This is a genomic window from Arenimonas daejeonensis (genome assembly GCF_007993735.1).
Lineage (GTDB): Bacteria > Pseudomonadota > Gammaproteobacteria > Xanthomonadales > Xanthomonadaceae > Arenimonas > Arenimonas daejeonensis.
The window spans coordinates 339066-450068 of record NZ_CP042453.1 but is presented as its reverse complement, the minus strand read 5'-3'; the positions used below and the strand labels follow the sequence as shown (position 1 = coordinate 450068).

At 68.3% G+C, this 111003-nt stretch carries 100 protein-coding genes and 21 pseudogenes (1 of these 121 cut by a window edge); 57 read left to right on the top strand and 64 right to left on the bottom strand.

Features of this window, described 5'->3' with window-relative positions:
* A pseudogene (gene rpoD, locus FRZ33_RS15570) lies at positions 1-1417 on the top strand (RNA polymerase sigma factor RpoD); it begins 432 nt to the left of the window's first position.
* A gap of 60 nt (positions 1418-1477) precedes the next feature.
* On the opposite strand, the gene FRZ33_RS02235 reads toward rpoD, so the two are convergent.
* The 13 genes and pseudogenes from FRZ33_RS02235 to FRZ33_RS02175 form a co-directional block, all read right to left on the bottom strand.
* The gene (locus FRZ33_RS02235) at positions 1478-3097 is read right to left on the bottom strand and encodes a tetratricopeptide repeat-containing sulfotransferase family protein (RefSeq protein ID WP_146907357.1); all 1620 of its coding nucleotides are present in this window, start codon (positions 3095-3097) and stop codon (positions 1478-1480) included.
* A 486-nt stretch (positions 3098-3583) separates the two neighbouring features.
* Entirely contained in the window at positions 3584-4123 is a 540-nt protein-coding gene (locus FRZ33_RS02230; protein ID WP_146907355.1) for a lipocalin family protein, read from the bottom strand.
* 11 nt (positions 4124-4134) lie between these two features.
* Positions 4135-5199, bottom strand: a complete 1065-nt coding sequence (locus FRZ33_RS02225) for an SAM-dependent methyltransferase (protein ID WP_146910547.1) — start codon at positions 5197-5199, stop codon at positions 4135-4137.
* Positions 5200-5204: 5 nt separating this feature from the next.
* Positions 5205-6002 carry a DUF1295 domain-containing protein gene (locus FRZ33_RS02220; protein ID WP_146907353.1) on the bottom strand — a complete coding sequence of 266 codons (798 nt, stop codon included), beginning with the start codon at positions 6000-6002 and terminating at the stop codon, positions 5205-5207.
* Positions 6002-6556 (bottom strand): DUF2878 domain-containing protein, encoded by a 555-nt coding sequence (locus FRZ33_RS02215; RefSeq protein ID WP_146907351.1) that lies wholly within the window; start codon positions 6554-6556, stop codon positions 6002-6004. The genes FRZ33_RS02220 and FRZ33_RS02215 overlap by 1 nt, the downstream gene beginning before the upstream one ends.
* Position 6557: 1 nt before the next feature.
* A pseudogene (locus tag FRZ33_RS02210) lies at positions 6558-7816 on the bottom strand (class I SAM-dependent methyltransferase).
* On the bottom strand, positions 7813-8580 hold the full coding sequence (locus FRZ33_RS02205) for a DUF1365 domain-containing protein (RefSeq protein ID WP_146907349.1): 768 nt from the start codon (positions 8578-8580) through the stop codon (positions 7813-7815). Before FRZ33_RS02205 ends, FRZ33_RS02210 begins: the two are co-directional and overlap by 4 nt.
* A complete protein-coding gene (locus FRZ33_RS02200) occupies positions 8577-9869 on the bottom strand; it encodes an NAD(P)/FAD-dependent oxidoreductase (RefSeq protein ID WP_146907347.1) in 1293 nt (430 codons plus the stop codon). Before FRZ33_RS02200 ends, FRZ33_RS02205 begins: the two co-directional genes overlap by 4 nt.
* On the bottom strand, positions 9866-10795 hold the full coding sequence (locus FRZ33_RS02195; protein ID WP_174754998.1) for an acyl-CoA desaturase: 930 nt from the start codon (positions 10793-10795) through the stop codon (positions 9866-9868). The genes FRZ33_RS02200 and FRZ33_RS02195 overlap by 4 nt, the downstream gene beginning before the upstream one ends.
* A 127-nt stretch (positions 10796-10922) precedes the next feature.
* Entirely contained in the window at positions 10923-11690 is a 768-nt protein-coding gene (locus FRZ33_RS02190) for a hypothetical protein (RefSeq protein WP_146907343.1), read from the bottom strand.
* 71 nt (positions 11691-11761) lie between these two features.
* Positions 11762-12435, bottom strand: a pseudogene (locus FRZ33_RS02185) (ChrR family anti-sigma-E factor).
* A complete protein-coding gene (locus tag FRZ33_RS02180; protein ID WP_146907341.1) occupies positions 12432-13058 on the bottom strand; it encodes a sigma-70 family RNA polymerase sigma factor in 627 nt (208 codons plus the stop codon). Before FRZ33_RS02180 ends, FRZ33_RS02185 begins: the two are co-directional and overlap by 4 nt.
* Positions 13059-13175: 117 nt before the next feature.
* A complete protein-coding gene (locus FRZ33_RS02175) occupies positions 13176-14183 on the bottom strand; it encodes an AraC family transcriptional regulator (RefSeq protein WP_227978026.1) in 1008 nt (335 codons plus the stop codon).
* A gap of 153 nt (positions 14184-14336) precedes the next feature.
* Here FRZ33_RS02175 and FRZ33_RS02170 point away from each other — a divergent pair, with 153 nt between their 5' ends.
* The 7 genes and pseudogenes from FRZ33_RS02170 to FRZ33_RS02140 all read left to right on the top strand — a co-directional run bounded on the left by FRZ33_RS02170 (position 14337) and on the right by FRZ33_RS02140 (position 20850).
* Positions 14337-15317, top strand: a complete 981-nt coding sequence (locus FRZ33_RS02170; protein ID WP_146907339.1) for a quinone oxidoreductase family protein — start codon at positions 14337-14339, stop codon at positions 15315-15317.
* A 102-nt stretch (positions 15318-15419) separates the two neighbouring features.
* Positions 15420-16175, top strand: a complete 756-nt coding sequence (locus FRZ33_RS02165; RefSeq protein WP_227978244.1) for a TauD/TfdA dioxygenase family protein — start codon at positions 15420-15422, stop codon at positions 16173-16175.
* Positions 16176-16221: 46 nt separating this feature from the next.
* Positions 16222-17277 (top strand): beta-keto acid cleavage family enzyme, encoded by a 1056-nt coding sequence (locus FRZ33_RS02160; RefSeq protein ID WP_146907337.1) that lies wholly within the window; start codon positions 16222-16224, stop codon positions 17275-17277.
* Positions 17278-17303: 26 nt separating this feature from the next.
* A pseudogene (locus FRZ33_RS02155) lies at positions 17304-18625 on the top strand (MFS transporter).
* A 57-nt stretch (positions 18626-18682) separates the two neighbouring features.
* Entirely contained in the window at positions 18683-19282 is a 600-nt protein-coding gene (locus FRZ33_RS02150; RefSeq protein ID WP_227978240.1) for a DsbA family protein, read from the top strand.
* Positions 19279-20274, top strand: a complete 996-nt coding sequence (locus FRZ33_RS02145) for a YeiH family protein (protein WP_146907335.1) — start codon at positions 19279-19281, stop codon at positions 20272-20274. The genes FRZ33_RS02150 and FRZ33_RS02145 overlap by 4 nt, the downstream gene beginning before the upstream one ends.
* 33 nt (positions 20275-20307) lie before the next feature.
* Positions 20308-20850 (top strand): RBBP9/YdeN family alpha/beta hydrolase, encoded by a 543-nt coding sequence (locus FRZ33_RS02140; protein WP_265468699.1) that lies wholly within the window; start codon positions 20308-20310, stop codon positions 20848-20850.
* Between the two features lie 89 nt (positions 20851-20939).
* Here the strand turns inward: FRZ33_RS02140 and FRZ33_RS02135 are convergent, their stop codons facing one another.
* From FRZ33_RS02135 to FRZ33_RS02115, 6 genes are all read right to left on the bottom strand, one after another.
* Positions 20940-22577, bottom strand: coding sequence for a 3-(methylthio)propionyl-CoA ligase (locus FRZ33_RS02135; protein WP_146907334.1), 1638 nt, complete (start codon positions 22575-22577; stop codon positions 20940-20942).
* Positions 22565-23221 (bottom strand): MMPL family transporter, encoded by a 657-nt coding sequence (locus tag FRZ33_RS15785; RefSeq protein ID WP_227978239.1) that lies wholly within the window; start codon positions 23219-23221, stop codon positions 22565-22567. Before FRZ33_RS15785 ends, FRZ33_RS02135 begins: the two co-directional genes overlap by 13 nt.
* 31 nt (positions 23222-23252) lie before the next feature.
* Positions 23253-24989 (bottom strand): efflux RND transporter permease subunit, encoded by a 1737-nt coding sequence (locus FRZ33_RS02130; RefSeq protein WP_227978024.1) that lies wholly within the window; start codon positions 24987-24989, stop codon positions 23253-23255.
* A 27-nt stretch (positions 24990-25016) separates the two neighbouring features.
* Positions 25017-26120: a WD40/YVTN/BNR-like repeat-containing protein gene (locus FRZ33_RS02125; protein ID WP_146907332.1), complete on the bottom strand. Its 1104-nt coding sequence runs from the start codon at positions 26118-26120 to the stop codon at positions 25017-25019.
* 85 nt (positions 26121-26205) lie between these two features.
* Positions 26206-27564, bottom strand: a complete 1359-nt coding sequence (locus FRZ33_RS02120) for a DUF1329 domain-containing protein (RefSeq protein ID WP_146907330.1) — start codon at positions 27562-27564, stop codon at positions 26206-26208.
* 32 nt (positions 27565-27596) lie between these two features.
* Positions 27597-29411, bottom strand: coding sequence for a DUF1302 domain-containing protein (locus tag FRZ33_RS02115; RefSeq protein ID WP_146907328.1), 1815 nt, complete (start codon positions 29409-29411; stop codon positions 27597-27599).
* A 371-nt stretch (positions 29412-29782) separates the two neighbouring features.
* On the opposite strand from FRZ33_RS02115, the gene FRZ33_RS02110 reads away from it, so the two are divergent.
* The 7 genes from FRZ33_RS02110 (at position 29783) to hemC (ending at position 34689) form a co-directional block, all read left to right on the top strand.
* Positions 29783-30358 carry a lipid-binding SYLF domain-containing protein gene (locus FRZ33_RS02110; RefSeq protein WP_146907326.1) on the top strand — a complete coding sequence of 192 codons (576 nt, stop codon included), beginning with the start codon at positions 29783-29785 and terminating at the stop codon, positions 30356-30358.
* A gap of 117 nt (positions 30359-30475) precedes the next feature.
* The gene (locus FRZ33_RS02105; protein ID WP_146907324.1) at positions 30476-31408 is read left to right on the top strand and encodes an energy transducer TonB; all 933 of its coding nucleotides are present in this window, start codon (positions 30476-30478) and stop codon (positions 31406-31408) included.
* A 63-nt stretch (positions 31409-31471) separates the two neighbouring features.
* Positions 31472-31675: a hemin uptake protein HemP gene (locus tag FRZ33_RS17195; protein WP_146907322.1), complete on the top strand. Its 204-nt coding sequence runs from the start codon at positions 31472-31474 to the stop codon at positions 31673-31675.
* 67 nt (positions 31676-31742) lie between these two features.
* Positions 31743-32291, top strand: a complete 549-nt coding sequence (locus FRZ33_RS02095) for a Hemin transport protein (protein WP_146907320.1) — start codon at positions 31743-31745, stop codon at positions 32289-32291.
* A 50-nt stretch (positions 32292-32341) separates the two neighbouring features.
* Positions 32342-33013, top strand: a complete 672-nt coding sequence (locus tag FRZ33_RS02090; protein ID WP_146907318.1) for an alpha/beta hydrolase — start codon at positions 32342-32344, stop codon at positions 33011-33013.
* Positions 33014-33034: 21 nt separating this feature from the next.
* Positions 33035-33769: a LytR/AlgR family response regulator transcription factor gene (locus FRZ33_RS02085; protein WP_146907317.1), complete on the top strand. Its 735-nt coding sequence runs from the start codon at positions 33035-33037 to the stop codon at positions 33767-33769.
* 11 nt (positions 33770-33780) lie between these two features.
* Positions 33781-34689, top strand: a complete 909-nt coding sequence (gene hemC / locus FRZ33_RS02080) for a hydroxymethylbilane synthase (protein WP_146907315.1) — start codon at positions 33781-33783, stop codon at positions 34687-34689.
* Positions 34690-34775: 86 nt separating this feature from the next.
* On the opposite strand, the gene FRZ33_RS15775 is transcribed toward hemC, so the two are convergent.
* From FRZ33_RS15775 to FRZ33_RS02055, 7 genes and pseudogenes are all read right to left on the bottom strand, one after another.
* Complete coding sequence (locus FRZ33_RS15775) at positions 34776-35279, bottom strand: hypothetical protein (RefSeq protein ID WP_227978370.1); 504 nt, start codon at positions 35277-35279, stop codon at positions 34776-34778.
* Positions 35280-35325: 46 nt separating this feature from the next.
* Positions 35326-35742, bottom strand: a pseudogene (locus FRZ33_RS17530) (DmsC/YnfH family molybdoenzyme membrane anchor subunit); the annotation flags it as partial.
* A gap of 1 nt (position 35743) precedes the next feature.
* Positions 35744-36499 (bottom strand): 4Fe-4S dicluster domain-containing protein, encoded by a 756-nt coding sequence (locus FRZ33_RS02070; protein ID WP_146907313.1) that lies wholly within the window; start codon positions 36497-36499, stop codon positions 35744-35746.
* Between the two features lie 31 nt (positions 36500-36530).
* A complete protein-coding gene (locus FRZ33_RS15765; RefSeq protein ID WP_227978022.1) occupies positions 36531-37121 on the bottom strand; it encodes a molybdopterin dinucleotide binding domain-containing protein in 591 nt (196 codons plus the stop codon).
* Entirely contained in the window at positions 37040-38446 is a 1407-nt protein-coding gene (locus FRZ33_RS02065; RefSeq protein ID WP_227978020.1) for a molybdopterin-binding domain-containing protein, read from the bottom strand. Before FRZ33_RS02065 ends, FRZ33_RS15765 begins: the two co-directional genes overlap by 82 nt.
* Before the next feature lie 47 nt (positions 38447-38493).
* A complete protein-coding gene (locus FRZ33_RS02060) occupies positions 38494-39459 on the bottom strand; it encodes a molybdopterin-dependent oxidoreductase (RefSeq protein WP_146907311.1) in 966 nt (321 codons plus the stop codon).
* Positions 39460-39502: 43 nt separating this feature from the next.
* Entirely contained in the window at positions 39503-40123 is a 621-nt protein-coding gene (locus FRZ33_RS02055) for a hypothetical protein (RefSeq protein WP_146907309.1), read from the bottom strand.
* 77 nt (positions 40124-40200) lie between these two features.
* On the opposite strand from FRZ33_RS02055, the gene FRZ33_RS02050 reads away from it, so the two are divergent.
* The 3 genes from FRZ33_RS02050 to FRZ33_RS02040 all read left to right on the top strand — a co-directional run bounded on the left by FRZ33_RS02050 (position 40201) and on the right by FRZ33_RS02040 (position 42553).
* A complete protein-coding gene (locus FRZ33_RS02050; protein WP_146907307.1) occupies positions 40201-41169 on the top strand; it encodes a helix-turn-helix transcriptional regulator in 969 nt (322 codons plus the stop codon).
* A 41-nt stretch (positions 41170-41210) separates the two neighbouring features.
* On the top strand, positions 41211-42062 hold the full coding sequence (locus FRZ33_RS02045) for a patatin-like phospholipase family protein (protein WP_146907305.1): 852 nt from the start codon (positions 41211-41213) through the stop codon (positions 42060-42062).
* A 134-nt stretch (positions 42063-42196) separates the two neighbouring features.
* Entirely contained in the window at positions 42197-42553 is a 357-nt protein-coding gene (locus FRZ33_RS02040) for a hypothetical protein (protein WP_146907303.1), read from the top strand.
* Positions 42554-42580: 27 nt separating this feature from the next.
* Here FRZ33_RS02040 and FRZ33_RS02035 read toward each other — a convergent pair.
* Positions 42581-44079: pseudogene (locus FRZ33_RS02035) on the bottom strand (RimK family protein).
* A 66-nt stretch (positions 44080-44145) separates the two neighbouring features.
* Here FRZ33_RS02035 and FRZ33_RS02030 point away from each other — a divergent pair.
* Positions 44146-44604 carry a GNAT family N-acetyltransferase gene (locus FRZ33_RS02030; RefSeq protein WP_146907301.1) on the top strand — a complete coding sequence of 153 codons (459 nt, stop codon included), beginning with the start codon at positions 44146-44148 and terminating at the stop codon, positions 44602-44604.
* 125 nt (positions 44605-44729) lie between these two features.
* Positions 44730-46927 (top strand): annotated as a pseudogene (locus FRZ33_RS02025) (S9 family peptidase).
* Between the two features lie 53 nt (positions 46928-46980).
* Here FRZ33_RS02025 and FRZ33_RS02020 read toward each other — a convergent pair.
* Positions 46981-47637, bottom strand: coding sequence for a hypothetical protein (locus FRZ33_RS02020; RefSeq protein WP_146907299.1), 657 nt, complete (start codon positions 47635-47637; stop codon positions 46981-46983).
* Positions 47638-47682: 45 nt separating this feature from the next.
* Between FRZ33_RS02020 and lptM the strand changes: the two genes are divergently transcribed.
* The 4 genes and pseudogenes from lptM (at position 47683) to xerC (ending at position 50328) form a co-directional block, all read left to right on the top strand.
* Positions 47683-47874 (top strand): LPS translocon maturation chaperone LptM, encoded by a 192-nt coding sequence (lptM, locus tag FRZ33_RS02015; protein ID WP_146907297.1) that lies wholly within the window; start codon positions 47683-47685, stop codon positions 47872-47874.
* 28 nt (positions 47875-47902) lie between these two features.
* Positions 47903-48715 (top strand): diaminopimelate epimerase, encoded by an 813-nt coding sequence (gene dapF, locus FRZ33_RS02010; protein ID WP_227978019.1) that lies wholly within the window; start codon positions 47903-47905, stop codon positions 48713-48715.
* Between the two features lie 40 nt (positions 48716-48755).
* Positions 48756-49432, top strand: a pseudogene (locus tag FRZ33_RS02005) (DUF484 family protein).
* Complete coding sequence (xerC, locus tag FRZ33_RS02000; RefSeq protein ID WP_146907293.1) at positions 49429-50328, top strand: tyrosine recombinase XerC; 900 nt, start codon at positions 49429-49431, stop codon at positions 50326-50328. The pseudogene FRZ33_RS02005 and the gene xerC overlap by 4 nt, the downstream one beginning before the upstream one ends.
* 1 nt (position 50329) lies before the next feature.
* Here xerC and FRZ33_RS01995 read toward each other — a convergent pair whose 3' ends face one another.
* From FRZ33_RS01995 to FRZ33_RS01970, 6 genes and pseudogenes are all read right to left on the bottom strand, one after another.
* Positions 50330-50686: a gamma-butyrobetaine hydroxylase family protein gene (locus FRZ33_RS01995; RefSeq protein ID WP_146907291.1), complete on the bottom strand. Its 357-nt coding sequence runs from the start codon at positions 50684-50686 to the stop codon at positions 50330-50332.
* Between the two features lie 9 nt (positions 50687-50695).
* Entirely contained in the window at positions 50696-51274 is a 579-nt protein-coding gene (locus FRZ33_RS01990; RefSeq protein WP_146907289.1) for a hypothetical protein, read from the bottom strand.
* On the bottom strand, positions 51274-51840 hold the full coding sequence (locus FRZ33_RS01985) for an RNA polymerase sigma factor (RefSeq protein WP_146907287.1): 567 nt from the start codon (positions 51838-51840) through the stop codon (positions 51274-51276). Before FRZ33_RS01985 ends, FRZ33_RS01990 begins: the two co-directional genes overlap by 1 nt.
* A 69-nt stretch (positions 51841-51909) precedes the next feature.
* Positions 51910-53247, bottom strand: a complete 1338-nt coding sequence (gene hslU / locus FRZ33_RS01980) for an ATP-dependent protease ATPase subunit HslU (protein WP_146907285.1) — start codon at positions 53245-53247, stop codon at positions 51910-51912.
* Positions 53247-53785, bottom strand: a pseudogene (gene hslV / locus FRZ33_RS01975) (ATP-dependent protease subunit HslV). Before hslV ends, hslU begins: the two are co-directional and overlap by 1 nt.
* 120 nt (positions 53786-53905) lie before the next feature.
* The gene (locus FRZ33_RS01970; protein WP_227978015.1) at positions 53906-54187 is read right to left on the bottom strand and encodes an ArsC/Spx/MgsR family protein; all 282 of its coding nucleotides are present in this window, start codon (positions 54185-54187) and stop codon (positions 53906-53908) included.
* Between the two features lie 149 nt (positions 54188-54336).
* Between FRZ33_RS01970 and ubiE the strand changes: the two genes are divergently transcribed.
* The 5 genes and pseudogenes from ubiE (at position 54337) to FRZ33_RS01945 (ending at position 60366) form a co-directional block, all read left to right on the top strand.
* A complete protein-coding gene (gene ubiE, locus FRZ33_RS01965) occupies positions 54337-55095 on the top strand; it encodes a bifunctional demethylmenaquinone methyltransferase/2-methoxy-6-polyprenyl-1,4-benzoquinol methylase UbiE (RefSeq protein ID WP_146907283.1) in 759 nt (252 codons plus the stop codon).
* 558 nt (positions 55096-55653) lie between these two features.
* Positions 55654-57490 (top strand): annotated as a pseudogene (locus FRZ33_RS01960) (M1 family metallopeptidase); the annotation flags it as partial.
* Between the two features lie 4 nt (positions 57491-57494).
* Complete coding sequence (locus FRZ33_RS01955; protein ID WP_146907281.1) at positions 57495-58460, top strand: alpha/beta fold hydrolase; 966 nt, start codon at positions 57495-57497, stop codon at positions 58458-58460.
* A 138-nt stretch (positions 58461-58598) separates the two neighbouring features.
* On the top strand, positions 58599-59816 hold the full coding sequence (locus FRZ33_RS01950) for an MFS transporter (protein WP_146907280.1): 1218 nt from the start codon (positions 58599-58601) through the stop codon (positions 59814-59816).
* A 40-nt stretch (positions 59817-59856) separates the two neighbouring features.
* The gene (locus FRZ33_RS01945; protein WP_146907278.1) at positions 59857-60366 is read left to right on the top strand and encodes a DUF1993 domain-containing protein; all 510 of its coding nucleotides are present in this window, start codon (positions 59857-59859) and stop codon (positions 60364-60366) included.
* A gap of 72 nt (positions 60367-60438) precedes the next feature.
* On the opposite strand, the gene FRZ33_RS01940 is transcribed toward FRZ33_RS01945, so the two are convergent.
* Both FRZ33_RS01940 and FRZ33_RS01935 read right to left on the bottom strand, forming a co-directional pair.
* A complete protein-coding gene (locus FRZ33_RS01940) occupies positions 60439-62184 on the bottom strand; it encodes a M28 family metallopeptidase (protein WP_146907276.1) in 1746 nt (581 codons plus the stop codon).
* Positions 62185-62331: 147 nt separating this feature from the next.
* Entirely contained in the window at positions 62332-63060 is a 729-nt protein-coding gene (locus FRZ33_RS01935; RefSeq protein ID WP_146907274.1) for a DUF4097 family beta strand repeat-containing protein, read from the bottom strand.
* A gap of 122 nt (positions 63061-63182) precedes the next feature.
* Here FRZ33_RS01935 and gpmI point away from each other — a divergent pair, with 122 nt between their 5' ends.
* The 3 genes from gpmI (at position 63183) to FRZ33_RS01920 (ending at position 67219) form a co-directional block, all read left to right on the top strand.
* A complete protein-coding gene (gpmI, locus tag FRZ33_RS01930; RefSeq protein WP_146907272.1) occupies positions 63183-64724 on the top strand; it encodes a 2,3-bisphosphoglycerate-independent phosphoglycerate mutase in 1542 nt (513 codons plus the stop codon).
* A gap of 345 nt (positions 64725-65069) precedes the next feature.
* On the top strand, positions 65070-65876 hold the full coding sequence (locus FRZ33_RS01925; protein ID WP_146907270.1) for a murein hydrolase activator EnvC family protein: 807 nt from the start codon (positions 65070-65072) through the stop codon (positions 65874-65876).
* A gap of 41 nt (positions 65877-65917) precedes the next feature.
* On the top strand, positions 65918-67219 hold the full coding sequence (locus FRZ33_RS01920) for a S41 family peptidase (RefSeq protein ID WP_146907268.1): 1302 nt from the start codon (positions 65918-65920) through the stop codon (positions 67217-67219).
* A 19-nt stretch (positions 67220-67238) separates the two neighbouring features.
* Here the strand turns inward: FRZ33_RS01920 and FRZ33_RS01915 are convergent.
* The 9 genes and pseudogenes from FRZ33_RS01915 to FRZ33_RS01880 all read right to left on the bottom strand — a co-directional run bounded on the left by FRZ33_RS01915 (position 67239) and on the right by FRZ33_RS01880 (position 70955).
* Positions 67239-67747 (bottom strand): annotated as a pseudogene (locus tag FRZ33_RS01915) (hypothetical protein).
* Entirely contained in the window at positions 67744-68499 is a 756-nt protein-coding gene (locus tag FRZ33_RS01910) for a class I SAM-dependent methyltransferase (protein WP_227978013.1), read from the bottom strand. The pseudogene FRZ33_RS01915 and the gene FRZ33_RS01910 overlap by 4 nt, the downstream one beginning before the upstream one ends.
* A 14-nt stretch (positions 68500-68513) precedes the next feature.
* The gene (locus FRZ33_RS01905; protein WP_146907266.1) at positions 68514-68921 is read right to left on the bottom strand and encodes a VOC family protein; all 408 of its coding nucleotides are present in this window, start codon (positions 68919-68921) and stop codon (positions 68514-68516) included.
* Positions 68918-69292, bottom strand: a complete 375-nt coding sequence (locus tag FRZ33_RS01900; RefSeq protein WP_146907264.1) for a hypothetical protein — start codon at positions 69290-69292, stop codon at positions 68918-68920. The genes FRZ33_RS01905 and FRZ33_RS01900 overlap by 4 nt, the downstream gene beginning before the upstream one ends.
* A 26-nt stretch (positions 69293-69318) precedes the next feature.
* Complete coding sequence (locus FRZ33_RS01895) at positions 69319-69534, bottom strand: hypothetical protein (RefSeq protein ID WP_146907262.1); 216 nt, start codon at positions 69532-69534, stop codon at positions 69319-69321.
* A 64-nt stretch (positions 69535-69598) separates the two neighbouring features.
* Entirely contained in the window at positions 69599-70000 is a 402-nt protein-coding gene (locus FRZ33_RS01890; RefSeq protein WP_146907260.1) for a hypothetical protein, read from the bottom strand.
* A gap of 76 nt (positions 70001-70076) precedes the next feature.
* Positions 70077-70403, bottom strand: coding sequence for a hypothetical protein (locus tag FRZ33_RS01885; protein WP_146907258.1), 327 nt, complete (start codon positions 70401-70403; stop codon positions 70077-70079).
* A gap of 107 nt (positions 70404-70510) precedes the next feature.
* Positions 70511-70636 carry a hypothetical protein gene (locus tag FRZ33_RS17525; protein WP_425480622.1) on the bottom strand — a complete coding sequence of 42 codons (126 nt, stop codon included), beginning with the start codon at positions 70634-70636 and terminating at the stop codon, positions 70511-70513.
* A 25-nt stretch (positions 70637-70661) separates the two neighbouring features.
* Positions 70662-70955: a GNAT family N-acetyltransferase gene (locus tag FRZ33_RS01880; RefSeq protein WP_227978010.1), complete on the bottom strand. Its 294-nt coding sequence runs from the start codon at positions 70953-70955 to the stop codon at positions 70662-70664.
* A gap of 168 nt (positions 70956-71123) precedes the next feature.
* On the opposite strand from FRZ33_RS01880, the gene FRZ33_RS01875 reads away from it, so the two are divergent.
* The 6 genes and pseudogenes from FRZ33_RS01875 to FRZ33_RS01855 all read left to right on the top strand — a co-directional run.
* Complete coding sequence (locus tag FRZ33_RS01875) at positions 71124-71351, top strand: transposase (protein ID WP_146907256.1); 228 nt, start codon at positions 71124-71126, stop codon at positions 71349-71351.
* Positions 71297-71477 (top strand): annotated as a pseudogene (locus tag FRZ33_RS17520) (IS3 family transposase); the annotation flags it as partial. The gene FRZ33_RS01875 and the pseudogene FRZ33_RS17520, both read left to right, overlap by 55 nt.
* A gap of 101 nt (positions 71478-71578) precedes the next feature.
* Complete coding sequence (istA, locus tag FRZ33_RS01870; protein ID WP_146907253.1) at positions 71579-72829, top strand: IS21 family transposase; 1251 nt, start codon at positions 71579-71581, stop codon at positions 72827-72829.
* Positions 72826-73140, top strand: a pseudogene (locus FRZ33_RS17910) (ATP-binding protein); the annotation flags it as partial. The gene istA and the pseudogene FRZ33_RS17910, both read left to right, overlap by 4 nt.
* 41 nt (positions 73141-73181) lie before the next feature.
* Positions 73182-73598, top strand: a complete 417-nt coding sequence (locus FRZ33_RS17905) for an ATP-binding protein (RefSeq protein ID WP_146908828.1) — start codon at positions 73182-73184, stop codon at positions 73596-73598.
* 71 nt (positions 73599-73669) lie between these two features.
* A pseudogene (locus FRZ33_RS01855) lies at positions 73670-74347 on the top strand (IS3 family transposase); the annotation flags it as partial.
* 1024 nt (positions 74348-75371) lie between these two features.
* On the opposite strand, the gene FRZ33_RS01850 reads toward FRZ33_RS01855, so the two are convergent.
* The 3 genes from FRZ33_RS01850 to FRZ33_RS01840 form a co-directional block, all read right to left on the bottom strand.
* Positions 75372-75677, bottom strand: a complete 306-nt coding sequence (locus FRZ33_RS01850; protein WP_146907250.1) for a hypothetical protein — start codon at positions 75675-75677, stop codon at positions 75372-75374.
* A gap of 451 nt (positions 75678-76128) precedes the next feature.
* On the bottom strand, positions 76129-76620 hold the full coding sequence (locus FRZ33_RS01845) for a hypothetical protein (protein WP_146907248.1): 492 nt from the start codon (positions 76618-76620) through the stop codon (positions 76129-76131).
* Between the two features lie 370 nt (positions 76621-76990).
* Positions 76991-77431 carry a hypothetical protein gene (locus FRZ33_RS01840; protein WP_146907246.1) on the bottom strand — a complete coding sequence of 147 codons (441 nt, stop codon included), beginning with the start codon at positions 77429-77431 and terminating at the stop codon, positions 76991-76993.
* Between the two features lie 245 nt (positions 77432-77676).
* On the opposite strand from FRZ33_RS01840, the gene FRZ33_RS01835 reads away from it, so the two are divergent.
* Entirely contained in the window at positions 77677-78627 is a 951-nt protein-coding gene (locus FRZ33_RS01835; RefSeq protein ID WP_425480610.1) for an integron integrase, read from the top strand.
* Between the two features lie 7 nt (positions 78628-78634).
* Here FRZ33_RS01835 and FRZ33_RS01830 read toward each other — a convergent pair whose 3' ends face one another.
* From FRZ33_RS01830 to FRZ33_RS01810, 5 genes and pseudogenes are all read right to left on the bottom strand, one after another.
* Positions 78635-80422 carry an O-linked N-acetylglucosamine transferase, SPINDLY family protein gene (locus tag FRZ33_RS01830; RefSeq protein WP_146907242.1) on the bottom strand — a complete coding sequence of 596 codons (1788 nt, stop codon included), beginning with the start codon at positions 80420-80422 and terminating at the stop codon, positions 78635-78637.
* 17 nt (positions 80423-80439) lie between these two features.
* Positions 80440-80762 (bottom strand): annotated as a pseudogene (locus tag FRZ33_RS01825) (DUF1820 family protein).
* Positions 80763-80785: 23 nt separating this feature from the next.
* A complete protein-coding gene (locus tag FRZ33_RS01820; protein WP_146907239.1) occupies positions 80786-81394 on the bottom strand; it encodes a rhomboid family intramembrane serine protease in 609 nt (202 codons plus the stop codon).
* 78 nt (positions 81395-81472) lie between these two features.
* Positions 81473-81742 (bottom strand): general secretion pathway protein GspB, encoded by a 270-nt coding sequence (locus FRZ33_RS01815; RefSeq protein WP_146907237.1) that lies wholly within the window; start codon positions 81740-81742, stop codon positions 81473-81475.
* A gap of 508 nt (positions 81743-82250) precedes the next feature.
* Positions 82251-83873, bottom strand: a complete 1623-nt coding sequence (locus tag FRZ33_RS01810; protein ID WP_146907235.1) for an ExeA family protein — start codon at positions 83871-83873, stop codon at positions 82251-82253.
* Between the two features lie 100 nt (positions 83874-83973).
* Here FRZ33_RS01810 and FRZ33_RS01805 point away from each other — a divergent pair, with 100 nt between their 5' ends.
* A complete protein-coding gene (locus tag FRZ33_RS01805) occupies positions 83974-84879 on the top strand; it encodes a hypothetical protein (protein ID WP_146907233.1) in 906 nt (301 codons plus the stop codon).
* 75 nt (positions 84880-84954) lie between these two features.
* Here FRZ33_RS01805 and putA read toward each other — a convergent pair.
* Positions 84955-88158, bottom strand: a pseudogene (gene putA / locus FRZ33_RS01800) (bifunctional proline dehydrogenase/L-glutamate gamma-semialdehyde dehydrogenase PutA).
* 340 nt (positions 88159-88498) lie between these two features.
* Here putA and coxB point away from each other — a divergent pair.
* Genes coxB through FRZ33_RS01780 form a run of 5 tightly spaced genes read left to right on the top strand, consistent with a single transcriptional unit; the run spans position 88499 to position 92719 of the window.
* Entirely contained in the window at positions 88499-89389 is an 891-nt protein-coding gene (gene coxB / locus FRZ33_RS01795; RefSeq protein ID WP_146907231.1) for a cytochrome c oxidase subunit II, read from the top strand.
* A 23-nt stretch (positions 89390-89412) separates the two neighbouring features.
* Positions 89413-91071 carry a cytochrome c oxidase subunit I gene (gene ctaD, locus FRZ33_RS01790; protein WP_146907229.1) on the top strand — a complete coding sequence of 553 codons (1659 nt, stop codon included), beginning with the start codon at positions 89413-89415 and terminating at the stop codon, positions 91069-91071.
* A gap of 34 nt (positions 91072-91105) precedes the next feature.
* Complete coding sequence (locus FRZ33_RS16660; protein WP_265468697.1) at positions 91106-91237, top strand: hypothetical protein; 132 nt, start codon at positions 91106-91108, stop codon at positions 91235-91237.
* Positions 91234-91812, top strand: coding sequence for a cytochrome c oxidase assembly protein (locus FRZ33_RS01785; RefSeq protein ID WP_146907227.1), 579 nt, complete (start codon positions 91234-91236; stop codon positions 91810-91812). Before FRZ33_RS16660 ends, FRZ33_RS01785 begins: the two co-directional genes overlap by 4 nt.
* Before the next feature lie 31 nt (positions 91813-91843).
* Positions 91844-92719, top strand: a complete 876-nt coding sequence (locus FRZ33_RS01780) for a cytochrome c oxidase subunit 3 (protein WP_146907225.1) — start codon at positions 91844-91846, stop codon at positions 92717-92719.
* 94 nt (positions 92720-92813) lie between these two features.
* Here the strand turns inward: FRZ33_RS01780 and FRZ33_RS01775 are convergent.
* Positions 92814-93043: pseudogene (locus tag FRZ33_RS01775) on the bottom strand (twin transmembrane helix small protein).
* A gap of 394 nt (positions 93044-93437) precedes the next feature.
* Between FRZ33_RS01775 and FRZ33_RS01770 the strand changes: the two are divergent.
* The 4 genes and pseudogenes from FRZ33_RS01770 to cyoE all read left to right on the top strand — a co-directional run bounded on the left by FRZ33_RS01770 (position 93438) and on the right by cyoE (position 96429).
* Positions 93438-93773, top strand: a complete 336-nt coding sequence (locus tag FRZ33_RS01770) for an SURF1 family cytochrome oxidase biogenesis protein (protein WP_146907223.1) — start codon at positions 93438-93440, stop codon at positions 93771-93773.
* The gene (locus FRZ33_RS01765; protein ID WP_146907221.1) at positions 93770-94321 is read left to right on the top strand and encodes a hypothetical protein; all 552 of its coding nucleotides are present in this window, start codon (positions 93770-93772) and stop codon (positions 94319-94321) included. Before FRZ33_RS01770 ends, FRZ33_RS01765 begins: the two co-directional genes overlap by 4 nt.
* Before the next feature lie 7 nt (positions 94322-94328).
* Positions 94329-95480 carry a COX15/CtaA family protein gene (locus FRZ33_RS01760; RefSeq protein WP_146907219.1) on the top strand — a complete coding sequence of 384 codons (1152 nt, stop codon included), beginning with the start codon at positions 94329-94331 and terminating at the stop codon, positions 95478-95480.
* Positions 95477-96429 (top strand): annotated as a pseudogene (cyoE, locus tag FRZ33_RS01755) (heme o synthase). Before FRZ33_RS01760 ends, cyoE begins: the two are co-directional and overlap by 4 nt.
* A gap of 13 nt (positions 96430-96442) precedes the next feature.
* Here cyoE and FRZ33_RS01750 read toward each other — a convergent pair.
* On the bottom strand, positions 96443-96952 hold the full coding sequence (locus FRZ33_RS01750; RefSeq protein ID WP_146907217.1) for a hypothetical protein: 510 nt from the start codon (positions 96950-96952) through the stop codon (positions 96443-96445).
* A gap of 178 nt (positions 96953-97130) precedes the next feature.
* Here FRZ33_RS01750 and FRZ33_RS01745 point away from each other — a divergent pair, with 178 nt between their 5' ends.
* Positions 97131-97508 carry a BlaI/MecI/CopY family transcriptional regulator gene (locus FRZ33_RS01745; RefSeq protein ID WP_146907215.1) on the top strand — a complete coding sequence of 126 codons (378 nt, stop codon included), beginning with the start codon at positions 97131-97133 and terminating at the stop codon, positions 97506-97508.
* Entirely contained in the window at positions 97498-99069 is a 1572-nt protein-coding gene (locus FRZ33_RS01740) for a TonB family protein (RefSeq protein WP_146907213.1), read from the top strand. Before FRZ33_RS01745 ends, FRZ33_RS01740 begins: the two co-directional genes overlap by 11 nt.
* A gap of 69 nt (positions 99070-99138) precedes the next feature.
* On the opposite strand, the gene dnaG is transcribed toward FRZ33_RS01740, so the two are convergent.
* The 3 genes from dnaG to rpsU all read right to left on the bottom strand — a co-directional run bounded on the left by dnaG (position 99139) and on the right by rpsU (position 101770).
* Positions 99139-100878, bottom strand: coding sequence for a DNA primase (dnaG, locus tag FRZ33_RS01735; RefSeq protein WP_146907211.1), 1740 nt, complete (start codon positions 100876-100878; stop codon positions 99139-99141).
* 123 nt (positions 100879-101001) lie between these two features.
* Positions 101002-101448: a GatB/YqeY domain-containing protein gene (locus FRZ33_RS01730; RefSeq protein WP_146907209.1), complete on the bottom strand. Its 447-nt coding sequence runs from the start codon at positions 101446-101448 to the stop codon at positions 101002-101004.
* Positions 101449-101554: 106 nt separating this feature from the next.
* Positions 101555-101770 (bottom strand): 30S ribosomal protein S21, encoded by a 216-nt coding sequence (gene rpsU, locus FRZ33_RS01725; protein ID WP_002808376.1) that lies wholly within the window; start codon positions 101768-101770, stop codon positions 101555-101557.
* Positions 101771-101907: 137 nt separating this feature from the next.
* On the opposite strand from rpsU, the gene tsaD reads away from it, so the two are divergent.
* The 4 genes from tsaD to FRZ33_RS01705 all read left to right on the top strand — a co-directional run bounded on the left by tsaD (position 101908) and on the right by FRZ33_RS01705 (position 104679).
* Entirely contained in the window at positions 101908-102921 is a 1014-nt protein-coding gene (tsaD, locus tag FRZ33_RS01720; RefSeq protein ID WP_146907207.1) for a tRNA (adenosine(37)-N6)-threonylcarbamoyltransferase complex transferase subunit TsaD, read from the top strand.
* 12 nt (positions 102922-102933) lie between these two features.
* On the top strand, positions 102934-103290 hold the full coding sequence (folB, locus tag FRZ33_RS01715) for a dihydroneopterin aldolase (protein ID WP_146907205.1): 357 nt from the start codon (positions 102934-102936) through the stop codon (positions 103288-103290).
* A complete protein-coding gene (gene folK / locus FRZ33_RS01710) occupies positions 103287-103778 on the top strand; it encodes a 2-amino-4-hydroxy-6-hydroxymethyldihydropteridine diphosphokinase (RefSeq protein ID WP_146907203.1) in 492 nt (163 codons plus the stop codon). Before folB ends, folK begins: the two co-directional genes overlap by 4 nt.
* 64 nt (positions 103779-103842) lie before the next feature.
* Positions 103843-104679, top strand: a complete 837-nt coding sequence (locus FRZ33_RS01705) for a DUF6159 family protein (protein ID WP_146907201.1) — start codon at positions 103843-103845, stop codon at positions 104677-104679.
* Between the two features lie 45 nt (positions 104680-104724).
* Here the strand turns inward: FRZ33_RS01705 and FRZ33_RS01700 are convergent.
* Positions 104725-105458: pseudogene (locus FRZ33_RS01700) on the bottom strand (pteridine reductase).
* Positions 105459-105513: 55 nt separating this feature from the next.
* Here FRZ33_RS01700 and FRZ33_RS01695 point away from each other — a divergent pair.
* Positions 105514-106699 (top strand): annotated as a pseudogene (locus tag FRZ33_RS01695) (class I SAM-dependent methyltransferase).
* Positions 106699-107082 (top strand): VanZ family protein, encoded by a 384-nt coding sequence (locus FRZ33_RS01690; RefSeq protein WP_146907199.1) that lies wholly within the window; start codon positions 106699-106701, stop codon positions 107080-107082. Before FRZ33_RS01695 ends, FRZ33_RS01690 begins: the two are co-directional and overlap by 1 nt.
* Before the next feature lie 495 nt (positions 107083-107577).
* Here FRZ33_RS01690 and FRZ33_RS01685 read toward each other — a convergent pair whose 3' ends face one another.
* From FRZ33_RS01685 to FRZ33_RS17515, 4 genes and pseudogenes are all read right to left on the bottom strand, one after another.
* On the bottom strand, positions 107578-108810 hold the full coding sequence (locus FRZ33_RS01685; protein WP_146910544.1) for a multifunctional CCA addition/repair protein: 1233 nt from the start codon (positions 108808-108810) through the stop codon (positions 107578-107580).
* A complete protein-coding gene (locus FRZ33_RS01680) occupies positions 108807-109538 on the bottom strand; it encodes an NAD(P)H-binding protein (RefSeq protein ID WP_265468664.1) in 732 nt (243 codons plus the stop codon). The genes FRZ33_RS01685 and FRZ33_RS01680 overlap by 4 nt, the downstream gene beginning before the upstream one ends.
* On the bottom strand, positions 109463-109753 hold the full coding sequence (locus FRZ33_RS16655) for an NAD-dependent epimerase/dehydratase family protein (RefSeq protein ID WP_265468663.1): 291 nt from the start codon (positions 109751-109753) through the stop codon (positions 109463-109465). Before FRZ33_RS16655 ends, FRZ33_RS01680 begins: the two co-directional genes overlap by 76 nt.
* Positions 109750-110744 (bottom strand): annotated as a pseudogene (locus tag FRZ33_RS17515) (transglycosylase SLT domain-containing protein). Before FRZ33_RS17515 ends, FRZ33_RS16655 begins: the two are co-directional and overlap by 4 nt.
* Positions 110745-111003: the final 259 nt, after the last annotated feature.

Here is a 111003-nt window from a genome sequence, read left to right as displayed (position 1 = left end):
CCTGGTCCATCCAGCTGCTGCTGGAGGACTACGACCAGCACCTCGAGGGCAAGAAGCGCCTGAACGAGGTCGTGGTCGGCTTCCTGGACATGGAAGAACCGGAAGAAGTCATCCCGGTCGCCGCGATCGAGGAAGACGCGGAAATCGAGGAAGAGGATGAGGCCGCGACCGAGGATGGCGAGGAAACCGCCGCCGTCGACACCGGCCCGGACCCGGCCGAAGTCGGCCGCCGCATGGACACGCTCAAGGGCCTGTACACCAAGTTCCAGAAGACCCACGCCAAGTACGGCGCCTCCGACAAGAAGACCGTCAAGGTCCGCGAGGAAATGGCCACCGAGTTCCTGCGCCTGAAGCTGCCGCTGGCGCTGATGGACGCCTTCGTGCGCAAGCTGCGCGAGGTGGTGAACTCGATCAAGGAACACGAGCGCCGCATCCTCGACATCTGCACACGCAACGCCAAGATGCCGCGCAAGGACTTCCTGCGCGCCTGGCCGGGCAACGAGATCAACCTGGACTGGGCCGACGACGTCATCCGGCGCAAGCAGAAGTGGTCGTCGGGCATGCGCGAGTTCAAGGACCTGATCATCGCCGAGCAGCACAAGCTGGTCGGCATCGAGCAGTCGCTGTGGCTGACGCTGCCGGACATCAAGGAAATCAACCGCGCGATGGCCTACGGCGAGGCCAAGGCCCGCAAGGCCAAGAAGGAAATGGTCGAGGCCAACCTGCGCCTGGTCATCTCCATCGCCAAGAAGTACACCAACCGCGGCCTGCAGTTCCTCGACCTGATCCAGGAAGGCAACATCGGCCTGATGAAGGCCGTGGACAAGTTCGAATACCGCCGCGGCTACAAGTTCTCGACCTACGCCACCTGGTGGATCCGCCAGGCCATCACCCGCTCGATCGCCGACCAGGCGCGCACCATCCGCATCCCGGTGCACATGATCGAGACGATCAACAAGCTCAACCGCATTTCCCGCCAGATGCTGCAGGAAATGGGTCGCGAACCGACCCCGGAAGAGCTGGCGAAGAAGATGGAGATGCCCGAGGACAAGATTCGCAAGGTGCTCAAGATCGCCAAGGAACCGATTTCCATGGAGACGCCGATCGGCGACGACGAGGATTCGCACCTGGGCGATTTCATCGAGGACACCAGCATCGAGTCGCCGATCGAGGCGACCACGAACCTGGGCCTGATGGAGACCGTGCGCGACGTGCTCGCCGGCCTGACGCCGCGCGAGGCCAAGTGCTGCGCATGCGCTTCGGCATCGACATGAACACCGACCACACGCTGGAAGAAGTCGGCAAGCAGTTCGACGTCACCCGCGAGCGCATCCGCCAGATCGAGGCGAAGGCGCTGCGCAAGCTGCGCCATCCGACCCGTTCGGAACAGCTGCGGTCCTTCCTCGACCTCGAGTAAGTGCCTGCACCGACGTAACAAACGAAGCCCCGCTCCGGCGGGGCTTCGTCGTTTCCGGGTTCAGCCGGCGGCGTGGGGATCGACGCCCAGCGCGTCGGCCAGTGGCCGCAATGGCTCCCGGTACGGCCACCATGCCGGCGCGTCCGCCTTGCGGATGCCATCGCGCACCTGTGCCGCGCTGGCGGTCGACACTGCGCCGCCGCGATCGTCGAGCGACAGCACCGACGGATCGAACGGCAGCCCGCAGTGCGCCAGCACACGGCGCATCTGCGTGTCCGGGTCCGCCACCAGGTCGGCATGGTCGATGTCCAGCCAGCGATCGCCGAGCACGCCGCGCCAGTGTTCGGTCAGCGCCGTGTAGCTGCGGTAGTAGCCCGCCAGCTCGTGCTGGTCGTAGGAGTACGCACAGGCGCGGCCAAACAGCATGCGCAGGTTGGAAAAACACACATCCATCGGCGGCCGCCGCATGTGCAGGAAACGTGCGCGCGGCAGGGCGCGGGCGATGAAGCCGGCCAGCAGCACGTTCGCCGGCAGCTTTTCGGTCCAGAAACGCCGGCCGCGCGCGCGCCAGCGCTGGCTGCCCATGAAGTCGGCGCCGAGTGCCCGCGGGTCGGCCTGCCGGGCGATATCCAGGAATCCCGTCGACAGCGGCCCCGTGTTGTCGGCCGCCAGGCGCAGACGGGCGAAGAAACCACCGCTTTCACCGGCATCCGCGATGTCGGGATGCCCGGCGAGCAGGCGCTCCAGCAGGGTCGTGCCGGAGCGGAACATGCCGACGATGAACAGAGGCGTAGGTTCGTCGTCATCGCCGTCGTGGCCGGGACCGGCGACGAAGCCGGCATCGCAGGTTGCGGCGATCGAGGCCAGCAGCGCGTGGTCGGCGGCCGCGTCGTAGCGGAAGCTGGCACGTTTGCCACGGGCGCCGCGCGTGAGCGCCTCCCAGGCGGCATCGTGCTCGCCGAGGTCGTGCAATTCGTCGAACAGCGCGTAGCTGAAGTAGATGTCCTGCTCGGAACCCGGCGCGACACGTTCGCGCTGCGCGCGCATGCGCTGCACACGAAACGGCGCGCCAACCCGGTCGCCGGCGCGCAATTCGGCCAGCCGCCAGTGCGAATGCGCATGATCCGGCGCCAGTGCGATGGCCTGTTCGAAATCGGCGCGCGCCTCGTCCATGCTGCCCAGGAACAGATGGGTCGTGCCACGCACGTAGAGCGCCCGCACATGGCGCGGTTCGCGCGCCAGCACCTGCTGCACCCAGTGCAGCGCTTCGTCGTGCAGGTCCACGCGACCCAGCAGGTCGGCCAGTTCCATCATCTCCTCAACCGGCGCCTGGGCCTGCCAGGCCTGCATCGACGCTGCCAGCGCGCGCAACGGCGGTACTTCGTGCCAGGCGCACAGCAGCCGCGCCAGTGCCAGCGCATGCGGCCACCTGGCCGGACCGGCGGCCTGCGCCTTCAGGGCAGCGGCGTGGCTGCGCCGTGGATGGCCGGCATTTTCCAGTGCCTTTGCCATCACGAACCATGTCGCGGCATCACCGGGCTGCAGCGCGACCGCCTCACCCAGCATCGCCGCAGCGCCTTCCCAGTCGCGCGCGGCGGCACGGATGCCGGCAGCGCGGCGGAGCCGGTCGGCTTCGGCAGCGGCAAGGGGCGCGTTGGCGATGGAATTAGGCTCCGACATGCAGGGTCCAGCGGGAGGTTCGACACGGATTGTAACGGTGCGGGCTGCGAAAGCTTCTGCAGTCGCCCGACGAACATCTCCGGCTGGTTTGTCTGGCGTCCTGCGGGGCCGTCTCGTAGGATGAGAGCCGTGTCAGGGCCTATAGCTCAATGGTTAGAGCAGGGGACTCATCGAAAGGTGCCGCCGCCCCGGAAGGGGCGGACGGGAACGGGATGAATTCAGGGAAGCCTCAGCGGTTCGGCCGGTGGTGACCCTGAGCCAAGCCGGCGGTACACCGCCGGAAGGTGCAGAGACTACCTGAGGGCTTCAGCGCCCTTGATCACAGGCTCGAGCGTCCCGCACCCCATCCGCGCAAGCGAAGGGTGAAGAGATAGTCCGCGCCGGAGGGAAATCTCCGGGCTACGCGAATCCCTTGGTTCCAGGTTCGAGTCCTGGTGGGCCCACCAACACGATGTCCAGGCGCGTCATGCCGCGCCGCCGCGCGGTTCAGTCCGGCTTCGTTCCGCCATGCGGCACGACACGCAGCTTGCTGACGTCGTAGCCAAGTTCGGCAATCCGGCGCACGCTGGCCTGGTAGTCGGCTTCCGACATCACCGGTTGCCGCGCCATCAGCCAGACGTAGTCGCGCTTGCTGCGGCCGATGATCGTGCGCGTGTAGCCGTCATCCAGATCGACGATCACGTACTCGGCCTGGATCGGCCAGACGAACTGCATGTCCCAGATCGCACCGTTTCCTTCCTCGCGCACGGTGCCCACCGGCGACATCGTCCGCAGCGGCTGGTCGAAGCCGCCGTCGCGGAAACGGAAGGTGGTCTGGATTCGACCATCCTCGCGCACGGCATAGGTCTCCACCGCGTCGTAGGCATTGCGTTCGGGCCAGCTGGGGATGTGGGCGATGACGTACCAGTCGCCCATGAAGCGCGGCACGTCGACTTCCGGCACCGCCGCGATGCGCGCCGGCGTGGACGAGCAGCCGGCCAGTACGGCGGCGAGCATGGCCACCAGCGAAAGGGTGCGCGTGCGCATGCCGTGCTCCTTCATCGTTCGAACAGGTAGTGGGCGACCTGCCATTCCTGGCCCTGCCGGTATCCGAACAGTTCCGCGCAGGCCATCCAGAACATGCGCCAGCGCTGGTTCCAGAGCGCCGCACCCTGCTCGCCGTAGCAGCCGCGCAGCACCGCCATCACTTCGTCCCGGTGCCGGTCCTGGTTCTGCAGCCAGTGGTTGGCGGTGCGCTGGTAGTGCGTGCCGTCCAGCAGCCAGCGCTGTTTCAGGCGCAGGTGGTCCTGGAAGTGCAGCAGGGTATCGGCGGCCGGCATCAGGCCGCCGGTGAAGAAATGCCGGCCCATCCAGTCGTCCTCGCCCGCGGTTTCGAACGGATACATCAACGTGCGGTGGGCGAAGATGTGCACGAACAGCTTGCCGTCCGGGCGCAGCCAGCCCGAGATGCGCTCGAGCAGGCGCGAGTAATTGCGCATGTGTTCGAACATCTCGATCGAAACGCAACGGTCGAAGGCCTGTGGGTCCAACTTCAGCAGGTTCACGTCGGCGGTGAGGATGCGCACGTTGTCCAGCCCGCGTTCGCGGCAGCGGGCCAGGATGTGTTCGCGCTGGCCGTTGGAGTTGGACACGCCGGTGATGCGGGAGCGCGGGAAACGCTCGGCCATCCACAAGGTCAGCGAACCCCAGCCGCAGCCGAGCTCGAGGATGTCCTGGCCGTCCTCGAGCTGCGCGCGTTCCGCGTACAGCGCCAGCATGGCCTCCTCGGCCTGGTCCAGCGTCTCGCGGCCGGTCGGGTAATAGGCGCTGCTGTACTTCAGCCGGCGCCCGAGGCAGAGCTCGAAGAACGCCGGCGGCACTTCGTAATGCTGGCGGTTGGCCGCGTCCACGTGCAGCGCCAGCGGACTGTGGCGCAGGTCGTCCAGCAGCGCGGTGAAGCGGCGGGCCTCCGCTTCCTGGCCGCCGGCGCGTTCGTCCCGCAGTCGCTGCTCGCAGAGCCGGCGGATGCCGAGTCGCACGAGGGCATCGGGAAGCAGGCCACGTTCGGCCAGGCCCAGCAGACCGGGTGCCGTCTGGGGAACATCTTCGTTCAGGTCAACCACGGTGTTCACGGAATGCGCTCCTTGTCGGCCGGGGACGGCTGCGACGGAAACCAGGGAAAAAGGATCGGCGTGCTCTGCTGGTAGCGGCGGTAGTCCTCGCCGCGCGTGCGCAGGGCCTGCTGTTCGGTGAAGGGCACGCCGCTGATCCAGCGCACGAACACGTACATCACCACCGGGCCCGCGAACGCCAGCCACGGATTCGGCGCACCTACGGCCAGCAGCACGTAAGTGAACCAGTGCAGCCACTCGAAGAAATAGTTGGGATGACGCGAATAGCGCCAGAATCCCTCGCGGCAGGTCTTGCCGCGGTTGCGCGGATCAGCGCGGAACCGGGCCAGTTGCCGGTCGGCCACGGCCTCGCCCACGACGCTGGCGATCCACATCAGTACCGCGGCGGTCCACCAGCCCCATTGGCCACGATCGGGGTTCGCGGCGACGGCGGTGAAAGGCAGTGCGAACAGCACCACCAGCAGCGCCTGGAACTGGAAGAAGCCGAAGATCAGCCCCTGCTGGCCGCCCCAGTGCCGGCGCAGGTGGGCGTAGCGCCCGTCTTCCGGTTCGCTGCGCACGCGCCGCCAGATGTGCCAGGCCAGGCGTGCGGCCCAGGCGGCGCCCAGCACCGCCAGCAGGGTGCGCGTCACCGGCCCGCCCTGGCCCTGCGCGGCGATGACGATGGCCGAAAGGCCGACACCCGCGGTCCACAGCACATCAACGATGCCGATGTTGGCGTGGCGCAGCTGCCACCACCAGCCGAGCGTCATCATCAACGCCGCGCCAAGCCAGATGAAAACAAGCAAGTCCATCAGTGCGCTCCCGCGTGTGATCGTCCGGTATCCGGGGCCGCGGCCGTCGCGGTCCGCGCGGCGTGCAGCAGCAGTGGCAGCGCCAGCGCCCAGGCAAAGGCCAGCCAGGCGATTCCACGCCAGTCCGGCGTCGCGAATTCAACGGCGCCCCAGCCACGCGCCGCCGCCAGGTAGGCCAGCGGCGCGCCCAGGCCGCCCAGCAGGGACGCGAGCGCGAGCCGCGTCTGGAAGGCCTTCAGCGACACCGTCAGCATCACCGCGAACGCGGCCCACAAAGCCAGGATCCACACCGGTGCCAGCCAGGAAACACCCTGCGGCACGGCATAGACCAGCCAGCCCTGGCTACCGGCCACGCCATCCACCACCAGGCCCACGACCAGCGCCAGCGCGACCAGCCGGATCTCGACCCGGGGATGCGGCGCGACGGCCAACTGCCACAGCACGTAGCCCGCGGCGGCCACCACGCCCGGCCAGGCCCAGCCGTGCCCGGCACCCGCCACCGCGCACAGCCAGACACACTGGTTGCCGACGATGTTGGCGATCACGCGCCGCACGTCAGCGCACCGGCGTGGCGGACAGCGCGGGACGATGTCCCGGGCGCGCCATCAGCAGGTGCGACACCCCGATCGACCGTTCCATAAGCCGCCCTCGCAATACGCCAGGTAGAACTCCCAGAGCCGGATGAAACGTTCGTCGAACCCCTGCGCCCGCACGGCGGCCAGGTTGGCCAGGAAACGCTGGCGCCAGGCGCGCAGCGTCAAGGCATACGACGGGCCGAAATCCTGCTGCGCCACCAGCTGCAGGTCGCTGTGCCGCGACTTGGCCTGCACGATCGCCTGCACCGAGGGAATGAAACTGCCCGGGAACACGAAGCGCTTGATGAAGTCGACGCTGTGCAGCGCATGGTCGTAGCGGTGGTCCTCGATGGTGATCGCCTGCAGCAGGGCCAGGCCATCGGGCTTGAGCAGCGTGCCCAGCTTGGCGAAATAGTCCGGCAGGTACTGCGCGCCGACCGCCTCGATCATCTCGATCGACACCAGCTTGTCGTACTGCCCCTGCAGGTCACGGTAGTCCTGCTGCAGCACCGTGATGCGGTCCTGCAGGCCGGCTTCGTCGACCCGCTGCCGCGCCAGCGCGAACTGTTCGGCGGAAATCGTGGTGGTGGTGACATGGCAGCCGTGGTGGCGCGCCGCATGCAGCGCGAAGCCGCCCCAGCCGGTGCCGATTTCGATGACGCGGTCGCCCGGCTGCAGGTCCAGCCATTGGCAGATGCGTTCGAGCTTGCGCCGCGAGGCCGTTTCCAGGGACTCGTCCGCTTCGGCGAACAAAGCCGAGGAGTACATCCTGTCTTCCGACAGGAACAGCGAGAAAAAGTCATTGCCCAGGTCGTAGTGCGCGGCGATGTTGCGGCGGCTGCCGCGGCGCGAGTTGCGGCGCGCCGCGTTCCAGGCGCGCAGCAGGGCACCGCCGAGCCGGGCCGGCCCCATTTCCATGCCGTCCAGCAATGCACGGTTGCGCACCAGCAGGCGCACCAGTTCCACCAGGTCGCTGCAGCGCCAGGCGCCCTCGATATAGGCCTCGCCGGCGCCGACGCTGCCCTTGGCGGCGACCATCCGGTAGAAGGACGGGTCGCGGATCCACACCTCCACGGCGCCGCCTTCCGCCGGCTCACCCAAGGTGATCTCCCCTTCGGCGTCGTGCACACGCAGTGCGCCGCCACGCAGCGGCGCCAGCTGCGCCAGCAGGCGCCCGCGCAGCCAGCGGTCCAGCGCGGAGGTGCTCGGGGAGGCCACGACCTGGGCGATCTCATTCATGCCTGTTTTCCGGAAAGTGAAGGGTGGTCATGGACCGGATTGCGTTTGAGCCACAGCCGCAGCGCTTGCCAGTGGATGGCGCCGGTCACCTGCAGCGTCATCAGCGGGAAGCGGGCCAGGGTCAGCGCGAGCCCGGGTCCGTCCAGCGGTCGCCGCTGCAGGGCCAGGGTCGCGTCGAACTGGCGCTCGGATTCCCGCCATACCTGCATGTGCACGCGCAAGTCTTCGCCAGGCGGTGTGAAGCTCCAGTCATAACGACAGTCCATCGGCAGGAAGGGCGAGACGTGGAACTGCTTGTCGAAGGACCAGTGCAGGGCCCGGCCCCGCGGCTGGGCCCCTGCGACCGGCAGCACGTACGCGTGGCGTTCGCGCCAGGGCGTGTTGGTGATCTCCGCGACGATGCTGTGAAGAGTCTCCCCGTCCGCGTCGTAGCAGTAGTAGAAGCTGACCGGATTGAACACGTAACCGGCATACCGCAGGTGGGTGAGCAGCCGCACCGGCCCGGTGGGGCGACGCCCGATCGCCTGTTCGACCCGGTCGCGCACCGCGTCGGCCAGCGGCCGCGACGGCGGGCCGAGATAGTCGCTGCGGCGGAACTCGGCGAGGTTGCGGCCGCGGCTGGACCACAGCCAGCGGCCGTGGAACACGTCGTCGAGTTCGTCCAGGTCCAGCCACAGCTGCGCCATCCGGTACTCGAATGCATGCGGGTGCGGCGCATGCCGGCGGTGCGTCACCGAGCCGTGGTAGATCGCGCTGGCGCTCATGCCGGTTCCACCGCCTGCGGCCGCGCCGGCTGGCCTGGCCTGCCTTCGTCCGCTTCCAGCGCCTGCACCACGTCGTACGCGCTGCGGATGCCGTCCTCGTGGAAACCCCAACCCCAGTAGGCGCCGGCGAACCAGGTGCGGCGACGGCCCTGCAGCTGCGCACGCCGGGCCTGCGCCCGCACCATCGCGTGGTCGTGGATGGGATGGGCGTATTGCATCGTGCGCAGGATGCGGTCGGGCCGGATCGCGTGGCTGCGGTTGAGGGTCACGACCAGCGGGACGTCGACGTCCAGGCCCTGCAGCTGGTTCATGCAGTAGCTGACCGTACACGGCGCGCCGGCGTCACGCGGCACGTGCGCGTTCCAGGCGGCCCAGGCCTTTCGGTTGCGCGGCAGCAGGCGCTCGTCGGTGTGCAGCACGGCTTCGTTGGGCTGGTAGCGGATCGCGCCCAGCACCTCGTATTCCGCCGCGTCGGCATCGGACAGCAGCGCCAGGGCCTGGTTGCTGTGGCAGGCCATCACGACCTGGTCGAAACGTTCCCGGCCATTGGCGCTGTCGATCCGCACGCTCTCGCTGCCGCGCCGGATCGTATGCACCGGGCAACCCAGCCGCGCTTCGACCGTCCAGTTCGCGCGCAGTGCGTCGATGTAACGGGCCGAACCGCCCTTGACCACGCGCCACGGCGCCCGGCCCGACACCTGCAGCATCTGGTGGTTGTCCATGAAACGCAGCATGTGGCGGGCCGGGAACTGCAGCACGTTGCCGGCCGGCGACGACCACAGCGCTGACGCCATCGGCACCAGGTGGTCGCGGATGAACAGCTCGCCGTAGCCGCGCTGCGCCAGATAATCGCCCAACGCCGGCCCGTCGCCGTCGCCGGCCAGCAGCGCCGGCGCCTCGCGGTAGAAGCGCCGCAGGTCCAGCAGCATGCGCCAGAACCGCGGCGACACCAGGTTGCGGCGCTGGCAGAACAGCCCGTCCAGCGAGGTGGCGTTGTACTCCAGCCCGCTGCGCTCGTCGTGCACCGAAAAACTCATCGTGGTCGGCTGCGATTCCACGCCAAGCGTGTCGAACAGCGAACTCAGCAACGGGTAGTGCAGGGTATTGAACACGATGAAGCCGCTGTCCACCGCGACCGTGCGGCCGCCGATCTCCACGTCGTGCGTGTGGGTATGGCCGCCGAAGTAGTCGTTGCGCTCGAACAGTGTCACGCGATGGCGCTGCGACAGCCACCAGGCGCTGGCGAGGCCGGCGATGCCCGACCCGATCACGGCGATGTGCTGGCTCATGCCTTGTCCCCCGCATCGACGCGGGCCAGCACCCAGGCCGGCACCGGCTTGAGGTCGTGCACCAACCCCAGCGCGGACATCGCGCGCAGCCCGTACCAGGTCAGGTCGACTTCCCACCAGGCGAAACCCTGGCGGGCGCTGCCCGGAAAGAAGTGGTGGTTGTTGTGCCAGCCTTCGCCGAAGGTCAGCAGCGCCAGCAGCAGGTTGTTGCGGCTGTCGTCGCGGGTGGCGAAACGCCGGCTGCCGAAGCGGTGCGCCAGCGAGTTGATAGTCACCGTGGCGTGGAACAGCACCACGGTCGAGACGAAGAATCCCCACACCAGCAGTTGCGGGCCGGTGGTGCCCAGTGCCGGCGCGAAACGTTCCAGCCCTTCGCCCAGGGCGTACAAGGCGGCGGCCAGCGCCAGCGGCACCGCGATGTCGTAGCGGTCCAGCCAGCGCAGTTCCGGAAACTTCGCGAGGTCGGGAATGCGCGACCAGTCGGTGCGGAAGCGCTCGCGGGTCAGGAACCAGCCCATGTGGCTCCACCAGAACCCGTGCACCGCCGGTGAATGCGGATCGGCCGCGGTGTCGGCATGGCGGTGGTGGTTGCGGTGGTGCGCGGCCCACCACAGCGGCCCGCGCTGAACGCAGGCGGCGCCGATCAGCGCGAACAGGAGCTGCACCGCACGCGAGGTGCGGAAGGTGCGATGGGAGAAATAGCGGTGGTAGAAGCCGGTGATCGCGAACATGCGCACCGCGTAAAGCACCAGCGCCACCACCACGGCGAACCACGACACGCCCACCCACAGCACGCCCAGGCAGGCCAGGTGCATCGCGAAGAAGGGCAGGGCGCGGGCCCAGTCGACACGCGCGCCCTGGCCGGGTGACGGATCCCCGGTGTCGTCGGCACCGGTGTCGAACCAGCGGCGCAGCGTCTGCATCATGCGATGGTTCCCTGGCTGCAGGCTGGGCCGCGGCATCGTTCCGTCTCCGGTGGATTCGCAACACTTACGCGCGAGACGCCGGATTGGATGCAGCCGGGCCGCACGGTCGTCGCGGAGGAAACGCGGGTCAGAACCGGCACTGGCCCGCCAGCGCGACGTTGCGGGCCGCGGCGACTTCCCCGGCGCTGGCCCTGGCGCGCTGCGGCGCGAAGGCGATCCGCACCTGCGGATAATCCTGCTGCACATCGCGCAGGTTGCCGGTCCCGGCGAACTCCAGCAGCCGCTGGTCGTCACGGGCATAGGTCACCATGATCGGCGGCACCACGAAGCCGAACCACAGGTCCAGCTGCATGCGCAGGCGCTCAGCCGGCACGCCCTGCCAGTCCAGGCCGGTGTCACGCTGCACCCTGACCGGGTAGAAACGCTGGCGGCTCGGCATAAGGAACTGCAAGCGCACCGTCTCGCCCGCCATCAGCCGGTCCCAGTGGCGGCGCACGGCGGCGTCGAACCCGGCATCGATCACGCCGTTTCCAGGTACGTCCAGTGGGACACCCGCCGGGTTGTCCACCGCCTCACCGGCGAGGACTTCGCGGCGGCCGTTGCGCGTGCGTACGCCTTCACGGTAGCCGTCGCGCGCATCCACCAGTTCGAAATCCGGCGCCTGCGGCGAGCCTTGCGCCAGCACGCGCTTGCGCGCGAACGGGCGTCCGTCGGCGCAGCGGTAGAGAACCAGCCGCCGCGGATCGTCCGCGCCCGCCGACCAATGGGTTTCGCGGTAGAGCAGGCGGCCGTCGCGCGCGAAGACACTCGCGTCCTCGCGCCGCGTCAGCGGTTCAGCGGCGCACGGGGCCGCGGAAAGGCAAGCCAGTACCAGACACAAGACCGCACGCTGCATGGCGAATCCAACCTCGGGTTGACCGCTCCTTCTTACGCGGTCGGACGCGTGGTGGATGCAGGCGACGGCGCCTACAGGTCGAACAGCGGCTGCAGCTTGCGCGCCAGCCAGCCGGGAAAACGCAGCGGTGCATCCAGCGCCGAGACGCAGATGCAGGCCACGCCCGGGGCGGTGACCGGCTGGTGTTCGACGTCACTGTCCAGGTCGGCCACGTCGCCGGGCGAGAACAGGCCCAGGGCATCGGTGTACGAACCCTGCAGGATCTGCGTCAGCTCGTTCCGGCCGTGGCTGTGCACCGGCATGCTCTTGCCCGGTGCGATCCTGAGCAGCAGCAGCGTGCGGGTGCCGCTGGCCCGGATGATGTGCACACCCGGCGCCATCCAGCGCCACTTCAGGGCGCGGTAGGACGTTCCGAAATACGGATGCAGCGCGGCCGGCAGGCGGTCGGGGTCGCGCGAAGGCGGCGTCGGCTCGACGTCCGCCGCTTCCGGCGCATCGCTTTCCACCGGAAGCGCGAGCTGGTCGAGCATCGCCTGGCGCAGCGCCAGCTGCCGGGGCCCGGGGGTCCGGCCGGCTGCTGCTGGGCGACCAGCAGGCCGCCGACGCGTTCGGCATCCTGCACCTGGCGTCGGCAGTGCGCGCAGCTTTCCAGGTGGGTGGCCACGACCACGGCCAGTTCCGGCGCCAGTGCGCCCGCGCCGTAACCCATCACGGTCGAGGCATCCAGGTGGTGGCGGGGGCTCATCGTGCCCCTCCCAGCTGCGACTGCAGCTTCAGGAACGCCCGGCGCAGGTGCGATTTGATGGTGCCCAGTGGCATCTGCAGTTCCTGCGCGATCTCGTGATGGGACTTGGCTTCGAAGTAGGACATGCGCACCAGCCGCGCCTGCACCGCCGACAGTTCGTCGATCCGGCGCTTGAGCTGGGCGTGGTCGGCATGGTCTTCGGCCGTCGATCCCGGTGGACCTTCCTCGGCCAGCACCTGCTCCACCACCTGCTGGGTCTGCATCCAGCCGTGTTCGTGCCGGACCCGGTCGATGTGCAGGTTGCGCCCGATGCGGAACAGCCAGGTGCTCAGGCTGCTGCGCCCGGGATCATAACGGTCGGCGCGCTGCCAGAGGCGGAGCAGGGCTTCCTGGGCCAGTTCCTCGGCGGTCGCGTCGTTGCAGCCGAGGCCGCGCAGGTAGAGGCACAGCCGGGGCATGAAGTGGTCGTAGATCCGCATGAAGCTGGCATGGTCGCGTGACTGCGACACCGCGGCCATGTCGCGGGACCAGTCCGGCAGATCTCGGGCGGTGGGGGCCTGCGTGGACACTAGTCTGGCCGCCTCGAAGGGCGTGGGTCCTGGGATGGGGAAGTCCGGCGACATGGTAGGCCAGGCCTTGGAAGGTCAGGTGAGGATGCAGATGGATACGGGCGAGGCCGGAGATTGATGCACCCTGGCCGGGGCCGCCCACCGCCCACCACCGCCCGGCGGGCCGCCGGGTCAGCCCGGCGGCCGCAAGTCCTTGCGCCAGGCCCGCGGCGCCTTGCCGAACTCGCCGCTGAACCAGCGCGAGAAGGAACTGGGCGAGGAGAACCCCAGCAGCCGGCCGACCGCCTGCAGCGAGTACTGCCGGTTCTCCATGTAACGCAGCGCCAGGTCGGTGCGGACCGAGTTCAGTGCCTCGGAGAAGGTCTCGCCGGCTTCCTCCAGGCGCCGCTGCAGCGTGCGCACGTTCATGCCGCGGCCGCTGGCCACCTGTTCGATGGTCGCCTGGCCCATCGGCATCAGGATGTAGAGGTCCTTGCGCACGTCGGTGGTGATCGAGCTGCGGGTCGGCGCCGGCAGCGCTTCCACCAGGCGGTTGACGTAGCGCGCCATCACCGGGTCGGCAGAGGGATTGGGGAAGTTCAGGTCGCCGGCGTCGCAGACGATGCCGTTGAACTCACGATCGAACTCCGAGGGACAGCGGAAAACGCGCCGGTGCACCTGCAGGTTGCCGGGCGCTCCGTGGGTGAAGTTCACGCTGTGCGGCTTCCAGTGCGGGCCCAGCAGGAAACCGCAGAGGCGGTATAGCGCGCCGAGCGCCAGTTCGATGGCCTGGCGCGAGGAGGCGCCGGTGTCGGCGACGAACTCCTCGCGGATCACCACTGTGCGGCCGCGGTCCTCGACATGGATGGCCAGCAGCTCGTTCAGAAGGTGCCGGTATTTCATCGTGGTCATCAGCGCGTCGCGCAGGGTCGGCTGGTGGATCAGCAGCAGGCTGACCACGCCGAAGTCCGACAGCTGCCGCGACTCGGCCATGCGCAGGCCGAAGGTGTCGCAGCCGCTGCTGTAGGCGGACTCCTCCAGCAGGCGCACGGCGGCGGCGGCCGGGATGCGCCGTTCGGGATCGGCCAGCATGGTCCGGCTCAGGCCGACCGCGTGCAGCAGCGGCTGCGGGTTGAGGTCGAGCTGCTGCGCGACCTCGAAATAGTTCTTCAGCGTCGCGGCGCGGATCAGGCTGCTCATGGGGCGGTTCCGCCTTTCGGTGGCCTGTCATGAAATGACAAGTCATTGTCGCCCTTTGGCAAGAGTTGCGCACCCCTCCTGCCTATAGTCCAAGGCGTCCGGCCCCTTCCGGGGCCCATCCGGTTCCCTGTCCAGAGGCTCCAGCACCCTGCCATGGCACATGCCGTTCGATTCCAGAGGGCCGGTGGCCCGGAAGTCCTGCGCTACGAGACCGTCGAGGTCGGCGAGCCGGGTCCGGGCGAAGTCCGGCTGCGCCATGTCGCGGTCGGCCTGAACTACGCCGACACCTATTTCCGCAACGGCACCTACCCGGTCCCGCTGCCGGCCGGCATCGGCGTCGAGGCGGCGGGCGTGGTCCAGGCCGTGGGCCCGGGCGTCGACCAGGTCGCCGTCGGCGACCGCGTCACCTACACCGGATTCGTCAACACCCTGGGCGCCTACAGCACCGAACGCCTGGTGCCGGCCGCGCCGCTGATCAGGCTGCCCGAGGCCATCGGCTACGAGACCGCCGCGGCCATGACCATGCGCGGCCTGACCTCGGCCTACCTGATGCGCCGGATCCATCCGTTCAAGGCCGGCGATTCGATCCTGCTGCATGCCGCCGCCGGTGGCGTCGGCCTGATCGTGTCGCAGTGGGCGAAGCTGCTCGGCCTGACCGTCATCGGCACCGTCTCGACCGAGGCCAAGGCCGGGCTCGCCCTCGCCCATGGCTGCGACCACGTCATCAACTACAGCCACGAGGATGTCGCCGCGCGCGTGCGCGAGCTGACCGGTGGCACGGGCGTGGACGTGGTGTTCGACAGTGTCGGCAAGGACACCTTCGAGGCCTCGCTGAATTCGCTTCGGCGCCGCGGCCTGATGGTCTGCGTCGGCACCGCCTCGGGTCCGATCCCGCCGTTCAACCCGCAGCTGCTGGCGATGAAGGGTTCGCTTTACCTGACCCGGCCGGCGCTGGCCGACTACATCGCCGACCCGGCCGAAAAGGCCGAGCTGGCTGCCGAGCTGTTCGAGCAAGTCGGCGCCGGCCGCATCCGCATCGAGATCAACCAGCGGTACGCGCTGGAAGACGCGGTGCAGGCCCATCGCGACCTGGAATCGCGCAAGACCACCGGCTCTTCGATCTTCGTCATCTGAGGCAAACCGAATGCGCGTCGAGCCACTGACCTGTGCCATCGGAGCCGAACTTTCGGGCGTCAGCCTGGCCGACGCCGTGCACGACGACGGCCTGTTCCATAACTGCGCGCGCTGCTGGTCCGGCACAAGGTGCTTTTCCTTCGTGGCCAGGACATCAGCCGTGCCGAGCACGTGGCCTTCGCCCGCCGCTTCGGCCCGCTGGAAGACCATCCGGTGGCCGGAAGCGATCCGAACCATCCGGGGCTGGTGCGCATCTACAAGTCCCCGGAGCAGCCCAACGACCGCTACGAGAACGCCTGGCATACCGATGCGACCTGGCGCGAGGCACCGCCGTTCGGCTGTGTGCTGCGTTGCGTCGAATGCCCGCCAGTCGGCGGCGACACGATGTGGGCGAACATGGCGCTGGCCTACGAGAAGTTGCCGGAAACCATCAAGCAGCAGATCGCCGGCCTGCGCGCCAGGCACAGCATCGAAGCCACTTTCGGTGCCGTCCTTCCGGCCGAGAAGCGGCTGGCCCTGCGGCAGCAGTTTCCGGATGCCGAACACCCGGTGGTGCGCACGCATCCGGACACCGGCGAGAAGATCCTGTTCGTCAATGCCTTCACCACTCATTTCACCAACTTCCACACGCCGGGGCGCGTGCGCTACGGCCAGGACTACACGGCGGGCGCGCAGCAGCTGCTGCAGTACCTGATCAGCCAGGCGCACGTCCCGGAGTACCAGGTGCGTTGGCGCTGGCAGCCCAACAGCGTTGCCATCTGGGACAACCGCAGCACCCAGCACTACGCGGTGATGGACTACCCGCCCTGCCACCGCAAGATGGAACGGGCCGGGATCATCGGCGACGTGCCCTACTGAACCGCCACCACCCGACCGCCTTGCCGCGTTGATTCACGGAGAGAATATGAACTTCATCGATGGGTCGCTGTTCCCGGAGAACCAGCAGAAGCTGGTAATTACCGTCGCTCCCTATGGCCCGGAGTGGTTGCCGGCCGATTTCCCGGAAGACATCCCGGTGACGATGGAGGAACACATCCAGAAGGCGGTGGACTGCTACAACGCCGGCGCCACCGTGCTGCACCTGCACGTGCGCGAGCTCGACGGCAAGGGCAGCAAGCGCCTGTCCATGTTCAACGAACTGCTGGCCGGCATCCGCGCCCGCGTGCCGGACATGATCCTGCAGGTCGGCGGTTCGATCTCGTTCATGCCGGAAGGCGAGGGCGAGGTGGCAAAGTGGCTGTCGGACGACACCCGGCACATGCTGGCGGAGCTGACGCCGGCGCCGGACCAGGTGACGATCGCGATCAACACCAACCAGATGAACGTGGTCGAGCAGATGTGCGAGGCCGACATCGCCGGCACCAGCCTGGGCACGCCCGAGGGCTACCGCGCCTACCGCGAGATGACCATCCCGGCCGGCCCGGAGTGGGTCGAGGAACACATCCGCCGGCTGTCGGCCAAGGGCATCCAGACCCACTTCCAGCTGGCCAACATCGCCCAGTTCGAGACGGTGGAGCGCATGATGCGCAAGGGCACCTGCAACGTGCCGCTGATCCTGACCTGGGTGGCGATCGGCGGTGGCTTCGATTCGCCGAACATCTACAACCTGGCCAACTTCGTGCGCGCCTGCCCGGACGGTTCGGTGCTGACGCTGGAGTCCTCCATGCTCAACGTGCTGCCGCTGAACATGATGGCGATCGCCATGGGCCTGCACGTGCGCTGCGGCAACGAGGACAACCTCTGGACGCAGAAGCGCGACCGCAAGATGGGCAGCGTCGAGCAGGTCGAGCAGCTGGTGCGGATCGCGAAGGAGTTCGGCCGCGATGTGGCGACGGCGAAGGAGGCTCGCGAGATCTACCGGATCGGCACGTTCTACAAGGATGCCGACGAGACCCTGGCGGCGAACGGCTTCGCGCCAAACCGCCGGCCGGTCTGGAAAGGCGTTCCTTCCCCGGCCTGATCCACCCTTCGACCCGGCAGCACGACATGGCGCACTACACCCTTCCGACCATCGGCGAAGACGATCCTGGTGCACGCATCCCGCGGCGTTACGCCTGGGTCGTGTTCGCACTGAGTTTCGGCCTGCTGCTCTCGGACTACATGTCCCGCCAGGTGCTGAACGCGGTGTTCCCGCTGCTGAAGGCGGAATGGGCGCTGACCGATGCCCGGCTCGGCCTGCTCAGCGGCATCGTCGCGCTGATGGTGGGGCTGCTGACCTTCCCCCTGTCGCTGCTGGCCGACCGCTTCGGGCGGGTGAAGAGCCTGGCGATCATGGCGGCGGTGTGGAGCCTCGCGACCCTGGCCTGTGGGCTGGCGCAGGACTATCCGCAGATGCTCGCCGCGCGTTTTTCGTCGGTGTCGGCGAGGCGGCCTATGGCAGCGTCGGTGTCGCCGTGGTGCTGTCGGTGTTTCCGAAACACATGCGGGCGACGCTGACCGGCGCCTTCATGGCCGGCGGCATGTTCGGTTCGGTGCTGGGCATGGCACTGGGCGGTGCCATCGCCGCCAGCATGGGCTGGCGCTGGGCGTTCGCGGCCATGGCCCTGTTCGGCCTGGTGCTGGCGCTCATCTATCCCATCGTCGTCAGGGAAAAACGCATCACACCGCCGTCGCAGATCGGCGACACCCGGCCCGCCACCGTGACGGCGGCGAAGGTGCCGCTGCGTAGCCTGGTCAACAGCCGCTCGGTGCTCGGTGCCTACGTCGGCAGCGGCCTGCAGCTGTTCGTGGGCGGAACGGTCATCGTCTGGATTCCGAGTTACCTCAACCGCTACTACGCCATGGCGACCGACGCCGCGGGTGGCGTGGCCGCCATGATCGTGCTGGTCGCCGGCCTGGGCATGATCGCCTGCGGCATGCTCAGCGACCGACTTTGCCGGAGCCGTCCGGAGCGCAAATTCAGCCTGGCGATCGCCTACGCGCTGGGCAGCTGCGCCCTGTTGTCGCTGGCCTTCGCGCTGCCGCACGGCACCCCGCAGCTGGTGATGATCGCGCTGGGCATGTTCCTGGCCGCCGGCACCAGCGGGCCCGCCGGCGCCATGGTCGCCAACCTCACGCCGCTGCCGATCCATGGCACGGCGTTCGCGATGCTGACCCTGGTGAACAACCTGCTCGGCCTGGCCGCCGGGCCGCTGGTCACCGGCCTGCTGGCCGATGCCCCAGGCCTGGCGAGCGCGTTCCAGATGGTGCCCCTGATCAGCGTGGCGGCCGCGGCCGTGTTCTGGTTCGCCAAGCAGAACTACCTGGCCGATGTGCAGCAGGTGGGTCGCCTGCAGGCGGTTGGGGCCGGCATGGGGGCGTCGGTTTGAGCGGCGCAAAAAGGCTCACGATCGGCATCGACTTCGACCTGATCTGTCCCTTGTTTCATCGGCAAGCGCCAGCTCGATGTCGCGCGCGAACAGTTCGCGTCCCAGCATCCGGACATCGTGGTGGCGACGATGTGGTATCCGATCCAGCTGGTGCCCGACGTGCCGGAGCAGGGCCTGCCCTTCGCGGAGTTCTACGAACGCCGCCTCGGTTCGCCCGAGGCCGTGCGGCGGCGGCAGCGACAGGTCGCGCAGGCGGCCGACGGCGCCGGCCTCGACATCGACCTGGCGCGGATCGAACGCTTTCCGAATACGGCGCGTGCGCATGGGTTGTTGCGCCGGGTCGCACGGTTGGGCGAGCCGGAACTGCATGAGGCGATGCTCGAGCGCCTGTTCGCCGCCTACTTCCAGCGTGGCGAGGACATCGGCGATGCCGCGACGCTGCAGCGGCTGGCCGGGGAAGTCGGCGTGCCGCCGGAACGGATCGCCGGTGCAGGAGCAGGCGCCGCCGCCGAGCTTCCGGTCGGGCGCGCGATCACCGGCGTGCCACATTTCATGTTCAACCAGCGCCTGGCCCTGTCCGGCGCGCAGGATGCCGACACCCTGGTCGCGACCATGCGCCGGGCGATGCTGGCGCCGGCCACGACCGGATCCGCATGAACAGACTGCAGGTGTCCGCCGGACGCTACCTGCCCGGCCTGTTGGCCAGCGTCGTCGTCGCCATCGCCGCGCGTTCGCTGGCCAGCCAGTACGGCGCGCCGGTGATGCTGTTCGCGCTGCTGCTGGGCATGGCGATGAACTTCCTGTCGACGGACGGTCCCTGCAAGCCAGGCATCGATCTGGCCGCGCGCGGCGTGCTGCGCCTGGGCGTGGCCCTGCTGGGCACCCGCATCACCCTGGAACAGATCGCCTCGCTGGGCTGGCATCCGGTGCTGCTGGTGGTCGTCTCGGTGGTGCTCACCATCGCCGTGTCGATGCTGGTGGCGCGCGCGATGGGCTTCAACGTGCTGTTCGGCCTGCTTTCCGGCGGCGCGACCGCGATCTGCGGTGCATCCGCGGCGCTGGCGCTGGCGGCGGCGTTGCCGGCGCATCCGGGCAAGGAACGCGCGACCCTGTTCACCGTGATCGGCGTCTCGGCTCTGTCGACCGCGGCGATGATCATCTACCCGGTGATCACGCGGGCGCTCGGGCTGGACCCGATCGATGCCGGTGTATTCATCGGCGGCACCATCCACGACGTCGCCCAGGTGGTGGGCGCCGGCTACAGCCTCTCGCACGAGGTCGGCGACACCGCCACGGTGGTGAAGCTGATCCGCGTGGCCATGCTGCTGCCGGTCATCATCGTCGCGGTCATGATCACCCGCGCCCGCGGCGGGCATCAAAGCGGCGAGCGGCCGCCACTGCTGCCATGGTTCGCCGTGGCTTTCCTTGGCCTGGCCGTGCTCGGCAGCCTCGGTGCGATCACGCCCCCGCTGCAGGCCTTCGGCAGCAGTTTGTCCACCTGGTGCCTGGTCACGGCGATCGGCGCACTGGGCATGAAGATCCAGCTCAGGGAACTGGCCACGGTCGGCATCCGACCGGTGCTGCTGATGCTCGGCCAGACCGTCTTCCTCGCGGCGCTGGTGCTGTTGCTGTTGTGGCTTGGGAACTGAAACCCGTCAATCCGTCATGAACAGAGAAACCCGATGACCCAGGACACCACCGTTCTCATCGTCCCCGGCCTGCGTGAACACGTGCCGGAGCACTGGCAGACCCTGCTGGCCGCCAGGCTCTCGAGGGTGCAAACCGTGCCGCCGCTCGAACGGGACAAGCTGAGCCGCGCCGCGCGTGTCGACGCCTTGGACCATGCCCTGGCCACGATCAGCGGCCCGGTCATCGTCGTGGCGCACAGCGCCGGCGTGATGATGCTGGCGCACTGGTCGCGGCTGTCGCGGCCCAATCGCCCGATCAAGGGGGCACTGCTGGCCACGCCGGCGGACATGGAGAGCCGGTTCCCGGCGGGTTATCCGAGCACGGACGATCTCCAGAAACACGGCTGGCTGCCGATCCCGCGCGAGCCCTTGCCGTTCCCGAGCCTGCTGGCGGCAAGCCAGGACGACCCGCTATGCACGTTCGCGCGGGCGCAGTCGTTGGCGCAGGACTGGGGCAGCGGGTTCCTGATATCGGCCCGGTCGGCCATCTCAATCCGGCCGCGGGTTACGGCGAATGGCCGCAGGCGCTGGAACTGATCGAGCGGCTGGACCGCTGAAACGCAACGCGACGGGCAAGGCGAGCCCGGTAGTCCGGGCCGAAGCGCGGCACGCTCCGGCCCGCCGGTTCAGGCGTCGGGGAAACGGTAGTCGCGGAACTGCTCGCGCAACTTGGCCTTGAGCAGTTTGCCGGTGGCAGTGTGCGGCAGATCGTGTACGAACAGCACGTCGTCGGGCAGCCACCACTTGGCGATGCGATCCTTGAGGTAGTTCAGCACCACCTCACGCTCCAGGGTCTGGCCCGGTTTGACGACCACCAGAAGCAGCGGGCGCTCCTGCCACTTCGGGTGGGCGATGCCGATCACGGCGGCTTCGGCGACCAGCGGGTGGCCCATGGCGGCGTTCTCGATCGCGATCGAAGAAATCCATTCGCCGCCGGACTTGATCACGTCCTTGGACCGGTCGGTGATGTGCATGTAGCCATCGGAGTCGATGGTCGCCACGTCGCCGGTGTCGAACCAGCCCTCGTCATCCAGGATCGGACCGCCTTCGTCGCGGTAGTAGGCGCTCGCGACCCAGGGGCCGCGGATCTTAAGGTGTCCGGCGGCCTGGCCGTCGTGGGGCAGGGTGCGGCCCTCGCCATCGGTCAGCTTCAGGCGAACGCCGAACACGGCCCGCCCCTGTGTCGTCTGCACGTCCAGGCGTTGCTCCGGCGGCAGCGCGCGCTGTGTCGGCAACAGATTGTTGACCGTGCCCACCGGCGAGGTCTCGGTCATGCCCCAGGCATGCACGACGATCGCGCCGAAATCGTCCTCGAAGGCTTCGATCATGGCCCGCGGAACCGCGGCGCCGCCGATCACGACACGATGCAGCGCCAGTTCGGCGTAGGGCTTCAGTCCTGCGGCTGAAACGTGCTGCAGCAACATCAACCATACGGTGGGAACTCCCAGCGCCAGTGTCACCTGTTCGTCGCGCAGCAGCGAATAGACGCTGGCGCCGTCCAGGGCCGGACCGGGAAGCACCAGCCTGGCGCCACTCATCGCGGCCGCGTAGGGCATGCTCCAGGCGTTGACATGGAACATCGGCACGACCAGCAGTGCGGTTTCCTTGCGTGAAACGGCCAGGCTGTCCACGGTGCAGGCACCGAAGGCGTGCAGCACGGTAGAGCGGTGCGAATACAGCACGCCCTTGGGCTTGCCGGTGGTGCCCGAGGTGTAACACAGCGAGGCCGCCGAACGTTCGTCGATGTCGGGCCAGGTGAATTCATCGTACTGCGCCGCCAGCAGCTCCTCGTAACACAGCAGGCCTGGAATCGTTGTCTCCGGCATGTGCGCACGGTCGGCCATCAGCACGAAGGCGCGCACGCTCCCGAGCTTGGGGGCGAGTTTCTCGACCAGCGCGATGAAACTCGGGTCGAAGAACAGCACGCCGTCTTCGGCGTGGTTGATGATGTATTCGAGCTGCTCCGGGAACAGCCGCGGGTTGACCGTATGCAGCACGGCGCCCATGCCCGACACGCCGAAGTACAGCTCCATGTGCCGGTAGCCGTTCCAGGCCAGGGTCGCGACCCGGTCGCCCGGCTTCACGCCCAGCGCAGTCAGTGCGTTGGCAGCCTGTTTTGCGCGCCGGTGGATGTCGCGCCAGGTGCAGCGGTGGACGGGGCCTTCGACCGTGCGCGAGACGATCTCGACGCCGGGATGGCTGGCCACCGCATGCTCGATCAGCGACGAGACCAGCAGCGGGTGTTCCTGCATCAAACCGAACATGTCAGGCCTCCACCTTGCGTAGCAGGAAATGCGAGAGCGCGGGAATGAGCACCAGGGGCGCCGATCATGTTCCAGACGAACATGAAGGTGAGCAGGATGCCCATGTCGGCCTGGAACTTGATCGGCGAAAACGCCCAGGTGAAGACGCCCGCCGCCAGGGTGATGCCCACCAGCGCGACCACCTTGCCGGTGAAGCTCACGGCATTCCGGTAGGCGGCCGCGAGCGGCACGCCGGCACGCTGCTGCGCCAGCTGCACGCTGAGCAGGTACAGGGCGTAGTCGACACCGATGCCGGCGCCCAGCGCGATCACCGGCAGGGTCGCCACCTTCACGCCGATGTCGAGCCCGACCATCAGCGCCTCGCACAGGATCGAGGTCAGCATCAGCGGCAGCACCGCGACCACCACCGCCCGCCAGCTGCGGAAGGCGACGAAGCACAGCAGCGCCACGGCGCCGAACACGTACAGAAGCATCGAACGGCTGGCGCGGCCGACCACTTCGTTGGTCGCGGCCTCGATGCCAGCCGAGCCGGCCGCGAGCTTGAAGGTCACGTCGGCGTCGTTGTGGCGCGCGGCGAAATCCTCCGCGATCGCCGCCACGCGCTTGAGCGAGGCCGCCTTGTGGTCGGACAGGTAGGCGATCACCGGCAGCACCGAACATTCGGTGTTGAACAGGTCAGGGTTCAGCACCGTGGCCTGCTGGCCCGAATAATTGATCACGCCCTGGTTGCGGTTGAGCGTCAGCCACTTCGGATTGCCCTCGAAGGACCCGGCGGTGATGTTGCGCACCGCGTCGGCCAGCGACACCGTGGTCTGCACCGAGGGGTCCTGCTGCAGCGCCCAGCCCAGGCGGTCGGCCTGCACCAAGGGTCTTGTAGTTGAGGCAGGCGTCGTCGGGCGTCTGCACGATCACCGCGAACAGGTCGCTCGACAGCGCGTAGTTCGCGGTGATGTAGGCGTTGTCCTGGTTGTAGCGCGAATCCTTGCGCAGCTCCGGCGCCCCCGGATCCAGGTCGCCGACCTGCAGGTCGCGGCTGATCCACAGACCGCCGACCGCCAGCACCGCCGCACAGCCGATCGCCGCCAGCGCCCAGCGACGCTCCGTGAAGCGGTCGAGCAGGTTCCAGACCGCGCCCAGGCCGCGGCCGCGTTCCTGCTCGGTCTCTTCGCGCAGGCTGCGCGCCGCGGCCGCCGGGCTGACGCCGACATACGACAGCAGCACCGGCAGCAGGATCAGGTTGGTGAACACCAGCACGCCGACGCCGATGCTGGCGGTCAGCGCCAGCTCCTTGATCACCGGGATGTCGATCACCATCAGCACGGCGAAGCCGACCACGTTGGCCAGCAGGGCGGTCAGGCCGGCCAGGAACAGCCGGCGGAAGGTGTAGCGGGCGGCGACCAGGCGATGGGTGCCGCGGCCGACATCCTGCATGATGCCGTTCATCTTCTGCGCGCCATGGCTGACGCCGATGGCGAAGATCAGGAAGGGCACCAGCACCGAGAACGGGTCGAGCTCGAAGCCGAGCAGTTGCACCAGGCCCAGCTGCCAGGCCACCGCGACAACCGAGCAGGCGACCACCAGCAGGGTGCTGCGCAGGCAGCGGGTGTAGAGGAAGATGATCAGGCCGGCGATCAGCGCCGCCGCGAGGAAGAAGCTGGCGACCTTGGCCAGGCCTTCGATCAGGTCGCCGACGAGCTTGGCGAAGCCGATCACGTGGATCCTGACCTTGCCGTCGTCGCCGCCTTCGTACCTGGCGCGGATGCGCTGTTCGAGCTGCTGCGAGAAGGCGTGGTAGTCCAGCCGCTGGCCCGTCTCGGCATTGGTTTCGAGCAGGGGCACGAACACCATGCTGGAACGGAAGTCGTTGGCCACCAGGTTGCCGACGATGTTGGCGCGGCGGATGTTGAGCTTGAGCGCATCCACCGATGCCGGCGAGCCATCGTAGTTGTCGGGCATCACCGGCCCGCCGACGAAACCTTCCTCGTTGACCTCGCTCCATCGCACCGCCGGCGTCCAGATCGACTTCATCCAGGCGCGGTCGACGTCGGGTATCAGGAACAGCTCGTCGTTGACCTGCTTGAGGATCTCGAGGTATTCCGGATCGAAGATGTCGCCGTCGGTGTTCTCGACCACCACGCGCACGGAATTGCCCAGGCCGCGCAGGCTGCCGCGGCTCTCCAGGTAGTTCTGCACGTAGGCGTGGCCGTGCGGGATCATCTTCTCGAAGCCGGCGTTTACCGTCAGCTTCGTGGCCTGGAAACCGAACAGCAGGGTCAGCAGGAGACAGCCCAGCACGATCCAGCGCCGGTTGTTGAAGATGGCTCGCTCGAACACGTGTCCGGAACGGTGGTCGAAATCCTCGATGGACCGGACGACCGGCATCTCGTCGGGCAATGGGCGGGACGTATTCAAGCGGGGAGTCCTTGCAGGCGGTCCGGGTTACGGCGTGGCGACGGGCGGTGGCAGGCGTTCGACACGCACGCCGCGTGGTCCGCTGAGCAACAGCGTGTCGCCGGCGGCGGCGAGGCCGGCGTAGGACATCGGCGCCTTCAACGCGAGTCGCTGGAAACTGGCGCCGTCGTCGTCGCTGACCAGCACGTCGCCCGCCTGCGAACACAGCAGCAGGCGGCCGTCGGCCAGCACCTGGCCGGCGGTGATCGAAGTGGTGATGCCTGTGGTCGCGGCTTCCCATGTCTGGCCGCCGTCGAACGATCGGAAAGCCGTGCCGCGCAGGCCATAGGCGAGCACCAGGCCGGGTTTTGCCAGCAGGCCGAACCAGCTGCCTTCGTAGGGTGTGGACAACGCGAGGAAGCGGCCGGCGTCGGCATCCAGGCGCAGCACCAGGCCCAGTTCGCCGGTGATGTACACACCGTCTTCGCTGCCACGGATGCCGTACAGGTGGTAGAAGCGCTCGTTCTGCGTGCGTTCGACCCAGGGTTCCCAGGTCTTGCCGCCGTCGCGGGTGTGGAAGATCAGGTTGTAGGCGCCGACCACGAAACCTTCCTGCGCATCGGCGAACCAGACGTCGAGGAAGGGCAGGCTGGGGCCGTCCGCCACGGCGCGTCCGGCTTCGGACTTCAGGGTTTCGAGCAGGACCGGGTCGGTATCGGCGGGCAGGCTGTTCACGTGTTCCAGCACCAGCGCATTGGCGCGGCGACCGTCCAGCTGCAGGTCCCAGGACACGCCGCCGTCGGCGGTGTGCAGCACCACGCCTTCGTGGCCCACCGCCCAGCCGCGCATCGCATCGACGAAGAACAGCGCGGTCAGGTCGGCGCTGACGGGCACCCGTGCCTGTTGCCAGCTCGTGCCGCCGTCATCCGAATACACGATGTGGCCACGTGCGCCGGCCGCGACCAGCCGGTCGCCGGCGATGGCGCTGGCCTGCAGCAGGCGCTGGGTGACCAGGGCGCTTTCCATGGCGGGCTGGTCGAGCACGTCGACGAAACGTTCGCCCGGCACGGTCGGTGCGGCGAACAGCGTCGTCACGCCGAACAGGGCGGCCAGTCCGAACGGAACGGCCAGGCGTCGGGCAGGGAGGTTCATGGGCGGATGTCCAGCAGTGGGGCGACCTGGAAACGCGGAACTCCGGCAGCGGCGTGGCCGCTGCCGGAGATACTGGCCTCAGGTCTCAGCGGATGCCAGCACCGGCGAGGGCGTCGGGCGACCACTGGTTGGCCGGCAGCGGGTCGGTGTACTGCACGCCGCCATACGGGCCCATCAGGAAGCTGACGTTGTAGACGCCCGAGGTCAGGTCGTAGAACACCTGGGTCTCGGCGTTGGGCGTCTTCGCGTCGTAGCTCGGCGACATGTGCGCGAAGGACGCGCGGTAGAGCGAGCCGCTGGCGTCGTACTGGTCAGCCGACAGCGCGGTCCAGCTGTCCTCGTCCAGATAGAAGGTGCGGCGGGCGTAGATGTGGCGCTTGCCCGGCTTCAGCGTCGCCTCGACCACCCAGACGCGGTGCAGTTCCCAGCGCACCAGGTCCGGGTTGAGGAAACGCGGCGTGGTCACTTCGGCGGCGCTCTTGTGCGTGGTCAGGCGGTAGGTGTTGTACGGAACCAGCACCTCCTTCTTGCCGACCAGCTTGAAGTCGTAGCGGTCCATCGCACCGTTGAAGATCCAGGAGTCGTCGTACGTGGCCGAACCGGCGGTGCCGGGGTTCGGCGTGTCGTAGGAGATGTCCGGCGCCAGCTTCACGCGGCGCTGGCCCGGCAGGTACAGCCAGGCGCGGCGCGGGCGCTCGAGCGGGTTGACCACGTCCACGGCCATCAGCGCTTCACCGGCGCGGCGGGCCGGGGCGTTGTAGAAGATCTTGGTGCGGAAGTAGACGTCGGTTTCCGCGGCCGGGGCGGTGTTCTTCGGGTCGTAGTACGGGTATTCGACGAAGAGTTTGCCGCTGGTGGCCAGCGCCGGCTTGCCGGAGGCGTCCACGTTCCAGTTGTCGTAGCGGAAGTTGCTGGCGACGCCGACGTAGCGCAGCAGGTGGTTCCACATCGCCTCGTAACCGGTCTTCGGGATCGGGAACGGGTAGCCGCCGATGGCGCCGGAAATGCCCAGGCCGCCGTTGCTGGTGCTGGCGCGGGTGGCGTTGGCGGCGGTGGCGTCGAGCACGCGGTCGGGCAGGGCCACGGTGCGGTGGGTCGGGTACACGTCGATGCGGTAGTCCGGGTACTTCTTCAGCAGCGCCTGCGCGCCCACCGTCAGCTGCGACGCGTACTGCGCCATGTTCTTCGAGGTGATGGTCAGGCGCGGCTTCTCACCGGCGAACGGGTCGGGCCGCACGGTGCTGCCGGCGGTGAAACCCGCCGGCGGCGTGGTCAGGCCGCCGGTGTAGGCCGGGATGGTGCCGTCGGCATTGCCGGCGGTTTCGGCGCCGACGCGGGTCAGGGTGTCGCCCAGCTGCCTGGCTTCTTCCGGGCTGACCGCCGCCTGCGCGGTGCCGAGGGCGGCCAGCAGGGCGCCGGCGAGGATCGTCTTCACATATTTCATGGTGAGTTCCTGATGGGATGCCTGGACGGTGGTCACAGCGTGGTCTTGAAGGTCAGAACCACGAAGCCACGGTCGCTGAGCAGCGCGTTGGCGCCGCCGGAGGAGGAGATCGCGTTCAGCGCATTGACGGTGGTGTCGCCGAAGAAGTCCACGTACTTGAGGTCGAAGCGGTACTTCGAACGCAGGTCCAGGGCCACGCCGAACGAATAGCTGCCGGCGTCCTCGTTGCCGCCCAGCAGCACGGCGGAGTTGCCGCTCAGGCCGCGCGAGTAGCTGATCGGCAGCGACAGGTCGGCGCCCGGGAAGATCTGGTACGTGGTCGGCGTGAAATTGACCGCCAGGCCGTAGAAGTCCTTCGTCACCTTGTCGGCCGGCGTCACCATCGTGCCGCCGGGGCCGGCGACCAGGTAGTTGTCGCGGCCCTTGAAGACGGCGGCACCCGAGGTGACGTCGGCCCAACGGTTCCAGGTCAGCTCGACGATGAGGTTGGCCGAATCCCAGACCGGCGTTTCACCGAAGGTGGTGAAGGTGTTCAGCACGCCGTGCCAGGTGTTGCCGCGCGCGCCACCGGTTTCGCCGCCTTCCGGTGCCGCGAACAGGCTGCCGGGCGGCAGCAGCGGGGCGAACGGGGCAAACGAGGCCGGCAGCACGTTCACGATGTCGCTCAGCAGCGGCATGTCCTTGCGGTAGTTCAGGTCGGCGCCGACGCTGGTGCCCCACAGGTTCTTGGAGAAGCTCAGGCCGTAGATCCTGATGTCGCCGGCATAGGCCGCGCCGTAGCGGCCGATGGTGCCGCCGATGATCTCCGGTACGGTCGCCGCACCCGGATTGATGTAGCAGGTGGTCGGGCCCAGCATGACGCTGCCCAGCGCGCCGCAGACGGCCGGCGGGGTGTTGGGACGCACGGCCGGGGTGGCGTTGCCCTGCGGCAGGATGTCGGCGGTGACCCGGTAATAGGCGCCGAGCGTGCCGTCGAGCCAGTCCGGGCTCCAACGCGTGGACAGGCCCCAGTCGCCGGTGTCGTCCGGGTCGCTGTCGCTGCCGCGCACCAGGCGGTTGATGCCCAGCGGGTTGGCCGGGCTGACGGCCGCGGGTCCGAAGATGAAGGACTCGCCGCCACGCAGCAGGTGGTCGTTGAAACCCAGGAAGGAACCGGCTTCGGGGATGCGCGCCTGTTCCCAGTCGAAGAAGTACTGGCCCGCGAACGAGAGTTCCGGCGTGGCCTGGAGCTGCATCGAGACCGCTTCGCGCGGCAGGAACAGTTCCTTGGCTTCCGTGCCCGGGACCGAGAACAGCTTGCCCAGGTCCAGGGCAGACTGGCCGTAGCTCAGGCTGTGCACCGGGCTGAGCATGGCTTCGCCCCAGAACACGGTGTGGCGGCCGGCCTTGACGTTGAGCGGCACGTTGCCCAGGTCGAACTTGGCGAATACGAAGGCGTCCAGCAGTTCGCCGGACGGGCCGTGGAAGTACTTGTCGGTCGCGTCGCTCAGGCCGACGGTGGCGCGGCCGTTCTCCAGGTGGTTGGAGGTGGCCGGGCTGCCCCGCTCGAGGTTGCCGTAGGCGGCGTCGTACCAGCCGGCGGCGCTGACGCGGAAGCCCATGCGGTCCTGCCAGACGAGATCGAACTCGGTCAGCAGGTCCAGGCGTTCGGAGACCATGCCGCGGCCGAAGTTGCGGTTGCCGTCGTCGAAGTTCGGGCTGGCGAGGATGGACGGATCTTCTTTCTCGACCCGGTTGGCCAGGTTGATTTTGACCGTGTTGTCCCAGCGCAGGACCAGGTCCGGATTGCCGGTTTTGATCTCGACCGCGCCGGCGCTGCCGGTGGCCGCCAGAGCGGCCAGGATCATGGTGCTGAGCAGGCGCTTGGACGTCTTCGGGGACGCCTTCCTTGTGTGCAATGACTTCACTTCACCCTCCCAGGTGCTTGTGGCCCGGACTCCCGGCCCCGCCGTTCTGTCGCGGCGGATTCCCGGATAAAAAGGCCCCTTGTCAGGGGCCGGTTGCGTTCGACTATAGGGAGGAAGCGAGCTGCGATTCTTGCCAAACGGCGACAATAACTTGTCATTTCGTGACAGACCGGGCAGGTGGCCCCAGCGTTCCATGCATCGCGTCACAGAGCCGCGGTCCGTAGGTCCAGGACGCATTGCCGGGGCGCGGTGACGGGCGCAGGCTGGGTTCCTGAACGCGCGTCCTGCGCTTCCGCCACCAAGGGTCCCCCATGAGCAGAATAGGAAGCTTTTCCAAAGTCCTGACCTCAGCCCTCCTTTGCCTGTTGCTGGCCTCCACGACGGTTGCCGCAAAGGAGCCGGAAGAAGACCGCGCCAAGATCCGCGAGCAGTCCGCCGAGGTCCTGCAACGCCTCTATGCCGCCCAGCCGTCGGCACGCAGCGTGATCGCCGGGTCGGCAGGTTATGCAACCTTCAGCCGCATCGGCCTGACACTCGGGGTCGTCGGCGGCGGCGTGGGCAAGGGCCTGGCGGTTGCGGTCCCGTCCAAGAAGGAAACCTTCATGCGCTTCGTCGAGGGTTCGGCGGGCCTGGGCCTGGGCATCAAGAAATACGACGTCATCTTCGTGTTCCAGAATGCAGCGGCGATGAACGATTTCGTGACCAAGGGCTGGGAAGCCGGTGGCCAGGCGACGGCGGCGGCCAAGGTGGACGACAAGGGCAAGGCGGTCGAAGGTGCCGTTTCGGTTTCTCCGGGCGTCTGGGTGTACCAGATCACCGGCAAGGGACTGGCCGCGGAACTGGGCATCAAGGGCACCAAGTACTACGCGGACAAAGACCTGAATTGAGCTGAGCCCCGGCGGACGAGGCCCGGCGACGGATCGCCTGGCGCGCTGAAGATCAGCTGCCGCATTCCCGTCATGCGGGCCGCCTAGCCTGTGCGGCTCCGGATCCGGGAATGCCGCATGCGCCACCACTTCTGTGTTTTCGCCGCCGCGGGCCTCGCGCTCGTGTTGTCGGCGTGTTCGCCTTCCGCACCGTCGCCGGCCGATTCCGCCGCCCCTGCCGCAGCGGCGGGCAGCGAAACTCCGGCGCCCGCCATCACCGACGAAGCCGGCCTGCGCAAGGCCGCGGCCGCGGCCTTGTCCGAGCAGCGCATCTACACGCCGGCGGGCGACAACGCCATCGAGCACTACCTCGCGCTGCGCCGGCTGCACGCCGATGACAGCACCCTGGCCACCGCGCTGCTCGAGCTGTTGCCCTATGCGCTCATCGGCAGCGAACAGGCGGTGGGGCGGGAGGATTTTCCTGAAGCCCGCCGCCTGCTGGCCCTGATCGAACAGGTCGATCCGCAGGCGCCGGCGCTGACGCGCCTGCGCGACAGCATCGTCGCTGCCGAGGCCGAATCCGCGCGTCGCATCATCGCGGAAGCCGAAGCGGCGAAACGCCTGGAGCAGGAAGCGGCACGGGCCGCCGCGGCGGAAGCCGAAGCCGCACGCGCTCGCCAGGTTGAAGCGGTGGCTGCCGTGGCGGCTCCGGTGGCCGCGACGGCCCAGGCAAACCCACCGGCCGTTGTGCCGCCGCCCGCTCCTGTCCAACCGAAACCGCAGCCCACGGCCCCGGTTGTGGCATCGGCCACGCCGCAGCTGCTCAGCGCACCGCCGCCCCGTTATCCGCTGGTGGCCCTGCGCCGCAAGATCGAGGGCAGCGTGACCGTCGAGTTCACCATCCAGCCCGACGGCAGCGTAACGTCGCCGCGGGTGGTGTCGGCCGATCCGCCGGGGCTGTTCGAGGAGGCCGCGCTGGTGGCGGCGGCCCGCTGGCGCTTCGAACGCACCCCCGCCGCGGTCACGACAGCCCGGGTGGTGCAGTTCCGGCTGGCCCAGGCGGGCCGGTAGGGAAGGGCTTGACTCGCAAATGCGAATCATTATCATCAAGTTCGGACCCACCCGGACACCGCCATGGCCGCCCTGCATGCCCCGCCCGTTCCGACCCTGCCGGCTGCCGCTTCAGTCAGCCCCGCAGCACTCGCCGACCCGGCGAAACAGGCCGAATTCGACAGCCACGAGCTGATGCGCGGCGGCCGTGAGGTGCTGATCCGCCACGCCGGCCAGGTCTATCGGCTGCGCCACACCCGCAACGACAAGCTCATCCTCGTCAAATAACCCCTTCCCGGTCGCCCGCCCGCCGGAGTTCCGGCCGCCAGCTCCGCCGGCCAGCCCTGGAATCGACATGTCGCCGCTCTTGGCCGCGAACGACCCCGCGGGTGCCCCTGCCGTCGGCATCGGTGCCTGCCCGCCCGAAGCGCTGAGCGCACTCGGCCCGCTGCTCTGCCTGCACGGCGCCGCCGATCCGCACCTGCTGTCCGGCTGGAGCCGCGCGCAGCGGCTGCTGGCCCAGGTCCGGCTCGACAGCGACGGCCCCAGCGAAGCCCTGCATTTCTTCGACGAAGCCGGCACCGGTTGCTGGCGTCTCTACCTGCTGCCCGACAGCGATTTCCATGCCTGGGAACGACTGTTGTCGCGCTTGCCGGTGCAGGCCGAAAGCGCTTCCTCCTGGCGACGGTTCTGGTCCGGAAAACGCCGCATCGCGCCGCAATGGCATGCCTGCGCGCTGCGCCTGCACGTGGTCGCCGATGCCCGTGGCGACTTGCGGCTGGCGGCCACCGATGTCGGGCTTTCGCGTCTGGGCCAGGCCTGTGCATCGCGCATCGCGCGGCAGGCCGGCGTGGCGGGATTCGCGCTCGACGCACTGGCGCCGGAGCTGCACTGGGCACAATGAACGCGGCGCGCTGGGCATAATGCCGGCTCGCCCCGCCGAGTGTGCCCACGATGACCCTGCTGGAAACCGTCGAACGCGAAACCGGCCCCGAGCCGCGCTGGTCCATCGTCTGGCTGCATGGTCTGGGTGCCGACGGCCATGACTTCGCGCCGATCGTGCCCGAACTGCTGCGCGCCGGCTGGCCGCAGATCCGTTTTGTGTTCCCGCATGCGCCGGTGCGCGCGGTCACCATCAACAACGGTGCGCGCATGCGCGCCTGGTACGACATCCGCGACCTGTCGATCGAACAGCGCGCCGACGAACAGGGCGTGCGCGAATCCATCGCCCAGGTCGAGGCCCTGATCGCGCGCGAGAACCTGCGCGGAATTCCGAACCAGCGCATCCTGCTGGCCGGGTTTTCCCAGGGCGGCGCCATCGCCCTGGCCGCCGGCCTGCGCCGCGAGGCTGGCGTCGCCGGCATCGTCGCGCTCTCGACCTACCTGCCGATGGCCGACACGACCGCCGTCGAAACCACGCCCGCCGGCAAGGCCACGCCGGTGTTCATGGCGCACGGCCAGCTCGACCCGGTGGTGCCCGAAGGCCTGGGCGCCCGCAGCCGCGACCTGATGCGCGGCCTGGGCGTGTCGGTGGACTGGCGCAGCTACGCCATGCCGCACAGCGTCTGCGCCGAGGAGATCCGCGACCTCGGCGAATGGCTGCAGCAGCGTTTCCTGGCCGGCTGATCGCGGGGCATACTGCCCGCCATGAAACTGCTCCTGGTCGACGACGAACCGCTCGCCCGCCAGCGCCTGGCCGCCCTGGTGCGGGAACTGGGCGGCCACGAGATCGCCGGCGAGGCCGGCAACGGCCGCGAAGCGGTGGAAATGGCCGAATCGCTGGGCGTGGACGTGGTGCTGCTCGACATCGCCATGCCGGTGATGGACGGCCTGGAGGCCGCGCAGCACCTGGCCGGGCTGGCCTCGCCGCCGGCGCTGGTGTTCTGCACCGCCTTCGACCAGCACGCGCTGGCGGCGTTCGAGGCCGCCGCGGTCGACTACCTGGTCAAACCCGTGCGGCCCGAACGCCTGGCCGAGGCGCTGGAGCGCGCGCGCCGGCAGCGGGCCGCGCAGGAACTGCCGATGCTGCCGCCCTCCGGCCCCGAGCGCCGCCGCAGTCATCTCAGTGCGCGCCTGCGCGGCAGCCTGCGCCTGATCCCGGTGGTGGACATCCACTACCTGCAGGCCGAGGAAAAATACGTGGTCGTGCATCACGCGCGCGGCGAAGACCTGATCGAGGAATCGCTGAAGTCGCTCGAACACGAGTTCGCCGACCGCTTCATCCGCATCCACCGCAACTGCCTGGTCGCCAGCGACGAGTTCGCCGAACTCAAGCGCTGCACCGACGGCCAGGTGCACGCCATCCTGCGCCACGGCGGCGGCCCGCTGGAGGTCAGCCGCCGCTGCCTGCCGCTGCTGCGCGAACGCCTGAAACATCTCTGAGGGGACACCGCATGCCGACCATCCGCCTGGCCACCCGCGAGAGCGCACTCGCGCTCTGGCAGACCGAACATGTCGCCGCGAAGCTGCGCGAGGCGCACCCGGGTCTGGAGGTTGTGCTGGTGCCGATGACCACGCGCGGCGACCAGGCCATCGACCAGCCGCTGGTGGAGATCGGTGGCAAGGGCCTGTTCCTGAAGGAGCTCGAGGTGGCCATGCTCGAAGGCCGGGCCGACGCCGCCGTACATTCGCTCAAGGACGTGCCGATGGAGCTCGACGGCCCGTTCGAGCTGGCGGCCATCCTCGAGCGCGCCGATCCTTTCGACGCTTTCGTGTCGGTGAAGTACGAAGCCTTCGAGGAGTTGCCGTTCGGTGCCCGCGTCGGTACCTCGTCGCTGCGACGCCAGGCGCTGCTGCGTGCGCACCGTCCCGACCTGGAATTGGCCGACCTGCGCGGCAACGTCAATACGCGCCTCGCCAAGCTCGACGCCGGCGACTACGACGCCATCGTGCTGGCCTGCGCCGGTCTTGAGCGGCTCGGCATGGGCGACCGCATCCGCGAGCGCCTGACCGCGCCGCGTTTCATCCCCGCCGCGGCGCAAGGTGCGGTGACGGTCGAATGCAGACAGGGTGATGCCGCCGTGCGCGACCTGCTGGCCGTGCTCGACCACGGACCGACCCGCGCCTGCGTCAGTGCCGAGCGGGCGATGACCCGTGCGCTGGGCGGCAGCTGCCACGTTCCGATCGCCGCCTACGCGACCCTCAACAAGGAACGGATGTCGCTCGAAGGCCTGGTCGGCGACGCGAAAACGGGCAAGACCGTGCGCGGTTACGCCAGCGGCCCGATGAGCGAACCCGAAAAACTGGGCGAACAGGTCGCCGACATGCTGGTGGCCCGCGGCGCCGACGCCCTGTTGCCCTGAGCCAAAAGCTCAGAAAAAGGGACGGAGGTATTTAACGTTTCAAGCAGGAGATTGAAACGTTAAATACCTCCGTCCCCTTTTTTGGCTCAGTAGTAAAGGGTGACGAGGTGCTTGGCTTCGGCGAAGAACAGCCAGCGTTCGACCAAAGCACCCAGCAGCCCGCACAGCGCAGCGATGGCGATGGCAGCCGTCGCGAAGCCCGGCGCCGTCCAGGCCAGTGCGCAGGCCAGCAGCGGCAGCAGCCCGAACAGCAGCAGCGAGATCGCACGCAGCTTGCGCGAGTGCTTTCGCGCCAACACGAAGCCCATCTCGCGGGTCAGGTAGTTGGCTTCGGTGTGCGGGCGTTCGAACACCGTGGCCTGGCGATCCGCGGGCAGGCCCAGCGCGCTGGCGCGGGAAGCCGTCAGGGGCTGCCGGTCGATCGCCTGCCAGTAGGCCAGCTTGGTGATGCCGGCGATGACCGCCAGCGTGGCCAGGATCGCCAGCATCTGCGGCGGAGCGGTACCGCCGGCGAGCGGCAGCGCGGCCGCGTGCAGCAGCAGCCCGGTCAGCAGCGCGAACACCAGGGTAGGCCGGCACCACCAGCGCATGGCGCCAGGCGGGGATGGGCTTGAGCGAGGCATAGATCATGGCGGTGCAGACCACGGTGAGCACCGCGCCGACGGCCGCGGCGACCAGGCTGGCGGTTCCCAGCTCGCCCAGCGCCGAGCCACCCGACGGCACCCGCCACGGTCGCGTCAGCGCCCAGGCCAGCAGCCCCATCGGGACGAAGGTCGCCACGGCCAGCACGCCTTCGCGCGAAAGCCAGGAGCTGCGCCACTGGGAAAATGCCCGCCAGGCCCGCTGCGGCTGGCCAAGATGCCCGAGCGAGCTGAGCAGGCCGGCCGACACCAGCAACGCCGCCAGCGCCAGCTGCGCCAGCAGGAAAACCGCGCCGTTGCCGTAGAGCGCGTTGTCGCGCAGCGGTAGCGTCACCACGCACAGCCAGACCAGCAGCCCGTAACCCGCGCCGGACAGGGTGGTGAAGAACAGGACGGAAAAGGCGGGATGCATGTCAGCGGCTCAGGGCGCGGTCGAGCCAGCGCAGCAGCGGGTTGAGTTGGGTGGTGTCGAGTTTTTCGTCGGGAGCGGCCGATGCCTTGGGCGTCGAAGTTTCGCCGGCACGGCGCGGACGCTGCGGCAGGTAACGGTTCACCGGCGCATAACCCAGCTCGGGCATCAGCGCCACGCCACCGCGTTGCGCCACCAGCTGCGACACTTTTGAATCCGGATCGCCCAGGTCGCCGAAATGGCGCGCCTTGGTCGGGCAGGCCTGCACGCAGGCCGGCTGCCGCGATTCCTCGGGAATCGATTCGTTGTAGATGCGGTCCACGCACAGCGTGCACTTCTTCATCACGCCTTCGACCGCGCTGTATTCGCGCGCGCCGTAGGGGCAGGCCCAACTGCAGAGCTTGCAGCCGATGCACTTGTCCTCGTCCACCAGCACGATGCCGTCCTCGGCACGTTTGTAGCTGGCGCCGGTCGGGCAGACGGTGACGCAGGCGGGCGTTTCGCAGTGCAGGCAGCTGCGCGGGAAGTGCAGGGTGGTCGCGGGCTGGGCGTCCGTGGCCGCGACTTCGTACGAGTGCACGCGGTTGAACCAGACGCCGAACGGATCCTTGCCGTAGGCGTTCTCGTCGGTCAGCGGGCCGGCGACGCCGCCCGCGTTCCATTCCTTGCACGACACGGCGCAGGCATGGCAGCCGACGCAGGTGTCGAGGTCGATCACCAGGCCGAGTTTCTTCTTCGATGGCGGCGGCAGGGTGGTCATGGGTTTCCTTGGCCGACGATCGGGGTGATGTTCATCGGCCGGTCTTGCGGAATTGTGCGCCGTAACGCAGCGGGGAATCCGGCGCGGGGTTTGCATCCAGCGGCGCGAACTGCGGCAGCGAGACTTCGCCTGCCTCGGCCTTGTGGATCGCCACGCGCAGGTCGAACCACGCCGCCTGGCCGGTGACCGGGTCGGCATTGGCGTAGTCGTTCCTGGGCAGCACGTCGGAAATCAGATGATTGAGCAGGAAACCCTTCGCACTCTCGGGCGCGTCGGCGGAAAGTTTCCAGGCGCCGCGGCGTTTTCCGATCGCGTTCCAGGTCCACACCGTGTCCGGCTGCACGTTGCCGGCCAGCCGGCATTGCACGGTGATGCGTCCGTGGTGCGAATCCACGTGCACCCAGTCGTCGTCCGCCAGGCCGTGCCGCGCGGCGGTGTCTGGATGCAGGTACAGGAAGTTGCGCGCGGTGATCTGCCGCAGCCACGCGTTCTGGGAGCCCCAGGCGTGGTACATGAAGGGCGGGCGCTGGGTCACCGCGCTCAGCGGGAAACGCGTGCTTTCCAGCTGCGCGCCCTCGAAGGGTTCGTACCAGATCGGCAGCGGGTCGAAATAGGCGGCCACACGCTCGCGTTCGGCATCCGGCGGCTGCACGGGTCCGTGTCCCAACGCCGCGAGCCGGAACTTCTGCAGTGTCTCCGAATACAGTTGCAGCACCACCGGCTCAGCCTTGGCGATGAAGCCCATGCCCTGCGACCAGTGCAGGTAATCGTGGTTGGCCATCTTGAAATAACGCGCGGACGCCGGGACTTCCGCGGTCCAGAAACCGCCGTTCTCGCGATAGCGGTCGAGCTGGGCCGGATTCGGCGGGCCCTTGCCATGCAGCGAACCGTCGCCGCGCCAACCGGCCAGCAGGCCGACACCGGGCGCGCGTTCATGGTTGACCGCAGGTAGTCGGCGTAGTCGGCGTAACGTGGCGACCCGTCCTCATCCACCAGCGCCGGCAGGCCGATGCGGGCGCCCAGGTCCAGCAGCACGCTCTGGAACCCGCGCACGTCGCGCCCTTCACGTTGCGCACCGGCGTCCAGAACCGGATGGCGGATCGCATCGGCCGCGCGGTCGGCATCGGAGATCGGGCGATCCAGCAGCGAAATCGCGTCGAACCGTTCGAGGTAGGTCGTGTCCGGAAGCACCAGGTCGGCGTACGCCACCATCTCGCTCGAATACGCATCCGAATAGATGATCTTCGGGATGCGGTATTCGCCGTCGGCGCCCTTGTCGGTCAGCCACTGCATGGTCTGCGCGGTGTTCATCGCCGAGTTCCAGCTCATGTTGGCCATGAACAGGAACAACAGGTCCACCGGTTTTGGATCCGCCGCCCAGGCGTTGCGGATCACCGTGTGCAGCATGCCGTGCACGGCCAGGGGGTAACGCCAGGAATAGGCGTGGTCCAGCCGTCGCGGCTGCCCGTCCGCGTCCACCAGCAGATCTTCGGGGCCATGGATGAAACCCAGTGGCGGCGCATCGAGCGCGCCGTTGGCCAGCCGCGTCCTGCCCGGCCGGTTCGCCGGCGGGATCGGCCGCGGGAACGGCGGCTGGTAACGGAAACTGCCCGGCGTATCCACCGCGCCCAGCAGCAGCTGCAGCAGGTGCAGCGCGCGGCAGGTGTGGAAACCGTTGCTGTGCGCGCTGATGCCGCGCATGGCGTGGAAGGCGACCGGGCGGCCGATCATCTTCTCGTGCACGCGGCCGTGGCTGTCGGTCCAGGGCTGGTCCAGCACCACGGGTTCGTCGAACGCGGCGGATGCGAGTTCGCGGGCGATGCGGCGGATGGTGTCGGCAGGCACGCCGCAGCGTTCGGCCACGGCCTCGGGCGCGTACTGCGGGTCGAGGTAACGCTGCGCCATCAGCTGGAAGGCGGGCACCGCGCGGCGGCCGTCGGGCAGCACGAACTCGCCGACGATGGCGGGGGAGATTCCGGCGCTTTCCGCAAGTCCTATGACTCCCTCCCCTGCTTGCAGGGGAGGGTTGGGGAGGGGTGGGTCCTTGCCATAAGGCTCCGAAGTTCCACCCCTCCCGGCCTCCCCCTGCCAGCAGGGGGAGGAGACAGGCCGCACAGTGCGCGGCCATCGGCATCCCGCGCGAACAGTCCGTCATCCGCGCCGCCGGGGTCCTGCACCACCAGCCAATGCGCATTCGTATAGCGCACCGGGTAATCGAGATCGATCTTGTCGGCCTTCAGCAGTTCATGCGCCAGCGCGAACGCGAACAGCCCGTCGGTGCCCGGCCGGATGCCGATCCACTCATCGGCGATGGCACCGTAACCGCTGCGCACCGGATTCACCGCCACGACCTTGGCGCCGCGGCCCTTCATGTGCCCCAGGCCCAGCTTGATCGGGTTGGAATCGTGGTCTTCGGCCACGCCCCACAGCATCAGGTACTTCGCGTGTTCCCAGTCCGGCTCGCCGAACTCCCAGAAGCTGCCGCCGAGCGTATACAGCCCGCCTGCCGCCATGTTCACCGAGCAGAAGCCGCCATGCGCCGCGTAGTTGATGGTGCCGTACTGCTGCGCCCACCAGCCGGTCAGCGCCTGCGACTGGTCGCGGCCGGTGAAGAAGGCCAGGTGGTCGGGATCACGTTCACGGGTCTCGCGCAGCCAGCCGGCGGCCAGCGCCAGCGCCTCGTCCCATTCGATCTCGCGGAATTTGCCTTCGCCGCGTTCACCCACCCGCAGCAGCGGCTTGTCCAGCCGCGCCGGCGAATAGTGCTGCATGATGCCGGCCGAACCCTTGGCGCAGAGCACGCCGCGGTTCACCGGGTGCGCCGGATTGCCCTCGATGTAGCGGATGCGACCCTCGCGCAGGTGCACGTTGATGCCGCACCGGCAGGCGCACATGTAACAGGTGGTCTGCTTGACCTCGTCGCCTACCGGGGCCTGCAGGTCGAGATCGGGCTCGCGCATGCCCGGCATTGTGCCGGGCGCGGCGCGATCCCGCGAGGTCTGCCTACAGCGCCCTGGGCTGGGTCGCCGGAGCGGCGGGCGCGCCCGGCGCCGAGATCACGATGGACGGGTCGTTGAAGTCCCGGTAGCGGATCTGGTAGCGGTAGTTCTTGCTTCCGTCGCCGCCGTTGGTCTGGATCTGGATCGGCAGGCCGCTGGCCTTGGACACCCAGGTCAGGGTCTCGGTGGGTTTGCCGTCGGCGGTGGACGCGAAGTGGAAGACGCTGGCCGGTTCGCCTGCCTCGCTGGAGTCCGGCCGGCGGGTGACGACGATGTCCTGCGTGAGGTCGTCCAGGGCCTTCTGGTTGCGGTACTGGCTGGGGTTGATCTGCTCGGGCAGCGGCATGGACATCGTGCGGCCGCCGATGTTCATGTGCATGGTCCGGCCGATCACCACCTGGCGCATTCCGCCCTCGATGGTGATGGCGAAACGGTCCGGGGCCACGAACTCGATCTGGTTGACGGTCCGGCCGGTCTCCAGGTCGGTCATCGTGGCGCGGAAGCTGGTGGCGGCGATGAACTTCTCGTAGGCGGCCTTGAGGTCGGCGCGGGCGTCGGCACTGGCGGGCCCGGCCAGCAGCAGGGCGGCGAGGAAAAGGGCGAGGCGTGCGGTCGTGCGGGTCATGCGGATCTCCCGGGCAGTTGGAACGCGGTCGAGGGGTGCCATTCTAATCGTATCTTCGCGACCCTTCCGGACACTCCATGGACCGCTACGAGCGCATCCTCGCCCTGCACCGCAGCCTGAAGACCGCGCGTTATCCGGTCTCTATCAAGGGGCTGATGGAGGAGCTGGCCTGCTCGCGCGCCACCCTCTACCGCGACATCGCCTTCCTGCGCGACGCGTTGGGCGCGCCGGTCGAGAGCGAAGGCGAGGGCAGCATCCGCTACGACGAAAAAGAGGCGGAACGTTTCGAACTTCCTGGCCTGTGGCTCAATTCCGACGAACTGCACGCCCTGCTGGCCGCGCACCAGCTGCTCGACCGCACCGGCCAGGGCGTGCTGTCGAGCGCGCTGGCGCCGCTCAAGGGCCGCATCGAGTCGCTGCTGGCCCAGCAGGCCGGCGGCAAACGCTGGCCGGTGGAACGCGTGCGCGTGATCGCCAGCGGCGTGCGCCGGCGCGACGAACTCGCGTTCAGGCTTGTCGCCAGCGCCGTGCTGGAGCGCCGGCAGCTCGAGTTCGACTACCTGGCGCGGTCCACCAACGAACGTACCCACCGCAAGGTGTCGCCACAGCGGCTGACCCATTACAAGGACAACTGGTACCTGGACGCCTGGGACCACGAGCGCGAAGGCCTGCGCAGCTTTTCCGTGGACCGCATCCAGCACGCGAAACTGCTGGAGGGCGCCGCACGCGACCTGCCAGACACCGAACTCAACCAGCACCTGGCCTCGAGTTACGGCATCTTCTCCGGCACGCCGAAAGGCGTGGCCACGATCGTGTTTTCGGCCAAGGCCGCGCGCTGGGTCGCGGACGAGCACTGGCATTCCAAGCAGGAGGGCCGCTTCCTGCCCGATGGCCGCTACGAGCTGAAGCTGCCCTACAGCCACGCCAAGGAACTGCTGATGGACGTGCTGCGCTACGGCGCCGACGCCGAAGTCAGCGAACCCGAGTCGCTGCGCCAGCAGGCGCGTACCCTGCTGCAGCTCGCGCTGTCCGCCTATGAGCGTTGAGGATTCCGGCACCCGTCGCCCGCCCGGCCGGCGGGTGGCTGGTGCTGGGCGCCGGTGGCGCGCGCGGCCTGGCGCATATCGGCGTGGTGCAGGCGATCGAGGCGCGCGGTTACCAGATCGCCGGCATCGCCGGCGCTTCGATGGGCGCCCTGGTCGGCGGCATCTACGCGGCAGGCCGGCTGGAGGAATACAGCGAATGGGCGCGCGGCCTGGAACGCGGCGACGTGCTGCGCCTGCTCGACTTCGCCTTCGGTTTTCCCGGCCTGATCCGCGGCGAACGGGTCATTGGCGCACTGCGCGAACTGGTCGGCGACCATTTGATCGAGGACCTGCCGATTCCCTACACCGCGGTGGCCACCGACCTGGCCAGCCAGCGCGAGGTCTGGCTGAACCGCGGCAAGCTGTTCGACGCCATCCGCGCCTCCATCGCCATCCCGATGATCTTCACGCCGCAGCTGCTGGACGGCCGCGAACTGGTGGACGGCGGCCTGCTGGCCCCGGTGCCGATCGCCGCCACCCGCCAGATGCGGGTGGACCGCGTGATCGCGGTGGACGTCAACGGCCCGGTGTCGTGGATGAACACGAAGCTGGAGCCCCGGCCCGAGGAAATCGCGGCCGGCCACGGCATCGACGACAGCACGGAAGCCCTGGACGAAGACCAGCCCGGCAGCCTGCGCGAACGCATGGCCGCCCTCTGGGAGGACTGGGCCGTGGCAACGACGCCAAGCCGGAAAAAGCCGCGGCGTGATGGACCTGATGTCGCGTTCGCTCGACACCATGCAGGCGCACATGGCCCGCGTGCAGCTGGCGCAGGACCCGCCCGACCTGCTGATCCAGCTCTCGCGCGAAACCGCCACCTTCTACGAGTTCTGGCGCGCCTCCGAGCTGGTTGAAAAAGGCCGCGAGGCGGCCGAGAAGGCGCTCGACGACGCCGGGCTCTGAGCCCGCGAAGGGGATCGATCCCAGCGTCTCGGTCCATGAGACGGCCACCGGCCAGGCTGTGTCCACGCCCACGGAGGACCCCGCCATGCCGATCCTGCAGCCTGTTGATGCCCGCAACCCCGCCGTCGACCCGCGCCTGGCGCGCACGCTCTGGCAATGGCTGGCGCTGGGCGTGATCGCGATGCTGCTGGTGCCCGCCGCGCGCGGGCCGGTCTACCTGCTGGGCAACATGCCTTTCTGGCTGGTGCTGGCGCCCGGCATCGCCCTGGTCACGCTCTACCGCCATGCCCTGGCGGCGGCGTGGCGTGCGCGCCTCGTCCGCGCCACGCCACGCCGCCGCCGGCGCTTCGGCGCTCGGCGGGTGTCCGAGCCGCTGTTCCAGAAGAAGCGTCGGGAGCGTGCGTTGCCGGGACATCGCCCGGCCAGTGGCGCGCGCTTCTGACCAGTCGCGCTGCGATCAGGCCAGCGTTCAGTCCCGGACGCCCAGCCGCTTGCGCTCCAGCCGCCGCAGGAACTCTTCCATGATGCGGCGGTACAGATCCTCTCCCAGGTAGGCGTCCTCGACGCCGGCGTCGATGCTGGGGTTGTCGTTGACCTCGATGATCACCGTGCGATCCCTGGCCTGCTTCAGGTCCACGCCGTACAGGCTGTTGCCGATGGCGTTGCTGGCGCGCGTGGCCAGGCGCACCACTTCCGACGGTGCCTCGCGGATCGGCAGGGTCTTGAAGCCGCCCGAACGCACCGTACCCTTGGCGCTGCCGTTTTTCGGCGAATGGTCGTAGATCTGCCAGTGCCCGCGCGACATGAAGTACTGGCAGGCGTACAGCGGCTCGCCGTCCAGCACGCCGATGCGCCAGTCGAACCCGGTGTACAGGTATTCCTGCGCCAGCAGCAGCGCGGTCTGCTGGAACAGCAGGTCGGCGGCCGCACGCAGTTGCTCCGGCGTCTCCACCTTGTGGATGCCGCGGGAGAAACTGCCATCGGGGATCTTGAGCACGATCGGCAGGCCCAGCAGGTCGGGCAGGGCGGCCAGTTTTTCGCATCGTCGCGGAACACGATCTCGGTACGTGGCGTCGGCAGCTTGCGGCTGCGCAGCCGGTCGTGCAGGTAGATCTTGTTGGTGCAGCGGAGGATGGACACCGGGTCGTCCATCACCACCATGTCCTCGCGCTCGGCGCGGTGGGCGAAGCGGTAGGTGTGGTTGTCGATCGCGGTGGTCTCGCGGATGAACAGCGCGTCGTATTCCGCCAGACGGGCGAAGTCGCGCCGGCCGATCGGGTCCACCTCGATGCCGATCTCCTTGCCGGCCTCGATGAACTGCTTCAGCGCCTTCCGGTTCGAGGGCGGCATCAGCTCGGCCGGGTCCTGCAGCATGGCCAGGTCGTAGCGGTACTTGGGCCGCGCCCGCGGCTTGCGCCAGAGCTTGCGGCTGAAGGCTTCGAGCGCGTTGGCGAAAGCGGTCTCCTGGTCATCCGACAGGGTGTGCAGGCTGCCTGGCTTGATCGCCGCGATCTGCCATACACGCTGGCGTTCGAACTCGATGCGCAGCACCGGGCAGGGGAAGGTTTCGAACACCTGCTGGGCCAGGTCCTCCAATGGCGCGTAGTGGGTGCGACCGAAATACACCAGCAGCCCGAAGTCGCTGGCGTCGCGCGAACCCTCGGGCAGGAACTTGCCCAGCTGCGTGTTCAGGTCCTCGATGTCCACGCCGTACAGCGAACGTCGGCGCAGGTCGTTGATGGTGCGCACGCTGGGGATCACCTTGTGCCCGCGCGCCTCGGCCAGCAGCGACACGTAATAACCGGTGCCCATGTACTTGTAGCTGCGGCACAGGTTGATCACCTGCGTGCGTTCGTTTTCGGCCGCGACGTCGCCGCGCAGGTAATCCGCGGCGGCCACGACATTGTCGGAGGGGTAGTACGAGCCCCAGTCGGAGGGCTTTTCGACGACGATGACGAGGCGGCTCATGGCGGCGGGCTGGGGGCGATGGCCGCGAGTCTGATCCTTCGCCAACGGCTTGGATAGACTGCCGCCATGCCCCCGGAATACCGCCTGCGCACTGCCCGCGCCACCGACCTGCCCGGCCTGCTCGCCCTGGAGGCGCGGTTCCCGGGCGACCGGCTGTCGGCCCGGCAGTTCCGCCACCACCTGGGCAACCCGCGGGCCCGGCTGCGGGTGGCCGTTGCCGGCGGGCAGGTGGCGGGATACCACCTGGTCCTGCTGCGCGCCGGCAGTGCCTGGGCCCGGCTGTATTCGATCGCCGTGGACCCCGCCGCGCGTGGCCGCGGCCTGGGCCGGCGCCTGCTGGCCGATGCCGAACGCCAGGCCCGTGTCGCGGGCCGTCGCGGCCTGCGCTTCGAAGTGCGCCAGGACAATGCCGCGGCCGTCGCCCTGTACGAAGCCGCCGGCTACCGGCGCCAGGCGGCGCTGCCGGCCTACTACCAGGACGGCGGCAGCGGCTGGCGCTACGCCCGTGCCTGGGCGGCACCATGACTTTGTGCCTACGGCGGCTTCACCGGACCGCATGCTAGGTTCGGGCGCTTGTGCACCGTCCTCGGCCTGCATGGGCGCGCTGGCCTATACCTTCCTGTAGCAGAAGCTGTTCAAGGGGAAATGAGATGAAACGCCATCTTCCGTTCACCGCCGCCTTCCTGGCCACCGCGCTCGCCGGTTGCGCCGGTGCGCCGGCACGCGACGCCACGGCTCCGGCTGCCGCCGAAACCCCGGCCCAGGCCGCGCCGATCGCGCTGGCCGCGTTGCCGGCGGCGCCGGTCGCCGCGAAGAAGCCATATGAAGTGCGCGCCCCGCACGGCGCCGCGCGCAACGACGAGTACTACTGGCTGCGCGACGACACCCGCAAGAACGAGGAGATGCTGGCCTACCTCACGGCCGAGAACGCCTACACCGACACGGTGCTCAAGCCGCTCGAGGCGCTGGAACAGACCCTGTACGACGAACTCGTCGGCCGCATCAAGCAGGACGACGCCAGCGTGCCCTACCTCGAGGACGGCTACTGGTACTACACGCGTTTCGAGACCGGCAAGGAATACCCGATTTATGCCCGCCGCCAGGGCACGATGGACGCGCCCGAGCAGGTGCTGTTCGACGTGAACGTGATGGCCGAAGGCAAGAACTTCTACCAGATCGGCACCTACGAGATCAGCCCGGACGGCCAGCTGGCCGCCTTCGCCGAGGACGATGTCGGCCGCCGCCAGTACACCGTCCGCATCAGGACCTGCGCACCGGCCAGATCCTGCCCGACGTGATCACCGGCGTGTCCGCCAACCTGATGTGGGGTGACGACAACCGCACGCTTTACTACGTCGAGAACGACCCCAAGACCCTGCTGACCAAGCGGGTGAAGACCCACGTGCTGGGCGCGCCGGTGGCGCAGGACCGCCTGGTCTATGAAGAGAAGGACGACACCTTCTACATGGGCGTCGGCCGCACCCGGTCCGACGACTACCTGTGCATCGGCGTCAGCAGCACCGTGTCTTCGGAACTGCGCTGCACCGATGCGGACAAGCCGGGCGAGTTCAAGGTGCTGGCGCCGCGCCAGCGCGACTTCGAATACGAGGCCGACCATCTCAACGGCCGCTGGGTGATCAACACCAACTGGAATGCGCAGAACTTCCGCATCATGACCTTCGCCGACGGCCAGCCCTGGGGCGACCGCAACCGCTGGCAGGAACTGGTGCCGCATTCGGCCGACGTGCTGATCTCGGGCGTGACCCTGTTCGACGGTTTCATGGCCATCAGCGAACGTTCCGGCGGCCTGCAGCGCGTGCGCGTGCGCCACGACGACGGCCGGCAGGAGTTCGTGAAGGCCGACGAGAGCGCCTATTCGATGGGCGTGTCGGTGAACGCCGAGCCGGACACCGACTGGCTGCGCTACACCTACACCTCGCTGACCACTCCGGCCAGCACCTACGAGGTGAACGTGCGCACCGGCGAGCGCAAGCTGCTGAAGGAACAGCCGGTGCTGGGCGGCTTCGACAAGGCCAACTACGTCACCGAGCGTCTGTGGGCCACCGCCCGCGACGGCACGAAGGTGCCGGTGTCGGTGCTGTACCGCAAAGGGTTCGAGAAGAACGGCCAGGCGGCGCTGTACCAGTATTCCTACGGTTCCTACGGCAGCAGCAGCGACCCGGGTTTCAACGGCAACGTGCTGAGCCTGGTGGATCGCGGCGCGCTCTATGCGGTCGCCCATATCCGCGGCGGCCAGGAGATGGGCCGGTCCTGGTACGAAGACGGCAAGCTGCTCAAGAAGACCAACACCTTCACCGACTTCATCGACGTCACCGATTTCCTGGTGAAGGAAGGCTGGGCCGCACCGGACCGCGTGGCCGCGATGGGCGGCAGCGCCGGTGGACTGCTGATGGGCGCCGTCGCCAACCTGGCGCCGGAAAAATACACGGCCATCGTCGCCCACGTGCCCTTCGTGGACGTGGTGACGACCATGCTGGACGAGTCCATCCCGCTGACCACCAACGAATTCGACGAGTGGGGCAATCCCAAGGACAAGGTCTATTACGACTACATGCTGTCGTATTCGCCCTACGACCAGGTCGCCGCCAAGGCCTATCCGTCCATGCTGGTGACCACCGGCCTGTGGGATTCGCAGGTGCAGTACTTCGAGCCCGCCAAGTGGGTGGCCCGCCTGCGCGCGAAGAAGACCGACGCCAACCCGCTGCTGTTCCGCATCAACATGGAAGCCGGGCACGGCGGCAAGTCCGGCCGCTTCCAGCGCTACCGCGAGCGCGCCGAGGAATACGCCTTCGTGATCGAGCGCCTGGGCCTGCCCGCCGCGCCCTGACCGGACGTGGGGAATGACGCAAGGGCCGGAGCATCGCTCCGGCCCTTTTCATTTCACCAGCCCGCCTGGTCCAGCAGCGCCTCGGTCGCCGCATCGGCGGGTTTGGCCACCAGCCCGCCGCGCGGGCTGATGAAGACCTCGTAACGCGCGCCGTCCAGCATCGGCAGGTAGGCGGCGCTGCCCCAGTGGGCGTCGGCGATCGGCAGGTCGGCCAGCCACTGTTGGCGGAAATCCCAGAAATCCCAGGGCCGGCGCAGGTCGTGCACGCTGCGTTGTGCCGCCAGCTCCTGCTTCGGGTCGCCATAACGGCCCGACAGGCGTTCGAACCGGTACACCGGCGGCACGCCACCCAGCTGCGCGGGCAGGGTCCAGCGGATCACGCGTGCGTCGAGCTGCCATTCATCGCCCAGCAGCACGTAGTCGGTGCCGACGCCGCCGGTGGGCACCAGCGTGGCGCGATACCGCTGCGGCGCTTGCTCGACCAGGGACAGTGTGGCCACCGGCACGTCGTCCAGCAGCCAGGCGTAGGTGCGCAGCAGCCAGCCGAGCCCCGTCAGGCCCAGGGCCATCAGCAACAGCAGCAGCGCGAAGCCGCGCCGCAGCGCGCCCGGCCCCTGGCCGCGGCGGCCGGCAGGGCGTCGGCCCCAGGCCAGCATGGCCAGCAGCGCCAGCACGGCAGCGCTTATCCAGATCCAGACCGACAACGTCATGCCGCCTCCGTCCGCGAAGAACCTGCTCCGGACTATACTCGCCGCATGAAAACAGCCCGTTACGCCCTGCTGCTGATGAGCCTGGTCCTGGTCGCCGCCTGCGGCACCAAGGGGCCGCTGGTGCTGCCCGACAAGGCCGGTCCGGCCGGGTCGAACGAAGAATCATCCGAGCCGTCCAGCGAGCCGGTGGATGCTGTTGAGCCGCAGACGCCGCCAGAGCCCGCCACCGCGCCATGAGCGCCGACCGCCCCCTGCGTTTTCCAAGATGCACGGCGCAGGCAACGATTTTGTCGTGATCGATCTGCGCGGAAGCCAACCGGCGCCCACGCCGGCGCTGGCGCGTGCATTGGGTGACCGCCACACCGGTGTCGGCTTCGACCAGCTGCTGACCATCGAGGACCCGGTCGGCCCCGGCAGCGTCGCCCGCTACCGTATCTGGAACACCGACGGCAGCGCCGCGCAGCAGTGCGGCAACGGCGCCCGCTGCGTGGCGGCCTGGCTGCGGCGCGACGGCGCGGCGACCGGGCCGCGGTTCCGGCTCGACAGTCCGGCAGGCCCGATCGACGTGGACGTGTTGCCGGAAGGCCATTACGCCTTGGGCATGGGCCGGCCCGAGTTCCGCCCCGAACGCATCCCGTTGCAGGCCGCCGCCGAGGCGGCGGTTTACGAACTGCCGCTGGCGACCGGAGCAGTACGTTTCGGCGCCGTCTCGATGGGCAACCCGCATGCGTTGATCGAAGTCGCGTCGGCCGCGGACGCACCGATAGCCACGCTCGGCCCCGCGCTGCAGGCCCGGCCCGAATTCCCCGAAGGCGTGAACGTCGGTTTCGCCCAGGTGCTGGCGCCCGACCGCATCCGCCTGCGCGTGCATGAACGTGGCGCCGGCGAAACCCTGGCCTGCGGCAGCGGCGCCTGCGCGGCGGTGGCGGTGCTGGTGCGCCAGGGCCGCGTCGGCCGGCGCGTGGCGGTCGAGCTGCCGGGCGGCACGCTGGACATCACCTGGCCGGCGGACGACGCCGGCATCACCATGGCCGGACCGGCCGCCTTCGTGTTCGAAGGCGAGCTGGGCCAGCCATAATGCCGGGCATCCCGGAACGCCGTCGCAGCAGGAGCCGCACATGATCGAAGAGAAGAACGAACGCCTGAGCGCCCACGAAGTGGCGACCTTCCTGCGCCGCAACCCGAAGTTCCTGGCCAGTTCCCGGACCTGGCGCTGTCGCTGGTGGTGCCCAAGGAGGAAGGGCAGGCCTCGTCGCTGGCCAGCTACCAGCTGGACGTGCTGCGCGACAAGAACCGCGAACTGACCCGGCGCCTGAACGAGCTGTTCGCCAACGCCCAGGAAAACGAGCGCCTGACCGTGCGCACGCACCAGCTGGGCCTGGCGCTGATGCGCGCCGGCTCCGCCGCCGACACCGTGCGCACCATGGTCGCGGTGCTGGGCGAGGACTTCCAGGGCGAGGTCGTCCGTGTCGTGCTGTTCCATCCGGTGGAAGGCCTGGACGCCGACTGGCTGCAGGTGATCCCCGAGAAGGACCCGTCGCTGGCGCCGTTCCGCGATTTCATGGCCGGCAATGAACCGCTGTGCGGCCGCCTCAACCAGGACAAGCTGGCCCTGCTGTACGGCGACCGCCAGGAGCGCGCGTCCTCGTCGGTGCTGCTGCCGTTGGCCGGTGTCGGCATGCTCAGCGTGGGCAGCTCGGACCCGAACCGGTTCTTCCCGGGCATGGGCACGCTGTTCCTGCGGCTGATGGCCGAGTCACTGGTCACCGCCCTGGGGCGATACCCGCGCGGATGAACGCGGACGCGCCGCTGCAGTGCGAACTGGCCGGGTTCCTCGGCTACCTCGGCATCGAGCGCCGGCTGTCGCCGAACACGCTCGACGCCTATCGGCGCGACCTCACCGATCTCGCCACCTGGATGTCGGACCAGGGTTTCGACGACTGGCGCCGCCTGCGCCAGGAAGCCCTGCGTGGTTATGTCGCCGGCGCGCACCGGCGCGGGTTGTCGGGCAAGAGCCTGCAGCGGCGGCTGTCGGCGGTGCGCAGCTTCTACCGCTGGCTCAACCGCAGCCAGACCTCGGAACTGGACCCGGCCAGCGGCCTGCGCGCGCCGAAATCGCCGCGCAAACTGCCGCAGGTGCTCGACGCCGACGAGATGACGCGCCTGGTCGAAGTGCCCGCCGACACGCCGATGGGCCTGCGCGACCGCGCCATGCTGGAGCTGTTCTATTCGTCCGGATTGCGCCTGTCGGAACTGTGCGCGCTGCGCTGGCGCGAACTGGCGCTGGCCGACGGCCTGGTGACGGTGACCGGCAAGGGCCGCAAGACCCGCGTGGTTCCGGTCGGCAGCCATGCGCGCGATGCGCTGCAGGCCTGGCGCGAACAATCGAAACCCGCGGCCGACGCGCCGGTGTTCCCGGGACGCGCCGGTGGGCCGATCAGCCCGCGCACGGTGCAGGTGCGGCTGCGCCAGCTGGCGATGCAGCAGGGACTGTTCAAGCGCGTGCATCCGCACCTGCTGCGGCACAGCTTCGCCAGCCACGTACTGGAATCGAGCGGCGACCTGCGCGGCGTGCAGGAACTGCTGGGCCACGCCGACATCGCCACCACCCAGATCTACACCCACCTGGACTTCCAGCACCTGGCCAAGGTCTACGACGCCGCGCATCCGCGCGCGAAGCGAAAACCCTGATTCAGCGGGATTTGCCGGCGGCTTCCAGCGCCGCGGTGTAGGCGGCCCAGCGGCCTTCGTATTCGCGCCCGAGTTCGTGCAGCAGCGACCAGCTGAAGATGCCGGTGTCGTGGCCGTCGTCGAAGCGCAGCAGCACGCCGTAGTTGCCCATCGGTTCGATCGCGCGCACGTTGACGTCGCGTTTGCCGGCCACCAGCACTTTCTGGCCGGGGCCATGGCCCTGCACTTCGGCGCTGGGCGATTCCACCCGCAGGTATTCGCAGGGCAGGCGGAAACGGCTGCCGTCGTCGAAGGCGACTTCCAGCGCGTGCGAGGCCTGGTGCAGGATCAGGTCGGTGGGGCGGGGCGGGTTCGACATGCCGCCATTCTAGGGCGCGCGCAGCTGCTCGCGCAGCGCCTCGAAGCGGGCGATGCGCGCCAGCGAGCGCCGCCCACGCCACCAGACGAACACCGCCGCGGCCAGCATGATCGGGGCGTTGATGGCGACCATCAGCCAGAAGCCCGCCCGCAGCGCGTCGCTGGCATCGAACCAGACCACCAGGGACAGCGCCAGCCACATCGCCATGGCGGTCCAGAGGCTGATCCGCCAATACGTGATGCCCGAACGCGTGCGCCGGATCTCCAGGTCCACCAGGTCGGCGACGCTGCGCCCATCGTCGCGCAGCTGGCGGCGGCGCAACCACAACACGCCGATCTGGTACACGACCAGCGCCACGCCCAGCCCCAGGAAAACGGTGCGGTCCATCGTGCTCGTGCCCGGCTGGAGCACGATCCACACACAAAGCGCGACCATCAGCACAGTCATCACCGCCTCGGAGGCGACCAGCCAACGCAGGCGTCGGCCGCGACGGCGGATCTCGCGGCCGATCGCGTCGACATCGATCGTCGGCACCGCCTGGCCGCGCCACGTATCGCCCAGGGCCTTCCAGTCCAGGTTCGGATCCATCAGCCCTCTCCTTGCAGCCACTGCTGCAGCTGCCGGCGCGCGCGGCTCAGGCGTTGCGCCACGGTGTTGTCCTCCAGGCCCAGGGCCTGGCCGATCTCGTTCTGCGAGAACCCTTCCAGCGCCAGCACCACCACCTGGCGCTGGCCCAGCGGCAGCCGGCGCACGGCGGCGACCAGGTCTTCGCGGCGCTGCTCGGCTTCGGCGTGGCGCAGCGGACTGGCTTCGGGGTCGGGGTGGTGCTCGTCGAGTTCGTCGCCCTGGGCGCGCTTTTCGCGGGCCAGGTGGTCGATGGCGCGGTTGTGCGCCACGCGGGCCGCGAAGGTGCGCAGCGAGGCGTCGCCGCGCCAGGACGGCAGGGCGCGCCACACCGCCATCGTGATTTCCTGCAGCAGGTCGTCGCGGCGCGCGTGTTCGGACTCGTAGCTGCCGGCGATGCGCGCCAGCATCGACCCGTGCTCGCGCAGCACGGTCTCGATGTCGACCAATGCCGTGGTCACGGCCGGCTCAGGCGCCGGCCGCGCAGGGGCGCGCGGCGTTGGCAGGCGGGCGAGGGCGGCGGCGGGCATGCGGGTTTCCATAGGGGCACGGTCCGGTAGACCGGGCCCGGGCGGAAAACCTGACAGCCATCGCCGGGATCAAAGGATGTAACGGCTCAGGTCCGGGTCCTTCACGGCATCGCCGAGCTGGGCGTCCACCATGGCCCGGTCCACCATCAGCGACAGCCCGCCCTTGTCCGGGGCCTCGAAGCTGAGTTTCTCGAGCAGCTTTTCCAGCACCGTGTGCAGGCGGCGGGCGCCGATGTTTTCCTGGCGTTCGTTGATCTGGAAAGCGATCTCGGCCAGGCGGTCGACGGCGTCCGGGTCGAAGCCGATGTTCACGCCTTCGGTCGCCAGCAGCGCCATGTACTGCCGGGTCAGCGCGTTTTTCGGTTCGGTCAGGATGCGCTTGAAGTCGTCGCGGCTGAGCGCGGTCAGCTCCACACGGATCGGGAAACGGCCCTGCAGCTCCGGGATCAGGTCCGAGGGCTTGGACAGGTGGAAGGCGCCCGAGGCGATGAACAGGATGTGGTCGGTGCGCACCACGCCGTACTTGGTGCTGACGGTCGAACCTTCGACCAGCGGCAGCAGGTCGCGCTGCACGCCTTCGCGGCTGACGCCACCGCCGCCGATCTCGTCCTGGCGCTTGGCCACCTTGTCGATCTCGTCGATGAAGACGATGCCGTTCTGTTCGCAGGCGGTGATGGCCTGGGTGCGGATATCCTCCTCGTTCACCAGCTTGGCGGCCTCTTCCTCGACCAGCATCGGTCGCGCCGCCTGGATGGTCACGTTGCGCTTCTGCGCCCTGCCGCCGCCCAGGTTCTGGAACATCTGGCGCAGCTGCTGGCCCATTTCCTCCATGCCCGGCGGGGTCATGATGTCCATGCCGCCGGTGGGCGGGCTGAGTTCGAGTTCGATCTCGCGGTCGTCCAGCTCGCCGCTGCGCAGCTGCTTGCGGAGTTTGCTGCGCGTGTCGCTTTCGCCGTCGGGCGCGACCTCGACCATGAAACCCGGGCCACGGCGCTTGGGCAGCAGCGCGTCGAGGATGCGGTCCTCGGCGCGTTCTTCCGCCTGCGTGCGCACGCGCACCTTGGCCTGTTCGCGGAACATCTTCACCGCACCGTCGGCGAGGTCGCGGATGATCTGCTCGACGTCCTTGCCGACGTAGCCGACCTCGGTGAATCGTGTGGCTTCCACCTTCACGAACGGCGCGTTCGCCAGCGCCGCCAGCCGGCGCGCGATCTCGGTCTTGCCGACGCCGGTGGGGCCGATCATCAGGATGTTCTTGGGCATCACCTCGTCGCGCAGCGCCGGGTCGAGCTGCATGCGCCGCCAGCGGTTGCGCAGGGCGATGGCGACGGCGCGTTTGGCCGCGGCCTGGCCGACGATGTAACGGTCGAGCTCGCCGACGATCTCGCGCGGGGTCAGCTGGCTCATCACAGTTCCTCGATCACGAGATTGCGGTTGGTGTAGATGCAGATGTCGCCGGCGACGTTGAGCGAGGCTTCGGCGATGGCGCGGGCATCCAGGTCGGTGTGCTGCAGCAGGGCGCGTGCCGCGGCCAGGGCGTAGGGGCCGCCGGAGCCGATCGCGACCAGGCCGTCCTCGGGTTCGATCACGTCGCCGTTGCCGGAGATGATCAGAGAGCTGTCCTTGTCGGCCACCGCCAGCAGCGCCTCGAGCTTGCCCAGGCGGCGGTCGGTGCGCCATTCCTTGGCCATCTCGACCGCGGCGTGCAGCAGTTTGCCGCCGTGTTTGTCGAGCTTGGCCTCGAACACCTCGAACAGGGTGAACGCATCGGCCGCCGCGCCGGCGAAACCCGCCAGCACCTTGCCGCCGGCCAGGCGCCGGACCTTGCGGGCATTGGCCTTCATCACGGTGTGGCCCAGGTGACCTGGCCGTCGCCGGCGACCACGACGCGGTCGCCGCGGCGCACGGACAGGATGGTGGTGGCGTGGAAAACGGTGGGGTCCATGCGGTCTTCCTTGGGGGAACTCCCGGGATGGGGCCGGGCCCGCAAGCTTACAAGCGGGCCGAAGGCCAGGGGCGTGAAATTCCGGCACGTTGCGCGTCCAGCGCGCCCGGTCCTGTCCGGTCAGATCAGCTCCAACAGGCGTTCGGCCGGACGCCCGATCACCGCACGGTCCGCGGTCTCCAGCACCGGCCGCTCGATCAGGCGCGGGTGCGCCGCCAGCAGGGTGGCCCAGGCCGCGGCCGAACGCTTGTCATCGGGTGACAGGCCCAGGTCGCGGGCCTCGTCTTCCTTGAACCGCACCAGCTCGCGCGGGTCACCGCCCAGCTTCCTGAACAGGCCCTTGAGCCGGGCCGCGGTCGGCGGCTGGCCCAGGGTAATCGACGATCTCAGGCTGCAGGCCATGCCCGACCAGCAGGGCCAGGCCTTCGCGGGACTTGCTGCAGCGCGGGTTATGCCAATAACGCAACATTGCTCGTCACCTGGTTTCGGGGACGGATGATCTTAACGTTTCAGACGTCAAGATCATCCGACCCCGCATCTATAATGCCGGCATGGACGAGAAGACCCCCGACGGCACCACCCATTTTGGCTTCCGCGACGTGCCGGTGGCCGAGAAGAAGAAGCTGGTCGGCCAGGTCTTCAGTTCGGTCGCGCGCCAGTACGACCTGATGAACGACCTGATGTCGCTGGGCATCCACCGCGTGTGGAAGCGTTATTTCGTCGGCACCTCGGGCGTGAAGCGCGGCGACCGCGTGCTCGACCTGGCCGGCGGCACCGGCGACATCGCCGCGCTGTTGCACGAGCGCGTGGGCGACTCCGGCAGCGTGGTGCTGGGCGACATCAATGCCGCCATGCTCGGCGTCGGCCGCGACCGCCTGACCGACCGCGGCCTGGTGCGCGGACTGGAATACGTGCAGCTCAACGCCGAGGCATTGCCGTTCCCCGACGCCAGCTTCGACCTGGTCACGATCGCCTTCGGCCTGCGCAACGTCACCGAGAAGGCCAATGCGCTGAAGGAAATGCATCGTGTTCTCAAGGTCGGCGGCCGCGCCCTGGTGCTGGAGTTCTCGCAGGTGCAGCCCGAGTGGTTCCGCCCGGTTTACGACTTCCATTCCTTCAAGGTGCTGCCGCGCCTGGGCCAGCTGTTCGCCAACGATGCCGGCAGTTACCAGTACCTGGCCGAGTCCATCCGCAAGCACCCGCCGCAGGACGAGCTCAAGGCCATGATGTCGGCGGCCGGTTTCGAACGCACCGACTACCGCAACCTCAGCGCCGGCATCGTCGCCATCCATTCCGGCTACAAACTCTGACCGGGGGTTGTTTGTGCCGGGATCGTTCGAGGCGATAGGCCGCCGTACGTGAGGTCTTTTTCCGGGGACGCCGTGAACCCATCCATGGGGGCTCTTCGAAAACGTCCATGTTTTCGAAGCCCCGGAAAAGACCTCACGCACGACGGCCTGCGAACCATCCGGGCCGGGCTATCGAGTTCGTGAGAGCTCGCCACCTGCGGCATCCCTGCTCTTCGTGACCGGAGGGCACGGGTGGGGTTTCAACGGCTCGCGGAGATGAGTCGTGGCGACGGCACGCATCGGTAGTGACCCCTGAAGTGGAGGCAGGATGCCGTAACGGCCGCCATCCGCTGGGCAGGACGCCGCTGCGAATGGCGGGCAGGGGTCACTACCGATGCGGGGCGGCGCACGCCGGATCAACCGACCACGAGCCCTTGATCCACTTGCGAAGCAAGCCCGGCCCACCGCCAACCCCGACCTTGGTGGCACGGACGCCCCCGCCCCGCCCGCGCTAGAATCGCGCGGTCCACCCGCCCGGAACCGCCCATGCACCGCCTTGCCCTCCTGCTCGTCCTGCTGACCGCCACCCTGCCGGCCCTGGCCCAGGACCGGCGCACCGACGAACACTCCTACGCCCAGCCCGACAAGGTCCGGATCGCCGACCTGGGCCTGGACCTGCAGGTGGACTTCGACAAACGCCAGCTGGCCGGCACCGCCACCTACACCTTGGCCTGGGCCGACGAAGACCAGCGCGACCTCGTGCTCGACACCCGCGACCTCAGCATCACCGCCGTCGAAGCCCGCAACGGCAAGCGCAAGTGGCGCGCCGTGGACTTCACCCTGGCCGAACGCGATGCCCGATTCGGCAGTAAGCTCACCATCACCCTGTCGCGCCAGTACGAACAGGTGCGCGTCACCTACGCCACCTCGCCCGAAGCCTCCGGCCTGCAGTGGCTGGCGCCGTCCATGACCGCCGGCGGCAAGACGCCCTTCATGTTCAGCCAGTCCCAGGCCATCCACGCCCGCAGCTGGGTGCCGCTGCAGGACACGCCGTCGGTGCGCTACACCTACACCGCGCGCGTGCGCACGCCGGCCGACGTGATGGCGCTGATGAGCGCCGACAACGACCCGGCCGCGCCGCGCGACGGCGACTACACGTTCAGGATGCCGCAGCCGATCTCGTCCTACCTGATGGCGATCGCCGCCGGCGACCTGGTGTTCAAGCCGATCTCCGCCCGCGCCGGCGTCTGGGCCGAGCCGGCCACCGTGGACAAGGCGGTGAAGGAGTTCGAAGACACCGAGAAGATGATCGAGGTCACCGAATCGCTGTACGGCCCCTACCGCTGGGAACGTTACGACCTGCTGATCCTGCCGCCCTCGTTCCCGTTCGGCGGCATGGAAAACCCGCGCATCAGCTTCATCACGCCCACCGTGATCGCCGGCGACAAGTCGCTGGTGTCGCTGATCGCGCACGAACTGGCGCATTCCTGGTCCGGCAACCTGGTCACCAATGCCAGCTGGAAGGACATGTGGCTCAACGAGGGCTTCACCAGCTACGTCGAGAACCGCATCGTCGAGGCGCTGTACGGCAAGGAGCGCGCCGACATGGAGTTCGTCAACAGCCGCAACGGGCTGAAGGCGGACCTGGCCGACATTCCTGCCGAGCAGCAGGTGCTGATGCTGCCGGCACGCACGGGTTCCGATCCGGAAGACGCACTGGGTTCGATCGCCTACGACAAGGGCGCGTGGTTCCTGCAGTTCCTAACAACGCTATGGCCGCGACCTGTTCGACCCCTTCCTGCGCAGCTGGTTCGACAGCCACGCCTTCCAGAGCGTGAGCACCGAACAGTTCGTCGCCTTCCTGCGCAGCGAGCTGATGGCCAAACACCCCGGCCTGGTCACCGATGCCGAACTGACGGCCTGGCTGTCGGAGCCCGGCATCCCGGCCTTCGCGCCGCAGACGGCCTCGCCGCGTTTCGACGCGGTGGACGCCACCCGCGAAGCCTGGCTCAAGCGTCGCACCGCCGCGCGTGAACTCAAGGTCGGCGCCTGGACCACGCAGGAGTGGGTGTATTTCCTCGAAGGCCTGCCGGCCTCGCTCGATCCCGAGCGCCTGGTCGAACTGGACCAGGCCTTCCGCTTCACCGGCACCGCCAACGGCGAGATCGCCCAGCGCTGGTATCCGCTGACCGTGCGCAGCGAATATTTCGAGGCGCGCCCGGCGATGTCGCTGTTCCTGCGCAAGATCGGCCGCCGCAAGCTGATCATGCCGACCTACGAGGCCCTGGTGCAGACCGCCGACGGCCTGGCCTTCGCCAGCCAGATCTACCGGATGGCCAAACCCGGCTACCACCCCATCACCAGCGCTTCGGTGGAAACGGTGCTGGAAAAAGCCCGCAACGCGCCGGCACCGTGACCGGATGAAAGCCCGGCGCGCGGCCCGGCCGCGCAAGATCGTGCTCGCCGCCTCGCTCGGGCTCGTCCTGGGCGCGGTCGGCTTTGCCGCGACGGCGCCCGAGCGTGTGCTGGAAGCCGAATTTGCCCGCCAGCGCTGGCTGGCCGGCGCCGAGGTGCGCGAGGTGCAGGTCGCCGGCCACCGCTGGTCGGTGCTGGAAGCGGGTGATCCGGACAAGCCGCTGCTGGTGCTGGTGCACGGTTTCGTCGGCAGCAAGGAAAACTGGCTGCCGGTGATGCGCGAACTCGGCAAGTCCTACCGTCTGGTCGCGCCCGACCTGCCGGGCTGGGGCGACAGCGAACGCCAGCCCGGCGCCGACTACGGCCCGGTTGCGCAGATGCGGCGGCTGGCCGAGTTCCTGGGCACGTTGCCGGGCAAGCCGGCGCTGCTGGTCGGCCACTCGATGGGCGGGCAGATCGTCGGCCTGCTGGCGGCGCGGCAGCCGCAGCTCGTCGAGCGCATCGCGCTGATGTCGTCGGCCGGCGTCACCTTCGAAGAGAACGCCTTCGCCAACGCCGTGCTTGCCGGTGAAAATCCCTACCAGGTGACCACGCGCGGCGAGCTCAAGCGTTTCCTCGGCATCGTCTTCACCGACCCGCCGTTCGTGCCGTGGCCGGCGAACGAAGCCCCGGCGCGCCGGCGCCGCGCCGACGCCGCCTTCGAGCAGCAGGTGCTGGACCAGATCGGCCGTGGGCCCGACGCCCTGGTTCTGGAGACCGAACTGGCCCGCATCCAGGCGCCGACCCTGCTGCTGTGGTGCCGGGACGACAAGGTGATCGACGTCAGTGCCGCCGAAACTTTCCGCCGCGGCCTTCGCGACAGCACCACGGTGATCCTGTCGGGCTGCGGGCACATGCCGTTGATGGCGCAGCCGCGCCAGGTGTCGGAAGCGCTCTCGCAGTTCCTCGGATCCGTCCGCTCCGGCGGCTAGTCGGGTTCCGGGCCGGGCCACCCACGGCGCCAGAACCGCCAGGCGCCACACAGTGATGCGGATTTGGCTCTGTTCCGGGGTCGGGACCGGGCCTAAGCTGCGCCATCCTCCCGCCCGCCGGCGCGCCGGCTCCCGCCCATGTTCAAGGCCCTAGGCACCCGCGAGATCCTGATCACGACCCTGGCCGCGGCCGGCGTGCTGATGATCACCATGGGCGCGCGCCAGTCCATGGGCCTGTTCATCGGACCGATGGACGACAGCACCGGCCTGGGCATCGCCGCGATCAGCCTGGCCCTGGCCATCGGCCAGTTCAGCTGGGGCGCGGTGCAGCCGATCGCCGGTGCCGCGGCCGACCGCTACGGTCCACGCGTGGTGCTGATCGCCGGCGTGCTGCTGCTGGCGCTGGGCAGTGCGGTAACGCCGTTCATGGGCAGCGGCTTCGGGCTGATCGTGTCGCTGGGCCTGCTGTCGGCGATCGGTTCCGGTGCCGGCAGCTTCTCGGTGCTGATCGGCGCCGCGGCGCAGCGGCTGCCGCCGGAAGCGCGTGGTGCGGCTTCGGGCGTGATCAATGCCGGCGGCTCGTTCGGACAGTTCGTGTTCGCGCCGATCCTGCAGAAGCTCATCCAGGCCTTCGGCTGGATGGGGGCGATGTGGTCGCTGGCGCTGATGACCCTCGCGGCGCTGCCGATGATCGGCCGCCTGACACGCAGCGCGCCGATCCCGATGCCCAAACAGGCCGGCGACACCGGCGTGGTGAATGCGATGTCCGGCGCCCTGCGCGACCGCAGCTACCTGCTGTTGCACCTGGGCTTTTTCACCTGCGGTTTCCATATCGCCTTCCTGGTCACGCACCTGCCGGGCGAGGTGGAGCTGTGCGGCCTGCCGCCGTCGGTGGCCAGCTGGTCGCTGGCGATCATCGGCCTGGCCAACATCGTCGGCAGCCTGTTCGCGGGCGCGTGGGTGTCGAAATACCGCAGCAAGTACGTGCTGGCGTGGATGTACGCTTCGCGCGCGCTGCTGATCGCGCTCTACCTGATGGCGCCGCGCACGGACCTGACCTTCTACCTGTTCGCCGCCGGCCTGGGGTTCACCTGGCTGGCGACGGTGCCGCCGACCGCGGCCATCGTCGGCAAACTCTTCGGCGTGCGTTACCTGGCCACGCTGTTCGGACTGACGCTGTTCTCGCACCAGATCGGCGGTTTCCTGGGCGCCTACCTGGGCGGCCTCGCCTTCACGCGTTTCGGCGACTACACCTGGATGTGGTACGCCGACATCGCGCTGGCGCTGATGGCGGCGATCGTCAACCTGCCGATCCGCGAGGCGCGCATCGTGCACGCCGAGCCGCAGCCGGCCTGAACCGGCGTACCATCGCGCTTTCTTCCCGCACGAGTCGCCCATGTCCCTTTCCCTGCACACTGCTTCCGTTCCCGTGTTCACCCAGCTGCTCGGCGGTCTCGCCGACGTGCTGGCCAAGGCCGCGGCCCACGCCGCCGAACGCAAGATCGAACCCGACGCGCTGCTGCAGTCGCGCCTGTTCCCGGACATGTTCCCGCTGCAACGCCAGGTGCAGATCGCCTGCGATTTCGCCAAGGGCGTCAGCGCCCGCCTCGCCGGTGCCGACGTGCCGGCCTGGGAGGACAACGAAAAGAATTTCGACGACCTGCAGGCGCGCATCGCCCGCACCGTGGAGTTCATCGGCAGCCTCGACGCCGCGGCGTTCGAAGGGGCCGGCACCCGCGAGATCTTGCTGCGCCCCGGCACGCCCAAGGAACGCCGGCTCGAGGGCCAGGCCTACCTGCTGAACTACGGCCTGCCTCAGTTCTTCTTCCACGTCACCACCAGCTATGCCTTGCTGCGCCACGGCGGCGTGGAGATCGGCAAGAAGGATTTCATGGGCAAGTACTGAGCCCGGTGATTTCCGGCTGAAAAGAAAAGGCCGCGCAGTGCGCGGCCTTTTCCGTTGTCGCACGGGTGACGCTCAGTTCGCGGCGGCTTCCGCCCGCGACGCGTCGCGCGCCGCCTTGAAGGCATTGCCCTCGACGTAGTTCGGCCAGGCCTCGTTGCCGGCCAGTTCGCGGCCCACGCCGTACAGCGCGGTCAGGTCCTGCATCACGCCACGCAGGTCCCATTCCGGGTCGTACTCGTCCGCGGCCTTGTGGTAGCGCACCGAGGTGTAGTCGGCCTGCACCTGGCGGCCGAAGTCGGCGCCCTTCTCGACGTGGTCGATGCCGCCCTTGGCGTAAAGCGCCGGCACGCCGAACTTGGCGAAGCTGAAGTGGTCGGAGCGGAAGAAATAACCCTTCTCGACGCCGTCCTCTTCCACCAGCACGCGGCCCTGTGCTTCGGCGATCGGCTTGAGCACGTCGTCGAGTTCGCTGTTGCCCAGCCCGATCACCACGAAGTCCTTGGTCGGACCCACGACGCTCATCGCGTCCAGGTTCACCACCGCGACGGTGTCCTTGAGCGGGATCACCGGATTGGCGGCGTAGTACTTCGAACCCAGCAGGCCCGACTCCTCCAGCGTCACCAGCAGGAACACCACCGAACGCGCCGGCTTCGGGTCCTGCACGGTGAAGGCCTCGGCGATCTCCAGCACGCCGGCGACGCCGGTCGCATTGTCGATGGCGCCGTTGTAGATGTGGTCCTCGCCTTCGGTGGCGGCGGCATCCGCGGCCTTGTCGCCGCCATGGGTGGCGCTGTGGTCACCCAGGTGGTCCCAGTGCGCGGTATAGACGATGGCCTCGTCCGGGCGTTCGCTGCCGGGCAGCCTGGCCAGGATGTTGCGCGAGCTCGATTCCTTGATCGTGCTGTTGAGCGTGGCGCTGAAGCTGGCATCGCCCAGGTCCACGGCGGTGAAGCCGGGCTTGTTGGCGGCGGCGCGCAGCGCGTCGAGGTCCAGGCCGGCATCGGCGAACAGCTTGCTGGCCACCTCGCCGGTGATCCAGCCCTGCATCGGCAGGCGCGGTTCCGGGTCGGCACTGGCGGGCAGGTCGTACTGCGCGCCGGACCAGCTGTTCTTCACCACGTCCCAGCCGTAACCGGCACCGGCATCGTCGTGGATGATCAGCGCGGCGGCGGCGCCCTGGCGCGCGGCCTCTTCGTACTTGTAGGTCCAGCGGCCGTAGTAGGTCATCTTCTTGCCGCTGAAGAGCTGCTCGTCACCGGCGTGGAAACCCGGGTCGTTGACCAGGATGACGACGGTCTTGCCCTTCACGTCCAGGTCGGCGTAGTCGTTCCAGTTGGCTTCCGGCGCATTCACGCCGTAACCGACGAACACCATCTCGCTGGCATCCACCTTCACTTCCGGCTGCGCGGTGCGCGTGCCCAGGGCCATCTGGGTGCCGAAGGCCAGCGGCTGGGCCGCGCCATTGAGCGTGATGGTGGCGCTGGAGGTGCTTTCATCGGCCGTGGTCTCGACCATCGGCACGTCCTGGAACCAGCTTTCGCCATTGCCCGGCTGCAGGCCGAGGCGCTGGAACTGGGCCACCAGGTAGTCGGCGGTCTTCTGTTCCCCGTCGGTGCCCGGGGCGCGGCCGCCGAATTCGTCGGAGGCCAGCACTTTCACATGCGCGGCGAAGTCTTCGGCGGAGATTTCGGGCCCGAAGCCGTGTTCGGAAGCGGCGGGGGCCTGGGCGACCGGGTCGGCGGACGCCGACGGTTCCGGTGCAGGGCTGCAGGCCGCCAGGGCCAGCGTGGCGGCGGCAAATAGCAGGGTGTGCTTCATTCCTGGGGTTCCTCGGAGGCGGGGAACCCCGATTCTAGCCACTTCGCAGGGGCCGACGCCCGACCCGCATCGAACCAGGTTCATTTTCTTTCTGCCTGAGACAGCGTCTCAGGCAGAAAGAAAATGAACCTGGTTCGGCTTGTTCAGTCAGTCTTCGCGCGGCGGCAGGTCGTCGGTGAAGGCCTGGGCCGTGGCGCCGGTTACCGCGCCGATCTTCGCGGTCGGGTGCACGAACAGCTCGACCTCGCGTTCGAACACCAGCGGCCCGCCGACCACGCTGTTGGCGCCGATCACGATGCGCGGCTTGCGGTTGCGGTCGTTGCTCCACCAGCCGCTCTGCGGCTTCTCGACCAGGATGCCGCCGCGCACGGCGGCGCCGCGGGCCAGGGTGATGTCGCCGTTGGTGGTGGTGATGCCGCCGCCGACCTCGGCGCCGATCAGGCTGATCGCGCCGTTGACAGTCTCGGCGTCGCCGCCGACACGGGCCTTTTCATCCAGCTTGATGCCACCGTTGACGGTCTCGACGTCGTCTTCGACCTGGGCGCGTTCGTCCAGCTTGATGCCACCGTTGACGGTCTCGACCGAGCGGGCCGTGGCCTCGGTGCCCAGGCTGATGCCGCCGTTCACGGCCTCGGCGCTGCCGACCCGGGCCTTGTCGTCGATGGTGATGCCGCCGTTGACGGTTTCCGCGCTGCGCACCGTGGCGCCTTCGCGGATGGTGATGCCGCCGTTGACCGACTCCAGCGAGCCGTACTCCTGGCCGGCCTCGGCGGTGATGCCGCCGAACACCTTGTCGATGTTCTGCTGGGCCAGCGCCGGACCGGCGGCCAGGACCAGGGACAGGGAAATCAGGGACGTCAGCTTGCGGATACGCATGGGGTGGCTCCTGTGGAATTCCCCGCTGGGATGCGGGAGCCGCGCGAAGGGTTTAAGCGCGGGCAGGACCAGTCTCCCCGCCGGGGCTACAATTCCCCGTGCCATTCGTCCCGGAGTCCGCCTTGTCCGCCGCCCAGCCCCGCCCCAAACCCCTGCTGCTGCTGATCCTCGACGGGTGGGGCCACCGCGAGGACCCCACGGACAACGCCCTGGCCCAGGCCCGGTTGCCGAACTGGCGCCGCCTGCTGGCCGACTGCCCGCACACACTGGTGCACACCGAAGGCCGCCACGTCGGCCTGCCGGACGGCCAGATGGGCAATTCCGAAGTCGGGCACATGAACATCGGCGCCGGCCGCATCGTTTACCAGGACCTGACCCGCGTGGACGCCGCGATCGAGGACGGCAGCTTCTACGCCAATGCCGAACTGGTCGCCGCCTGCCAGGCCGCGAAGTCCGCCGGCGGCACCCTGCACCTGTTCGGCCTGCTGTCGCCGGGTGGCGTGCACAGCCACGAAGACCACCTGTTCGCGATGATCGAACTGGCCCGCCGCGAAGGCGTGGCCGACATCGCCGTGCACGCCTTCCTCGACGGCCGCGACACGCCGCCGCGTTCGGCCGAACCGAGCCTGGAGAAACTGGCCGCGATCTGCGCCGAAGGCAGCGACGCCCGCATCGCCACCGTCAGCGGCCGCTACTGGGCCATGGACCGCGACCAGCGCTGGGACCGCGTCGAACGCGCCTATCGCGCGATGGCCGAAGCCGATGCCGACGACACCGCCTCGGACGCGATCACCGCCCTGCACGCCGCCTACGGCCGCGACGAAAACGACGAGTTCGTGCAACCCACCGTCATCACCGGCCACCGGCCGATGCGCGACGGCGACGCCGTGGTGTTCATGAACTTCCGCGCCGACCGCGCGCGCCAGCTGGCCTCGGTGTTCGTCTCGCCCGGTTTCAGCGACTTCGCCAAACCGCGCCCGATCGCGCTCTCGCGATTTGTCTGCCTGACCGAATACGACGCCAAACTGCCAGCACCGGTCGCCTTCGCGCCAGAAGACCTGCGCAACACCCTGGGCGACGTGCTCGCCGCCCACGACCTGAGCCAGCTGCGCATCGCCGAGACCGAAAAATACGCCCACGTCACCTTCTTCATGTCCGGCGGCCGCGAAGCGCTGGTCGACGGTGAGGAACGCGCGCTGATCCCGTCGCCCAAGGTCGCCACCTACGACCTGCAGCCGGAGATGAACCTGCCGCTGCTCACCGCCCGGCTCACCGACGACATCCGCGCGCGCAAACACGACGTGATCATCTGCAACGTCGCCAACCCCGACATGGTCGGCCACAGCGGCATCCTGGCCGCCGCGGTGAAGGCCGCCGAAGCGGTGGACGACGCACTGGGCGCGATCCGCATCGCGCTGGAAAGCGTCGGCGGCGAGATGATCGTCACCGCCGACCACGGCAACCTCGAGATGATGCGCGACCCGGACACCGGCCAGGCGCACACCTCGCACACCGTCGGCCCGGTGCCCTTCGTCTATTTCGGCCGCCGGGCACAGCTGCGAACAGGCGGTGCCCTGCGCGACATCGCGCCGACGATGCTGGCGCTGCTGGGCCTGCCGCAGCCGCCGGAAATGACCGGCCGCCCGCTGGTGACCCTGGCTTGATCCGCACGACCGCGCTGCTGATCGCGCTGGCATTGGCCGCGCCCGCCGCCTTCGCCCAGGGCGCACCGGAACGCGCGCAGAAGGAAGCCGCCGCCCAGCAGCGCCTGGACACCCTGCGCAGCCAGATCAAGGCGATCGCGAAAGAACAGCGCGACCTGGAAGCCGAACGCGGCGACGCCGCCAAGGCCCTGCGCGCCGCCGACGGCCAGGTGAACGAAGCCGTGCGCGCCCTGCGCCGCACCGAAGCCGGCATCGCCACTGGGAAATCGAGCTGCAGCAGCTCGAGGGAAAAAGACCACGCTCGAAGCCGGCCTGTCCGAACAGCGCGAGGCGCTGGCCGCGCTGGTGCGTTCGGCCTACGCGCTCGGCCGCCACGAACAGCTGAAACTGCTGCTGGCCCAGGACCGCATGAGCGACCTGGCCCGCGTGCTGGCCTACCACCGCTATTTCCAGGCCGACCGCCAGCAGCGCATCACCGGCCTGCTGGCCGAACTGCGCGAACTGGCCGCCGTTGCCCAGCAGATCACCGACCAGCGCCAGATCCTGGAAGCCGCGCGCCTGCAGCAGCAGACCGAACTGGACGCGCTGGAGGCCCAACGCGGCGAACGCGCCGGCGTACTGGCCACGGTCGAGTCGCAGTTCAAGGACCGCGCTGCCCGCCTGGCCGCCCTCGGCCGCGACGAGAAGGCCGTGCTCAAGCTGCTCGAACAACTGCGCGACGCCGTCGCCGACATCCCGCGCCAGGTGGACGACAACCGGCCGTTCGCCAGCCGCCGCGGCCAACTGGGCCGTCCCCTGGCTGGTACCGCCCTGGCGGCCTTCGGCGGCCGCCTGCCCGACGGCCGCCCCAGCGACGGCCTGCTGATCGCCGGCACCGCCGGCGCCGAGGTGCGCGCGGTGGCGCCGGGCCGGGTGGCCTATTCGGACTGGCTCAAGGGTTACGGCCTGCTGACCATCATTGATCACGGCGACGGCTGGATGAGCCTGTACGCCTTCAACGACGCCCTGCTCAAGGACGTCGGCGACTGGGTGCGCAGCGGCGAACCGCTGGCCACGGTCGGCAGCTCCGGCGGCCAGGGCCGCCCGGCGCTGTATTTCGAACTGCGCCGCAACGGCCAGCCGCAGGACCCCAAACCCTGGCTGCGGCCCTGATTTCACGCGCCGCCCGGGTGGCGGACGGGCATAATCGGCGCATGCGCCTCTTCCCGATCCTGCTGTTGTCCACCCTGGCCCCGCTGGCCGTCGCCCAGTCCGAACTGGATGTCGACGAGCTCGCCGAAGCCGATGCGCCTGTGCTGGCCGAACCCGCGCCGCGCACCGTGCCGCTGGAAGAAATCCAGCGCTACGTCGCCGTCTATCGCGCCATCAAGGACGCCTACGTCGAACCGCTCGACGACCAGGAACTGATGCGGGCCGCACTGCGCGGCCTGCTGGCCGACCTCGACCCGCACAGCGCCTACCTCGAGCAGGAAGAAGCCGAGGACCTGCAGGAACAGACCGAGGGTGCGTATTCCGGCGTCGGTGTCGAAATCGAACAACGCGCCGACGGCAGCATCCTGGTCGTGTCGCCGATCGACGGCACGCCGGCCCAGCGCGCCGGCCTGCGCGCCGGCGACCTGATCATCGCCATTGATGGCCAGCCACTGGCCCGAACCGGCGCCGACGCCGCCAGCCGCGACCTGCGCGGCGAGGCCGGCACGCCGGTCACCGTCACCCTGGTGCGTGCCGGCGAAACCGTGCCGCGCGAACTGGTGATGACCCGCGAGATCATCCGCGTCACCAGCGTCAGCAGCCGCCTGCTCGAACCCGGCTACGGCTACCTGCGCATCAGCACCTTCCAGACCGAGACCGGGCCGGAAGTGATCCGCCACCTGCGCCAACTGTCGAAAGGCGAGGGCGGGCCGCTGCAGGGCCTGGTGCTGGACCTGCGCAGCAATCCCGGCGGCCTGTTGAACGCCGCGGTCGAAGCCGCAGACGCGCTGCTGGAGGAAGGCCTGATCGTCAGCACCCGCGGCCGCCTGCCGTACTCCAACGCGCGCTACCACGCCAAGCCGGGCGACCTGCTGATCGGCGCGCCGGTGATCGTGCTGGTGGACGCCGGCACCGCCAGCGCTGCCGAAGTGCTGGCCGGCGCGCTGGGCGACCACGACCGCGCCACCGTGATGGGCAGCCGCACCTTCGGCAAGGGTTCGGTGCAGACCGTGGTGCCGCTGGAGAACGGCGACTCGGTCAAGCTCACCACCGCGCGTTATTACACGCCCAGCGGCAAGTCCATCCAGGCGCGTGGCATCCGCCCCGACGTGGAGGTGCGCGGCGAAGCCAGCCGCGGCCTGCGCGAACAGGACCTGCCGGGCCACCTGCGTGGCGACGAAGAAGTGGGCGATGGTTATGCCCGCGGCGAAGTGATCCAGGGCGACGCGGTGATCGCCCAGGCGCTGGCGCGGCTCAAGTCCACGCAGCGTACGGTATCCGCGAAATCCGCCGACGGCGGCTGATCGGCGGATTCCGGGGCGATCAGTCTTCCGGCGGCGCGCCGGTGTCGCTGTCCGACGTTTCGGGCGTGGCCGGCCCGTAGTTCTCGGGCGGCGCGTAATGCCGGGAAGTGTCCGGCCCCGCCGGCGGCACATAGATGGCCATGCCAGCCGCGTACTTCTGCTGGGTTGGGATGCCCATGGACAGGCCGGCACCGCCGTTGCTGCCGTAGGACGCGGCACCCACCGACATGTCCACCGGCGAACCGCCAGTGCCCATGCCCATCAGGATCACGCCATTGGCGCCCAGGGCCGCGGCTTCGCGCTTGAGTCGGGCGATGACCGCATCGGTCTGCCCTGGGTGCCGAAACCGATACCGCTGGTGGATTCGAGCTGTGCGATTTCCACCGAATCCGGCGGCAGGGTACGGTAGATGCGCACCTGCGACGGATCGATCGGCGGACGGGCCTGGCCCGTCATCACGGTGGAAGTGCCCGCGCAGCCGGCCAGTGTCGCGGCCAGTGCCAGGGCGGCGAATAGCGGTTTGTTCATCGTGGTTCTCCCGGACCCGTCCGGATCATCGGCCGTTCTGGCTGAATGCTGGCACAGCCCGGGGCCGGGCGGTGGCAGGGTTCAGACGGCCGGCGTGGCGACCAGCAGCAGGGACAGCGGGCGCGCCGTGTCGGGATGGGCCGGTTCGGCCACCGTGACCTGGGCGAACCCGCCTGCCTCCAGCGCCGCCAGCCACGAGGCCAGGGTGCGGAAATACCAGGGCATCGGCTCCGGGAACACCTGGTCGCCGAAGCCGGCGAAGGTCTCCAGCCGCCAGCCGTCGCGATAGGGCTCGTCGCCGCAGGCGCTCCAGGGTGCACGGTCTGGACCAGCAGCCGGCCGCCCGGTGCCAGCAGGGCGCGCAGGTCCGCCAGCATCGGCACGATGTCCTGGTCGAGCAGGGCGAAATTGCAGACCACCGCATCGAAAGTGCCGATCCGGACCGGTGCGTCGCGCAGTTCTTCGTAGGCCATCACTTCGTAGCGTCCGGGCCCCGCCGCGCGTGCGGCTTCGACCAGCGGCGCGGAGACGTCGATGCCCACGGCCTCCACGCCTTGCGTCATCAGTGCCCGGCACAGCCAGCCTTCGCCGCAGCCGACGTCCAGCACGCGTCGTGGCGCGAGGGCCGTCACGGCCGCCACGATGGCCGAATCCGTCACCAGCCGCCGGCTTTCGATCCGGCCCCCGCGCACCGCCGCCGTCCACGCGGCGGCGTTGGCGGTCCAGCTGTGGATCAGGCGGTCGCGGGGCATGGGTCAGTAGCGCGTCATGGTTGCGCCGCGCCCAGAACGCCGGAGACGTCCCGGTAGGCCTTGATCTCGATCACGTTGTCGCTGGGGTCGCAGAGCAGCATCTTGCCGTGCTCTTGCGCCGTGCCCGGGTCGATGAGGGTCGGCGGACGCAGGAAAGCGCAGCCCTTTCCCTGCAGCGATGCGCCGAGCGCTTCCCATTCCCGCCAGGCAAGGATGGCGCCGAAGTGGCGAACGCCGCGTTGCTCGGGCGGCAGCACCTGTTCGGGGCGCTCATGCAAGGTCAGCTGGTGCCCGAACAACACGATATCGGCCCATTGCCCGGTGTCCCGACCCACCGTGGCGCCGAGCAGGTCGCAATAGAACGTCTTGGCGGCGGCGAGGTCGCGCACCGGAAACGAAAGGTGGAATACGGCTTGAATCATGAAATGCCCCGCCGGCCCGGGGAGTGGAACGCCAAGGTGATGATGGTCGGGAAGATGAACCCTTTCAGGTAGGAGAGTGCATGCCTGCCTTCAGTGAAGGCGACGGGCAGGTCGCCGAAATGGGCCCAATACTGCGTTGCCACGAGTCCGCCGATACTGAACCACATCCCCCACAGCGCCCGGCGGACGCCAAAGACGACAAGCAGCAGACTCACGGTGATCAGAAAGCGACAGACCGACTGCACATGGTCGAAGAGGGTGTGCGCACTGTTGCCGGGCTGCACATATATTTCGTAGAGCATCAGGCTGTGGTGGAAGATCAGCAGCCCGGCGAGGACAAGGATGACCAGGCGCCGGAACCACAGGAACATCCTTGTCCAGAGTGTGGGCGGTGTGGTCATTCAGTCGCCTTGGCCGAGTCGCTGCCCGCTCCGCCCTTGCGGACACGCATTGCATTGCGGAAGCAGAAGTAGACGCCGGCGCCGCAGATGGCGAGTTTGACGAACAGGGGAGCGGTGACTCCGTTTGCCTGGAACGAAAGTGCGGACTCGAGGCCGTAGAAGGCGGCAACCAGCACGCCGATGATGGCGAAAACAACTGCTTTGAAATCCATGGAAATCTCCCCGATCAGGCCTGGTGCCTTTGTTGAACCGCGCCGTATGCGTCGGCTTGAATGACTAGTCAGGATCCACGGCGGCTGCAATGCATGGATTGGTGGTCAGTTTCTTGTAGTAAGCGTTCTGGCGCGTTCGCGGCGAAGTAAAGCTCAAGCGTCCATCCTTGTTTCTGTGGAAGACCATCGCAATCGGCCCCTTCCCGGGAACGTGAAGGGCTACGAACAGGTCGCCGCGATGGACGTGGTACGGAAAGCTCTGCATGATTTCGCAACTCGTGCCATGCATTACATACCTTCCATCCGCGGTGAACTCCATCGTGTCCCGTTGGGTTCCGTCCTCGTCGAAATCAAGTTCCCAGAATCCAACGAATCGCGTGTCAACGGTCTTCTTGGTAAAGGAGGCGGAAGAAGGCATCGCAAGAATGCCAAGCGCCATGGTGGCAACAATGATGAGAGCCCGCATAAATACCTTTGTAGGCCAAGGCCTTGGGTTGAGCCGCGCCGAAGACGTCGGTTTGAATGATCTGTCAGGTTCCAGCCTAGGGAAAATCACGCTCGAGCTCTAGTTGACGATTGCGCATGTCGGCATTCTGGAACTCCGTCCGCGTCAGGAGGCTGCCCCGGGGCCAGACCAAACCTGCAGCGAGCGCTCTGGCATGGACCGCGCCAGTACTCTTTACGCGTTCGTAGGCCCAAAGCCGCCATCGCGGCAACGCAAACGACCACCAACTCCATGCGGTGAAGAAAGAAGCCGCGAGGATGTAGAGGAACCAGTCTTCATATCCAAGCCGGGTGGCAGCAAAGCCCGGGCCAAACAATAGGGTCAGCACAGGAACATTGACGACGAGGGTGCCGACAATAACCACTCTGCCTGGACTCAAGTTGCGACTTATGTCTTGCATGTGGCACCTGGCGTCCTGGTTGAGCCGTGCCGCGAAGCGGCTTCGGCCAGAATGATTTGTTAGGCCGAGGATTAAAGCTTGAGGTCGTAAGTAAGGAAGTTCGTCCGGGTGGAAATTTTGTCGTACGAGCTCCTGGCGCGGTAGTTGTCTTCGGCCGTCAACCAGCGTATGACCGACCACTTCCGCTCCCGCCCCACTTGTGCAATGGCGGCGATCAACTGTTTACCTGCTTGCTGTCCGCGCGCCGCGGGCTAACGAACAGATCGTCCATAATCCGCCCACGGTTGCCGAGAGCGGGCGGGAGAATGGACGGTAGTGCGCGATGCCGACAATCCCGCCTGCCTCGTTCACGGCAACAAACCCTTCCAGCTCGTGCGAGTTGTCGTTCAGCCAGGACCAGACGGTAGCGCGCATCTCTGGCGTCTGGTGCACTTTGTAAAAGTCGGCATAGCCTGAATAAAGTACCTCCCACTGATCGTGGTCGGCGGGAGAGACAGGGCGAATGGTGATAGCCATCAGGGTCTCCTTTGTGTCGAACCGCTGGGGAAACGCTTGCGTGGCCTGACGCCTTGGTTAAGCCGCGCCGAAGGCGTCGGCTTGAGTGAGTTGTCAGGTGCCGCTAGGGTTCTACCCCGATTCTGCGGACACTTCCACTAAGCCCCATACTGGGGAAAAGGAGTGTCCATGTCCAAGCGCAAGCGTTACAGCCCGGAGTACAAGCACGAGCTGGTTGAACTGGTCCGCCGGTCGAAGTCCAGCTGCCGCCAGATCGCCCTGGAGGTCGGGGTCAACCCGGCCTTGCTGACCCGCTGGGTGCGGGAAGCCGACGCCGGCGGAACCAAGGCCTTTCCTGGGGTGGCACGCCCCGCGATGAAGAGCTCGCCCGCCTCAAGCGCGAGCTGGGTCGGGTGACGAAGGAGCGGGATTTTTAAGAGACGCGGCAACGTTCTTCGCGAAGCAGTCACCGAGCGGTACACGGTGATCGAGCGTTGCCGCAGCGAATACCCGGTGGGGATGATGTGCCGCTGCCTGGATGTTGTAAGGCGACACCTAATCTGCCGCTAAGGCGACACCCAGATTTACGCACCTCCGGGTCGACCCCGTAGCCTCGTTGGCTTTCGTCCTGGACGGGAGCGGGCGTGGCGACCACCGATCTGGAGATCCGCATGACGATCAAGACCCTGGCAGCCAAGGGGCTGCCCCGGCGGGCCATCGCCCGCCAGCTCGACCTCAGCGAAGGCACCGTCCGCTACCACCTGGCCCGGCAGGCGGCCGGCGCCCTGGACGGGCGTGCCCACCAGCCGCGCCACGCGCTGGTCGCCGCCGACGCGATCGCGCACTGGATGGCGCACCACGACCGCAGCAACCTCGCCGCGCTGCACGCGTGGCTGGCCGCGGAGCACGGCTACACCGGCAGCCTGCGCTCGGTGCAGCGCTTCGTCGCCGACCGCTACCCGCCGCCGCCCCGGCGGGCCCGCCGCCGGGTGGAGACGCCGCCCGGTGCGCAGGCGCAGGTCGACTGGGCGCAGTTCCCGCGCATGGTCGTCGCCGGCCAGGCGGTGACGCTGCACGCCTTCCACCTGGTGCTCTCGCACTCGCGCTTCGGCGCCGTGGTCTGGATGCCGGCCCAAGACAGTCTGTGCTGGCTGGCCGCGCACAACGCCGCGTTCGAGCGCGTCGGCGGCATCCCGGCGGTACTGCGGGTGGACAACACCAAGACCGCCGTGGTCCGGGGTGCCGGCGCCTGGGGCCAGCTCAACGACAGCTACCGCCGCTATGCCACCACCGTGCGCTTCCACGTCGATGCCTGCGCGCCCTACAGCCCCGAACACAAGGGCAAGGTGGAACGCGCGGTGCGCACGCATCGCGGCGTCGACCTGGCCCGCCAAGCCTGGGACAGCGTCGACCAGCTGCAGGCGGCCACCGACGACGCCCTGCGCGACAGCGCCCGCCGTCGCCGCTGTCCGGCCACCGGCAGCAGCGTGTTCGACGCCTGGCAGGCCGAACGCCCGGCCCTGGCCCCGTTGCCGATCCTGCCGGCCCCGTTCGACCACGTCGCCACCCGCCGCGTCGGCCGCGACGGGCTGGTCGCCTTCGAAGGCCGCCAGTACTCGGTGCCGTTCGCGTATCTGGATCGCCCCGTCGAAGTGCGCGGCGCCGCCGGCTGCGTACAGGTGCTGGCCGACCAGCAGATCATCGCCCAGCATCCGCGCCACACCGATTGCCGCGTGCTGCTCGATCCCGCGCACTACGAGGGCCCCAGTACCGCGACCGTGCAGGCCCCGACGCCGCTGGGACGGATGGGGCGAAGGCTGCAGGAACTGGCCGCGATGCCGGTCCAGCACCGGCCCCTGGACCTCTACGCCGCCCTGGCGGAGGTGGCCCGATGAGCCGGCGCAAGCTCGACCTCGACCGCACCCGCGAACGCCTGCTCGGACTGGGCCTGGCCCACGCCGCCGACCAGCTCGAACCCGTGCTCAGCGAGGCGGTCAAGGAGGGCCAGGCGCCGCACGCGGTCCTCGACGCGCTGCTCGATGCCGAACACCAGGCCCGCGAAGGCCGCCGCGTGCGCACCGCGCTGCGCCTCTCGAGCCTGCCCAGCGGCCAGACCCTGGCCGACTTCGACTTCGCGTTCCAGCCGGCGATCGAGCGCTCGCGCATCGATACCCTGGCCACCTGCGCCTTCATCCGCGCCGCCGAGACGGTGCTGATCCAGGCCCGCCCGGCGTCGGCAAGACCCACTTGGCCGTCGGCCTGGGCATCAAGGCGGTCGAACACGGGTTCTCCGCCCAGTTCTACCGCTTCGACGAGCTCAAGCTCCAGCTCAAGGCCGACGCCCACCTGCCGCCGGCCCGGCTGCGCCGGCGCAAGTACCTGTCCACCGCCCTGCTGGTCATCGACGAACTGGGCTTCGAGCCGATGACCCGCGACGAGGCCAGCCTGTTCTTCCGCCTGGTCACCTACCGCTACGGCCGCGGCGCGATCCTGATCACCACCAACAAGTCCGTGCGCGATTGGACCGAACTGCTGGCCGGCGACGAAGCCCTGGCCGCCGCCATCCTCGACCGCCTGCTGCACAAGGCCCACGTCCTCAACATCAAGGGAAGGAGCTACCGACTCAGAGACCTTGAAGCCACCCTCGGAACACCCCGCAACTGACCTTCACCCCGGCCCGAGGTGCGTAAATCTGGGTGTCGCCTTAATGCGTGAAACTGGGTGTCGTTTGACACATGCATGAGGATCTGACCGACGAAGGCGAAAAGGTCAGCCTGAACCGGGTGGCCCGGATCATGGCGAAGGCCGGCCTGCAGGGCTGGCCACGCCGCAAGAAGCGGGGCGCGCCCAAGCGCCCGCCGGGCACTCGGCCGGCCGGCGTCAGGAACTTGCTGGAAAGGGATTTCACCGCGCTGGAGCCGGAGACCAAGTGGGTCACTGACATCACCGAGATCGTCACCCAGGAAGGCAAGCTGCACTTATGCGTCGTACTCGACCTTTACAACAAGCTCGTCATGGGCTGGTCGATGCATCATCGCCAGGACCGGCACATGGTCGTGCGCGCCGTGCAGATGGCCGTTTGGCAGCGCGAAGGCGGCGACGAGGTGATCCTGCATTCCGACCGCGGCGGGCAATTCATCAGCGACACTTACCAGAAGTTCCTCGGAGGCCACGCCCTGGTCTGCAGCATGAGCGCGGTCGGCCACTGCGGCGACAACGCGGCCTGCGAGGGTTTCTTCGGGATCATCAAGCGCGAGTGGATTCACCGCACCAGCTACCGCACCCGCGATGAGGCCCGGGCCGATGTCTTCGGCTACCTCGAGCGGTTCCACAACCCGAGAATGCGTCGTAGAGTTGCCCGGCGTGACCGGGAGTTTCAGGCCTTAATCAAACCGTCCGTGGAAACGGGGTAGAACCCCTCCGAGTAGACGATCCCATAGTTGTACCGTTGGCTTTCGGCGACAACCCAAGTGGGGAACTCCAAGGCGCCCGGCGCCCAATCCCAAATCCGGGACTCATGGCGCGGTGCGACCACGAAACGGCGAAACGGCCCGGCTAGGCCTTTGTCCGAGAAGCGTGCAACCTCGGCATCGACGATTGCTTCGATCTCGGCGGATGTGCGCTTTGGTTGCGGCGCGAGATTTACCGTCATGAGGCCTAACGCCCTAGTTAAGCCGCGCCGAAGGCGTCGGCTTGAATGATGAGTTAGGCGCCGTCAGCTTTGTAGGCGCCGCAGGTTGGACAGCTTTGCTGAGACTCGAGCCAGGAAAGCCAGGAGGAGCTGTGCTTGCTACTCACCGCTTGCCAAAACCATGGTGCGTCGCAGCTTCCGCAGCGTATCGCGATACAGGAGAACGCGAGACCAAGCAGGCCGAGTGCTGAGCCGCCAAGCACGAGCAGCGCAAAAGTGCCGGCAGCAAGTGAGTCAATTTGCCACATGCCAGACGCCATCAATATCGCTGCACCGACGAGACACGCATACATCGTTCGCATCTTCCAGATTTGCCCTGATCTTTTAGAAGTGCGTTCTCTAGCTTCATTGAGGCCTAACGCCTAAGTTAAGCCGCCGCCGGCCCAAGAAGCATGACTTGTGACGCGTCCATCCCCGGCGGTCGGCTTGAATGAATGGTTAGGCCGGACGCTAAGCCACGGACTGGCGCCTTGCAAGTGGGGGCTGGCCGAGCTGGACGGGCCCGCGGAGCGAGAGGCCGTAACGGCCAGCGATTGCCCGCCCCAATGCTGGTCCTCAAGCGCGACCGATCCGGGCGGCATGAGCAGCACGGGCGTGAACCCACAAACGCGGGCGGCGTGAACTGCCACCAGCGCAGCCGAAGCCCAGAAACGACAACGGCCCGCGCACGGGCCGAAGTAGAAGAAGCGGATGAAGGCCTAACGCCCTAGTTAAGCCGCGCCGAAGGCGTCGGCTTGAATGATTGGTTAGGCACGAGCATCTGGGGCGATAAACCACCAGAGCGCCGCACCAAGTAATAGCATCGGCGGAGCAATAAGGGTGCCGATGGCACGCCCCTTTGCAAGTCCGTGAACAGTGGACCAGTTTCGAAAATTGTCGACCTGAAGCATCGCTGCCCCTGACATGACGGGCAAAAGCGAGGCCAACCGCAGGTGGTTGGGCAATGCATCGAAATGTTGCAGCGCCCAATAGGCAAGTGCGCCGCCCATGAGCAGTAGCGCTACACCCGCGTAGAAAATCTTGTCACGGATCTTGTCGGAGATATTGAGCATCAAGCCTAACGCCCTAGTTAAGCCGCGCCGAAGGCGTCGGCTTGAATGATTGGTTAGGCCGGGCTCCCGCGCCCAAGCCACTGGTAGATTGCCACGCCGCCTACCGCCAACGCCACCAACGCAGGCAACACCAACGCCGCGGCAGACCCGCCGTAGTTGAGATACGTGTGGTTGATGAATATTGCCGGTGCCGCTACCGCCACAGCGGACATAAGGAGGACAACACGAGTCCCCCGTGATGCCATAAGTAGGGCCGAGCACGTGAACAGTAAAGCCATCTGCAGATAGACCCAGCGACGATAGACCTCTCCGTCCGAAGCCAAGAGAACCACGTGGAGCATCGCCGCGAGGCCTAGCAAAAGTGACAAACCGACAGTGGCGACGCGAAATGCTTTCACCGGCCTAACGCCTTGAGTTAAGCCGCGCCGAAGGCGTCGGCTTGAATGAGTTGTTAGGAACCACCGGCGCGTGCACGGTCAGCGAAGACGCGAACGGCGTGGTGATGTCTGGAGATGAGAACTGATGCCGCAATGGAAACCGCTAGAAAGACAATGGCTGCCGTGACCGACATGTGCCAGATGAGCGAGACTACAGAAACGAAAAGTAAAAGCATGCCAGCGAGCGCAAGTGAAACGGCGACTAAAGAACCCTTGAAGCTATTGAAGTGCTCGTGGGACTCCTTGCCGCAGAACATATAAGCCTCGACATACTGCCATGCAGTAATCCACGCAGGAATTGCAAAGATTGCCGAGTACAAAGCAACGATTAGGGCGCGGCTGCCAAGGTCTGTTTGAAGCAGAAGTAGAACTACACCGAGTGCGATGCTTGCGCCGCCGATAGCAGAAGTGCGCATGCGCTCAAGGGCTGCTTCAGTCAGGCGTTCAGTAACCGAGGTTCGCATGCCATCTCGGTAGATTCTCTCAATCTCGCGATTGTCTGCCATGTGATTCCTAACGCCCTAGTTAAGCCGCGCCGAAGGCGTCGGCTTGAATGTTTAGTTAGGCTGCGCCGAAGGTGCTCGAAAGCAATGCTACGGCTGAGCCAATGAGAAAGCCGGTAACGACACCTATTGATGCAGCCTGCCGCGGACCCGTGCTATGCAAAATCGTTGGCGCGCTGCCAAATAAAACCAGAAAGCCTAGCGCGCCAGCAGCAAGGGGCTGCACCCACCAGAGAAAAACTGTAACGGCAGCTACGCAAGCGAAAATCGCAAGGCCCAATGCGATCGTGCGTGCTGAATTAGGGAGGGCCGCGCTTTTCAATGCCTAACGCCTAAGTTAAGCCGCGCCGAAGGCGTCGGCTTGAATGATTAGTTAGGGCTCACGCCCGAGAATTTCGCAGTTGCCAGCAACGAACTTGTTGGACGCCAAACTCTGCTTCAAATCGTCGTGCAAGACCGTATCCGCGGTGATAACGTCCTTGAGCGCGTTCTCCTGTGCAGATTCGAAAACGCGACCCAGCATAAAATCGATTGTTGGACCCTGTGCAACCATGAGGAAGCCCGAAGGGGCAATGGAGTTAATGTCGCTTTTTTCTACGCGACCAGCTTGCGCCGCAACTAGGAACTTCTTGCCCTGGTCGTACCCGTAGTGAAATAGACGCTCTTGGTCGGCTGGCCTCTCCAAGACGGAGGCCAGCGCTGCGCATTCGAACGCTGCCCACGAAGCCCTGCTCATGCGGGCGAAATCGGCGGAGTCCTGAGCTATTACTTGGCAGGAAGCGGCAAGTCCAGCGAATAAGAGAACACTGCGCATTGCGTTGATCTCCAAAGAGCCCTAACGCCTATTAGGCCTCGAAAATGAGGCGTAGGACCGTATGGTTCTCCGGTTGCGGTGGAGGCGTCAAGCGAAATCCTACGCAGGGCCAATGGGTTGTCTGATGTTGACTTCTCCGGGCAATCCGGATGATTCGGCGTTATGGAGCTCAAACGACGGATATCTGGTTATTGAGCGCGGACGCGGGGATATCCGGTGGGGGTGGGGGTGGGCGGGCTCCTCGCTTGTTGGACGAAGTTCGGCGCTGTTTGCGGGTGCGTCACTACAGCATCCGCACCGAGACGGCGTATGTCGGGTGGATCAAGCGGTTCATCCTGGCCAATCAGCGTCGGCATCCGCGCGACCTGGGTGGGCGCGAGGTCGAGGCTTTCCTCTCGCTGCTGGCGGTGCGTGGCCATGTGGCGGCCAGCACCCAGAACCAGGCGCTGTCGGCGTTGCTCTTCCTCTATCGCGAGGTGTTGAAGCAGGACCTGCCGTGGATGGAGCAGGTGGTACGGGCCAAACGCCCGTTGCGGGTGCCCACCGTGCTGTCGGTGGCGGAGGTGCGCGCGCTTCTGGCCGCGATGGAAGGGCGGCCCTGGTTGATGGCCAGCCTGATCTACGGCAGCGGCATGCGGCTGATGGAATGCCTGCGGCTGCGGGTCAAGGACGTGGACTTCGGCCGTGGCGAGATCACCGTGCGCGAGGGCAAGGGCGCCCGTGACCGGCGCACCGTCCTGCCCGCATCGCTGGCCGTGCCGCTCCGGCGCGAGATCGAACGGGTGCAGTCGCTGCATGCGGCCGATCTGCGCGAAGGTTTCGGCCGGGTCTGGCTGCCATTCGCGCTGGAGCGCAAGTATCCGAACGCCGGCACCGAGCCGGGCTGGCAGTACCTGTTTCCCTCCGAACACCGTTCGGTTGATCCGCGTGGCGGCGTCGAGCGTCGGCACCATCTCGACGACCAGGTGCTGTCGCGCGGCATGAAGCAGGCAGCACGCCGCATCGGCCTGGCCAAGCCGGTCAGTGCGCACACGCTGCGCCACAGTTTCGCCACGCACCTGCTCGAGGCCGGTTACGACATCCGCACCATCCAGGAACTGCTGGGCCACAAGGACGTGGCGACCACGCAGATCTATACGCACGTGCTCAATCGCGGCGGCTCCGGTGTGCTCAGCCCGCTTGACCGCAATGCTTGAGCCACGCTCACTCCAGCGTGATCGTGCCCCGCTGCCCGGCCCGTCGCTGCGCCAGCATCGCGGCGTAAAGTCGTTCCAGCTCGCGTGCGAAGCGCTCGGGGTCGAACAGTCCGCAGCCGGGCAGGTTTGCCGCCAGCCGTTGCCGCAGCGCGTCGCGCGCCGGTGCGTCGCGGCCCAGCCGGATCGCCAGGTTGATCAGCTCGCGCCGCCCGTCGACGACGCAGTCGGGCAGGCCGGCCATGTGCAGCAGGCTGCCGGCCATGCGGCTGACGAAACTTTCGCCCAGGTAGGTCAGCAGCGGCACGCCGACGCGCAGGGCGTCGCTGGCGGTGGTGCCGGAGTTGTAGGGCTGGGTGTCGAGCGCGAGGTCGGCCAGGGCCACGCGCGCCAGGTGGTCGCTGCGCCCGCGCTGCTGCGCCGCCACGATGCGTTCCGGCGCCACGCCGCGGTGTCCGGCTTCGCGCCGCAGGTTGTCCAGCGCCAGCACGTCGCGCGGCGGCGCCACCCACAGCACGCTGTCCGGCACGCCGCGCAGGATCTCGCACCAGTCGTCCCACAGCTGCGGGTTGAACTTGTAGGTCTGGTTGAAGCTGCAGAACACCACGCCCTGTTCCGGCAGTCCTTCGGAAGCGCGCGTGGGCGGCGGCGGCACCGGCTGCAGGCGGCCGTTGGGCTGGAAGCAGCGCGGCATCAGGGCCAGCGATTCGCTGAAGTGCGCGGCCACCGACGGCGGCGTGGCGATGGCGTCGCCGATGATGTAGTCGGCCAGGCGCGGTTCGCCCAGCGTGCCGATGTAGCCGATCCACTGCGCGATCACCGGCGCGGGCCGCCGCGCCGTGATGCCCATGCGGCCGTGCGCGGTGTAACCGGTCAGGTCCACCAGAACGTCGATGTCGTCGGCGTGGATGCGCGCGGCGGCGGTGGCGTCGTCCAGCGGGTCCAGGTCCAGGAAGTGGTCCGCCGCGGCGATGGCCTTCTGCCGCCACGGGTCGTCCGCTGCCGCCGGCCGGTAGGCGTAAACGAACACCTCGACCGCGCTCCGGTCGTGCGCGGCGATCACCTCGGACACCAGGTACGACACCGCGTGTTCGCAGAAGTCCGCCGAGATGTAGCCCACGCGCAATCGGCCGCCGGTTTCGCGGACCTTCGTGGTCAACGGCGGCAGCGCCAGCACCGGCCCCCACTGCGACTGCGCGAAGGTGCGGGCCGCCGCCAGTTGCTGCACCGGCGTGGCCTCGGGCAGCGACAGCAGCAGGCTGGGTGAACTGTCGCTGCGCGCCGCCGTCGCGAACCCCTGCAGCAGGCGTTCCGGCGTCAGCAGCGCGTCCTCGCCCCAGTCGGCCAGGTGGCGGCGCAGGTACAGGCCGTCGCCCAGGCTGCGCAGGTCGCTGGGGTCCAGCGCCACGGCGCGGCGGAAGCTGGCCAGCGCGTCCACGCGGCGGCCCTGCGCTTCCTGCAGGCCGCCGAGTTTCTGCCAGGCCAGGGCCAGCTTCGGGTCGTGGCGCGCGGCTTCGGTGTAGGCCTGCAGCGCCAGCGCCGCGTCGCCGCGCTTCTGGTGCGCGAAGCCCAGGTTCACCAGCACGCCGGCGCCGCCGCCGAGTTCGATCGAGCGCTGGAAATAGCGGATCGCCGCGTCGGTGTCGCGCCGCACCTGGCAGACGATGCCCGCCAGGTTCCAGGCATCGGCGTGCTGGGGCACGCGCCGGATCAGCGCGTCGAGCAGGTGCAGCGCATCCTGCAGCCGACCCTGGCGGAAGGCCTGCTGGGCCTGCACGAACTGCGGGTCGGCACTCATCCGCGAACCGGCCGGGTTCAGCGCGGCTTGGCCGGCATCGGGAACGGCGTCACCACTTTTTCGCCGGTGCCGGCGTCGCGGATGCTCAGCTGGCCCTTGCGGTCCACTTCCTCCACGCGGATCACGCTCTGCATCGGCAGGTGCAGCACGCGGGTGTGGGCGAACTCGTCGCGCAGGCGTTCCTCGGTGGGGTCCACCACCAGGCCGTCGTTGACGTCGAACACCAGGTCCGCCACTTCAGTGAACCCCAGAGCGAACTGGCGCTCACGCGCCGTGCATACAGCTCGTAGATCTTGCCGGCGTTGAGGAAGGTGATCTTGTACAGGATGCGGGTGTTCATGGCCGCGGATTATAGGCTTGCCGTCAGCCGCCGCGCGCGCGCCGCGCCAGCATCGGCTTCAGCGCCAGCGCGTAGAAGAACCCGACCACGAACCCGGCCAGGTGCGCCCACCACGCCACCGCGCCGAAACTCGGGCCGACGAAGGTGAAGGCCAGCTGCAGTACCGCCCACAGCCCGATCAGCAACGCCGCCGGCACCTTGATGAATTCCAGCCACAGGCCCAGCGGCACCACCACGCCCAGGCGGGCGGTCGGGAACAGCGCCAGGTAGGCGCCGATCACCGCCGACACGCCACCGCTGGCGCCGATGATCGCGCGCGCCGGCGTGCCCATCAGCAGCGCCGCGGCCAGGTTGGCCAGTGCGCCGCCGGCCAGGAACAGCAGCAGGAAACGCCAGGGCCCCAGGCTGCGTTCGGCCGGCAGTCCGAAGATGAAAAGGAACAGCAGGTTGCCGATCAGGTGCACCGGCCCGAGGTGGATGAACAGCGCGCTGAGCAGGGTCAGCAGGCGTTGATCGCGCAGCGCCGCGCGCCATTCGGTGACGCTGCCCGACAGCGTGCCCCAGCGCAGCAGGGTCGCGCGCCAGGCGGCGTCGTCGGGCAGCAGGGATATCCAGATGAAGGCCGCCACCATCAAGGCCGCCAGCAGCGGCGTGGCCCAGCGCAGATGGGGTTTGCGTCGATGGGGAGTTCGACGAACACGCGGTGTTTCCTACGGTCGCGCCAGCAACACCCGCTGGCCGTTCACCGAGAGTACCAGCCCGTCGCGGCGGATCTGTTCCAGCACCAGGCCGGCGGCGGGGCTGGCGCCTTCGTGCAGCCGCTTGCCATCGAGGATCACGAAACGCTGCGCGGGGTCTTCGGCATAGACATGCATGCTCAGCTTCAGCGGCGGCAGTTGTGCGCGGTCGCTGGCGGGCAGTTCGGCCAGGCGGGGCAGGGGGTCGTCGGTGGTGTCGCCGGGCGTGGTGTCCTCCAGCATCGCGGGTGCCGGGGGGCGGGCGTAGCGGCTGCTGGAGCGTCAGGCGCAGGGGCTTCTGCGGGTGCCCGCGTCGGGGCCGGTGGGGACGATGTGCCGGCCGGTGCTGCGGCGTCGTCGGGCGTCGTGCCCGCAGCCGGCGGCGCAGCGGTTCGCGCCGTTTCTGGCGTGGTGTCGTTCGCAGTGGGGCCGGGCGCTGGCGTCGCGACAGCCGATGCGTGGTCGTTCGTGGATCCGGTAGTGGCCGGCGCGGCCTGCGGCGGACCCGCCAACGGGGCATCGTTCACGACGGACGGCATCGGCACGGCATCCGCGACGGTGTTCTGTTGCCACTCGCGCCACGCCCAGGCGGCGATCACGCCCAACAACAGCAGACCCAACGCCCAGGCCCAGGCCGGCGTGCGCGTGCGGCGCGCCGCGGCCTTGGGGATCTGTTCGACGAACAGCCCGGGTGCCTGCCCGCGCCGGCGTTCGGCCTCCGACTTGCGCAGCGCTTCAAGGATCAGCGACATCAGTCCAGTCCCCGGCGCAGGCGCGGGCCCTGGCTTTCGCGCGCGGACAGGGCCAGCAGGGTTTCCGGGCCGATCACGCCGTCGGCCACCAGGCCGTGCGCGGTCTGCAGGCGGCGTATCGCGTCCAGGCTGGTGGTGTCGAGCACGGCCGGGCCGGCATCGGGCGTGGTCAGGCCGGCGCGGTCGCGCAGGCGGTCGTGGATCCAGTCCACCGCCGGGCCGCTGTCGCCCAGCGCCGGCGGTGCGCCCAGGAAGGCGGGGCCGCGCCAGATCGCGGCGTAGTCGCCACGCCAGTGCCGTTCCAGCGCCAGCCGGTCGGTGTCGAAACGGCCGCCACCCAGCCACAGCCTCACGCGCAGGCCGTCGGCGCCCAGCAGCACGGCCCAGGCTTCGCCTTCGTCGCTGCGCAGGCGCAGCAGGGCCGGGCGGCCGATGGCGGCCAGTTTGTCCAGGCTGGCGCGGCCGCGCAGGCAGAACAGGCCCGGCGCCAGTACGGCGGGACACTTGGCGGCGGCGGACACAGTGGTTTCTTCGGCGCGCACGGTCCACAGGCCCAGCAACTGGCGCCAGGCCGGCAGGGCGGAGGCGCCGGCCAGGCGCACGCGCTGGTCCAGCGCTTCGCCGGGCAGGTAGGGCACCGGTACGGGGGCGGGGGCGGTTACGGTCGCAGGGGGCGCCGCAACGGGTTCGTCGGGCGCAGGGGCTTTCGGCCAGTTCCAGAGCACGATCAGCGCCAGCACCAGCGCCGCCGCCACGCCCAGCGCCAGGTTGGGCCGCGGCAGTTTCGACAGCCGCGGCGCCAGGGCTTCGCGCGCGGCCTGGTCCACCCAGCGTTCGCCGATCTGCGCTTCGTCGTGCGCGTAGCCGGCCAGCAGCGAACGTTCGGCGATGATGTTCACCAGCCGCGGCACGCCGCCCGAATGCGCGTGGATGCGTTTCACCGCCAGCTTGGTGAAGGGGAAACGCTGGCCGCCGGCGACGGCGTAGCGATGGCGCAGGTAGGCCTCGGTTTCGTCGGCGTCCAGCGGGGTCAGGTGGAAACGCGCGGTGATGCGCTGGGCCAGCTGGCGCAGGTCTTCGCGCGCCAGCATGTCGCGCAGTTCGGGCTGGCCCAGCAGCAGGATCTGCAGCAGCTTCTGGCTCGGCGTTTCCAGGTTGGTCAGCAGGCGCACCTGTTCCAGCGCGGCCACGCTCAGGTTCTGCGCCTCGTCGATGATCAGCACCACGCGCAGGCCCTGGGCGTAGGCGTCGAGCAGGAAGTGGTTGAGCGCGTCCACCAGCGACTTCAGGCTGCCGCGTTTGCCCGCCAGGTCGATGCGAAGTTCCTCGCAGATCGTTTCCAGCAGTTCTTCCGGGCTCAGGCGCGGGTTCAGCACTAGGGCAACGCGGGTGTTCTCGGGCAGTTGTTCCAGCAGCAGGCGGCACAGCGTGGTCTTGCCGGTGCCCACTTCGCCGGTCAGCTGCACGAAACCGCCGCCGCCGCCCTGGCCGATGCCAAACAGCAGATGTGCCAACGCATCCCGGTGGCGCTCGCTCAGGTACACGAAGCGCGGGTCCGGGGTGATCGAGAACGGCGGCTCGTTCAGGCCGTAGTGCTCGAGGTACATGGCATCTCGCGGCAAGGCGGGCGCCTAGCCTGCCACGAAAGCGAAAATGGGGACAGGTTGCCGATGTCGGCGCCTCAGCACGTTGTTCCGGGTGGTTCCCGACGGAGATCACGCCATGCGTATTGCCGCCCTGCCGCTGGCCCTGGCCGCGTTTGGCCTGGGGCTGCTGCCCACCCTGGCCGCCGCCAAGGTCGAGGGTCATTGTGAATACGAGGGTCGAAAGGTCGCGCTGGTCGATGGCGCCGCCTGGCTCCTGCCCGAAGAGCCCGAGGACGATTTCGACGACGGTTACGAGGACGAGGAAGCGCCCGTGCCGTCAGGTCCGCCGGTGATGCTGGCCTTCGTCACCTTCAGCATCGATGCCGGCGCCCTGGCCCGCGCCACCGATCGCGAAGAGGGTCTGCGCGACCAGTCCTGGGAGCAGGACGAATCGGCGCGGCTGGAACTGACGCTCGAAGACGGCGTGGTGGGCCAGCAGTACCTGTGGATCTCGCCGGGCACCAACATCAGCTTTTCATCCAACGAGGTCGGCCACTACAAGGCGGCGGCCAGTGCGAAGAACCGCGTGTCGGGCGAATACCGCTTCAGCCCCGAGGACGGCCAGGAGCTCGACTGTCGGGTGAAATTCGACCTGGTCCTGCTCGGCGACCCGAAAGATGCGCCACCGCCGCCGGGCATCGCACTGCCGGCCGGCGGCGGCGAACCGGGCGCGGCTTATCTGGCGATGAACAAGGCCGTGCAGGCCGGCGACTTCGACGCGATGCTCAAGCTGATGCCGCCCGACCGCGCCGCAATGATGCAGGCCGCGCGCAAGGAACCCGACTTCGCCGCGCAGATGGCGCTGATGCAGGCGATGACGCCGAGCAAGGTGAAGATCAGCGGTGGCCGCCAGGACGGCGACAAGGCCTGGCTCGAATTCACCGCCGTCGAAGCCGGCCAGCCGCGCGCCGGCACGGCCGAGATGCACCGCGAGGGCGGCCGCTGGATCCTCGTCAAAGAGTCCACCCGCGATCCAGACTGAAACACCAATAAAAAAGGGGACAGAGAATATATTTGGTTTAAACAAATATATTCTCTGTCCCCTTTTTACGCTGGGTCAGTCGTCGAGGGTGAGCAGCGAGGCGTTGCCGCCGGCGGCCGTGGTGTTGACGGTCAGCGTGCGCTCGGAGGCGAAACGCAGCAGGTAGTGCGGGCCGCCGGCCTTGGGGCCGGTGCCGGACAGGCCTTCGCCGCCGAACGGCTGCACGCCGACCACCGCGCCGATCTGGTTGCGGTTGACGTAGCAGTTGCCCACTTTCACCGTCTTCGCGATTTTCTCGACCGTCGAGTCGATGCGCGAGTGGATGCCAAGCGTCAGGCCGTAGCCGGTGGCGTTGATCGCCGCCAGCACCTCGTCAAGCTTGTCGGCTTCGTAGCGGATCACGTGCAGCACCGGTCCGAAGACCTCGCGCGTCAGCTGCGACAGCGACGAGTTCGTACGCACGCGGCGCGAAGAAGCTGCCGTGCGACGTGGCCGCCGGCAGCTTCACTTCCTTGATCAGCTTCGCCTCCTTGTCCATCCGCGCCGCGTGGTCCGCCAGGATCTTCCGCGCATCCTCGTCGATCACCGGACCGACGTCGGTCGAAAGCAGCGCCGGATCACCGACCACCAGCTCGTCCATCGCGCCCGACAGCATGTGCACCACCTTGTCGGCGATGTCGGCCTGCACGAACAGCACGCGCGCCGCCGAACAACGCTGGCCGGCGGAATCGAACGCCGACGCCATCGCATCCTTCACCAGCTGCTCGGGCAGCGCCGAAGAATCGGCGATCAGCGCATTCTGGCCACCGGTCTCGGCGATCAGCGCCGCGATCGAGGCATTGCGCGCGGCCAGCGAGCGGTTGATCGCCCAGGCGGTTTCGGTCGAACCGGTGAAACACACGCCGGCCACGCGCGGATCCTTCGTCAGCGCCGCACCCACGGTGGCGCCGTCACCCGGCAGGAACTGCAGCACGTCGGCCGGCACGCCGGCTTCGTGCAGCAGCCTGGTCGCCGCGAACGCGACCAGCGTGGTCTGCTCGGCCGGCTTGGCGATCACCGAGTTGCCGGCGGCCAGCGCCGCGGCCACCTGACCCAGGTAAATGGCCAGCGGAAAATTCCACGGCGAGATGCACACGAACACGCCACGGCCGTGCAGCCACAGCTCGTTCGATTCACCGGTCGGGCCCGGCAGTTTTCCGGCGCGCCGAACAGCTTGCGCGCCTGCAGGGCGTAATAGCGCAGGAAATCCACCGCCTCGCGCACCTCGGCCACCGAGGCCGACAGCGACTTGCCGGCTTCCTTCACGCACAGCGCCATGTATTCCGGCATGCGCGCTTCGAGAAGATCGGCGGCGTGTTCCAGGATCTTCGCGCGGCTCGCGGCCGGCAGCCGGTCCCAGCCGTCCTGCGCGGCGACCGCATTCTTCAGCGCGATCTCGACCGTGGCCGAATCGGCGCCGGTCCATTCGCCCAGCGTCTCGCGCCGGTCGGCGGGGTTGGTCACGGCATTGGCCGTGCCCGACACCTTCGCGCCCGGCACCAGCGGCGTCGCCGTCCAGGGCTTGATCGCGGCATTGATCGAAGCGGCCAGCGCGGCCAGCGTGTCGTCGTTGGAAAGGTTGGCGCCCATGGAATTGTTCCTGTCTTCGCCGTGGGACCGGTACAGGTCGCGCGGCTGGGGGATGCGGGGATGCGGCTTGGATTCGTAGGCGGACACGATCGCCACCGGATCGGCGACCAGATCCGCCGGCGGCAGCGATTCGTCGGCGATGCGGTTGACGAAGCTGGAATTGGCACCGTTCTCGAGCAGGCGCCGCACCAGGTAGGGCAGCAGGTCCTCGTGCGAACCCACCGGCGCGTACACGCGGCAGGGCACGTTGAACCTGTCGGCCGGAATCACCTCGGCATACAGGTCATCCCCCATGCCATGCAGCTTCTGATATTCGAACCGCACCCCGCTTGAAGCCCCTCTCCCTTCACGGGAGAGGGGTTGGGGAGAGGGTGCGCCCTTCGCATACTCATGAATCGCCGCAATCGTCTGCGCATTGTGCGTAGCAAACATCGGATAGATCGCATCCGAAGCCGCCAACATCCGCCGCGCACACGCCAGATAGCTCACGTCGGTATTCGCCTTGCGCGTGAACACCGGATAGCCCTCATAACCTTCCGACTGCGCCTTCTTCACTTCGCTGTCCCAGTACGCACCCTTCACCAGCCGCATCGGCATGCGCCGGCCGGTCTTGCGCGCCAGGTCGGCCAGGTAGTCGATCACGAACGGCGCGCGCTTCTGGTAGGCCTGCACGGCCAGGCCGTAACCCTCCCAGCCGTCCAGCGACGGGTCGGTGAAGGCGCCAGCGATCACGTCCAGGCTCAGTTCCAGCCGCTCGGACTCCTCGGCGTCGATGGTGAAGCCGATGCCGCGGGCCTTGGCCAGCCGGGCAAGCTCCAGCACGCGCGGGGTCAGTTCCCTGTGCACACGTTCGCGCTTGGCCAGCTCGTAGCGCGGGTGCAGGGCCGAAAGTTTCACCGAGATCGAGGGCGCGGCGAACACATCCGGATAGGGACCGCCGGCGCCGATCTCGCCGATGGCATCGCGGTAGGCCTTGAAATAGCGGTCGGCGTCGGCCTGGGTGAAGGCCGCTTCGCCCAACATGTCGAACGAATACAGGTACTTGGCCTGCTCACCCTTGCGGCTGCGCTCCAGCGCTTCCTGGATGGTCCGGCCCATCACGAACTGGTGGCCCATGATCCGCATCGCCTGGCGCACGGCCAGGCGGATGGCCGGTTCGCCGGCCCGGCCGACCAGGCGGCGGAAGGCGCCGATGGCGTTGCGGCGGGTCTCGTCGGCCAGGTTGACCATGCGGCCGGTCAGCATCAGGCCCCAGGTCGAGGCGTTCACCAGCACCGAACTGGACTGGCCCATGTGCCGGTCCCAGTCGGCATCGCCCAGCTTGTCGCGGATCAGCTTGTCGGCGGTGCCGCGGTCGGGGATGCGCAGCAGGGCCTCGGCCACGCACATCAGCAGTACGCCTTCCTCGCTGGACAGGTCGTACTGGCGCATGAAGGCCTCGACCATGCCGGGGTCGGCGGCGCGCACGCGGGTGCGCTGCACCAGGGCCACGGCGGCGGCCTGTACCCGGGCCTGGTCGGCGGCGGGCAGGCGGGCCTGTTCCAGCAGCTCGGCCAGGTGCTGGGCCTCGTCGCGATGGAAGGCAGCGGTGATCCGGGCGCGCAGCGGCTGCGGCGCACCGGGGAGTTCGGGACTCAGGATCGGGGTCACGGGGGTCCAGGGACAGACGGCGCGGGCGTGCGCGAGAACGCGGATTCTAGTGCCCCGGACGGGGGCGCGGAACCCCGCCCGGTTCACGAAACCCACCCGGCCGGGACCGATTTGGCTTGCCCGGCCGGAGCGCGGCCCGTTAAAATTCGCCAGTTTTCCCGAGGCTGGTCGCGGAGCGTCGCGTGCTCGAGCGCTTCGCCACGGCCTGTCCCCGTGGCCCGAGGGGCGTTCCGGCCCCGACGGGCCATGAGCGCGACCCGGGACCACCCGGTGCAAAGAATTGCTGGTGTCGGCCTCGGGCCGGGACCGGAACCAAGACCACACGTTGGGGTAAGTTCGGATGAATGCGATGAAAGCAAGCGCCATTGTCGCCAAGGCCGCCGTCGGCCTGGTGGCTGCGACGGCCAGCCTCGGTGCCTGGGCCGACAGCGAGCCGGTCCGCTGGCAGCTGAACATGCCCGAGGGCGTGACCCAGACGGCGCACAACGCCTACGACATGCACATGCTGATGCTGTGGATCTGCGTCGTGATCGGCATCGTGGTGTTCGGCGCCATGGGCTACGCGATGTTCAAGTTCCGCAAGTCCAAGGGCGCCAAGCCCGACGTCGACTTCACCCACAGCACCAAGCTCGAGATCATCTGGACCGTGCTGCCGATCCTGATCCTGGTGGTCATGGCCGTGCCGGCCACCTCCAAGGTGATGGAGCAGTACACCGCCAAGGGCCACGAGATGACCGTCAAGGTCACCGGCTACCAGTGGATGTGGCGCTACGAGATCGTCGGCACCGACGTGAACTTCATCTCCCGCCTCGACCGCGAGTCCGACCGCATCCGCCAGAGCGGCGAGCGCCCGGACGAAGCCACCCACCCGCACTACCTGCGCGACGTGGACAAGGTGCTGGTGCTGCCGATCGAAACCAAGATCCGCTTCGTGGTCACCGCCGACGACGTCATCCACGCCTGGTGGGTGCCGGCGCTGGGCTGGAAGCAGGACGCCATCCCCGGAATCATCAACGAGGCGTGGACGGAAATCGCCACCCCGGGCACCTACCGCGGCGTCTGCGCCGAGCTGTGCGGCAAGGACCACGGCTTCATGCCGATCGTCGTGAAGGCGGTGCCCAAGGCCGAGTACCAGGCCTGGCTGGCCGCCCAGGCCGCCGGCGACGAAGTCGAAGCCGCCCGCATCGCCGCCACCGCTCCCGCCCCCGCTGACGCGGGCGGCGAGGGCTGAACCAGAATTCCGGAGCTGACCCCATGGCAACCAACTACACGGCCCACGATGCGCACGGCACCGCCGCCGCGCACGACGACCACCACGGCGAGCACAAGCAGGGCTTCTTCCAGCGCTGGTTCTACTCCACCAACCACAAGGACATCGGCACCCTGTACCTTGTGTTCGCCCTGGTGATGTTCTTCATCGGCGGCTCGATGGCCCTGGTGATCCGCGCCGAACTCTTCCAGCCCGGCCTGCAGCTGGTCGAGCCGGAGTTCTTCAACCAGATGACCACCATGCATGCGCTGGTGATGATCTTCGGCGCCGTCATGCCCGCGTTCGTGGGCCTGGCCAACTGGATGATCCCGCTGATGATCGGCGCGCCCGACATGGCCCTGCCGCGCATGAACAACTGGTCCTTCTGGATCATGCCCTTCGCCTTCACCCTGCTGCTGATGCCGCTGATCCTGCAGGTGGTGTTCGGCATCGGCGGCGGTGGCCCGGCCGGTGGCTGGACGCTGTACCCGCCGCTGTCGCTGCAGGGCGGCAACAGCACCGCGTTCACCATCTTCGCCATCCACCTGATGGGCATCAGCTCGATCATGGGCGCGATCAACATCATCGCCACCATCCTCAACATGCGCGCCCCGGGCGTGGACCTGCTGAAGATGCCGGTGTTCGTCTGGACCTGGCTGATCACCGCCTTCCTGCTGATCGCCGTGATGCCGGTGCTGGCGGGCGCGGTCACCATGCTGCTGACCGACAAGTTCTTCGACACCTCGTTCTTCAACGCCGCCGGCGGCGGCGACCCGGTGATGTTCCAGCACATCTTCTGGTTCTTCGGCCATCCCGAGGTCTACATCATGATCCTGCCGGCCTTCGGCGTGGTCTCGGAGATCATCCCGACCTTCGCCCGCAAGCCGCTGTTCGGCTACCAGGCCATGGTGTACGCGACCGCCTCGATCGCCTTCCTGTCGTTCATCGTCTGGGCGCACCACATGTTCACGGTCGGCATGCCGCTGGGCGGCGAGCTGTACTTCATGTACGCCACCATGCTGATCGCCATCCCGACCGGCGTGAAGGTGTTCAACTGGGCCACCACCATGTGGCGCGGCTCGATGACCTTCGAAACCCCGATGCTGTTCGCGATCGGCTTCGTGATCATGTTCACCATCGGCGGCTTCTCCGGCCTGATGCTGGCGATCGTGCCGGCCGACTTCCAGTACCACGACACCTACTTCGTGGTGGCGCACTTCCACTACGTGCTGGTCACCGGCGCCGTGTTCGGCATCATGGCCGGCGTGTACTACTGGCTGCCGAAGTGGACCGGCCACATGTACAACGAGACCCTGGGCAAGTGGCACTTCTGGCTGTCCACGATCTTCGTGAACCTGCTGTTCTTCCCGCAGCACTTCCTGGGTCTGGCGGGCATGCAGCGCCGCGTGCCGGACTACAACATGGCCTTCGCCGACTTCAACTGGTGGTCGTCCATCGGCGGTTTCGGTTTCGGTGCGAGCCAGCTGCTGTTCGCCTACATCGTCTGGTCGGCCGCCCGTGGCGGCGTCAAGGCCGAGGCGCGTTCGTGGGAAGGCGCCAAGGGCCTGGAGTGGACCGTGCCGTCGCCGGCCCCGCACCACACCTTCACCCTGCCGCCGGTCATCAAGGACGGCGACCTGGCCCACGGCGACATCACCCACTGAGCCTGAGCGGCGCCCTCCGGGGCGCCCAGCGACCATGAGCAAGCCCAACGCCAGCCCGCAGATCACCGAATCCCGCCGCCGCGGCATCCGCCGCACGGCGTGGGTGATCGGGCTGGTCGCGGTGGGCGTGTACGTGGCCTTCATGCTGTCGGCGGTGCTGCCGTGAAGCCGACCGCGCTCAAGACCTTCCGCACGATCGCCCTGGTGTCGCTGGGCTCGTTCGTGTTCGCGTTCTCGCTGGTGCCGCTGTATCGCATCGCCTGCGAGAAGGTGTTCGGCATCAAGCTCGAGCAGGGCCCGGCCGGCGAAGCGCGCGTGGCCGGCATGCAGGCCGACGTCAACCGCACCGTCACGGTGGAGTTCGACGGCACGGTGAACTCGAAGCTGCCCTGGGCCTTCAAGCCGCAGACGCTGAGCCTGCAGGTGACGCCGGGCAAGATGTACGAAGTGAACTACATCGCCCGCAACACCGCCGACCACGCCATCGTCGGCAATGCTGCGCCGTCGGTGGCGCCGTCCACCGCCTCCACCTTCTTCAACAAGACCGAGTGCTTCTGCTTCACCGAGCAGATGCTGGCGGCCGGCGAAGAGCGCCTGATGCCGGTGCGCTTCATCGTCGACCCGGCGCTGCCCGCGCATGTCGGCACGATCACCCTTTCCTATACTTTCTTCAGCAACGACTCGGCCACGGCCCGGCTGGTGGACGGCGCGCAAGCGCACGTCGCCCGTTCGGCGCCCTGACCGCAGCCTTCCACGCGTACCGGGGAACACCATGGCACAGACCCACGACGATCCGAACGTCTATTACGTCCCGCACCACAGCCCGTGGCCCTTCATCGGCTCGATCACGCTGTTCACCACCATGGTGGGCGTGGCGAACTGGTTCAACGGCCATGCCTGGGGCCAGCCGGTGTTCTACATCGGGTTCATCGCCACGCTGTCGGTGCTGTTCGGCTGGTTCGGCAACGTCATCTCCGAGTCGCTGGCCGGCAAGTACAACGAGAAGGTCGATGCCTCGTTCCGCATTGGCATGATGTGGTTCATCTTCTCGGAAGTGATGTTCTTCGCGGCCTTCTTCGGCGCCCTGTTCTACGCCCGCACCTTCGCGTTGCCGTGGCTGTCGGGCGAGGGTGACGGCGCGCTGACCAACCAGTTCCTGTGGGCCGGTTACACCGCCGGCTGGCCGACCGCGGGTCCGGCGGAACTCGGTGGCACCTTCCAGACCATCCCGGCCTGGGGCCTGCCGCTGGTCAACACCCTGATCCTGCTGAGCTCGGGCGTGACCATCACGATCGCGCACCACGCGCTCAAGGCCGGCCACCGCAAGTCGCTGCTGGTCTGGCTGGGCGCCACGGTGCTGCTGGGCGCGCTCTTCCTGTTCTACCAGGCGGAGGAATACATCCACGCCTACCGCGACCTGAACCTGACCCTGGGCTCGGGCATCTACGGTTCGACCTTCTTCATGCTCACCGGCTTCCACGGCATGCACGTGTTCCTGGGCACGCTGATGCTGGCGATCATCTGGCTGCGCTGCCTGAAGGGCCACTTCAGCAAGGACCATCACTTCGCGTTCGAGGCGGTGGCCTGGTACTGGCACTTCGTGGACGTGGTCTGGCTGGGCCTGTTCCTGTTCGTGTACGTGCTCTGACCCCAAGGGGTCGGGCCACCGTGGGAGGGACTTCAGTCCCGATGCCTTTCGCGAAAGGCCATCGGGACTGAAGTCCCTCCCACAAGTTTTTTGATCAGCCGCCGACGCCGTGCGGCAGATCACGCCGGTGAAGATTCCGGCGATCACCAGCAGGATCAGGGCCACCGACAGGCCGATGCGCCAGGTCAGCGACTTCACGGTGCGTTCGGTCTTGCCCTTGTCCACCATCATGTAATACAGGCCTGCGCCCAGGTTCCAGACGATCAGGATCAGGAAAGCGATGATGAGCAGCTTCTGCACGGCAGTCGTCCATTCGAAGGTCAGGCGCGCATTATCCGCCTGCCGGGGACGGCAGGGGTGAAACGACGCGTCCTGCTGAGCGTGCTTGGTCTGTGCCTGGTGCTGGCGTTTTCCGCGCTGGGGCGCTGGCAGCTGGGCCGCGAACAGGTCAAGCGCGAGCAGCTGGCCCTGGCCTCCGCTGCGCTGGCCGCGCCGCCGCAGGAGCTGGCCGTCGCGATCGCGGACGGGCAGGGGATCGAACGGGTGGCCGGTGGCGCACGGTTATGGATACGCCGCGCCTGCTGCTGGACAACCAGCGCCGCGGCCCGCAGGTCGGCATGCGTCTGTACTGCGCCGCGCAGGCGCCGTCGGGCCCGCCGTTGCTGGTGGACCTGGGCTGGCTGCCGGTCGGCGGCGACCGCGCCCTGCCGGACGCGGAATGCCCGCGCGGCGAACACCTGCTGGCGGGCCTGCTGGTGCCGCCGCCCGCTGTCGGACTGCGGCTGGGTCCGGCCTGGTCGACCAGGACGGCGCCTGGCTGGCGACGCGGGTCGAGCCGGCCGCGGTGTCGGCCGCGTGGTCGCTGCAGCCGGCGTTGTCCGATCGGGTGCTGCGGCTGGATCCGGTGTTGCCGCTGGGCCATGAACGCGACCTCGAGCTGCACGCCAACACCCTGCCGCCGGAAAAACACCGCGGTTACGCCCTGCAGTGGTTCGGCCTGGCCGCGACCACCCTCGTCCTCATCCTCGTGCTCAACCTGCGCCGACGCCCATGACTGTTTCCCAGAAAACCCGTTCACGCCTGACCCTGCTGCTGGTCGCCGTGTTTTTCCTCGGCAGCTTCGGCATCGCCGCGGCGCTGTTCTTCGGCGGCTGGAAACCCAGCCAGACCCGCAACATCGGCGAAATGCTGGACCCGTATCCCGACCTGCGTGCGGTCGCGCTGCAGCGCGCCGATGGCCAGGACTGGACCTGGCAGCCGGCCAACCGCCATTGGCACATCGTGGTGGCGCCGCCGGCAGACTGCGGTGCGCCGTGTGCGCAGCTGCTCGACGCGCTGCACCGCGTCTGGCTGTCGGAAGGTCGCCACGCCGACAAGGTCGAGGTGCTCTGGTTCGGCGAGCTGCCGGCCAATGCGCCCGAATTCAGCGGCCTGGTGCCGATGCGCCCCAGCGCCGGACTGCAGTCGAAGCTGCCGGACCTGGCCACGGCCGACGCCCTGCCGGTCTATCTGGCCGACCCCAATGGTTACCTCGTCCTGCGTTACGCCCCGGGCTTCAATCCTTCGGGACTGCGCAAGGACCTCGGACGTGTGGTGAAGTAGGCGCCCGATGACCAGCCCGCACCGCCATTTCCATCGCCTCGCCTGGGCCGCCGTGCTGCTGGCCCCGGGCGTGATCGTGTTCGGCAGCTTCGTGCGCCTGTCCAATGCGGGCCTCAGCTGCCCGGACTGGCCGACCTGCTACGGCCAGGCCACCTGGCCGACCGCGGAGCACGAGATCAGCGCGGCGAATGAAAACTTCGAGCGCGCGGTCGAAGTCACCAAGGCCTGGCGTGAACAGTTCCACCGCCACATCGCCGGGCTGCTGGGCGTGCTGGTGCTGATGCTGTCGCTGCTGGCGGCACGCAAACGCGCCTTCGGCGTGACCAGCGTGCTGGTGGCGTCGGGGCTGGTCGCGCTGTCCATCCCCGTTTACATGAGCGCGGCGGGCGATCCTGACGCCAACCATGTGTTCGCGGTCGCGCTGTTCCTGGTGGCCGAGGCCATCCTGTTCATCCAGGCGATGCGCTGGTCGAACGCCGACGCTTCGCGCCTGAGCCTGCTGGTGCTGATGGTGATCATCTTCCAGGCCGTGCTGGGCATGTGGACGGTGATCTGGCTGGTGAAACCCGTCATCGTCATGGCGCACCTGCTGGGCGGGCTGCTGACGCTGTCCCTGCTGACCTGGCTGGCGTGGAAGACCACGCCCGGCCCCGCGCTGGTCTTTGCCGAAGCGCCGCGCCTGCGCCGCCTGCTGTGGGTCGGCCTGGGCCTGCTGGTGGTGCAGATCGCGCTGGGTGGCTGGACCAGCGCCAACTACGCCGCGCTGGCCTGCGGTACCGATTTCCCGACCTGCCTGGGCCAGTGGTGGCCGGCGCAGGACTACCGCGAGGGTTTCGTGCTCTGGCGCGGCATCGGCGTGGACTACGAAGGCGGCGTGCTGGACGGCCCGGCGCGGGTCGCGATCCAGATGGCGCACCGGATGATGGCGCTGCTGGTCGCCGGCCACCTGCTGGTGGTCGGCATCCGCATGGTGCGCACGCCGGGCCTGGTGTTCTGGGGCGTGGTGCTGCTGGTGCTGCTGTGCGCGCAGGTCGCGCTGGGCATCAGCAACGTGCTGCTGGGACTGCCGCTGTGGGTGGCGGTGGCGCACAACGCCGGCGCGACGCTGCTGCTGTTCACCGTCGTCGGCCTGCTGGCACGCTTGCGGGCGCCGGAATGAAGGTGCCCTTCGCCGCCTACTGGGAACTGACCAAACCGCGCGTGGTCGCGCTGATCGTGTTCACCGCGATCATCGGCATGTTCCTGGCGATCGAACCGGGCGAAGCCTGGCCCTGGGAACGCATGGTGCTGGGCGCGATCGGCATCTGGCTGGCGGCGGCATCGGCGGCGGCGATCAACCACCTGCTCGACCAGCGCATCGACGTGCTGATGGCGCGCACCCAGCACCGGCCACTGGCGACCGGTTCACTGCGCCCGGCGCAGGTGCTGGTGTTCGCGGTGGTGCTGGGTGCCGTGTCCATGGCGCTGCTGGCCTGGCGCGTGAACGGCTTCACCGCGGGGCTGACCTTCGCCTCGTTGATCGGCTACGCGATCATCTACACCGGTTACCTCAAGCGCGCGACGCCGCAGAACATCGTCATCGGTGGCCTGGCCGGCGCGGCGCCGCCGCTGCTGGGTTGGGCCGCGGTGAAGGGTTGGCCGGCGGGGCTGGCGTTCGCGGACCTGGCGGGCGCGCCGTTGCACTACGACCACGCGCTGCTGCTGGTGCTGATCATCTACGTCTGGACGCCGCCGCATTTCTGGGCGCTGGCGATCTTCCGCCGCGATGACTACGCCAAAGCACTCATTCCGATGCTTCCGGTGGTCTATGGCGTCACCTACACCCGCTGGCAGGTCCTGTTCTACACGGTGCTGCTGGTGGCGGTGACGGTGCTGCCTGGGCGACCAAGATGAGCGGCGTGTTCTATCTGGGCGGCGCTTTGGTGCTGGGTGGCGTTTTCCTCTACTACGCCATCAGGTTGTTGAATCCGCCCGGCGAGCTGTACGCCATGCAGGTGTTCAACTATTCGATCATCTACCTGATGGCGCTGTTCGCCTTCCTGCTGGCGGACCACTGGCTGCTTCCACAGGCGGCATCGGTGCCGCCCCTGGAATTCGTGCCCCGCTGAACCCGCGGCGGGCTCAGCGGACCAGTGGGACTTCGGTGGCGAGCTTGGCCTGGCCGGCCAGGCCGAGGCGGCGGCTGACGTGGATCACGCGCGCGGCCTTGCCCGGCGGCAGCACTTTCGCGAACTCGACCAGGTACTTCGCGCGCAGCTCGTTGATGCGCTGGTCGCGCACGAGCAGGGACTCCACATACGCCATGGAGTCCTCGGGGGTCAGTGTCCAGTAGTCGTCGGAGTATTCGCGGACCGCGGCGATCTGTGCGTCGATGACTGCGACCTTCTCCTCCTGGTAGCGCTTGAACACCGGCCAGAAGGCGGTCGCTTCCTCGGGGGTCAGCGACACGGTCTTGGCGACGACGTCGGTTTCGATCTGCAGCAGCCCCTGGCGGAATTCGGTCAGGGACTGTTCCAGCGTTTTGCCTTCAGCGGCGGCCGGGGCCGCGGCAGTCTCCTGCGCCCCCACCCCGGTGGCGAATGGCAGCATCAGCGACATGGCGAGCAGCAAGCGGGCAGGGCGGTGGGACATCTTCTTCTCCTGGGGGCGACGGGCCGGAAACCACGCTATGCCAGGCCCCGGGCCGATGCAACAACTCCTCCCGGTGCGAGCGCGCGGTCGAGGGGAGGGCGCCCGCCCGGACTTGACATTTAAAATTACAGGCGTAAAAGTAACGGTCAATTACATCCGTAATAAGCGAAGGCCCGCCATGTCCCCGATCGCCATCAGTGAAGCCGAGAGCGTGGTCATGCAGGCCCTTTGGGCGGCGGGCGAGGCCACCGCCGAGGACTTGATCGCCCAGGTGGCCGGACCCAACGACTGGGCCGAGGCCACCGTGCGCACCCTGATCAACCGGCTGCTGACCAAGGGCGCCATCGCCGCCGAACGCGAGGGCCGCCGCTACCGCTACCGACCACTGCTGCAGCGCGAACAATGGGTCGCGGGCGAGAGCGCAGGCATCGTCGATCGGCTGTTCGGTGGCCGTGTCGCCCCGCTGGTGGCGCACTTCAGCGAGCAGGGCAGGCTCAGCCGGAAGGACATCGAGGAACTGCGCCAGCTGATCGAGGACTTCGACCATGGCCGCTGAGCTGTTCGACTGGCTGCTCCGCGCCACGCTGGCCTCGAGCCTGGCGATCCTGGCCGTGCTGGTGCTGCGCCCGTTGTGGCGCCGCTGTCTCGGTGCCGGCAGCGTGCTGTGGCTCTGGCTGCTGCTGCCGGCGGCGCTGCTGGCCACCAGCCTGCCGCGGCCCACGGTGGTGATGGAAGCCGCGCCGGTCGTGGCGACCGTGTTGACGGGGGAACAGGCGGTGGAATCGGGGGTCGCGCCGGTCGGGGCATCGTCGCCGTCGTCCGAGGCCTTGCCGGTCGAGGTGCCGTCGTCGCGGACTGCGGCTGACTGGCTGTTCCCGGTCTGGCTGGCCGGCGCGCTGGCGCTGGTGGCCTGGCTGGCCGAGCAGCAGCGGGGGTTCCTGCGCCGGCTCGGTCCGCTGCACCGTCGCGACGACGGCAGCTACCTGGCCAGCAGTCGCCGCATCGGCCCGGCGGTGGTCGGCGCGCTGCGCCCGCGCATCGTGCTGCCGGCCGATTTCGAACAGCGCTACGACCCGCAGCAGCGCGCCCCGGTGCTGGCGCACGAACGTGTTCACCTGCGCCGTGGCGACCTGCAGGTGAACCTTCTGATGTGCGCGTTGCGCTGCGTGTTCTGGTTCAACCCGCTGGTGCATGTCGCCGCTGCGCGCCTGCGCGTGGACCAGGAACTGGCCTGCGACGCCGTCGTGCTCCGCCACCATCCCGAGTCCGGCCGCACCTACGCGACCGCACTCCTGAATACGCAGCTGGCCGACCTTGGACTGCCGGTCGGCTGCTATTGGCAGTCCAGCCAATCGTTGAAGTGGAGAATCGCCATGTTGAAACGACCCTTGCCGGGTTCCGCCCGGCTGCTGCTTGGCGCGGGCATCGCCCTGCTCGCCAGTTCGGCGGCGGCGGTGTCCTTGTGGCAGGTGCAGCCGGTGCAGACCGTGGTGCTGCCGGCCGTCACCCTGCCGGCGCGTCCGGCGCTGCCGGGTCTGGAGCGTGTCGTGATGGCTCCGGCCGTGCCGGCGCTGTCCGTGTCGGTGGCGCCGGTCGCCGCCGACGTGACGCTCGACGTGCCCGTGCAGTTGGCCGCCGCGGAACCCCGTCGCACCTCACTGCCGGAAGAAACCGTCGCGCCGATGAAGGCGAACGCCACCAACGGGCCGTTGCCGGACCCGACCTTCCAGCCACCGCGGGTCACCGGCATCTGGCTGGCGGATCCGCCGCACCGTGCCAGCTCGCGCGAGTACGAACTCGAGGCCACCGAGAACGTGGTGGTCAAGGTGGACGTCGATGCCAACGGCCGGCCGTCGAACCCGGAAGTCGTGCAGAGCAAGCTGGGCAAGCCCTACCAGTTCAAGGCCCTGCAGGCGGTGAAACGCTGGAAGTTCGAGCCGGCGCGCCGCAACGGCATCGCGGTGGCCAGTACCGTGCTGGTGCCGGTGGCGTTCGACCTGACGCTGAACGTGCCGACGCAGGACTTCTGGGCCAAGCCGCAGATCAACTCCCGCCCGATCTACTACGGGCCGCCGATCGTGTCCGCGAAGCCGGCGCCGAATCCTTCCGGCAACTGAGTCACGCATCCGCCGGGACCTTCGGGTTCCGGCGGAAGTGGATTGCGTCGAGTCACGGTGCGACGCCGCTCAGCCGGCCTTGATCGCCTTGATCTCCATGATCAGCGCCCAGCGCTCGCGCTGTTCCTCGGGGCTCAGGCCCTCGCGCTGTTCCTTCTGATTGAGCTCGTCGCGCCGCTGCAGTTTGGTCTGGTCGTTGAGCTGGCCGATGGCGCCGAGGAAAACTTCCGCCAGTTCGGCATCGCTGCCCGGTTCGCTGTTGAGCGCCAGTTTCTGCAGCGCGACGGCTTCCTCGCGCTCGACGAAATGTTCCAGCACTGCGCCGGTGGTGATGCCGGGACGTTCGCGGGCCAGCGCAATCAGTTCGGTCAGCAGCTCGATGCCGGGCTGGCGCAGCACGCCGAACAGATAGGGCGGCTCCAGCCCCTGCGCCAGCGCGGGCTTCTGCAGCAGCAGCGAAATCGCCGTGCGCACCAGGCTGCGCTTGGGCGCCGGCACGCCGCTGCGGCCACGCATCGAGGGCGTGGCCTGAGGCGCGGGGGCAGGCGCCACCCGCTGGCCGACGCCGGTCAGCTCGGTCAGTCGCTGCTGCATCAGGTCACGGAAAGCCCCGTCGGGGATGTTGGCCAGCAGCGGTTTCGCCCGCTCGGCCAGGCGTGCCTTGCCTTCCATGCCGGCCAGGTTCACGTCCTTGGACAGCTCGTTGTAGAAGAACTCCGACAGCGGCGTCGCCTGCGCCAGGCGCGCGTCGAAACCCGCGGCGCCCTCCTTGCGCACGATGGTGTCGGGATCTTCCCCTTCCGGCAGGAACAGGAAAAACGCCTGGCGGCCGTCGCGCATGCGCGGCAGCACCGACTCCAGCGCCTTCCACGCCGCGCCGCGCCCGGCCTTGTCGCCGTCGAAACAGAAGTACACGTCGGCGGCGTTGCGGAACAGCAGTTCGGCATGGTCGGGCGTGGTCGCGGTACCCAGCGTGGCCACGGCGGTGTTCACGCCGAACTGGAACAGCGCCACCACGTCCATGTAGCCCTCGACCACCACCAGCCGCGGGATCTTCGAATGCGCCTGGCGCACCTGCCACAGGCCGTAGAGTTCGCGGCCCTTGTGGAACAGCGCGGTCTCGGGCGAGTTGAGGTATTTCGGGCCGTCGTCCTTCTCCAGCACGCGCCCACCAAAAGCGATCACGCGGCCGCGACGGTCGTGGATCGGGAACATCACCCGGTCGCGGAACTTGTCGTAGACGCGGCCGCTGTCGCTCTTCGAAAGCATGCCGGTCTTGTCGAGCAGCGACAGCCGGCGTTCGTCGGTGCCCAGCGCGTCCTTCAGGCCGTTGAAACCTTCCGGTGCGTAGCCGATGCCGAACCGCGCCTGGTTCTCGGCGTCCACGCCGCGGCGTTCGAGGTAGGCCTTGGCCTTGGCGCTGCCCTGCAGCTGCTGCCGGAAGAACTTCTCCGCGGCTTCCAATGCCGCGTAGAGCTCGCGCGACTCGCCGCTCTGGTTCCGCTGCTGGGTATCGCGCGGCACTTCCAGTCCGCAGCGCTTGGCCAGCTCCTCGACCGCATCGAGGAACTCGAGCCGGTCGTAGTTCATCAGGAAGCTGATGGCCGTGCCGTGCGCCCCGCAGCCGAAGCAGTGGTAGAACTGCTTGGTCGGCGACACCGTGAACGAGGGCGAGCGTTCGTCATGGAACGGACAGCGCGCCGAATACTCCCGCCCCTGCCGCTTCAGCGGCATGCGCGAACCCACCACCTCGACGATGTCCGTCCGGGCGAGCAGGTCGTCGATGAATGCGTCGGGGATGCGGGCCATGGGTCCCTAGTCTGCACTTCTCCTCCCCCTGCCTGCAGGGGAGGCCGGGAGGGGTGGAACTTCGAAGCAAGTACTCACCCCTCCCCAACCCTCCCCTGCCAGCAGGGGAGGCAGCTAAGCGTGTCAGCCCGCGAGCTTCTTCTTCACCAGCTGCGAAACGAGGCCCATGTCGGCCTGGCCGGCGAGCTTCGGCTTGAGCACCGCCATCAGCTTGCCCATGTCAGACGGACCGGCCGCGCCGGTTTCCGCGACGGCCGCATCGATCACCGCCTGCACCGACGCCTCGTCCATCTTGGCCGGCAGGTAGGTGTCGAGGATGCCCAGCTCGTAACGCTCCACCGCAGCGAGGTCCTCGCGGCCGGCGGCCTCGTACTGGCTGATCGACTCCTTGCGCTGCTTGACCATCTTCTCGATCACCGCCAGCACCAGCGGATCCGTCATCTCGACCCGCTCGTCGACTTCCTTCTGCTTGATGGCCGCATTGATCAACCGGATGACGCCCAGGCGATCCTTCTCGCCGGCCTTCATCGCGGTCTTCATGTCTTCGGTCAGTTGGGCTTTGAGGGTCATGGGATCACTCCTGGATTGGAAACAACCGGGCCGGATTCTCGGGGGCCCAGAAACACAAAAAGCCGGCGACGCGCGAGCGTGCCGGCTTCTTGGCAAACACCGCGGCTCAGTACAGGCGCTGGCGCTTGGTGACGTCGCGCGAGCTGCGACGCAGCTGGCGCTTCACCGCGGCGGCGGCCTTGCGCTTGCGCTCCTGGGTCGGCTTCTCGTAGAACTCGCGCTTGCGGGTCTCGGCGAGGACGCCGGCCTTCTCGCAAGTGCGCTTGAAGCGACGCAGCGCAAACTCGAACGGCTCGTTTTCGCGGACTTTGACAGACGGCATGGTGGATTCCTGAAGATCGTGGATTTCGTCCGGCACGGCCGGCGAGCCGCGTATGATACGCGGGCCCCGGGGCGACAGGCAAGCCTGACCCGGGAATTTCCCTTGAATCCGGCCTTTCGGCCCCTAGAAACAAGCACATGCGCGTCCTGGGCATCGAAACCAGCTGCGATGAAACCGGCGTGGCGGTGTACGACACCGACCGCGGACTGCTGGCGCACGCCCTCTACAGCCAGATCGCCCTGCATGCCGAATACGGCGGCGTCGTGCCCGAACTGGCCAGTCGCGACCACGTCCGCAAGCTGCTGCCCCTGGCCCGCCAGACCCTGGCCGAGGCCGGCCTGGCCGTGGCCGACCTGGACGGCGTGGCCTATACCGCCGGCCCGGGCCTGGTCGGCGCCCTGATGGTGGGCGCCGCTGCCGGCCGGGCCCTGGCCTGGGCCCTGGACGTGCCGGCGATCGGCGTGCACCACATGGAAGGCCACCTGCTGGCCCCGCTGCTGGAAGATCCCGGCCTGAAACCGCCCTTCGTGGCCTTGCTGGTCTCCGGCGGCCACACCCAGCTGGTCGAGGTCGCCGCTATCGGCGATTACCGCCTGCTGGGCGAAACCCTGGACGACGCCGCCGGCGAGGCCTTCGACAAGACCGCCAAGCTGATGGGCCTGCCGTACCCGGGCGGCCCCGAACTGGCCCGCCTGGCCGAGTCCGGCCGCCCCGGCCTCTTCAAGTTCTCCCGGCCCATGACCGACCGCCCCGGCCTGGATTTCAGCTTCTCCGGCCTCAAGACCCAGGTGCTGCTGGCCTGGCAGGCCTCGGACAAGACGCCCGAAACCCGCGCACACATCGCCCGCGGTTTCGAGGACGCGGTGGTCGAGACCCTGGCCATCAAATGCGACCGTGCCCTGCAGCAGACCGGGGCCCGCACCCTGGTGGTGGCCGGCGGCGTCGGCGCCAATACCCGCCTGCGCGAGCGGCTGCACATGCTGGCGGCCAAGCGCGGCGCCCGGGTCTGTTTCCCGCGCCCGGCCTTCTGCACCGACAACGGCGCCATGATCGCTTTCGCCGGCGCGCTGCGGCTGCTGGCCGGCCAGCACGCCGACGCCACCGTCACCGTGGCGCCACGCTGGGACATGGCAAGCTTGCCGGCGGTCTGACACGGAGTACGCATGGACAAGGTCTTCATCGAGGCGCTCGAGATCGAGTGCGTGATCGGCATCTACGACTGGGAACGCAAGATCAAACAACCGGTCGTGCTCGACATCGAGATGGCGTTCGACAACACCAAACCGGCGGCCACCGACAACATCGAAGACACGCTCGACTACAAGGCGGTCAGCAAGCGGCTGATCCAGTTCGTGTCGGAGTCCGAGTTCGGTCTCGTCGAGACATTGGCCGAACGCTGCGCCGCGATCATCACCGGCGAATTCGGCGTGCCGCACGTGCGCATCAAGCTGAGCAAACCCGGCGCGGTGCGCGGTTCGAAAGCCGTGGGCGTGATCATCGAGCGCAGCCGCCCGGCATGAGCACCGCGTGGCTCAGCCTCGGCAGCAATGTCGAGCCGGAACGCCACCTGCGCGCCGCCGCCGCCGCCCTGCGCGAACGGTTCGGCGCGGTGCGTTTCTCGCCGGTGTACCGCACGCCGGCGGTGGGTTTCGAAGGTCCGGATTTCCTGAACTGCGCCGCCGCGATCGAAACCGATCTCGATCCGCAGGCACTCAACACCTGGCTGCATGCGCTGGAAGACATGCAGGGCCGCGACCGCAGCGGGCCGCGTTTCTCCAGCCGCACGCTCGACATCGACATCGTGCTGTTCGACGACCAGGTGCTGGAAGGTCCCGGCAACCTGCAGATCCCGCGCAAGGAACTGCAGCACGCCTTCGTGCTCAAGCCGCTGTGCGACCTGGCGCCGGAGCTGCGCCTGCCCGGCAGCGGGCGCCGATTGGCCGAGTTATGGGCCGCACATCCCGACTTCGCGCACCCATCGGCCATCGACCCGCTCGAGCTGAGGTGACTTCCGTAACTTGCACGCCGGCGCATTGGCGCCAGAATGGCGGCAACACAGGAGGGTCACGACCATGTTCGAACGAATCTCCCGCAGCTGGACCCTGGTCAAGGCGAGCGCCGACGTGCTGCGATCCGACAAGGAACTGCTGCTGTTCCCCGTGATCTCCGGCTTCGCCACGTTGGTCGTGGCGGCAACCTTCCTTATGGTGCCGGTGCTGGGCCTGCAGCTGTTCGAGGGTGGCAAGGTCGGGCCGCTGGGCGCGGTGGTCGGTTTCCTGTTCTATCTGTGCCAGTACTTCGTGATCTTCTTCTTCAACACCGCGCTGGTGGGTGCGGCCATGATCCGGCTCGAGGGCGGTGACCCGACCGTCGCCGACGGCCTGCGCATCGCGCGTTCGAAGATCGGCGCGATCCTGGGTTACGCGGCGCTGGCGGCCACCGTCGGCCTCGTGCTCAAGGCGCTTGGACGGCGCGCGGGCGGGCTGGGCCGCATCATCATCAACCTGATCGGCATGGCCTGGACCTTCGCCACCTTCCTGGTGGTGCCGATCCTGGTCTCGCGCGACGTCGGCCCGATCGACGCGCTGAAGGAAAGCGTGGAGCTGCTCAAGCGCACCTGGGGCGAGAACGTGGTCGGCAATGTCGGCATCGGCTTGGCCTTCGGGCTGCTGACGTTCGCGATGGTGCTGGCCGGCGTGGCGCTGGTGGTGGGCGCCGCTTATGTCGGCGGCCCGACGCTGGCGCTGGTCGCCGTGGCCCTGGCGATCATCGGCATCGCCCTGGTGGCGGTGATCCAGGCGGCACTGGCCGGCATCTATTCGGCCGCGGTCTATCGGTATGCGATGGATGGCCAGGCGCCGGCGGGGTTCGCGGGTGCGCAGCTGCAGTCGGCGTTCCGGCCGAAATAAGCCTCGCGGACAAGCCGCGGCGAAGCGGGGAAAAGCCGCTGGGGTTCAGAGGTTCAGGCTGCGGCCGCCATCGACGCGGATCACCTGGCCGGTGGTGTAGCGCGCGTCTTGGATCAGCCAGCGCACGGCCTCGGCGACGTCGCCGGGATCGCCCGCGCGCCGCAGCGCGGTGGCCGCCAGCATCGCCGCCTTCTCGTGTTCGGCCTTGCCTTCCTCCGGCCACAGCACCGCGCCGGGCGCGACCGCGTTCACCCGCACCTCGGGGCCGAGCTCTTTCGCCAGCGACTGCGTGAGCATGATCAGCGCGGCCTTGGCCATGCAGTAGATCGTGTGGTGCTTCAACGGGCGTTCGCCGTAGATGTCCGCCAGGTTGACGATGCAGCCACCGGCTGCCTGCAGCGCCGGCGCCGCGGACTGGGCCAGGAAAACGGCGCGCGGGCGTTGGCCGCGAACAGCGCATCCCACTGCGCCGGCGTGGCGCTGCCCACCGGCGTGGGCTGGAAGCTGCTGGCGTTGTTGACTAGGGCGTCGAGCCGGCCGAAACGCGCCAGGGTTTCGCCGACCAGGCGCGCGGGCGTCGTGTCGTCGGCCAGTTCGGCCTGCAGCACCAGCGTGCTGCGCGGACGATTGGCCTCGAGAACGGCCACCAGGGCTGCCATCTGATCGCCGGAATGGCGGTGGTGCAGGGCGAGGTCGAAACCCGCGGCGTGCAGGCAGTGGGCGATCGATGCGCCGACGCGCTTGGCGGCGCCGGTGATCAGGGCGACAGGGGCGGACATGCGGGGCTCCGTGGATTTGCCGGTATCCTGCGCGTGTGCACCTGAAGATTCCATCATGACCCTGCAAGCCCCCGCCCCGGACGCGCATGCCCAGGCCCACAGCGACCGCCTGCTGGCCCTGATCCGCGCCCAGATCGCCGCCGTCGGCGGCGCCATTCCCTTCTCGCGCTACATGGAGCTGGCGCTGTACGCGCCGGGCCTGGGCTACTACAGTGCGGGCGCGCTGAAGTTCGGGGCCGAGGGCGACTTCGTCACGTCGCCCGAGCTGGGGCCGACCTTCGCCGAATGCGTGGCCGAGTGTGCGGCGCAGGTGTTCGCGCAACTGGACGGGGACGTGGACTTCTTCGAGATCGGCGGCGGCAGCGGCGCCTTTCGCCGAAGCCGCGCTCCGGCATTTCGAAACGCTGGGCGCGAAACCCGCGCGTTACCGCATCCTCGAGCCCAGCGCCGACCTGCGGCAGCGCCAGCAGGATCGCCTGGCCGCCAACTTGCCGCCGGCGGTCTTCGCGCGGGTGGAATGGCTCAATGGCCCGCCGGAAGCGCAGTGGCGCGGCGTGTTGTTCGCCAACGAGGTGCTGGACGCGCTGCCGACACCGCGTTTCGTGATGCGCGGCGGCGAGGTGTACGAGGAACACGTGGCGCTGTCGCCGGAAGGCGCGCTGATCCGCGTCGACCAGCCGGCCGATGCGCTGTTGCGCGCGGCGGTGCGGCATGTAGAGCACGACATGGGCGCACCCCTGCCCGAAGGTTACCGCTCCGAACTGCTGCCGCAGCTGCCGTACTGGATCCAGGCCGTGGGTGGCCTGCTGCACGACGGCGCCATGCTGTTCGTGGACTACGGTTATCCGCGCCACGAGTACTACCTGCCCGAGCGCAACGACGGCACCCTGGTCTGCCACCACCGGCACACCGCGCACGGCGACCCGTTCCACCTGCCGGGCCTGCAGGACATCACCGCCTTCGTGGACTTCACCGCGCTGGCCGAGGCCGGCGTCAACGCCGGTTTCGACCTGGCCGGCTACTGTGCGCAGGCCAGTTTCCTGATCAACAACGGCTTGCCGGCGCGCTTGGCCGCGATCGAGGAGATCGGCGACGAGGTCGAGCGCCATCGCCGCCACAACGAGGTGAAGCGGCTCACGCTGCCGGGTGAGATGGGCGAACGTTTCCAGGTGATGGGTTTCCAGCGTGGCGTGGACATCCGCCCGGCTTTCGCCCGCGGCGACCTGAGCCGCCGGCTGTGATGCGCGATTTCGCGCGGCCCCGCCTCTGGCTGGGGATCTGGATCTTCGGCTGGGCGCTCTGCATCGCCCTGTCGTTGCTGCCGCCGATCGAGTTGGACGCACCGCCCGATTCCGACAAGCTGGGCCACTTCCTCGCTTACGCCATGCTGTCGGCCTGGGCGGTGATGATCTTCCGCACGCGCCGTGCGCAGGTGCTGGCGGCGCTGGGACTGATCGCGCTCGGCATCGGCCTGGAATTCGCGCAGGCCCAGCTCACCAGCACGCGCCTCGGCGATCCGCGCGACGCGCTCGCCAACACCCTCGGCGTCCTCGCCGGCCTCGCGCTCGGCTTCACCCCCGCCGCTGCACTCGTCCAGCATCTCGACCGTCGGTTGCCGCGCTAGCGCCTTTTCCCATGTTGCCGGGATCGTTCCTGGCGATAGGCCGCCGCACGAGGAAACTTTCCCGGACACGCCGCAAGTACGTCCATGTAGGCTCTTCAGCGACGTCCGTGTCGCTGAAGGTCCGGAAAAGTTCCCTCGCACGACGTCCTGTGGTCGATCTGGGCCGGGCCATCGAATTCGAAAAGCCTTGCGAGCCCGTCGCTTTGCTGCCCTGTGTGGTTCCAGGTTCCGAATGCCTGCCAGAAGCCGAGGCAAGCGAGCTCTTGCCCCAAAACGGAATCCCGGCCCGGACGGTCCGCAGGTCGTCGTGCGTGAGGTCGCTTTCCGGGGCTTCGAAAACATGGACGTTTTCGAAGAGCCTCCATGGATGGATTCACGGCGTCCCCGGAAAGCGACCTCACGTACGGCGGCCTATCGCCAGGAACGAGCCCGGCGCGCGCCAGGCCAGACGAACACGAGCAAGACAGTTCTTCTTGCGCCCCGAAGGAGCGCAAGTCAGGAAGCGCGGGCGTCGCGGATGGCGGCGATGCGTGCCTTGCGCAGCCATTCGCCGATCTCCGGGCCTTCGAGCCCGGTGGCGACGGCATGGCCCGCCGAGACCGATGCCGCGGCCGCGTGCAGTTTCAGCAGCATCGCGCCGGAAGGGTAGTCGGATTCGCCGAGCCCCAGCCGCCCACGCTTGTCCGCCTCGCAGGCCAGCGCCAGCTGTCGGATGCGCTCGGGCTTGCGGAAGCCGTCGCAGCGCGCGATCAGGTCGTGCACAGTTTCCGGCCGCAGCTCGGCCAGCCGGTGGATGTTGAGATGCTCGCGACAGACGATCTCGGCCATCGCGGCGAACTCCGCCGGCACCTTGTAACGCGCGCAGACCGCACGCAGCGGGCGTTGGCCGCTGTGTTCGTGGCCGACATGCTTGGGTAGATCGGCCTTCGGCGTCAGCGCCTTGCCCAGGTCGTGCGTGAGCGCGCAGAAGCCGACCAGCGCATCGCCGGGCGCCAGCCGCGCCGCCATGTCCAGCACCATCTGCGTATGCACCCCGGTGTCGATTTCCGGGTGGTATTCCGGCCGCTGTGGTACACCATACAACGCATCCACTTCCGGCAGCAGTTTCGCCAGCGCGCCGCAGTCGCGCAGCAGGGCGATGGCGGCCGAGGGCTGCGGCATTTCCAGCGCTTTCTTCAGCTCCTGCCAGACACGTTCGGCCACCAGGTGGTCCACTTCACCGGCGGTCACCATGCCACGCATCAGTTCCAGCGTTTCCGGCGCCACGGTGAAGCCCAGTGGTGCGAACCGCGCTAGGAAACGCGCCGCGCGCAGGATGCGCACCGGGTCCTCGGCGAAGGCGGGCGAGACATGTCGCAGCACCTTCGCCTCGATGTCGCGCGCGCCGCCGAACGGGTCCACCAGCGTGCCGTCCCCGGCCTGGGCGATGGCGTTGATGGTGAAGTCGCGGCGCTCGAGGTCCTGTTCCAGCGTCACCGTAGGTTCGGCGTGGAAGACGAAGCCGGTGTAACCGGGCGCGGTCTTGCGTTCGGTGCGGGCCAGCGCGTGTTCCTCGCGCGTCTCCGGATGCAGGAACACCGGGAAATCCTTGCCCACCGGCCGGTAGCCGGCTTCGATCATCTGCGCCGGCGTGGTGCCCACCACCACCCAGTCGCGGTCGCCCGCGGGCCGGCCGAGCAGGCGGTCCCGCACGGCGCCGCCGACCAGGTAGGGTCCGCATGCGCTCAGCGCGCCGAACGGTAACGCGCGTAGCGCGTCTGGCGGTCGTCCAGGTGGCCCAGGATCTCCGGCAGGATCGCCGACACGCGGGTCGGCGTGATGCCCAGGCGATGCAGGCCGTCGATGCCGCCGACCGAGTCGGTCAGCAGCGACCGGTAGTTGTCGGACGAGAAGGGCTTGCCCGGCACGAAGTCGAAGACAAAAGCCTGGACCCGGCCGAGCGCGTCGGGCAGCGGCAGCACCAGGCGCTTCATCCCGCACTGTTCCGCCGTCATCCGCACGATCTCCGCCAGCGTGAACACGTCCGGCCCGTAGAGTTCGTACACCTCGCCGAAGGTCCGGCGGTTGCCCAGCGCGCGCACGAAGGCCTCGACCACGTCCTGCACGTACACCGGCGCGAACTTCGCCTGCGCGCGCGCCAGCGGCAGCACCGGCTTCGCCAGCTTCAGCAGTGCCGCGAAGCGGCAGAAGAAGCCGTCGCCCTGGCCGAAGATCACCGAGGGTTCGAAGATCGTCCAGTCCAGGCCCGAGGCCTTGACCGCCGCTTCGGCTTCGCCGCGCGACTTCAGGTAATGGCTGTGGCCGCGACCGGCGTTGAGCGAGCTCATCTGCAGCAGGCGGCGCACGCCGGCCAGTTGCATCGCCGCGATCACCAGCTTGGTCAGCTCGACATGGGCGCGACGGAAGCCGCGGCCGTTGTCGCCGGATTCGTTGAGGATGCCGACCAGGTTGACCACTGCGTCCTGGCCCGCGAAGGCCTGCTTGAGCGCGCGGTCGGGTCGTACACGTCCACTTCGCGCAGCATCACGCCCGGCGGCAGCAGCCGGTCGGAATGGCTGGCCAGGTTGCGGCTGAGCAGGGTCACGGCATGGCCGTCGGCGGCCAGGCGGGCCAGCAGATGGCGACCGACGAAACCGGTGCCGCCGAGGATCACGAGCTTGAGCGGGGTCATGGCGGGGAAGCGGGTTCCAGAGGCGTGGGGCAGGAAAAAGTGCGGCGGGTGGGGGACGTTGCGGCGACGGTACGGCCGAGCAGGCGTTCGCTCACCGGTACCGCCTTGCCATCGAGCCGCCAGTCGTAGATGACGCTGAAGGCCAGTACACGGGCCACGTATTCGCGGGTTTCCTTGTAGGTGACGGTTTCGATCCAGAAGTCCGGGTCGAAGCCGGGCCGGTCGCGGTTCCAGCGCGCCACCGGGGTCGGGCCGGCATTGTAGGCGGCGATGGCCTGGTAGGCGATGCCGCCGTGTTCGTCCAGCTCGTGGCGCAGGTGGGCGATGCCCAGGTCAGGTTGGTCTCGGGGTCGTACAGGCTGGCGGCGCCGCCCCAGGGCAGGCCCAGGCGCTTGGCGGTGCGTTGGCCGGTGGAGGGCAGCACCTGCATCAGGCCCAGGGCGTTGGCGTGCGAACGCGCGCGCGGCATGAAGGCGCTTTCGGCACGGGTCTGGGCCGCGACCCAGGCCGGATCGATGGCGTTCTTGCGCGATTCGCGTCGCAGCGTGGTCTCGTGGTGCAGCGGGAAGCGCAGGCGGTACTGGCGCAGGTCCTCGGGCGTGGTGCCGATGGTGAACACGGCGCGGTCGTGCCAGTCGGCCTGCTGTGCGAAGTGAATGGCGACGTAGCGCTCCTGGGTGTCGAGCGTTTCCAGCAGCGCCGCCCATTCGCGCGCCGCCAGGCCGGGTTTGTCCAGTGTGTAGAGCTCCAGCGCGCGCGCCAGGCCCGGTTCGTCGGCCACGCGCTGGCGCAGCGCCGGGTCTTTCGACGGTTCCAGCGGGCACAGCGTGTAGGGCTGCGCCAGGCGGTCGGCGGCCAGGAAGCCGTGGAAGGTGGCGGTGTTGGCGGACTGGCGGTAGAGCGCCTTCGCCGCGTCGTTCTGGCCGAGGCGTTCGCGCAGGCGCGCCTCGAAATACTGCCAGCGCGGGTCGTTGCGTTGCGCCGGGGGCATGGCTTCGAGTGCGCGCACGGCGCCGGCGTCGTCGCGGCGGTTCATCGCCTCGCGCACGCGCCATTCGTGCAGGCGTTCGTCGTAGGCGCTGGCGGGCACGGCGGCCAGGCGTTGTTCGGCACGCGGCAGGTAGGACGCCACGGTCCACAGTGCGATCTGGTACAGCACCTTGCCGCGCTGCGCCTCGTCCAGGCCCAGCGCGGGGGCCAGCGTGGCCAGCTGCGCCTCGGCGGCGTCGGGCGAACGCCGCGCCAGGCGC

Coding starts and splice junctions, on each gene's coding strand:
- FRZ33_RS02235 (WP_146907357.1), bottom strand. CDS start 3,097: ATGTCGGAGCCTAATTCCATCGCCAACGCGCCCCTTGCCGCTGCCGAA.
- FRZ33_RS02230 (WP_146907355.1), bottom strand. CDS start 4,123: ATGCGCACGCGCACCCTTTCGCTGGTGGCCATGCTCGCCGCCGTACTG.
- FRZ33_RS02220 (WP_146907353.1), bottom strand. CDS start 6,002: ATGGACTTGCTTGTTTTCATCTGGCTTGGCGCGGCGTTGATGATGACG.
- FRZ33_RS02205 (WP_146907349.1), bottom strand. CDS start 8,580: ATGAGCGCCAGCGCGATCTACCACGGCTCGGTGACGCACCGCCGGCAT.
- FRZ33_RS02200 (WP_146907347.1), bottom strand. CDS start 9,869: ATGAGCCAGCACATCGCCGTGATCGGGTCGGGCATCGCCGGCCTCGCC.
- FRZ33_RS02195 (WP_174754998.1), bottom strand. CDS start 10,795: ATGATGCAGACGCTGCGCCGCTGGTTCGACACCGGTGCCGACGACACC.
- FRZ33_RS02190 (WP_146907343.1), bottom strand. CDS start 11,690: ATGCAGCGTGCGGTCTTGTGTCTGGTACTGGCTTGCCTTTCCGCGGCC.
- FRZ33_RS02180 (WP_146907341.1), bottom strand. CDS start 13,058: ATGTCGCCGGACTTCCCCATCCCAGGACCCACGCCCTTCGAGGCGGCC.
- FRZ33_RS02175 (WP_227978026.1), bottom strand. CDS start 14,183: ATGAGCAGCCTGATCCGCGCCGCGACGCTGAAGAACTATTTCGAGGTC.
- FRZ33_RS02170 (WP_146907339.1), top strand. CDS start 14,337: ATGGCACATGCCGTTCGATTCCAGAGGGCCGGTGGCCCGGAAGTCCTG.
- FRZ33_RS02160 (WP_146907337.1), top strand. CDS start 16,222: ATGAACTTCATCGATGGGTCGCTGTTCCCGGAGAACCAGCAGAAGCTG.
- FRZ33_RS02145 (WP_146907335.1), top strand. CDS start 19,279: ATGAACAGACTGCAGGTGTCCGCCGGACGCTACCTGCCCGGCCTGTTG.
- FRZ33_RS02140 (WP_265468699.1), top strand. CDS start 20,308: ATGACCCAGGACACCACCGTTCTCATCGTCCCCGGCCTGCGTGAACAC.
- FRZ33_RS02135 (WP_146907334.1), bottom strand. CDS start 22,577: ATGTTCGGTTTGATGCAGGAACACCCGCTGCTGGTCTCGTCGCTGATC.
- FRZ33_RS02125 (WP_146907332.1), bottom strand. CDS start 26,120: ATGAACCTCCCTGCCCGACGCCTGGCCGTTCCGTTCGGACTGGCCGCC.
- FRZ33_RS02120 (WP_146907330.1), bottom strand. CDS start 27,564: ATGAAATATGTGAAGACGATCCTCGCCGGCGCCCTGCTGGCCGCCCTC.
- FRZ33_RS02115 (WP_146907328.1), bottom strand. CDS start 29,411: ATGATCCTGGCCGCTCTGGCGGCCACCGGCAGCGCCGGCGCGGTCGAG.
- FRZ33_RS02110 (WP_146907326.1), top strand. CDS start 29,783: ATGAGCAGAATAGGAAGCTTTTCCAAAGTCCTGACCTCAGCCCTCCTT.
- FRZ33_RS02105 (WP_146907324.1), top strand. CDS start 30,476: ATGCGCCACCACTTCTGTGTTTTCGCCGCCGCGGGCCTCGCGCTCGTG.
- FRZ33_RS17195 (WP_146907322.1), top strand. CDS start 31,472: ATGGCCGCCCTGCATGCCCCGCCCGTTCCGACCCTGCCGGCTGCCGCT.
- FRZ33_RS02095 (WP_146907320.1), top strand. CDS start 31,743: ATGTCGCCGCTCTTGGCCGCGAACGACCCCGCGGGTGCCCCTGCCGTC.
- FRZ33_RS02090 (WP_146907318.1), top strand. CDS start 32,342: ATGACCCTGCTGGAAACCGTCGAACGCGAAACCGGCCCCGAGCCGCGC.
- FRZ33_RS02085 (WP_146907317.1), top strand. CDS start 33,035: ATGAAACTGCTCCTGGTCGACGACGAACCGCTCGCCCGCCAGCGCCTG.
- hemC (WP_146907315.1), top strand. CDS start 33,781: ATGCCGACCATCCGCCTGGCCACCCGCGAGAGCGCACTCGCGCTCTGG.
- FRZ33_RS15775 (WP_227978370.1), bottom strand. CDS start 35,279: ATGCGCTGGTGGTGCCGGCCTACCCTGGTGTTCGCGCTGCTGACCGGG.
- FRZ33_RS02070 (WP_146907313.1), bottom strand. CDS start 36,499: ATGACCACCCTGCCGCCGCCATCGAAGAAGAAACTCGGCCTGGTGATC.
- FRZ33_RS02060 (WP_146907311.1), bottom strand. CDS start 39,459: ATGCGCGAGCCCGATCTCGACCTGCAGGCCCCGGTAGGCGACGAGGTC.
- FRZ33_RS02055 (WP_146907309.1), bottom strand. CDS start 40,123: ATGACCCGCACGACCGCACGCCTCGCCCTTTTCCTCGCCGCCCTGCTG.
- FRZ33_RS02050 (WP_146907307.1), top strand. CDS start 40,201: ATGGACCGCTACGAGCGCATCCTCGCCCTGCACCGCAGCCTGAAGACC.
- FRZ33_RS02040 (WP_146907303.1), top strand. CDS start 42,197: ATGCCGATCCTGCAGCCTGTTGATGCCCGCAACCCCGCCGTCGACCCG.
- FRZ33_RS02030 (WP_146907301.1), top strand. CDS start 44,146: ATGCCCCCGGAATACCGCCTGCGCACTGCCCGCGCCACCGACCTGCCC.
- FRZ33_RS02020 (WP_146907299.1), bottom strand. CDS start 47,637: ATGACGTTGTCGGTCTGGATCTGGATAAGCGCTGCCGTGCTGGCGCTG.
- lptM (WP_146907297.1), top strand. CDS start 47,683: ATGAAAACAGCCCGTTACGCCCTGCTGCTGATGAGCCTGGTCCTGGTC.
- dapF (WP_227978019.1), top strand. CDS start 47,903: ATGCACGGCGCAGGCAACGATTTTGTCGTGATCGATCTGCGCGGAAGC.
- xerC (WP_146907293.1), top strand. CDS start 49,429: ATGAACGCGGACGCGCCGCTGCAGTGCGAACTGGCCGGGTTCCTCGGC.
- FRZ33_RS01995 (WP_146907291.1), bottom strand. CDS start 50,686: ATGTCGAACCCGCCCCGCCCCACCGACCTGATCCTGCACCAGGCCTCG.
- FRZ33_RS01990 (WP_146907289.1), bottom strand. CDS start 51,274: ATGGATCCGAACCTGGACTGGAAGGCCCTGGGCGATACGTGGCGCGGC.
- FRZ33_RS01985 (WP_146907287.1), bottom strand. CDS start 51,840: ATGCCCGCCGCCGCCCTCGCCCGCCTGCCAACGCCGCGCGCCCCTGCG.
- hslU (WP_146907285.1), bottom strand. CDS start 53,247: ATGAGCCAGCTGACCCCGCGCGAGATCGTCGGCGAGCTCGACCGTTAC.
- FRZ33_RS01970 (WP_227978015.1), bottom strand. CDS start 54,187: ATGGCCTGCAGCCTGAGATCGTCGATTACCCTGGGCCAGCCGCCGACC.
- ubiE (WP_146907283.1), top strand. CDS start 54,337: ATGGACGAGAAGACCCCCGACGGCACCACCCATTTTGGCTTCCGCGAC.
- FRZ33_RS01955 (WP_146907281.1), top strand. CDS start 57,495: ATGAAAGCCCGGCGCGCGGCCCGGCCGCGCAAGATCGTGCTCGCCGCC.
- FRZ33_RS01950 (WP_146907280.1), top strand. CDS start 58,599: ATGTTCAAGGCCCTAGGCACCCGCGAGATCCTGATCACGACCCTGGCC.
- FRZ33_RS01945 (WP_146907278.1), top strand. CDS start 59,857: ATGTCCCTTTCCCTGCACACTGCTTCCGTTCCCGTGTTCACCCAGCTG.
- FRZ33_RS01940 (WP_146907276.1), bottom strand. CDS start 62,184: ATGAAGCACACCCTGCTATTTGCCGCCGCCACGCTGGCCCTGGCGGCC.
- FRZ33_RS01935 (WP_146907274.1), bottom strand. CDS start 63,060: ATGCGTATCCGCAAGCTGACGTCCCTGATTTCCCTGTCCCTGGTCCTG.
- FRZ33_RS01920 (WP_146907268.1), top strand. CDS start 65,918: ATGCGCCTCTTCCCGATCCTGCTGTTGTCCACCCTGGCCCCGCTGGCC.
- FRZ33_RS01910 (WP_227978013.1), bottom strand. CDS start 68,499: ATGCCCCGCGACCGCCTGATCCACAGCTGGACCGCCAACGCCGCCGCG.
- FRZ33_RS01905 (WP_146907266.1), bottom strand. CDS start 68,921: ATGATTCAAGCCGTATTCCACCTTTCGTTTCCGGTGCGCGACCTCGCC.
- FRZ33_RS01900 (WP_146907264.1), bottom strand. CDS start 69,292: ATGTTCCTGTGGTTCCGGCGCCTGGTCATCCTTGTCCTCGCCGGGCTG.
- FRZ33_RS01895 (WP_146907262.1), bottom strand. CDS start 69,534: ATGGATTTCAAAGCAGTTGTTTTCGCCATCATCGGCGTGCTGGTTGCC.
- FRZ33_RS01890 (WP_146907260.1), bottom strand. CDS start 70,000: ATGCGGGCTCTCATCATTGTTGCCACCATGGCGCTTGGCATTCTTGCG.
- FRZ33_RS01880 (WP_227978010.1), bottom strand. CDS start 70,955: ATGGCTATCACCATTCGCCCTGTCTCTCCCGCCGACCACGATCAGTGG.
- FRZ33_RS01875 (WP_146907256.1), top strand. CDS start 71,124: ATGTCCAAGCGCAAGCGTTACAGCCCGGAGTACAAGCACGAGCTGGTT.
- FRZ33_RS01850 (WP_146907250.1), bottom strand. CDS start 75,677: ATGCTCAATATCTCCGACAAGATCCGTGACAAGATTTTCTACGCGGGT.
- FRZ33_RS01845 (WP_146907248.1), bottom strand. CDS start 76,620: ATGGCAGACAATCGCGAGATTGAGAGAATCTACCGAGATGGCATGCGA.
- FRZ33_RS01840 (WP_146907246.1), bottom strand. CDS start 77,431: ATGCGCAGTGTTCTCTTATTCGCTGGACTTGCCGCTTCCTGCCAAGTA.
- FRZ33_RS01830 (WP_146907242.1), bottom strand. CDS start 80,422: ATGAGTGCCGACCCGCAGTTCGTGCAGGCCCAGCAGGCCTTCCGCCAG.
- FRZ33_RS01820 (WP_146907239.1), bottom strand. CDS start 81,394: ATGGTGGCGGCCTTCATCTGGATATCCCTGCTGCCCGACGACGCCGCC.
- FRZ33_RS01815 (WP_146907237.1), bottom strand. CDS start 81,742: ATGCTGGAGGACACCACGCCCGGCGACACCACCGACGACCCCCTGCCC.
- FRZ33_RS01805 (WP_146907233.1), top strand. CDS start 83,974: ATGCGTATTGCCGCCCTGCCGCTGGCCCTGGCCGCGTTTGGCCTGGGG.
- coxB (WP_146907231.1), top strand. CDS start 88,499: ATGAATGCGATGAAAGCAAGCGCCATTGTCGCCAAGGCCGCCGTCGGC.
- ctaD (WP_146907229.1), top strand. CDS start 89,413: ATGGCAACCAACTACACGGCCCACGATGCGCACGGCACCGCCGCCGCG.
- FRZ33_RS16660 (WP_265468697.1), top strand. CDS start 91,106: ATGAGCAAGCCCAACGCCAGCCCGCAGATCACCGAATCCCGCCGCCGC.
- FRZ33_RS01780 (WP_146907225.1), top strand. CDS start 91,844: ATGGCACAGACCCACGACGATCCGAACGTCTATTACGTCCCGCACCAC.
- FRZ33_RS01770 (WP_146907223.1), top strand. CDS start 93,438: ATGCCCGCGCGGCGAACACCTGCTGGCGGGCCTGCTGGTGCCGCCGCC.
- FRZ33_RS01765 (WP_146907221.1), top strand. CDS start 93,770: ATGACTGTTTCCCAGAAAACCCGTTCACGCCTGACCCTGCTGCTGGTC.
- FRZ33_RS01760 (WP_146907219.1), top strand. CDS start 94,329: ATGACCAGCCCGCACCGCCATTTCCATCGCCTCGCCTGGGCCGCCGTG.
- FRZ33_RS01750 (WP_146907217.1), bottom strand. CDS start 96,952: ATGTCCCACCGCCCTGCCCGCTTGCTGCTCGCCATGTCGCTGATGCTG.
- FRZ33_RS01745 (WP_146907215.1), top strand. CDS start 97,131: ATGTCCCCGATCGCCATCAGTGAAGCCGAGAGCGTGGTCATGCAGGCC.
- FRZ33_RS01740 (WP_146907213.1), top strand. CDS start 97,498: ATGGCCGCTGAGCTGTTCGACTGGCTGCTCCGCGCCACGCTGGCCTCG.
- dnaG (WP_146907211.1), bottom strand. CDS start 100,878: ATGGCCCGCATCCCCGACGCATTCATCGACGACCTGCTCGCCCGGACG.
- FRZ33_RS01730 (WP_146907209.1), bottom strand. CDS start 101,448: ATGACCCTCAAAGCCCAACTGACCGAAGACATGAAGACCGCGATGAAG.
- rpsU (WP_002808376.1), bottom strand. CDS start 101,770: ATGCCGTCTGTCAAAGTCCGCGAAAACGAGCCGTTCGAGTTTGCGCTG.
- tsaD (WP_146907207.1), top strand. CDS start 101,908: ATGCGCGTCCTGGGCATCGAAACCAGCTGCGATGAAACCGGCGTGGCG.
- folB (WP_146907205.1), top strand. CDS start 102,934: ATGGACAAGGTCTTCATCGAGGCGCTCGAGATCGAGTGCGTGATCGGC.
- folK (WP_146907203.1), top strand. CDS start 103,287: ATGAGCACCGCGTGGCTCAGCCTCGGCAGCAATGTCGAGCCGGAACGC.
- FRZ33_RS01705 (WP_146907201.1), top strand. CDS start 103,843: ATGTTCGAACGAATCTCCCGCAGCTGGACCCTGGTCAAGGCGAGCGCC.
- FRZ33_RS01690 (WP_146907199.1), top strand. CDS start 106,699: ATGCGCGATTTCGCGCGGCCCCGCCTCTGGCTGGGGATCTGGATCTTC.
- FRZ33_RS16655 (WP_265468663.1), bottom strand. CDS start 109,753: ATGACCCCGCTCAAGCTCGTGATCCTCGGCGGCACCGGTTTCGTCGGT.